This is a genomic window from Microbulbifer maximicatervae (SeqCode), assembly GCF_052467505.1.
This window is the reverse complement of sequence record NZ_CP174313.1, coordinates 3,868,700-3,984,042: the sequence shown is the minus strand read 5'-3', so window position 1 is coordinate 3,984,042 and position 115,343 is coordinate 3,868,700. Positions and strand designations below refer to the sequence as shown.

Genomic DNA, 115,343 nt, shown 5'->3' with positions numbered 1-115,343 from the left:
GATATTGGCTTCGGTGCCGGTGGATTTCTTCAGGCCATCGACAATAACGTAGAGCTCCGGTGATACCAGCGGGCCGTTCGTATCCCTGGCAACACCGGCCGATTCCGCAATCAGGTTGACCTGGTCCTGCAGGATTACAGAGTTGATTTCACTGGCAGACCCCTCTCGCATCAGGATTGCGATCTGGCTGGAGCCGGCCCCACTCATGGTCGCCTCAAATCCCTTGGCCATAGCGAGAAACGCCAGCAGGATTGCGACGACAACTGCCGAGGCAAATACCATGGCCAGTGACATCCACAGGCGCCGGCGCAGGCTGCCCAGATTCATCAGGGTTACCGAAACAATTTGTGCAATAAGAGAACCCATAATTTCTTCTCCTTTAAGGTTTCCCCAGTGAAAACCATTGTGTAGTTTCAGTGGGGTACCAGTTTATTGTTGTCGGTTAAATGCAGTTACTATGTTAAGTCGCAGAGCCTGAAAGGCTGGCATCAGCCCGGTAATCAGACCCAACAACAACATAAATAGAATGGCTTGCAGGGCGATATCCCCATCCAAAATCAAGTTGGGCAAAAAGCGGGCAAGGAAGGTTTTTACTCCTTCGACCAGCAGCCAAGCTGCGGCCAGGCCGGAAAGGCCGCCGACAAAGGCAATTAACAGGGACTCCGACAGCACCATTCGGAAAATACGGGTGCTGGAAAAACCCAGGGTTTTTAATACGGCGATTTCCCCGGTACGCTCGCGAATAGCCAGCGCCATAGTGTTGCCAACCACTACCAATATGGTGAAGAAGGCAGTAAACACCACAGAAAAAATAATTAAGCCAATATTTCCGATTTGTTCAATAAAGGCTTTATTAAAGGCTTTCTCGGTACTGGTATCGGTTTCACTCTGCGAGTTGGCAAAATTGTCATCGATAGTTTTTGCGACGTTTTCATTGATGGCGGGATCATCGGTTGTTAGTGCCATCCAGCCAATCCAGTCGCCACCGAAAGTCTGTGTCTCCATAAAATATTTATAATGAAACAATAATTGGCGTGTATCGTACTGTTCCGTATCCCCTTTAAAAATCCCGGAAATCACAAATTCCCAGGTGTAGCCACCATCTTTGTGTGAAAAAATATTGGAGGATAAAGGAATCCTATCGCCCACTTTCCAGCCGTAAATCTGCGCGAGTTTTTCCCCAACCAAGGCCCCTTGCCGATTGTTAAACCAAGCCTGCTTTTGTTCCTCGGGAATAACAATTTCTTCATAGACTTTTAAATAGGATTCTGGATCTACAGCCATTGAAACGACCTGCCGGCTGGGTTCCTGAAAATAACCGCCAAACCAGTTGAGATGAGTTACATGTTTCACTCCCTCGACGGCTGCAACCTTTTGCACATAGGCAATGGGTAGTGACTGGGTAAAGTTAATTCTATTGAATACCACCAGACGATTATCGGCGGATAATTCCACGCTGGAATTTAATGCGGACTTGAGGCTGGTAACCGCACCGAAAATCAAGAAGGCGATAAAAATAGCAAAGCAAGTAAGGAATAGCCGCAAGGGCTTCCTTGTCATATTTTTAAAAACCAAATAAAAATCACTCATGCCACTATTTCCCTCTGCACAAATTGTCCTTTATCCAGATGCAGGGTGCGCTTGGCGTATCTTGCAGCCGCGGGATCATGGGTAACCATCACGATGGTTTTGCCGTGATCGCGGTTTAACAATTGCAGCATTTCCAGTATTTCATCTGCTGTGGCCCGATCCAGGTCACCAGTGGGCTCATCACACAGAATCAGTTTTGGATCGGAAACGATGGCGCGAGCGATGGCAACACGCTGTTGTTGCCCGCCGGACATTTCACTGGGCATATGTTTTGCCCGATCACTTAATCCCACCAGGGCCAGTGCGGTTTCCACGTTGTGGCGGCGCTGGGATTTGGAGAGATTTGTCAGCAGTAGCGGCAGCTCTACATTGCGCTGCGCATTGAGCATCGGCATTAAATTGTAAAATTGGAAAATAAACCCAATATTTCTCGCTCGCCAGCGGGTTAGGGCGCCTTCATTGAGGGAGTCAATGCGCTCGCTGTCAAACCATATCTCTCCACCGCTGGGTTGATCGACGCCGCCCAACATATTTAACAGCGTTGTTTTACCGGAGCCCGAAGGCCCCATAATGGCAACGAAATCACCGCGATCAATTTCCATATTCAGGGATTCAAAAATGGAAATGGTCTCTTTGCCCTTGGTAAAACTTTTGCTGACATCCTTCAGCTGAAACAACACTTCCTCTGACATCTCAAATTCCCTCTTATAAATACTGTTGTGTTTTTATTGGTGTTTGCTAGGGAGCTGCGGCCTCGCCTGCGAGGAAGCCCACCTTAACGCCCATATCCGGCAGGATTCGGGCATCTTTGTCATCGATAGCGATTCGCACCCGGACAGTCGCCTTGGCTCGATCTGCCGTTGGAATGATGGCGATAACGGTAGCTGGAATGTCCCAGTTCGGGTAGGCATCCAGGTTGGCGTTCACTTTCTGTCCCTTAGAAACCCGGCCAATAAAGGCCTCGTTCACATCCACTTCGATTTCGAGTGAATTCATATCCACGATGGTACAGATTCCAGTACGGGTAAAACCTCCGCCGGCAGAGCTGGGGGCAACTATCTCGCCAGGTTGTGCATTTTTTGTCGTAACTACGCCGGCAAAAGGCGCGCGGATAATATGATCTGCCAGGCGTTCTCGCTGCCTCTCAGCTTCAAGAATGGCGACTTGAATATTGGCGCGGGCACTTTTTAAGTCTGCCCGTAACCCCTCTACCGAGGATTCACTTTGGGTAAGCTGCGCTTTGCTGGAATAATTTTTATCTCGAAGTCCGGCAAAACGCCGATATTGGCGTTCAGCCTCTTTTAACTTCGCGTGAATACTCGCTTCCTTGGCTTGAAGCACTTGAATTTGTGCCTGGGCAAAATCCAGCGCGACCCGAGCTTTGGCATCATCCAAGCGGGCCAGAACCTGCCCCTCCTCGACCTGCATTCCCTCTTCGACATCCACACTACTGATCAGGCCCATTACTTCAGCAGAGACCGTAGCCATGCGCCTCGGTGTGATATAGCCGGAAGCATTGAGAATGGTCTCGTGAAATTTTTCCTCCCTGGGAATCAAGCTGAGAGTCTTGGCTTGAGGTTCGCTACTTTGGGGGAGCACTGGTGTACTGTCTTCTGCAAATAGAGAAGCGCCGGCAAGGCCTATAACTATGCCAGTAACTAGGCCGACAGATGCCGCCAATATAACTTTGCGCGATGGGGAACTGGGTTCGGGCGCTGTTTCCCGATCAATTTTGAGTTGACCGAGCAGCGCACTAGTATCTCTGCTCATACAGCCTGTTTTTATTAGTTACTTCCTGTAAACAGCAACTGTGGCAGAAATTAAAAAATATTGCCACGCGTTAGCGTGGCCATGACATCTTGTGTCGTTAGTGGCGCCAAAAAGCCGGGGTAAGTAGTACTAGCAGAGTAAAAATTTCCAGGCGTCCCATCAGCATCGCCAGGATAAGAAACCATTTGGCGACTTCATTAACCGCACCATAGTGGGCAGCGGCTTCGCCGAGGGCGGGGCCGATATTACTCAGGCAGGAGGCTACTGTCGTAACGGAGGTGACAAAGTCCTCACCGGTGGCGATGACGATAATGGCGAGGATAAAAAAGGATGAAACATAGACCGCAAAGAAGCCCCACACAGCGTCGGTAACTCGATCGGGGACAATTTTGCGGTTGATCTTGATAGGGATAACCGCATTCGGGTGTACCAAGCGATTCAGCTCGCGCATACCGGACTTCATAATCAGCATACCGCGCACCGCCTTAATGCCCCCCGAGGTTGAGCCGGCGCAGGCACCGAGAATACCTAACAGCAAGAGGACGTAGGGTAAGAATACTGGCCAGGCTGAGAAATTTTCCGAGGCGAAGCCGGCAGTGGTGCTGATCGAGACCACCTGGAAGAAACCGTGTAGCAGGCTGTTGCCGGGGGAGAAGATATTCAATATCCACAGGTAACAGCTGATCAGCAGGCCGGCACCGAGAATCAGCATAACGTAGAAGCGGAATTCTGAGTCGCGCCAATAGTGGCTGAGGGTCCTGTTGCGAAAAGCGAAGAAATGCAGACCAAAGTTAATGGCAGCAGTAAACATAAACACGATACAAATAATCATGATCGCGCGGTTGTGGGCGTAGAATCCCATACTGGCATCGTGGGTGGAGAAGCCTCCATTGGCCACAGTGGAAAACGCATGGCCAACGGCGTCGAATACCGTCATGCCGGCCCACCAGTAGCCGATGCCGCAGAGGATTGTAAGAATCACATAAATAACAATTAGTGCCCGTGCTGTCTCGGCAATACGTGGAGTCAATTTGGTATCTTTTACCGGGCCGGGAATTTCTGCCTTATACAGCTGCATACCACCGATACCCAGCATCGGCAGGATGGCCAGGGCGATAACAATTACGCCGATACCGCCAAACCACTGCAACTGCTGGCGGTAGTAGAGAATGGCAGGAGGCAGTGAGTCCAACCCGGTAATCACTGTGGCGCCGGTGGTTGTTAGCCCCGAGATGGATTCAAAAATAGAGTCGGTGATACTCAAGTCAGGCTGTGGGCTGATAATAAAGGGCAGGGCACCGAAGCTGCCCAGTACCAGCCAGAACAAAGATGTCACTACGAACCCGTCCCGGGTGCGCAGGTCTTCGCGCAAATCGTGCACTGGCAGCCACATGAACAGGCCGGTGATCAGAGTGATGACAAAGGCTGCGACAAATGCGCTGTGAGTACCATCTTCATACCATAGGGATACGCCAATCGGCGGCAGCAGAGTCAGGCTGAACACCGTCAAGAGAATTCCAAAAACTCGCGCAATTACCGCAATTCGCATTGGCGCCTATCAGCCTATCGTTATTTGTTGCAATGTTATCTGGACGGCGGAGACCGTTATCGCCGGAAAACGAAAATATTATTTGCTCAGAAAAAGCCAAAACCAACTTGGAACAGCTGTTCTACATGGCGGGTCTGGCGGCGGTCGATAAGGAAGACAATCACGTGGTCATCGCTTTGCACAATGACATCATCGTGTGCCATCAAAACTTCGCTGCCATTTTCCGTTTCCCGTACTATGGCGCCAATCGAGGCGCCCTCGGGTAAGTCGATATCTTCGATCTTGCGCCCCACCACCTTGGATGTGCGCTCGTCACCGTGGGCGATAACCTCAATGGCTTCAGCTGCACCTCGACGCAGGGAGTGGACGTTGACCATATCCCCTCGGCGCACATGGGTGAGCAGGCTGCCGATCGTATTTTGCTGCGGTGAGATGGCAATATCGATTTCACCGCCCTGTACCAGGTCCACATAAGCGCGGTTATTGATCAGCGTCATCACTTTGCGTGCGCCCAGACGCTTGGCCAATAGTGACGACATGATATTAGCCTCGTCGTCATTGGTCAGGGCAAGAAAAACATCGGTATCTTCGATGCTCTCTTCCAGCAGCAACTCCTGATCGGAGGCGCTGCCGTGCAGGATAATGGTGTGGGACAGCTCCTCGGATAAAAATACACAGCGCTCGTGGCTCTGCTCAATAATTTTTACCGAATAGCGATTCTCCAGCCGGGTGGCCAAGCGCAAACCAATATTGCCGCCGCCGGCGATCACCACTCGTTTATAACCGTGTTCCAATCGACGCAGTTCGCTCATTACCGCGCGAATATCTGCTCGCGCGGCAATAAAGAACACCTCATCGCCGGCTTCAATCACTGTATCACCCTGGGGAATAATTGGCCGGTTGCGGCGATAAATCGCAGCAACCCGGGTATCTACCTTGGGCATATGCTCGCGCAAATAGCGCAGTTGGTGCCCAACCAGAGGCCCGCCCTGAACGGCTAAAACAGTTACCAGCTGTACGCGACCACCGGCAAAATCCAATACCTGCAAGGCTCCGGGATGTTCCATCAGGCGGGAGATATACTCTGAAACCAGTTGCTCCGGGCTGATCAGTACATCGATAGGGATGGCCTGGGTATCGAATAATTCCGGGTATTGCAGGTAGGAGGAGGCCCGTACCCGGGCGATTTTGGTGGGGACGCGAAACAGAGAGTGCGCAATCTGGCAGGCCGCCATATTGGTCTCATCGTTATTGGTGACTGCAACCAGGATATCCGCATCCTCAATCCCGGCTTCCATCAGAATATCCGGGTGAGAGGCGTGGCCCAGTACCACGCCGATATCGATGCGGTCGCGCAGTTCGCGCAGGGTTTTCTCGTCGCTGTCCACCAGGACAATATCATTGCGCTCGGAGGCCAGGGCCTCCGCTAGAGAGCCGCCCACCTGGCCGGCGCCGAGAATGACAATTTTCATATCGGATGAGACTCGCGACGAGCGACGTCGTTATTCAGCTTTGCTCAGCAGAGCGTAGTAGAAACCGTCACCGCCGCCGGTTTGGGGTAGAAGCTGCATACCGGCAACTTGTTTCTCGCCCCAGGGCTTATCGTTTAGCAGTTCAGGGGTATTGTCGCTCGCATCCTCTGTCTCCGCAATGAACGCTGCGACGACTTCGCTGTTTTCCGTCGGTAGGCTGGAACAGGTGGCGTAAAGCAACTGCCCACCCGGTTTAACCAGGGGCCACAGAGCGCGCAGGATCTTGCCCTGCAAAGCCACTAACTCGGCAATGTCTTCTTCCCGGCGCAATAGTTTGATATCCGGGTTGCGGCGAATTACCCCGGTTGCCGAACAGGGTGCGTCCAGTAGTATCTGGTCGTATTGCTGCCCGTCCCACCACTCATTCGGAGACGTGGCATCGGCACAAATAAGCTCGGCACTCTGCCCGTTGCGCTCGAGGTTTTCCTCGACCCGCACAAGGCGGTCCTCCTCAATATCCAACGCGCTCAGCTGAATGCTGGATTCCTGCTCCAATAAGTGGCAACTCTTGCCTCCAGGTGCCGCACACGCGTCCAACACCCGGGCATTTTCCTGCGGCTGTAACAGCAGCGCCGCTAATTGTGCGGACTCATCCTGAACACTGACCAAGCCCTCGGCAAAGCCCGGTAGCACTGTGACTGAAACCGGCTCAACCAGGGTGATACCGACCGGGGAAATAGTACAGGGCTCGGCGGAGAGGCCGGTTTCATCGAGCTGTTGTAAATAGTCCTCGCGCGAGATCTTGGCAGTATTTACCCGCAAGGTCATGGGTGGGTTGGCATTGTTGGCGCGGAAGATGTCTGACGCCTTCTCAGGCCAGGCGGCTTTAATCTGCTGCTGTAACCAGGCCGGGTGCATAGAGCTGAACTGTGGATTGCCGGACAGCTTGCGCTGAAGCTGCTCACTGTTGCGCAGGGCGTTGCGCAGCACCCCGTTGATCAGCCCGGTCGCTCTGTCCAGACCGAGGCTGCGCGCGGCATTGACGGTTGCAGATATGGCGGCGTGATCGGGTATGCGAGTGTACTCGAGTTGGTAAATGCCCAGCAGGATCAGTGCATTGATCTCGATATCCGAGACTTTTTTACGCAGTAACTTGGCGGCGATCAATTGCAGGCGCGGTGCCGTGCGGGCACTGCCGTAACAGAGCTCCCGCAACAGAGGGCGGTCGCGCTCCTCGACTTTGTCCTCGGCGGCAGGCAGAAGTCTTGCCAACGAGCCACGTTCTTCCAGCAGTGAGGCGATAATTCGGGCGGCCTCGGCGCGTACATCTCTGCTCATAATTATCCCAGTTTGGTACCCGGGGCGAACTGCTCCCGGTAGCCTTTCAAAATTTCTGCTGCGGGAAGCGCTTTTTTACCCGGTAGCTGTATTAATTGGAGGCGCAGGGCCTCCCGGCCGCAGGCCACTAAAATACCTTCGTCGTCACTGGAGAGAATGGTACCGGGCTGATCACTGTGGCAGCCCTGTTCGATGGCGGCGCTATAGATACGCAGGCGCTGCTCGCCCTTCTTGTCCCGATAAGTACTCCAGCACACTGGGAAGGGGTTAAAAGCGCGTATCAATCGATGCAGTTCAGCAGCGGGACGCTGCCAGTCGATCTGCGCCTCTTCCTTGGTAATTTTGTTGGCGTAGTTAGCCTGGGTATCGTCTTGTACCTGAGGGTTGGCACTGCCACTTTCCAGTAGAGCCAAGGCCTGGAGGAGGGATGGGCCGCCGAGTTCCGCCAGCTTGTCGTGCAAACTGCCACCGGTATCGGACTCAGTAATCGCGCAGCGGCTTTCCACCAAAACTGGGCCGGTATCCAGGCCCGCCTCCATTTGCATAATGGCGACACCGCTCTCGCTGTCACCCGCTTCCACCGCGCGTTGGATCGGTGCCGCACCGCGCCAGCGCGGCAACAAAGAGGCGTGCACATTGATACAGCCCAGACGCGGGGTATCCAGCACCACCTGCGGTAGTATCAGGCCGTAGGCCACCACCACCATAATATCCGCTCCAAGGGCAGTGAGCTCCGCCTGGGCCGTCTCGTCGCGCAGGCTCAGGGGTTGGTACACCGGGATATTGTGGGAGAGTGCCAGCTGTTTCACCGGGCTGGCGAGCAATTTCTTACCGCGCCCAGCCGGCCTGTCCGGTTGGGTGTAAACGGCCATGACATTGTGCTCGCTGTCGAGCAGCGCTTGCAGGTGCACGGCGGCAAAGTCCGGTGTGCCGGCAAAAATAATATTCACTGACTTGCTCTCAGGTAATGGGGGTGGGAGAGCTGCCGTAAGGCGGCAGCTCCAGGCTCCTGCGGCTGGCGCAGATCAGGCGCGGCGGCGCTGGGACTTTTCCAGCTTAGAGCGGATGCGGTTGCGCTTCAGCGGGGAGATATAATCCACGAAGAGCTTACCATCCAAATGATCGACTTCATGTTGGATACAGACCGCCAGCAATCCCTCGGCCTCCAGGGCAAAAGGTTCGCCATTGCGGTCCAGGGCCTTTACACGCACTTTGCGCGGGCGCTCCACCGTTTCGTAGAAACCGGGCACTGATAGGCAGCCCTCGTCGTACTGATGGATCTCCGGGTCCAGCACTTCGATTTCGGGATTGATAAACCCGTAAGGTTCATTGCCGTCTTCGGATATATCCACTACCACAATGCGCTCCTGCGCATTGACTTGGATAGCGGCGAGGCCGATACCGGGCGCGGCGTACATGGTTTCAAACATGTCGTCGAGCAATTGGCGGTGGGCGTCGGTCACTTCAGCGACGGGTTTAGCGATCTCGCGCAGGCGCGGATCGGGAAATTCCAGTATCTCGAGTTTAGCCATAACACCTGTGACAAACTTCTAGTATTCGTTGAACGTGCGCTGATAACATTATGATCGCGCTCAAAATTTACCGAGTGGACCCCTGTTTTTGCTGGCGCTATGCGCCCGGGTCCGGTCTCGCTCCCTTCACGGGAGTGGCCCGGCGCTGAGAATTATAGCGATAAAGAGCATAGGAATGCTTCCATGAAAAAAATTATCCTGGCCGCGATCTCGTTGTTAGCGGTTGCCCTTGGTGTCGAAGCACAGGATCAGGTTCGCCTGAACCCCAGTCACCCCGACGCTTATGTGGTGCAAAAGGGCGATACGCTCTGGGATATTTCCAGTCAGTTTCTGGTGCAACCCTGGTACTGGCCGGAGATTTGGCAAGTGAACCCACAGGTGGAAAACCCCCACCTGATTTATCCAGGAGATAGCCTGCGCCTTGTTTATATAGACGGCCAACCACAGCTACAGCTGCAACGCGGCCCCCGGGCGTATCAACTGTCGCCGGGGGTTGATGGCAACCGCCTGTCGCCCTCGATCCGCCGCCAGGCAGTTGAGGATGCAATTCCGGCGATTCCGCTGGATGCGATCAATGCTTTTTTATCGCGGACTCGTATAGTAGAGCCCGGTGCTTTTGAGGGGACTCCCTATGTAGTTTCTGGGTCAGAAAGTCATATTTTGATGGGTGCTGGAGATATCCTCTACGCTCGCGGTGATTTTGCGGCGCCTTTACCTTCGTACGGGCTCTATCGCCCTGGTCCTATTTATACTGACCCAGTATCTGGTGAAGTCCTCGGGCGTCAGGCACTTGGCATAGGTACTTTAGACCTGTTGCAGCTGGACCCAGATAGCAATCCGGATAACAACTCGAATTTTTCTATAGCGACAATGGGCGTGCGTAACACTTCTCGTGAGGTTCGTCTTGAAGATCGGTTGATGCCCGTAGAAGAGCGCTCAATTGATGCGCTGTTCCACCCTAGCGCACCGGGTGTCACGGTTGATGGGGTGATTGTAGGTGTTGATGAAGGGGTAAACCAAATTGGTAAGTTTGATGTTGTTATCTTGAATTCGGGAGACAGAGACGGCTTGCAACCCGGCAACGTCCTAGCGATATACAAAGCGGGTTCAACAGTACGCGACCGTATTGCTGGTGACGTGGTGAAGCTCCCAGATACCCGCGCTGGTGAGTTGATGGTATTCCGCACCTTTGAAAAAATGAGCCTAGCCCTGGTACTGGATGCCCGTCGCCCGCTGGCAGTGATGGATATGGTGCGCAACCCCTAAGCGATCCCAGAAAATCTCGCGGCAGGTGTTGCTGTTTGCCCTGCCGCACAACCTTCAAAACAGAAAATGGTAAGTCGCATGGATGCATTGACCGCTACTATGGCGTTGCTGCGTCTTGAGGGAATTGGCCCAGCTCGCTACTGGCAATTACTGGAGTACTTTGCCACTGCCGAAGAGGCTCTCCAGCAGTTTCCTCAACCTCTTCTGCAAAAGTTATCACCGCGGGCACAAAACCAGTGGCGGGAATTTTCCAGCCGATCTGCCGCCAGTGAGCTCGCTGATTGGGTTGAGCGGGAGCGAGTCCGCTGCGCAGACCTGGGCGTGCAGCTGATTTGTCACAGCGATCCCGGTTATCCCGCTCTTTTATCGGAGACCTCGCGTCCCCCGCCTGTGCTTTATATCCGTGGTGAAAAAAGTGCTCTAAATCTACCGCAGGTAGCGATGGTGGGTGCCCGTCGGGCCACTGTGGCGGGTCTGGATAATGCCCGGGCCTTCGCCGCGGAATTGGCAGGTTCCGGATTTGCTATCACTTCCGGGCTGGCTCTGGGCGTGGATGCCGCAGCTCACCGAGGGGCGCTGCAGGGAGCGGGCTCCACGATCGCAGTTTTGGGTAGTGGAGTTGACCGCATTTATCCAAAACACAATCGCCCCCTGGCGGAGGACATTCTTTCTGCAGGCGGTGCTCTAATAAGCGAATTGCCTCTTGGCAGCAATGCTGAGGCAAAGAATTTTCCTCGGAGGAACCGGATTATCAGTGGCCTTTCAATGGGGGTATTACTGGTAGAAGCAGCGATGCGCTCAGGTTCTCTGATTACGGCGCGTTTAGCACTGGAGCAGAATCGTGAGGTTTTTGCGATTCCAGGTTCTATCCACAACCCAATGGCCAGGGGTTGCCACCACCTGATTAAAGAAGGTGCGACACTGGTTGAAACCAGCGCAGATGTAGCTGGCCAGCTTGGCGGTTTACTGGCAGAGCCCACACCCACTGACCTCCCCCCCGGTAAACCACTGCCAGAGCTTCAGCAACATATCATCAGAGCGCTTGCCGGTGGGCCTCGAAGTATCGAGCTATTGTCACGTGATACCGGAATTGAGGCAGGTAAATTGATGGCTGTATTGATGGAATTAGAATTAGAGGGATTGGTGGAGCAACTGACAGGGTCTTACCAGTTAACCCTGAAGGGCAGCCGTTATACGGATGGGGAAAAACTGGCTAAAACCTCTGAGGAGTTAATAAGTCTCTAAGGTCTTGCTGGGAAGTTACGGAGAGGATTAGCCAGAAACCCTTTGTTTGATGGTGTAGCCGCCGATCAATTCGCGCAGTTCCGGGGCAGCGTTAATACTCAGTGGATTCCAAAAGTGGAGTCTGATTATGGCGGATAAACCGAAACTCACCACTGATGCCGGCGCTCCGGTTCCCGATAATCAAAACAGCCTTACAGCGGGGCCACATGGCCCTCTGTTGATTCAGGATTATCAGCTTATCGAAAAACTGGCTCACCAAAATCGCGAACGCATACCTGAGCGGGCGGTACATGCCAAAGGTTGGGGCGCCTATGGGGTTTTGAGGGTAACTGGTGATATTTCTAACTACACCTGTGCCCGGGTTTTGCAGCCGGGGGCAGAGACCCCACTGTTGGCCCGTTTTTCAACTGTGGCCGGTGAGTTGGGTGCAGCTGATGCGGAGCGGGATGTGCGTGGTTTTGCACTGAAGTTTTATACGGAGGAGGGCAATTGGGATTTGGTCGGCAACAATACGCCAGTCTTTTTTGTACGAGACCCCTACAAATTTCCAGACTTTATCCACACACAAAAACGGCATCCACGAACTCACTTGCGCTCCCCCACAGCCATGTGGGATTTCTGGTCGTTGAGCCCTGAAAGCCTCCACCAGGTGACCATACTGTTCTCCGATCGCGGTTTGCCCATATCTCCGTTGCATATGAATGGTTATGGCTCCCATACCTTCTCCCTGTGGAATCACAATGGGGAGCGTTTCTGGGTGAAATTCCATTTCAAGACCCAGCAGGGACATAGGTACTTCACCAATTCGGAAGCTGAAACTGTGATTGGGCGCTCCCGGGAGAGTTACCAGGAGGCGATGTACAGCGCAATAGAAAACGGAGAATGCCCGAAGTGGACATTCCAGATTCAAGTCATGCCCGCAGCAGACCTCGGCAAAACAAACTACAACCCCTTTGACCTCACCAAGGTATGGCCTCATGGTGATTATCCACCTATCGAGGTGGGAACCATGGAGTTGAATCGCAACCCGCAAGACTATTTTGCAGAAATCGAGCAGGCAGCTTTCTCTCCATCCAATATCGTGCCAGGTATCAGTTTCTCACCGGATAAGATGCTGCAGGCGCGTATATTCTCTTATGCCGATGCACATCGTCACCGCTTGGGAACTCACTATGAGAGTCTTCCAGTGAATGCACCGCGCTGTCCTGTCCATAATTACTATCGGGATGGTGAAATGAATAGCACGGGTATCCGCAGTGGCAATCCGGATGCCTTTTATGAGCCGAATAGTTTTTCTGGGCCAGAGGAGGACCCAAAAGCGAAAGAACCCCCGTTACCAATATCCGGTGCGGCAGATAGAAATGACCACCGCAAAGGCAATGATGATTACAGTCAGGTTCGAGCGCTCTTTGACTTGTTCAACGATGAACAAAAACAGCGCTTATATAACAATATTGCAGAAGCGATGGCGGGTGTACCGGATGAAATAATTCAGCGACAATTGGCACACTTTTCCAAGGTGCATCCGGACTATGCCGCGGGCGTCAAGTTAGCGATGGTCAGCAACTGAACCTGCTGTTTTGATACGTAATTCATTTGCTTGCCTTTTGTGTTAAAAATATATCCTGCTGGATTGGTATTTAATACTGTATTAAAGGCATGCTTATGAAAAAGATCAAAGTAGCTTTAACCCTTATTTTTCTAGTTTTGGGAGGCTGCTCTACACAAATAAAAAAAACAGATATATCTATTTCTCAAGAATTTTCAGATGAACAGTTGCTTAGTGGTATATATTTTTGGAGTTCCCCTATAACTAACTCTGATTTGCCTGATATTGATATCCTGGCATTGAATAATGATATGAGGTTGTTTTTAAAATCGATAAGTACCAGAAAAAAAAGTGATAGGTTGGATGCTCTGATAAATAAATTGCAGAGCCAATATTTTTCAATTCTCTACGATGCAGATGCCACGCTCAATGCTGCACAAGTTTTTGATCAGCAGAGAGGAAATTGCATGGCTTTTAGTGCCTTTTTAGTTGCAATGATTCGTGAACTTGGGGTGGATGCTAAATTCAATGAGGTTTTTGTTCCAGAAGTGAGATATTTGGAGAGCCAACAGACCTTTATTTACCAGCACATTAATGTTGTAGCTGATACAGGTAGTAGACAACGCATATTGGATTTTAACTTTACGGATTACAATCCAGAATATAATCAAAAAGAGCTGGAAGATAAGGCAGCCTTTGCAAAATTCTATAGTAACCTGGCTATGGAGTTTCTTGCGGATCGAGATTTTAAAAACGCCTTTCTTTATATTCGAAAGTCAATGTTACTGGCGCCAGAGGAAGCAGATCTTTGGAATAATTTGGGGGCTATATATCGTTCAGCGGGTTTGGTCAAACAAGCAATTAGTTCTTACGCTATAGCGTTGAAGCTTGATGGAGCAAACTTGGTTTCGTTGAGCAATCTGGAGAAAGTTCTCCGAGCTCAGGGTGACCTTCAAATGGCAAATGTTCTGTCAGCAAAACTACATGATTATAGGCAGGAGGACCCCTATTATTGGTACGGTCAAGCGCTTACAGCTTACGAAGATGAGTTGTATGAATTGGCGGCCAATAAGGCTGAAGATGCAATTTCGATAAAGAAGGAAGACCATCGTTTTCATTTTCTACTGGGAATGGCGCGCCTAAAGTCCGGAGCCAAGGGTTATCAGCGTAGTTTTAAGAAGGCTTTGGCGCTATCTGAGAATAGTCGAGATCAAGACCAGTATAGGAGGAAGCTAAAATCGTTAGGTATCCCCGAGCTGGAGAGGACTAGATTTCGGGAGCGTCGGCGACTGATAGTGCTGGGAAGCTGGTGGTGGCTGAATTGAAGGTTAGGCGCCAATATGCCAGCGAGAACCATGAAGTACTTAAGCTTGGAAAAAAGCGGATGGATGTTTTTTGAGCAACTTGGCTAGGTCATAAAGCAATATCTTGTGTCAATCAATGCAATCCGCTAGATTGCCAGCGTCCTTCCGCTTCGATAGTAAAGAGAGTTGAATTGAGTGAGCCTTGTGTTGCGACTTCAATGGATTCGGACTCCCATCTGCCTGTAGTGGAAGTTGTTCTGGAGACATTCGACATTCCCTATCAACAAGATTTGCAACTGCGTAAAGGGAAGTAAGACTAGCGTTAAAATGAAGTACTCACCGCTTTCCGTAAAACAGGCTGCCCGCGCCCTGGCAGCGGGTGGTGTTATTGCCCATCCCACTGAATCTGTATGGGGCTTGGCTTGCGACCCCAATAACCTGCTGGCTGTCAGGCGCTTGCTACAACTCAAGCATCGCCCACTTGAGAAGGGTTTGATCCTGGTCTCCGGTGACAGAAGACATTTTGATCCGCTCCTTAGAAACCTTAGTGATCAGCAAGAGGAACAGCTGGATTGCAGCTGGCCGGGACCGGTGACATGGCTCGTACCCCATCGGGGCTTAATTCCTGCCTGGGTCTGTGGGGTACATAAATCTGTGGCCCTGCGCTGCACCGATCACCCGTTTACTGCTGCGTTAACACGCGCCTTTGGCGGTGCTATCGTATCCACTTCAGCAAACCCGGCCGGGTCTCAGCCCGCCCGTAATAAGTACCAGGTACTACGCTATTTCGGCCGCGATCTCGACTTTGTCGGTGGCGGCTCAACCGGTGGCCGCAGCGCCCCCAGTGAAATACGCGATCTGCAAAGTGGCCGCGTACTGAGGGCGGGTGCTTAATTTCAAAACAGTGACGTAGTTTTCGCCTATGAGTGATATCGATACCAAGGAAGTAAAGGCCTATCTCCTCGGCCTACAAGACCGCATTTGTGATGCCCTGAGTGAACAAGACGGCCAACCATTTCGCGAAGATAATTGGGAAAGGCCCGGTGGCGGTGGTGGTCGAACCCGGGTACTGGAAGAGGGCAACCTGATTGAAAAGGGGGGCGTGAACTTTTCCCATGTCTATGGGGATGGACTTCCTCCGTCAGCCACAGCTAATCGCCCCGAACTGGCCGGTTGCTCTTTTGAGGCGATGGGCGTCTCCCTCGTAATTCATCCGCGCAATCCCTACGTGCCCACTAGCCATGCAAACGTGCGTCTATTTGTGGCTAAAAAGCCCGGAGCTGAGCCTATTTGGTGGTTTGGTGGTGGCTATGACCTTACCCCGTATTACGGCTATCACGAGGATGTCGTACATTGGCACCAAACAGCCAAGCAGGCCTGTGAGCCTTTTGGTAGTGAGATCTATCCCCGCTTTAAGCAGTGGTGTGATAAATACTTTTACCTGAAGCATCGGGATGAAGCGCGGGGAGTTGGCGGACTCTTTTTTGATGATTTTAACGAAGGTGGCTACGACAACGCTTTTGCGCTTATGCGCGCTGTTGGCGATAGTTATCTAGAGGCCTACTTGCCAATCGTGCAGAAGCGCAAAGAGACTCCTTACGGTGAGCGCGAGCGTGAATTTCAGCTCTATCGTCGCGGGCGCTACGTGGAATTCAATTTGGTATTTGATCGTGGCACCCTGTTTGGCTTGCAAAGTGGCGGGCGAACTGAGTCCATACTGATGTCCCTGCCTTCGTTGGTGAGCTGGAAATACGACTGGCAACCGGAGCCGGCCTCTGAGGAAGAAAAACTCTACACCGATTTTCTGCCGCACAGAGACTGGGTATAGGCAGCCAATTTGTCACAATGGAGATTTGCTGTGCACCCATCGCGATTGGAAGGCATTAATTCCCTGTTTCTCGATTACAGGCGGCATTTTGAAACGGGAGATGTGGAACAGATAGCTGATTTTTATCGCTTCCCTCTGCATTACTATCGGGAGGATGGCGTAAAGCTCGCTGTGGCGAGGGATGAGTTTATCCAGCAAGTGGTTAAATTACTCAACGCTTACCGCCGGCTGGGAGTCTGTCAGATTCTTGGCACTGTCACCGAGGTGATAGAGTTAAACGAATACAGCACCCTTGCGAGCTTGCGTTGGACCCTGCTTCATTCACTGGGGGAGGAAAAGGCGGTAGAGCTGTATAGTTCCCACACCCGCTATTTGGTTGCTGAAGCTGCCGACGGCCTCAAAATAGATGGCCTGATAATTGTCGATGAAAGTGCCAAAATTCGAGAGGCGGTCAGAGCGCGTAAGAGGGCGGGGTCATGAGTGACCGCTACGCAGTAGTGGGCAATCCCATAAAACACTCTCTCTCACCGGAGATACACAGCGCTTTTGCGGCACAAACGGGAGAGGGTGTTGAGTACAGTAAGCAGCTTGCTCCCCTGGATGGCTTTAGCGGCTTCGTACGGGCTTTCTTTGCTGGGGGTGGTTGTGGCCTCAATGTGACGGTGCCCTTTAAACTACAGGCCTTCGAACTGGCAGATACCCTGACTGAACGGGGAGCTTCCGCTGGCGCAGTTAACACTCTGGCTCTAGCGAAAAACGGGAAGATTCTCGGCGATAACACCGACGGGGCTGGCTTGGTATTTGATATTAACAGCAACTTGGGTTGGGAAATCAGGGATAGAAAAGTTCTCTTGCTTGGTGCCGGTGGTGCTGCTCGGGGAGCACTGCTTCCAATTCTGGCAAAGCAACCCGCGCATTTGCATATTGCCAACCGCACCGCAGAAAAGGCGGTGCAGCTTGCGGCAGAATTTTCCCAGTTGGGAGAGTTGAGCGGTGGTGGCCTGGAGGAGTTGAGAGGCTGCTACGACCTGATTATCAATGCGAGTTCTGCAAGCCTAGGCGGTGTGCTACCTCCATTGCCTGAAGGTTGCGTTGCGAGTCATGGCAAAGCATACGACATGATGTATGGAGCTAAGCCAACGCCTTTTACACAATGGGCCCGTGGGCAGGGGGCAGAGACTGCTGACGGTCTAGGCATGTTGGTAGAGCAGGCCGCTGAATCATTTTTGCTGTGGCGGAATATTCGTCCAGAAACAGCGCCAGTCATGGCTAAGCTGCGCCGGGACCTCAACCAGACAACCGATAATTAAAAGAGAGAAAGCGTTGTGCGTGATATTGTGCGAAACCTGTCGATTTGTTTTGCTGTGGGGTGTTTCGGTGGGCTTTGCTATGCCGTGGGGCTATGGGCGATGGGGCGGTATGGTTTCACCCAGTTTCTAGGGGTAGATTTGGCGCCATCCCTGAGCAATGCCTACCTGTACCAGCGCGTAGTTTGGGGTGGAGTTTTCGGGTTGCTGCTTTTGTTGCCTTTGCGCAACGCCTGGTTAATACGGGGCTTCCTCTTATCCCTGGTGCCGGCAGGGTTGATGCTGTTGTATCTTCTGCCGCAGAGAGGTTATGACTACGGTGCTCTGGTACTGGGACAAATGACGCCCCTGGTTATAGTTCTAGCTTGTGCCATTGGCGGCATAGGTGCATCGGCACTGCTGCGGCTACAGGGTAAATAGTGAGGAGGCCTTGGTTGCCAAGGCCTACCACATCACTGTTTAAATTCGATCTCAACCAGGCTGCAGCTTTGGGTATATCCCATAGCCCGCTTGATTGTGGGGAAGACTGACGCGGTAGCGACGCTGACCCCCAGCTCGATTCTCTGTCGGTTATCCAGTTGTGCACCTATCCGTTCATTGAGAACAGGATCGATCGTTTTGTAGCTGGCCACGGCTGTTGCAAAATCAAAAATGTCCTGCAAGTTCTCAGGCAGGCCGCTGCCGCCTTGGATACAAGCTTTCACCAAGTGGGGTTCAACACCAGCCTCTAAGGCCATACGCACATTCAGTTGCAGGCACATGCCGCAATCAGCTACTTGCATTGCCGCTATCTTACTCACCCAAAAAACATCAATAGGTAAAAACTCCCTGTGCATGGATAGGGGCTGAAAATTTCTAAATTTTTCAAAGCCTTCAGGAGAGCCCTGAAGAAACTCGCGCAAGTAGTCCATGTCATAGCGGTATTTTTGGGAGAAGGCCTCCATTTCCTGGAGATATTGCTGTTTGGACATAGTTTGGCTCCTAATCAAGTCGGATTGAGTCACAGACCATCGGCCTACAACGCCAAGTCTTATGTAAAAGCCTGATAGGTAAAAATTAGTTTCTATCGGATATTTCGATAGGTGGGCTGTAAAAGTTACCGTAGAGTCGCCGGGCCTCTCGGGCAAACCATTGCGCAGCTAAGCCTTGTGGCGTCTGCTTGGACCAGAGCAGATCCACACCGAGGCTCCAGGTATTGAGAGAACCGGTTAAGTTGAGCTCAACCAACCTGCCGCTTTTTAAAAAGGGGCGGGCCAGTTCGTAGGGCGCATTGACCCACCCAACCCCCTTACATGCCAGATCCAGGGCCTGTAGCAGAGAATCACTTCGCCAAGTCTGTGCAGAGAGCTGCCAACGGTACCTTTGGGATTCTGGTGCTGTGGTGATCTGTCGGTGCTGGGCCGCTTCATTCAATGAGGATTGTTTTTTCTGGGCAAGGGGATGTTCCGGGCAGGCCAGGCTAAGTACCCGCTGTTGTCCCAGGTTACTGGTATCCAGCGAGCTGGGATAGGAATCCCTGGAGGTGACAAAGGCAAAATCGGCTTCACCCTGTGTCACCTGCTGGACCGCTTCCTTCCCAGTAACACTGCCGAGCTGAAGCTCAGTATGCGGGAAGCGCTCGCTGAAAGTTACCAGCATATCGTTTAGTCGATCCGGCATTACCAGCTCTTCAAATAATATATTGAGCTGGGGCTCTTCTCCCCGCTGGAAGGAATTTGCCGCCTGTTGGAAGCGCTGCAACTGCCCCAACGATTGACGTGCTAATGGCAGTAATGCCAAAGCGGCGTCGGTGGGTTGGGGATATTTCCCTTCGCGGTTAAAGAGAGTCAGCCCCAGGTCGAGTTCAAGATTTTGAATCAAGCTGCTTACAGAAGACTGAGCCCGGCCCACTTCGCGAGCAACCGCCGAAAAAGATCCGACTTCACAGGAGCGCACAAAAATATGCAGCTGGTCCATATTCAGGTTAAGCATAGCGGGGAGCCGGCTGTCACTATGGTTGCTGTTTAAGGAGATACTGATCTTTCAGTTTCACGTAGTTTTCAGCGGAATACTTAAAGAAAGCCTTTTCTTTGTCAGACAGGGGGCGCGCCTTTTTGCAGGGGGCGCCTACATAGAGATACCCACTCTCCAGGGTTTTACCGGGCGGAACCAGTGCCCCGGCTGCCAGTACGACATCGTCCTCAATAATGGCTCCGTCGAGAACAATAGATCCGATACCAATTAAGATCCGGTTGCCGATGGTACAACCGTGCAGGCAGGCTTTATGACCGATAGTGACATCTTCGCCAATAGTCAGCGGCCAACCGTCGGCGTTGAATGGTCCCGCATGGGTGATATGGAGAACAGCCCCATCCTGTACACTGGTTCGCGCGCCGATTCGGATCTTATGCATATCACCGCGCACAACGGCCATGGGCCATACGGAGCAATCATCCCCCAGGGTAACGTCACCAATGACTGCGGATTGCGGATCGATATATACGCTGTCGCCAAGTTCTGGAAACTTCTCGCCGTGGGAATCATCGTGGCTGCGCAGTGGGGACATAAATAAGCTCCTGTACAATGAATCCTCTATCATAGCTTTATCCTAATTCGAGCACAGAGTCTTATATGTCCAATCCACTGTTGAATATCCCGCTGCTGCCGCCTTTTGATAATCTCGAGCCCGAGCAGGTGGAACCCGCCATCGCCGAACTGATTAAAGAGTGTGAGCAAACCCTTCAACAGGGATTGGAGACCCCCAGCTGGGATAATACGCTGGTGCCTCTGGAACAGGCGGAAGACCAGCTAAATCGAGCCTTCTCCCCAGTCAGTCACCTGAACAGCGTTCTAAGTGGCCCCTGGCGGGCGCCCTATGAGGCCGCCTTAGCCAAAGTGACGGCTTACTGGACAAAGCAGGGGCAAAATCGCGAACTTTACGACCTGTACCTCCAATTAATGCAGTCGCCCGAATTTGCAAACTGGCCACAGGCACGCAAGAAGTCTTTGGAGCTGGGAGTCAGAGACTTTGAACTCGGTGGTGTAGGCCTTGAAGGAGAGGCCCGTGAAAAGTTTGCCGTTAACAGTCAGCGTTTGGCGGAGTTATCCAGCCAATTTGCCAACAATGTCCTCGATGCAACCAATGCCTGGACCTGGCATACGAATGATGAAGCTCAGCTTCAGGGGCTTCCTCAAACTGCTCTCGCCGCTGCACGGAATGCAGCTGAGGCAAAAGGCCTGGATGGGTGGCTGATTACCTTAGAGGGGCCCAGCTTTCTCGCTGTTATGACCCATGCTGAAAATAGATCTCTGCGTCGGGATGTCCATTTGGCTTTTGTTAGTCGCGCATCCGAAGTTGGTCCCCAGGCAGGTGAATACGATAACTCCGAAGTGATGGAGGCAATTCTCGCATTGCGCGCTGAACAGGCCAGTTTACTGGGAATGAACAGCTATGCGGAGTTGTCATTGGCCAGCAAAATGGCTCCAAATACAGAGCGGGTTTTGGAATTTCTACAGGATCTGGCAGAACGAGCCAGGCCAGCTGCCCAACGAGAAATGGCTGAGCTGAAAGCGTTTGCTGCAGACCAACTCAGTATTGAAGAGTTGCAACCATGGGATGTGGCCTGGGCCGTAGAAAAGCTCAAACAGCAGCGATACGCCATCAGCCAAGAGGAATTGAGGCCCTATTTCCCTTACGCCAAAGTCGTTGACGGCCTCTTTACTGTGGTGGATAAATTATTCGGAATCACAGTTGAAGAAGATACCAGCGTTGCTACTTGGCATGCCGACGTGCAGTTCTTTTGGCTGCTGAGAGATGGCGAAAAGATAGCTGGTTTCTATTTGGATGCGTTCGCACGTGAGAAAAAGCGTGGCGGGGCCTGGATGGATACAGTAAGTAGTCGTCGCCACACACTCAACGGACTCCAGTTGCCTATAGCTTATCTGGTGTGTAATTTCAGTCCGGCTGCAGGTGATATCCCCTCACTTTTAACCCACACGGAAGTAACCACTTTATTCCATGAATTCGGCCATGGCCTCCACCATATGCTGACACAGATTGATGTGGCAGCAGTTTCTGGTATTAATGGTGTCGCTTGGGATGCGGTGGAAATGCCCAGCCAATTTCTGGAAAATTGGTGTTGGCAACCCCAGGCCATTTCCATAATTTCTGCACATTTCGAAACTGGAGAGGCCCTTCCCGAAGCTTTACTGAATAAAATGCTGGCAGCGAAAAATTTCCAGTCTGCCATGTTTACAGTACGCCAGTTGGAGTTTGCACTTTTTGATTTTCGCCTCCATGCCAGCGAAGAGGCATTGACCGCCGATAAAGTTCAGGTTTTACTGGATCAGGTACGAGCAGAGGTTGCTGTTGTGCCTATCGCCGCAGAAAACCGCTTCCAAAATGCTTTTAGCCATATTTTTGCTGGTGGTTATGCCGCAGGATATTACAGCTATAAATGGGCAGAAGTGCTTTCGGCAGATGCTTTTTCTCTATTTGAGGAAGATGGTATCTTTAATAGAGAGACGGGAAATAAATTTCTGCACAGTATTTTGGAACAGGGTGGTAGCCGTGATGCGTTGGAGCTGTTTGTTCAATTCCGTGGACGAGAGCCGCAAATTGATGCCCTATTGCGTCACTCTGGTATCGAGCAGCAAGAGCTGAATATCAGTCCTGTGTAACGGATAAGTCAGTCATGAAATATTGAGTAGTAGTCATGATGAAGAAAGAAGATTCGGCTGAGTCTGGTAAGATCGTTAAAAAACGCTTTATTGCAGGGGCTGTGTGCCCCCGCTGTAGCGAAATGGATAAAATTATTAACTATCACAAGGATGGAAAAAATTATAGGGAATGTGTTGCCTGTGGGTTTAAGGATGAAATTCGATTGCAGTCAGCGCCAACAGAACTGTCTACTCGTGTTACCCAAGATACAGAGAAAGATATTCACGAGAAACCGGTGAAACTTATCCAACCCACAAGTAGCCGTAAAAAGTGAAAAAAATATTTTTTATACTGGTGGTTTTTATTGCGGTTGCGATCATAGGTCTCTATGGCCTTGATCGCCATCGAAAAAACACAGAACGGCAGAGAGAGCAAGTTGCCTATTTACTAACGAGCTGTGTGAATCAGGGGATACTTACGTTATTTCGTTTACAAGCTAATGACTGGAAGACCCATCCAGATTATTACATTGAAGAGGAAAATAGACTGGGAGCTGCGGTAAAAGCCCTACCCGATCAAATCCTTAAAGGGGAGTCTTTTGAAAAGTGGAGACATGCAATAAAGATTTGTGACAAGCTCACAAGGAATAGTAATTTGCAACATGTCACTATTTTTCGCCCTCTGGGCGATTTCTCCGAAAAGGAGCTCTCCAATATATATACTTTGAAAGATCGCGGTGCTCTGCGGAAGCGGGAAAAGACCATTCACGCACTGTATGAATCAGCAGAAGCTGCTGCTCGCTATATGAAAGACCTAAAGCGTGATATCAACACGCAATTAAATGCCTTTCGTTTTTCAGATGAAGAGCGCGAATTAACTCTTCAAAGAATCAGTTCTCAGGTTTTAGATAATTACCAACAAGGTAACTTTTCCAAAAAGCAGGCAGATACCTATCTGGAAAGAGTGTCCCTTTTTTATAGAACTATGGCCGAGAATCCAAAGTCCTACAGTGTCCGAAACGGCAGCCTATATTTTTATAGCCAAGAATTAAAGCAGAAGGTTGAAGACTTATATAATGCTGTTATCCAGGGAGAAGGAGCGTTTTATGGAAATTTTAAGCAAATTCTAGTGCAAAAACAGGTGCAGTCTTCAAGCTATTAAAAATATGAGCGGGCTTTATTATTTGTTTCTGAGCCCGCTCAGTATTTACCATCCTGAGATTATATTTTTAAATGTGTTTATAGTATCGTAAGAGATTTACTATTTTTATAGGCAGTAACCTTGACTTAGATAGTTAATTTCCCAATCGCAAAATATGTCATATTTTTTTACATTAAAAAATAACTCTAAATACCCTGCTGCGCTTTACTGTAATTTACGTAGCCAGGAGTTGGTTGCAGTGTAGTATTGAAAATATACTATGAGCCCTAAAGATCGTGCTCCAATCCACAAAAATAAGCTGAACCATATGCCTGTATTCCCCCAATCCCTTGTAAACCACCAGGCGGGAAAGAAAACCAGTAATGAGGCTATAAACATAGTATTACGCATGTCGCGACTTTTCCCTGCACCGATAAAAACACCATCTAGCTGATAGCTCCAAACCGCTAATAAAGGTAGTGCACAGAGCCACCAATATACCTGTTCCGCTTGGAGAATCACTGGTTTGATATCTGTAAATAAGGATAGAATGAAGGGTTTCCCTGAAACTAGAACCAGCGTAATCAGGACAGCGCTTCCCAGGGCCCACAAACCTGCACTGCGAACGGTATTTCTGAATAGAGCCGTTGATCTCTTTGCCATAGATTCCCCAACCAAGGCCTCGGTAGCATGAGCAAAACCATCCAGGGCATAGGAAGTCATCATTAATAACTGTATAAGAATAGCATTTGCAGCAAGTACATTATCACCTTGGGCTGCCCCTTGTGCAGTAAAAAAAGTGAGTGTTAGCAAGAGCAAACAGGTTCTTATAAATAAGTCTGTATTTATCTTTAAAAGATTGATCCACGGGGATGAATCGATCCAGGGGAGAAGTTTCTTCTGCCCAATTTCTTTGCGTATATAGGACCAGATATCAACATGAACCCTGGAAAGAAGATATAGACCCAGTAGAAATGCAAAAATATCAGCGAGTACCGTTGCCGCTGCTGCACCTTTTGCCCCTAGGCCCAGGCCAAGAATAAATAGGAAATCGAGGGCTATGTTCAGTAGATTGGCAGCGAAAAGTATATATAGAGGCGCACGGCTATCTTGTCGACCAATAAAAAAACCCAGAATGGCAAAGTTTGCCAGAGCCAGGGGGGCAGATAACAGACGTATTTGTAGGTAGGCCAGTGCGTGGGGTTGTGCTTCCTGACTGGCATTCATCCACTCAACGATATAGTAGATTAAAGGAGAGGCAACAATAAACAGAGTGATTCCCAGCCCCATGGCTAATACTAGTGCACGTACTAACCATTGAATCCCAAGATCTGTACTCCGAGCCACCAGTCCGGTAGTACCCATGCGCAGAAACCCAAATGCCCATAAAAGCATCGACATTACGCTAGCCCCGATAGCTACACCGGATAGGTACTCTGCAGATGGGAGGTGACCAAGAATTGCGGTATCTACTATCCCGAGTAAGGGTACTGAAATATTACTCAGTATCATTGGCCAAGCCAGATTCCAGACGCGAGACATGGGTTGGGATTCAAGTTTTGTAGAAGAAGGCATAAGTCATAACAACTAACGGATAGATTGGCTTCTAGCCGAAATCAGAAAAAGAAAAGCTGTGCAGGCGGATTCTACCAATGGAAACAGTACAGAGCTGATAAGACCCTTTTCCTAAATTGGACTCCCAATACTGCTATTTGCAATTCATTTCGTAACGCTTACAAAATCGAAACGAAATATTTGGCGGAAAAATCATTTCGATTGAGTGTAGATGGTACAGGATTCTGTATTGATCTGCCTGATAATCCTCAAGCTTATTGAAACTAATCTGTCTTTGTTGTGTGAAGCAGTCAGAATTTAGTATTAGAGATTAAAAATCGTTGTCAACCTGTGTAAAAGTAATCAGGGGCACTTGAACCCGAGGATTTATACTTCTCTTGGCAGCATTATTAATGCTTGATTAGTTGTCATCTTTCACCAAATAAATTGCCATGTCTCTATTTGGAGCGACTTTTTTTCTACTTGTGGAAAAGTATCCTATCAAAGTGGTTAAATTTATTTGTTAATCACCGAATTTTTTCACAAAGCGGCAACGTTATTCAAAAATGATCCCAATTGACTTTTTCTTGTCGATGTGTTCCTTTTGTACCTGCAGTAGTTGCGACAAATAAAGAAACTGGTTGTTGGTTGTACCTTTCCGGACGACGACATCTGGAGTAAAAAATCTTTTACTAAGAATAACAAGTTGCACTGACGGCAGTAACGCGAGGTGGTCTCCTCGCCCAGTGTATGTAGTCTTGTGTTACTACAGTATGTCCACAAATTTTGTGTGGAATTAATCCTGTTAGGCAGTTGATACAGGTAAAATTCGCTTATCCGTGAAGGCCAGTGGCCAAAATAAAAATTACGGGTTTCCCTGAGAGACCCGCAACCACGGAGATCTGTAGGCGATGTTGAAAGGCTTTGATCGGCTGTTCGCCTTGCTGGCTACTTCGCTATCTGCACAAGCGGTGTTAGCGAATGAGCAGGACGTTGAGCGCTGGGGGGTTAATATGCCCCAGGGGGTGACAGAAGTTGCCCAGACCACCTACGAGCTACACATGCTGATCTTTTGGATTTGTGTGGCTATAGGGGCATTGGTGTTCAGCATCATGTTCTACAGCATGTGGCGTCACCGCAAAAGTAAGGGATACCAAGCAGCCCAATTTCATGAGAGCACGGTTGTGGAGTTGGTGTGGACTATTATTCCGACCGTCATCCTGATTCTGATGGCGATTCCGGCCACCAAAACGCTCTATGATATTTACGATACTGAGGAAGAAGATCTCAATATCGTAATCACCGGTTACCAATGGAAGTGGAAATATGAATATCGGGGCACTGATGTTTCATTCTTTTCCAGCTTGTCCACTCCCAAAGCTCAAATTGATAACCTCCAGCCTAAGGGTGCTAACTACCTCCTAGAAGTCGATGAGCCGCTGGTTGTTCCTATCAAGAAAAAAATCCGCTTCCTGATTACTGCCAATGATGTGATACATGCGTGGTGGGTCCCAGATCTAGCCGTTAAAAAAGATGCTATCCCCGGTTTTATCAATGATGCCTGGACGCGTATTGAGGAGCCGGGAATATATCGCGGACAGTGTGCTGAATTGTGCGGAAAAGACCATGGATTTATGCCTATTGTTGTGAAAGCAGTACCACAGGCTGAATACGATGCCTGGTTGAGTTCTCGTGCAGCAGAAGCCATTAAAATGCGTGAACTTACAGCGAAGACATTTACCTTCGAAGAGCTTTTTGCTCAGGGTGAAAAAGTCTATACACGCACATGTGCCGCCTGCCATCAGCCGAACGGGCAGGGAGTACCCGGAGTATTCCCGGCAATTGCTGGCTCAAAAATTGCTACCGGTCCCCTCAATGGCCACTTAGATATCGTTATCGATGGTTCTACGGTAAACCCCGCAATGCAGGCTTTTGGTGAGCAGCTATCAGAAGTGGATCTGGCTGCGGTAATTACTTACCAGCGAAACGCTTTCGGCAATGAGATGGGCGATACCGTCCAACCCGTAGATATCCTCAACTTTAAGAATAAGCAGTAAGCGCCCGGAGGAATTTAAGAATGGCACATGGTCCTCAGCCCGGTATAAAGCGTTGGCTCTATACGACGAACCACAAAGATATAGGCTCTATGTATTTGTGGTTTAGTTTTGCGATGTTCCTGCTCGGCGGATGTATGGCATTGGTTATACGCGCTGAATTATTCGAGCCCGGTTTGCAAATTGTACAGCCGGAATTTTTCAATCAAATGACCACTATGCATGGTCTGATCATGGTATTTGGTGCAGTTATGCCGGCTTTTGTGGGGTTGGCTAACTGGATGATACCAATGATGATTGGTGCGCCAGATATGGCACTGCCAAGAATGAATAACTGGAGTTTTTGGATTTTGCCCTTTGCTTTCGCAATGTTGGCATCGACCTTATTTATGGAAGGGGGAGCGCCTAATTTCGGTTGGACATTTTATGCGCCACTTTCAACGGAATATGCGCCACCCAGCGTAACCTTCTTCATTTTTGCCATTCATATTATGGGTGCCTCGTCCATCATGGGTGCGATCAACATTATCGCTACCATTTTGAATATGCGTGCTCCTGGTATGACCTTGATGAAAATGCCGTTGTTTGTATGGACCTGGCTGATCACTGCTTACCTTTTGATTGCTGTAATGCCAGTGTTAGCCGGAGTAGTGACCATGATGTTGATGGACATTCATTTTGGCACAAGTTTCTTCAGTGCAGCCGGTGGCGGTGATCCTGTTTTATTCCAGCATGTGTTCTGGTTCTTCGGACACCCGGAAGTTTACATCATGATTTTGCCGGCCTTTGGCATTATCTCTGCAATTATCCCCACCTTCGCTCGTAAGCCTCTTTTCGGATACAGCTCCATGGTATATGCCACCGCAGCAATTGCATTCCTGAGCTTTATCGTATGGGCGCACCATATGTTTACTGTAGGAATGCCGATTGCTGGTGAGCTGTTCTTTATGTATGCCACAATGCTGATCGCTGTACCTACAGGAGTGAAAATCTTTAACTGGGTTTCCACTATGTTCCGGGGATCCATGACGTTTGAAACCCCGATGCTTTTTGCAATTGCATTCATCATTCTTTTCGCCATCGGTGGATTCTCTGGTCTGATGCTAGCGATTGCGCCTGCAGACTTCCAATATCACGATACATACTTTGTGGTTGCCCATTTCCACTATGTGCTGGTTCCTGGTGCAATCTTCTCAATTACTGCTGGTGTTTACTATTGGTTGCCCAAATGGACTGGCCATATGTATAGCGAAGTCATGGGCAAGGTACATTTCTGGCTGGCATTTATTGGTCTCAATGTAACTTTCTTCCCAATGCACTTTGTTGGTCTGGCCGGCATGCCACGTCGGATACCTGATTACGCACTGCAATTTGCGGATTTCAATCAAATATCCAGTATCGGTGCCTTCCTGTTTGGCGCTGCACAAATAGTATTTTTGTTTAATGTGGTACGAACTGTAATGGGCGGGAAAAAAGCATCCGATCAGGTTTGGGATGATCCTGAGGGACTGGAATGGACGGTTGCTTCCCCTGCCCCATATCACACGTTTAGTACGCCACCGGTTGTACGCTAACCTATGAAAGTTGGAGAAAATGCAAAGGTAACTATCAAGCTGCTGGCCGTGGCGACCAGCATGCTGGTATTTGCAATTTTCATTATGCCGCCTATTTACGATGTCTTCTGTGAAATCACAGGACTCAATGGTAAAACCGGTGGTCGTTATGAAGCTGTGCCAGCTGCGGTTGATAAAAATAGACTGGTCACAGTGCAATTTGTGGCAAACAATAATGAAAATATGCCATGGGAATTTCGCCCGAGTGTGATGTCTTTGAAAGTACACCCTGGAGAAATTAAAGATACTGTTTTTATTGCAGAAAATAAGACATCTAGGGATATGGTTGGTCAGGCAATTCCCAGTATGGTTCCTTTCAAAGCTGCTGAGTACTTTCATAAAACAGAGTGTTTTTGCTTCAACCAGCAAGAATTAAAAGCGGGAGAGACTGCAGAATTACCACTACGTTTTATTGTGGATCCAGATCTTCCCGCAAGTGTTAATACTGTAACGCTTTCCTATACGTTGTTTGATGTAACGGAAAGGTTTGCCAATAAAACCGATAAGAATGATATCGACCCCGAGCGAGAGGGATAAAAATTATGGCTAGTGAAAGCAGTTATTACGTGCCCGAACAATCCAGGCTGCCAATTTTTGCGACGATAGGTTTATTCCTAATAGCGTTCGGCGCAGCAAATTGGATTAATGGAGGAAGCTCTTATATTTTCTTCACCGGTGCGTTAGCGATGGCCGCAGTTTTGTGGTTTTGGTTTGCTGCCGTAATCAAGGAAAATATGGCAGGGCTCAACAGTGAACAGTTAAAGAGATCATATGTTTGGGGGATGGGCTGGTTTATATTTTCTGAGGTGATGTTTTTTGCTGCATTCTTTGGAGCACTTTATTACATACGCAATTTTACAGTTCCCTGGCTAGGTGGTGAAGGTGATCGTGGAATTTCCAATATGCTTTGGGAGGGATTCGAAAGTAGCTGGCCCCTATATGTGACTCCTGACGCCGCAGCAAACGGAGAAACGGCAAAATTTATGGGGCCTAAAGATGTGATAGATCCATGGCACTTACCACTATGGAACACCATCATACTTCTCACTTCCAGTGTAACTGTACACTTCGCACATGTTTTCCTGAAAAAGAATCAAAGAAAAAATTTCAATATACTACTGGCAATCACTGTGGCATTGGGTGGGGCGTTTATTTTTCTACAAGGTAAAGAATACTACGAAGCTTATCAACACCTGGGGTTAACACTTGAGTCAGGAATCTATGGTACAACATTCTTTATGCTGACCGGATTTCATGGTGCCCATGTCACACTCGGTACAATTATGTTGTTGATCATGTTGTTAAGGTCTGTGATAGCCAATCATTTTAGACCTGATGATCACTTTGGCTTTGAAGCAGCAAGTTGGTATTGGCATTTTGTCGATGTAGTTTGGGTCGGGCTGTTTATATTTGTATATGTTCTAGGTGCTTAATGTGGGCAAGGCTTTCTATCGTATTAATAGAAAGCCTTTGTTTTCTTAATATTTATCAGCCCAAGGTGCCGTTTTTGCCAAAATGCCACTTTCAAAGCCGTACCAAATGGCAAGAAGTAAGAGTGACGCTAGGAGTATTCTAATACCTAATGCGTAGAGTGTGCGCTTGGATTGAGGTGTTCCCATATCTCTAAGTAGAAAAAAAAGTGCACTTGAAAGACTGGCAAGTACGGAAAGGAATAGGACAACAATAACAATCTTTAGCCACATTTTATTATTTTCCATTATTTATGTAGTTGCGCATGATAGTAGATATTCCATCAGCTTCTGCGAAAGATATCAGTTTACCACTGATTCGCAATTGGCCCATCACGATATTTTCTCTGGGTGCATTCATCCTTTTTATCTTTTTAGGATTGTGGCAGCTTGATAGAGCAAAGCAGAAAGTCGAACTTATACAAAAGGTAGAGAGTAGGCTCTCTCTGCAACCGCAGGAAATCTCAAATCTAAGTTCTTATCAGGAGTATGCGTCTGTAACTTTAGTGGGAGTTTTCCAGAAGGAAATATATTTTCTGGATAACAGAACAAGAAACGGTCGTGTTGGCTATGAAGTACTACAAGTATTCTCAACAGAAAGTACTGATTGGCTTATCAATAGAGGTTGGATTCCCTCTACTGGCGACCGAGATAGCTTACCTGAAATAACAGCTTCACTTGATGTGAAATCACTTCAGGGCTACTTATACCCTATCGATACTGAAACCTCCTCGAGTGTTAGTCTAGACCCGGTTTTTAATAATAGAATTCAACAAATAAATTCAAATTTTATTGAGACTATAGGCTTAGTTAACAATGGATGGTCGATCCGTTTGTTTGCGGATTCAGGTGCAGCTTTAATTACTGATTGGAATTTTTTCAATAGTGGCCCTGAAAAACATCAAGCGTATGCTTTCCAGTGGTTCACGATGGCAATAGCTGTCTGGCTTTTATGGGTTTATTCAGCCACAAATATTATTTTTAGATTACGTCGTAGATTGAGTAGAAGTTTGAAAAAGGAGTTTTAAAATGAAATCAAAAAGTCAGCCAGTTTCACCTGAAAGAAATCTGAGCAAAAGGAAGCCAGCGAATAAAATCATTCAAGGACTCTCAGTGCTAGCATCCGTCGTACTCCCAATTACAGCTGCCTATGTCGTTTACTATACGGGCTTAGGCATGCCTAAAGAGACGATTAATCAAGGTGAATTATTGCAGCCCCCATTTGATATCACTGAAATAAAAATCACCTTTCAAGGACAACAGCAATCCCTGGTACAAGAGGGAGAATCAAAATGGCGCTATCTAATATTAAGTGACAGTGATTGTGGTAAAGATTGTGAAGATCTCTTGTATATAAGTAGGCAGGTTCATATTCGGCTGGGGGAAAAAGCTCATAGGGTTGAGAGGCTACTGGTGGTTGGTGATAGTTTGGATGAAAAACGACAAGAACAAATACAAATTGAGCATCCGAAACTAAAAATAGTGAATTTGGATGATGAAAACTTTAAGCAGCTGGTACAGAAAACTGATCATGACGGTGTGACTTCAACCAAGGCGTTGCTGGTTGATCAGGAGGGTTATGCAATGATGGCCTATGATCGGCAGCATAGCGGAAACCAATTACTTAAAGATATTAAAAGATTATTGAAGTACTCCTACGAGCAATAAGATTATTATTCGGAGATTTTCAGTAGTGTCTAAACAAGAAACCCCTAAGAATTGGCGACATATCATTACCTGGGCGGCCTGTATACTAGCTGTCGTAGTTGTTGTTCTAGGTGCATTTACTAGACTGGTGGATGCCGGTTTGGGCTGTCCAGACTGGCCTGGTTGTTATGGTCATCTCACCTGGCCGAACGATATAAAAGAAATTAAAACGGCCAATATGATTTTTCCGGACTCTCCGGTAGATGTTAGTAAAACTTGGCCGGAAATGGTCCATCGATACTTTGCGGGAACTTTACTTTTATTCGTTGTATTACTCACTTATCTTGCTTGGAGAGATCGACAAGCTCCAACCTTTAAGCAAACACATATTCTTTTAATTATTATTATACTGCAAGCTGCTTTTGGGATGTGGACGGTAACCTTGAAGCTTTGGCCGCAGGTAGTTACTGCTCATCTATTAGGTGGAATGGCAACATTATCTATGTTGTGGATTCTCTGTGAAAGGTTGGCTGATAAACCTAGACAATTACATGGGAGGTATTTACCAGGAATAAGGCGATTACGGCTACTTGCTCTGACTGCAGTTGCAATAGTAATTCTACAGATTGGACTCGGCGGTTGGACCAGCTCTAATTACGCAGCTTTAGCCTGTCCAGATTTTCCAACTTGTCATAACCAATGGTGGCCACAGGCAAACTTTGTGGAAGGCTTTAATATTTTTCAACAAATTGGCCCAAATTATTTAGGTGGTGCATTAGAGAATGATGCACGTACAGCCATACATCTTGCCCATCGTATTGGAGCACTGATTACAACAGCAATTGTACTTATTCTTTCAGTTTTAGCTTGGAGATATGGATTGAGAGGTTGGTCATTATGGCTTACCGGAGTACTACTTCTTCAAGTCAGCTTGGGAATAGCAAATGTTGTTATGTCTCTACCATTAGGGATTGCTGTGGCACACAATGCTGGTGCAGCTCTTCTACTTCTTAGTTTGCTAACGTTTTGTTATCGAATATACACAATGAATGCCGTCATTATAAGTAAACAAGAGGTAGTCGATGTGGAAGTAATAGAGCGGGGAGAAGGTTTAACTACCGTATCCAATCTTAATTAGATACTAAGCGTATATAAATATAAAAATAGGTGAGAATATGGCCATAAACTCCACGGGAATACATCAAATTCAATGGCGGGACTACTATGAGCTTACTAAGCCTCGAGTAGTTATGCTTATGCTGTTAACTTCTGTTATTGGAATGTTTTTAGCTGTTCCAGGAATGGTGCCGCTAGATATTTTAGTATTTGGTAATTTGGGAATTGCATTTTGTGCGGGTAGTGCTGCGGCAGTAAATCATTTAGTTGATCGTCATATTGATACAAAAATGGCTCGTACCAGTAATCGCCCGATTGCGAAAGGACGGGTTGAGCCAGTTAAAGCGGTTGCTTTTGCTCTTATCTTGGGTGTGACAGGAATGTTTATCCTGTTGATTTTTGTAAATGCCCTTACCGCTTGGCTAACCTTAATATCTCTTCTCGGATATGCGGTGATTTACACCATGTTCCTGAAACGCGCCACACCACAAAACATTGTTATTGGCGGGCTTGCAGGAGCCGCTCCGCCCCTACTGGGATGGACTGCGGTTACTGGGGAAGTGCATGGGCATGCATTGTTGTTAGTATTGATTATTTTTGCTTGGACTCCTCCACACTTTTGGGCCCTTGCCGTACATAGAAAAGAAGAGTATGCAAAAGCTGATGTTCCCATGTTGCCGGTTACACATGGAATACCCTATACAAACCTAAATATAGTTTTGTATACCTTTATTTTACTGGCCGTTAGCCTATTGCCCTTTGCCACCGCGATGTTTGGGTGGTTATATTTGCTGGGAGCTGTCGTACTTGGATTTGGTTTTGTTTATTGGAGCTTTGTAATGCTCATTGGAAAAACCCCCAATGCTGGTATGGAGACTTTCAAATATTCAATAATTTATTTAATGGCACTATTTTTTATCATGCTATTAGATCATTATTTAATTGAGGTGTGAGGGAAAAGTGGAAAATAAATATTCTGCCATCGATAAACAGAAACGTGGAATTAGAATTACGGTTATTGTTCTTTTAGTATTGATTCTTGCTGTGCTTGCAGGATTTATACATAAGCTCGGACAGCCTCGTATTATTACTGATGAGGAACTTAGAATTAACGGCACTGTAAAACTGCAGAGACCAAGAATCATAGAAGATATACAATTATTGTCTGATGACAGTAGAGATTTCTATACCAAAGACTTTCAAGGTAAGTGGACTTTGGTATTTTTTGGGTTTACCCACTGTCCAGATATCTGTCCAACAACTCTATCTACACTTAATAATTTTTATAAAACTTTAGACGAAAGTACCAGAGCATCTACAGACGTAGTACTCGTATCGGTTGACCCAAGCAGGGACAAGCCGGAGCAGTTAGGGCAGTATGTCCGTTATTTTAATTCTGAATTCCGTGGTATTACCGGTGATTTTTTTAAGCTGAAGAAATTTGCCACTCAGCTAAATGTACCTTTTAATAAAGTTTCTCTTGCTGAGGGCGGTTATACTATCGATCATGGGTCTCAAGTTGTATTAATTAATCCTAGAGGGCATTATCACGCTTTTTTTAAGGCACCTTTAGATCCTGCAAAAATGAAGTTGACCTATCGTTCAATACGAGCGACCTTTAATGGATAGTGAAGGAATCGCATGAGTTATTGTTATCAAATAATATATTAATTCTGGGTCAATCGATGCAAAATGAAGTTGCTGCCTTAAGGAGAAGAGGAGATCAGACACCATCTGGTATGGTGAGTCCTTGGGCTGCACCTATCTTGCTATCACTTTGTATAATTCCTTTTGGCTGGAGTGGGCTTATAGCTCCTTTAATCTGGATTTTCCTGCGAGCAATAGAGTCTACTAGCGGTTGGCCGAGAGCGCTGTCTTTTCTTTCTGTAGCAGTTTTAATGCTGGTATCGGGGTTAAATTTGCTTCCCGGTAGTGAACATATCCAGGTATTGCCTCCCTATACAGATGCAAGTGGTAATCTTATCTATGCCAGTATAAACAGCGGTAAAGCAGTTATTGCTATTGCCTTATTGGCTTTTATGTTGCGCATGAAGCAGACTTTCCGTGTCACGGACTTACCCTATCTTTTATTGGCTATATTTACCCCCGTTGCATTGGGTCTACTCCTGTATACGCCTTCGATAAAATTTACTGGCACTATCGCGGTTGCGGTAATGATAAACTTGGTAATTGTTTGCATTTCTGAAGAGGGGTTCTTCCGGTGGATATTACAGCGGGGTACCGAAGAACTATTAGGGCGCTGGCGCTGGTTATCCGTACCAGTTGTAGCTACGGTGTTTGTGCTTCTACATGGAGGGTGGTCAACAGATATCTCCGCAGTTCTATTATTGATAGTCGCCTCAATCTGTTATGCATTGATTTGGACATTACGGCAGAATTTTTGGATATGCGTAATGACTCATTGGGGGGTAAATCTTTTGCATATGATCTTGTTGCCTTACCCGTTACCCGGCTAGGCCATATATCATCTGCTTTGGATCATTGTTTTATTGTTACCCGTAAGATTCAGCCAATCTGCAGTTATAAGAAAGACAACGATTTAATCTTTGTAGATTAACAAATCAAAGTATTGTATTTAAGAAATGTGATTCTAGATGAGCACCATATACGGTAAATTTTCTAGATATATTCATACAAATAGGGAGATTGTCATTTGAAAAATTATTTTTTAGTTGGGACATTATGTGCACTAACTTGCAACCCTGTATTTGCAGGTGAAGGTAAAGATCTAGCTCAAGAGCTGGTTCAAGAGTATTTGATTGTTGATGGACATGTAGATGTTCCCTATCGTCTCGAACAAGCTGAAGAAGATGTTGGACTTAGCACGGATAAGGGAGACTTTGATTACCCTCGAGCTAAAGCAGGTGGACTAAATGCCCCCTTTATGTCTATTTATGTCCCTGCAGAAAAGGAGGACGAGGGTATTGCCAAATCGTATGCAGATACTTTGATTGATAAAGTGGAGGCAATGGTCAAACAGCATCCGGATAAGTTTGCAATACCTAAGTCAATAAATGATCTACAAAAGCAAGTCGATGCCGGCTTAATTTCCTTACCTTTGGGTATAGAGAACGGGGCTCCTATTGAGGGAGATCTTGCCAATTTAAAGTATTTCTCTGATAGAGGGGTGAAGTACATTACCTTAGCCCACTCAAAGAGCAATCATATCTCTGATTCCTCGTATGATAAAAACAGGCCCTGGGAAGGTTTGAGTGCATTCGGAAAGCGCTTGGTACGAGAGATGAATCGGATGGGAGTAATGATCGATATTTCTCATGTATCAGATGCAGCTTTTTGGCAAGTTGTTGATTTATCTGCTGTTCCAGTTATCGCTTCACACTCTTCGGCAAGGCATTTTACGCCGGGATTTGAGCGAAATATGAATGATGAAATGATTAAGGCGTTGGCTGACAACGGCGGCATCATCATGGTGAATTTTGGCTCTACTTTTATTAGTGGTGATTCACTGAATTCATATCGTGAAATAACTAATCAGGTTGAGAAATTTGCTAAAGAAAAGGGTTTATCCAAAGATAGTAAGGAAGTTGAGGAGTACTCCGATAAGCTTTCAACTGAGAAGTTCATTTATGCAGATTTGGAAGATGTTCTTGATCATTTCGACCATATTCGTGATTTAGTGGGAGTGGATCATATAGGCATTGGATCGGATTTTGACGGTGTCGGAGATAGCTTGCCCGTCGGCTTAAAAGACGTCTCTCAATATCCTAATTTGGTTGAAGGCCTGCTAAAGCGTGGGTATAGCAAGCAGGACATTAAAAAAATTCTAGGCGGAAATTTAGTTAGAGTTTGGCAAGCTAATGAAGATTACGCCAAGCGCAATAAAGGATGAGACTCACACTCCTCTAACCAGCTGAGGCTGCACTATTCTGTCAATAATGTTCAAACGGGCAAAGCCCGTTTGTTTTGTATTATTAATGCAGAAAATGCTTTTGGCCGGTTATTTTCGATCTAAGAAAGTACGATTGATGGTGGGTTGGACTGGGTTGTCGATTGCCGGTGTATTCTTTCTGTGGGGAATTTTGGGTTTTATTCCCTTTATTCCCTCAATGTTAGATATTTTTGGCGTATTGGGATTGCGAATTCCTGCGGCCCTCACCGTGCTTGGATTACTGATGGCTGCAATAGGATTTTGGGAGTTCGATGAAGATTAGAGGGCTTACTAGGTGTTGAAGGCGTCAGATTTCTTTATCTTGTTGGCAGTTTTAGTTTCACTGGTATTATCCGCCGGTTTATGGTTTAGCGGCTATAAGGAGCAGGGCATATTTACCGCCCTTTGGGTTCCAACCGTGCTCACTTTGGGTATCTATTTCAAAGTGACGGCTCTATTGGCCCGCAGGAACTAACTGTGCCAGAGTCTTACTTGCTTTTTATTGGGATAGCAGTCTCACTGTTTGAATTGATCGGTATTATGCTGGGTATCCATGAGTTTCGTAAAGCGGGACTGGAATTGGCTAAACAGAGAATTTCCCTAGAGGCTGCTGCAAAGAAGGCTAGACAGAATATAGAGAACAAATAAATAGCGGCTGAAAAAGCAAAGCGGCGAAAATTGAAAAGGGGAAGCTTACCGCTTCCCCTTTTTTATGTGCTGATCTACTTATAGTGATTAGAAGCTATAAGTCATCTTGCCATAGATAAAGCGACCACGAGGGTCGTGTTGTGACTGAACATAACCATAAAGGTCTCCATCCTGGTCACCGACAGCGAAAGGTGGCTCTTCGTCGAAGACATTGTCGGCGCCGAGACTTAAAACCATATTTTCAAAGCCGGTATATCGAGCCTGTATACCTAAAGTGAGGAATGAATCCACTGTGCGATAAGCATTATCACCATAATCGAGGTTTCCATAGATATTTGGGGTATCCTCAAATTCACCGATATAGCTGAGCAAGGCACTTATACCGAAGGTATCAAAGTTCCAATCAGCTGTGGCATTCCAACGGTGCTGTGGATACTCGTATTTCCCTGCTAAATCATGGGTCATAAGTGCATCACCGTTTAAGTTGAGTTCCACACGCTCAAACTCAGTTAAATAGGAATAATCCAAACGTAGGTTTAACTCTCCACTGGCTAGTTCCAACCCACTGTATACAGCGCTAAGGTCGACACCAGACACGTCTTGTTCGCCAATATTGGTGTAGCTACTAAGCAGGGATTGCAGCTGTCCTAAAGATTGGCCTGCAAGTGGTTCATTGCGTCGGCAGACGGTGCTGTCTTGATCGTTACAATGAAGACTATAGATGCCGGTATATGGAATGTCATCGATCTTTCCTTCCTGGGTGATATTCCAGTAGTCGAGGGAAAGACGCAGGTTCTCAATAGGCTCGTAAACGGCACCTACGTTGAAGGACTCAGATTCCTCTGCCTCTAAATCCGGGTTTTGAGAGTAAATAATTGTGTAATCGAGCTTAGTGCAATCTTTAATATCTATGCCATTGGCTTCACAGCCATAATAGTCTGTCAAAAATTTTGATTCTTGTGAGTCGCCAAGCCCTATTTGCGCCAATGATGGCGCACGAAAACCGGTGCCCCAGGAGGCGCGTAAGGATAGTTGCTCAGTGGCAGTCCACAACAGCTTGGCCATGGGATTAGTGGTGCTGCCAAAATCGCTGTAATCGTCGTAGCGAGCGGCCAATGTGAGGTCGAACTTAGCGGGAAGAGGGATGGCTACTTCGACATAAGCCGAAGAGATATCACGGCTGGCGCTGGCTGATACAGACTCAGTACCAAAAATGAGGCCACGCTGGAATTGATCGTCGGGGATATCGGAGGCTTTTTCCTCACGGTATTCCAAGCCAGCAGCCATAGCAATGGTGCCATTGGAGGTATCAAATAAATCACCATTGATTGAGAAATTGTAGCTTGTTAGATCAGACTTACCCTGGCGGACCAGATTGGTGGTGATGGCATCAATCACAGAGTCCGGATTTTGTACGCCGCCAAAGGGATTGTAATTGCCAGCATTAATCTGTTCTTGCAATAGGTCGGTGCGTACCCAACCTTGGGATTTATTGCCGGTTTGTTCTGATTCGCTACGTGAGCGTTGAATGGATGTCTCCCAATCCCAATCGGCGATAGAACCTCGCAGGCCGAAAACACCACGTAGGTTGTCGGTTTCTATATCCCATTGGCGTGCCCCAGCATCTACAGTGCGGTAAAAGGCGATATCGACATCTTCGCCAAAGGGATTGTTGGGGTGATCGGCCAGTACATAAAGCCCTGCATCAGCATCTAGGGGTGTTGGGGCACCTTGGGCTACAGAAGTATTATGTTGCACAGCGATCTCACTGAAAAACTCTATGTCCTCATTTAACTGCTTATGACCAAGCATAATTAACCCGGTACGTTCCGCTTCGGGAGTAAGTAGTGTCCAAGGACCGTAATCGTAAACACATACATTGCCATTATCGGTTACTTTTATGCGATCTTCTGGACAGTTAGGATCTTCAATTGTTTTAGAGGCCCCTGGCAGGATGAAACTTCCCGGAAAACCACGACCTGAACGAAGGTCCAGGCCGCCATTACCGGACTGGTTGGCCGTACCCAAGCCGCTACGTTCGGTGCTTGCTAGGCGGCTATTTTTATGATGATCAAAAATAACGGTGAAATTGGAGTTTTCCCCATTGATGCCCCAAACAGCCGAGAAAGACTGCTCGTCATAGCCATCTGCACTGCCGTAGTCCATAGAAACTTCAGTGCCTTCGAAATCTTTGCGCAGTACCAGGTTGACCACACCGGCTACCGCATCAGAGCCGTAAATGGCGGAGGCACCATCCTTCAAAACTTCCACACGTTCAACAGCGGCCAACGGAACACTGTTGATATCCACGAAGTTGGTGGTTACCCCCTCGGCAAAGGAACTGATAGCAACACGGCGGCCATTAACCAATACCAGCGTGGCATCGGCACCCATACCGCGCAAACTCACCGCAGCTGCGCCGTTGGCGGTGGAATCCTGGTTGTTGCCGCGGGTGGAGAAGGTGCCGTTACCGGCGGCGGGATTTTTCTCAAACAACTGCTGCAGATTGGTATAACCGGATCTCTCGATGCTTTCGCGGTCCATTACCTGGATCGGGGTAGCATTTTCAAATTCAGAGTTGCGGCTAATGCGGGAGCCGACAACGGTGATCTCTTCAATAGCACCTTCCTCGGCAGCGAAGAGAGCCTGTGGAGTTGTTGAAGCGGCCGCGGCCAAAATGGCAGAGGCCAACAGATTGCGACGGAGAGTGAATTTTTCCATATCGTTGTGCGTCCATTTTCTTGTCATTATCCGTGACTGGCCTAATACGGCTGGTCGTCGGGCAACACTAGCAACGACGGAAAACTGACACAATTGGCTAGAGGCTAACCATCAGCTTATTGCGATGAACGGTGACAGAAATCCCATTAATAGGTGTATTTAAGCGACATTTTGCGACAAATGTAGGTATCGAACAACAAATTAGGATGAAATTAACCTGCGGCCCACCTTTAGCTGGCTCGCAGTTGTGAAGTGAGGAAAAACAGTGCTGCGGCCAGAACAATGGACGGACCCGCGGGTGTATTCCACAAGATAGAGGCAAGAAGGCCGAGTACTACCGCTAAGCATCCCAGCAATGAGGCCAGTACTGCCATACGCTCCGGAGTATGCGACAGTTTTCGCGCGGTAGCTGCGGGAATAATCAGCAGGGCGGTAATTAACAGAACCCCGACAACTTTCATTGCAATCGCGATCAGTATTGCCAGCATCAACATCAGAGCGATTCGTAATCGCTCGATAGGGACACCTTCCACTGAAGCTAATTCCTCATGCAGGGTGAAAGCCAGTAACTGTTCCCACAGGAAATAAAGCAGTCCCAGGATTGTGGCGGCGGCAATGGCCATTAGTACCAGATCCTGGCCACTGACCGCGAGTAAATCTCCCAGCAACAGAGATAAGAGATCCACCTTAATCTTAAAGAAACTGACGGTGACAATCCCCAGTGCCAGCATGGAGTGGGACAATATGCCCAGCAAGGTATCTACAGCGAGCTTTTGGCGCTGCTGTAAATACATCAGCAGCAGTGCCAGTACACAGCAAGTAATACCGACAGCCACCGTTGGCATAATCTGTAGTACAAAACCCAGCGTCACTCCAAGAAGGGCTGAGTGAGCCAGGGTGTCGCCGAAATAGGCCATGCGTCGCCACACGGCGAAGCAGCCCAAAGGGCCGCTGACAATAGCGACCATAAGGCCGGCGGCGAGGGCGTACCAGAGAAATTGGCTGTGCAGTAATTCGCCGAAATCAACCACTTATTTTTGCTCTTTGTTTTTAGTATTTGTGTGAGTGTGTTGATGATTGCAGCTGCTTGCGGGCGCAATATCTCCACTTAATTTATGTTGGTGGTTATGTTGGTGGGTATAGGGGGCGACCTTGTCCCCAAATAATTCCAGATAGGCAGGGTGGCGGCTTACTTGCTCCGGGTGTCCGTGACAACAGATATGCTGGTTCAAACAAAGGACCCGGTCGGTTGCAGCCATAACTAAATGAAGGTCGTGGGAAACCAGTAACACACCGCAGCCGAGCTCGTCGCGCAGGGTGGCAATTAACTGGTACAACTCACTTTGACCACCGATATCGACTCCCTGAGTGGGTTCATCGAGGACCAGCAGCTGAGGCTTGCGCGATGCGGCACGAGCGAGTAAGACCCGCTGCATTTCTCCACCAGATAGATTTGCCAGAGAGGCGCCTCTAAGCTGCCCTGCGCCCACCCTGTCCAATGCCGACTGCGCTTGCTCGGGCTTCATGGCCGGTTGGCCAAGTTGCAAGAAGCGTTCAACTGACATGGGCATTGAGCTATCGATATGAAGCCGCTGGGGCATATAGCCAATACGCAACCCAGTTTGTCGCCACACGCGGCCCTGGGTCGGCTGGCTGAGCCCCAGCAGAAGGCGCAGGAGAGTGGTTTTGCCGGCTCCATTTGGGCCTATTAAGGTGACAATCTCCCCCTGGGACAATTCGACTGTAATATCTTTAAGTAACTGTCTGCCGCCCACCTGAAGGGCGATATTGTCAGCTGTGATAAGCGGCTGGGGTGGATTCAGAATTCAATCTCCGCAGGGAAGTCTTTAAGATGTTTGCTTCCATACCTTCTTTACCGGATATGGACAACCAGGCTGGCAGCTTGGCGCTGGTTGTGATTATATCGCAATTTTTCGCCGCCTAATGTCTCTGATGTATCCCTTCAAACGTCTTTTTACAATCTCCACGGTGCTTCTATTCGGGCTCTTTCTCCCGGCTTGTAGCAAACCGGAATCCGACAGTGGTGGAGAGCTGGTCGTCAGCGTGCGCCCTTTAGCCCTGATCGCCCGGGAAATAACCGGTGAGGATATTCCTGTTCGGGTGCTAGTTGAGGGAGCAGATCCTCACCATTATGCCCCTTCGGTTTCCGATCGGGCTGCACTTGAGCGCGCCTTACTATTGGTGTGGTTGGGACCGCAAATGGAGGGGGTATTGGCAAAACAGGCAGCGCTGTTACCAGCGGGCCGGCAAATGCAGCTGCTGGATATAGAGACCCTTGAATATGAGGGAGCCAGTGCTACCGACCCCCACCTCTGGTTGCGCCCCCGCAATGCGGCAATAGCTGCGGCGCAGATCGCTGAGCGCCTGGCGCAATTACAGCCACAGCAGGCGGAGCTGTTTATGGGGCGTGCACGGCAGTTTTCCAGTTCGATGGCCAACTTGCAGAAAGTTCTCGATCGGGCCTTGTACGGATATCGCGAAGTTCCCATCGTTGTTACGCACGATGCCTATGGTCACTTTTTTGGTTCCGCAGGAGTGAAAACCCACGCTCTGGGCGATGGCAGTGGCGGGGGCTATGGTGCCAAGGCAATGCTGGATTTGTCACAGATTGACGACGGCTGTCTATTTGGAGATATGCCGGCTAATGAACGAGATCAACAGTTGGCAGAAAACTTGGGGCTGCGTTACGCCGCTTTGGATCTGCTGGGAGATCAGTTGAGTGAAAATGCTGATTATAGGGAATTGATAGAGTCCCTCTTGTCTCAAGCCCGCACTTGCTTGAGTCAGGTTCCCGACCGCAACAAGGATAAATCAGAGGCTCCTTGAGGGCACCAAGTATCCCGCCTACCCAGGGAGGGGGCGGGATCTGGTAGGGTGGCTTCTAGGAACGATTGGTTATTTGCTGTAGTTTCTCTACTCGGGCAGCATCTCTTTCCGCTTGTTTTTGCAGTTTCTCCAGCTGCTGTTTTTGTCTCTCCAGCAAATCATTCTCTCTTTCACGGATAGCTTGCCTGAGTATTAATTCATGGCCTTCTACCTCAGACTGCTGTGAGTGTATTTCATCAGTCGCCTCGGCTTCAGCGGTATGCTCTCCACTGCAATCCGAGCCGGCACTTGCCGAAATGGCAAAGATACTTGCGGCAAACAACAGGGTGGCACGCATCACTCCTCTCATCTTTCGAATCCTTCCTTCAACATCGGGTGGCACAGTTTTTTGGAAATAAAAGATCCCTGACTGCCTGGGGGCAGCCTGTGACAATTTGATTTCCGGGGAGTAGCGAACGCATAAGGTCGCTACCGGCAAGACTAGCCAAGCCTGGAGATTTGGTGAGATCGATGCGCCGATAGTTTTAATCGGCGGGGTAAGTCGAGTGGGCTTTTGTGCAGAGGTTGCCTACGGTGTCTGGCGGGAAAGAATCAGTAAGCGGAAAAACAGAGCGAAGGGCGTTATCCTATCGGCCTGCCGCGCGTCCTGAACGCCAAACTAAGCAAGCAAGAATTCATCGTCTATGAGTAAACAAAACACCTCAGCCGCCCCGTTGATTTTGGTGGATGGTTCCTCCTACCTTTATCGCGCTTTTCACGCGCTGCCGCCATTGACCACCAGCCAGGGTAAGCCTACTGGTGCGGTGCGCGGTGTAATCAGTATGCTGCGCCGCCACCTCAAGGAGCACCCAGGCAGTCCTGTAGTGGTTGTTTTTGATGCAAAGGGCAAGACTTTTCGCGATGAGATGTTTGCCGAATACAAATCCCACCGCCCTCCTATGCCAGATGACTTGCGTGAGCAGATTCAGCCCATTCACGACATCATCGACGCTATGGGATTGCCGCGCTTGGTGGTCGACGGTGTTGAAGCTGATGATGTGATCGGCACCCTGGCGTTGGAGGCCCAGAGTCAGGGGCAGCAAGTCATAATCTCCACCGGCGACAAAGACATGGCGCAGCTGGTGCGTCCGGGCGTTACCTTGGTTAACACCATGTCCAATACCGAAATGGACAGCGAGGGCGTGACTAAGAAATTTGGTGTAGGTCCAGAACTGATTATCGATTTTCTCGCCCTGATGGGAGATAAATCAGACAATATCCCCGGAGTTCCTGGTGTAGGCGAGAAAACCGCTCTGGCACTGTTACAGAATCTGGGAGGCTTGGAGACCATTTATTCCGACCTGGATGCCATTGCACCGCTGGGGTTCCGTGGCTCAAAAACCCTCGGCAAAAAGATGGCGGAGCACCGCGAGGCGGCAGAACTCTCCTATAAGCTCGCCACTATCAAAACCGACGTGGAGATGCCTTATCACCCCCAGGAACTGCACAATTCAGAGCCCAATACAGAGGCACTGGTTGAGCTATTCACGCAGAATGAATTTCGCGGCTGGTTAGAAGAGCTAACCAGTGAAGAGGCTGAAGAAGCCATGGCGGAAGCCGTTGAGCGCGATTACGTCATCGTCACAGAAATGGCGGAGTTCGATGCCTGGCTGGAACAACTGAAGAGTTCAGACATCTTTGCCTTCGACACGGAAACCACCAGCCTCAATTATATGCAGGCAAAATTAGTGGGGGTGTCCTTCGCGGTGGAGCCCTATCGTGCAGCTTATGTTCCCCTGGCCCACGACTATATGGGTGCACCAGAGCAACTGCCGTTTGATGAGGTGCTGGCCAAACTCAAACCCCTGCTGGAAGATCCACAGCACAAGAAGGTGGGGCAGAACCTGAAGTACGACAGTCATATCCTGGCAAACTACGATATTGAATTGCGCGGCATCGCACGGGATACCATGTTGGAGTCCTATGTTCTGGACAGCACTGGCAGCCGTCACGATATGGACAGTCTCGCACTCAAGTACCTGGGGGAGAACACGGTTCACTTCGAGGATATTGCCGGTAAAGGCGCCAAACAGCTGACGTTTAACCAGATCGAGCTGGACAAAGCGGGCCCCTATGCGGCTGAAGATGCAGATATCACCCTGCGTCTCCACAATGAGTTGAGTGCGCGTCTGGAGCGAGAGCCAACTCTGGTAAAGGTACTCGATGATATTGAGATGCCTCTGCTACCAGTTCTGGCCCGTATGGAGCGTAACGGTGCTTATATCGATGCCAAGATGTTGGCGGAGCAGAGTGCTGAACTTGAGCAGCGAATGCGAGAGCTGGAACAGCAAGCTTACGAAGTAGCCGGCGAAGAGTTCAATCTGGGCTCCACCAAGCAGTTGGGAGCGATCCTGTTTGAAAAGCTGCAGATTCCAGTGATCAAGAAGACCCCCAAAGGTGCCCCCTCTACCGCTGAGGCGGTATTGCAGGAATTGGCCCACAACCACGAGCTGCCCGCACTGATAATGCAGTATCGCGGCCTGGCCAAACTGAAGAATACCTACACCGATAAACTGCCAAAAATGATCGACCCGGGTAGCGGTCGTGTACATACCTCTTATCACCAGGCAGTAGCTGCTACCGGGCGCCTGTCCTCCAGTGACCCTAACTTGCAGAATATTCCTATTCGTACAGAGGAGGGGCGCCGTATTCGTCGGGCCTTCACCGTTGACCCAAGAATCAATGGTGGCAGTGAGATCATCGCTGCGGACTACTCCCAAATTGAGCTGCGTATTATGGCTCACCTGTCTGGGGACAAAGGGTTGGTGGATGCATTTGCTCAAGGCGCAGATATTCACCGCGCGACGGCGGCAGAAGTCTTTGAAGTGGCTCAGGATGAGGTAACTGATGAGCAGCGCCGGCGGGCCAAGGCGATCAACTTTGGTTTGATTTACGGCATGTCGGCTTTTGGCCTGGCCAAGCAGTTGGATATCCCCCGGGCTGACGCCCAAACTTATATCGACCGTTACTTTGAGCGCTACCCGGGTGTATTGCGCTATATGGAGGATACCCGTGCACAGGCCGCAGAAAAGGGCTATGTGAAAACCCTGTTTGGACGCCGTCTCTATCTGCCGGAAATTAACTCACGCAATGGCATGCAGCGCCAAGCAGCAGAGCGGACCGCAATTAATGCGCCAATGCAGGGTACTGCCGCCGATATTATCAAGCGGGCCATGATCGCTGTAGACAGCTGGCTCAGGGAGAAGAAGCTGGCGACCCGGATGATTATGCAAGTACACGATGAATTGGTTCTTGAAGTACACAAGGATGAGGTCGAAATTGTGGCCGATGGCATTGTTGAATTGATGCAAGGCGCGGCAGAACTCCACGTTCCCCTGATTGTGGATCTGGGACAGGGCCGAGATTGGGATCAGGCGCACTAATTTGACTGAAGAAACCATCTAAGAATTGAGGGTAGGGCGCGCTGCTCGGAATGATTTGGCGCGCTCTTGTTGGTACGGATGAATAAAATGCCAATTTTTGTGTTTTGTTAGGCGTTTTTACAATCTTTTTGAAATTCCGTGGAACTGTTCCGGCGACAGCCCCTCTAAAAAGGCAAGATCGTTGGAATGCGTCATCATCCCCCAAGGAAGTCAGATGTTTGCCCCGGTACTCCCCCAAGTCCGGGGCATTTTTTTGCCTGTCTTTCAGCCCTGATCCTCCCTATCTACGCAAGCCGCAACAACTGCAACACCCGCAGTACTCCAGATCCTAAATTCCACTGTCCATACTTCTATTAAAACGTGGGCAAGGCGCTCAGCGAGTGTGAGGCGCCAGGCAGGGTACTGAGCTTATGAGCCGCATTAAGTTATTCAGTCTCGATGTGGGAGCAGACTTCGCAGGACGTGTCGCCGCGAGTCTCGGTGAACCGGTATCTCGCCATGAAGAGCGTCAATTCGATGATGGCGAACACAAAGTTCGGCCACTGGATGACGTGGAAGGGGCGGATGTTTTTCTGGTCCAATCCCTTTACACCGATACCAGCAGCTGTGTTGACCAGAAACTTATGCGCTGCCTGTTTTTTATTGGGGCGCTTCGCGATGCCGGTGCCGCGAGAGTGACTGCGGTCATCCCCTACCTTTGCTATGCACGAAAAGAGCGGCGAACCAAATTGCGCGACCCCCTGCCGAGTCGCTATCTGGCCAGTTTTCTGGAAGCCGCCGGAGTGGATGTAGTCGTGACTATGGATGTTCACTCCTTGGCTGCCTTTGAGAACGCATTCCGCTGCCGCACCGTTCACCTGGTTTCCAACCCCCTGTTGATTGAAGTGGCGCGAATGCGTCTGTCCGGAGACCCGGGTCCCCTGGTTGTTTTGTCTCCAGATGAAGGAGGGATAAAGCGTGCGGAAAAATTCCGTTTGGCCCTTGGGGATCAGTTGGGGGTGCCGGTGGCTAGCGCATTTGTGGAGAAGTATCGCAGCGGTGCTCTGTTGAGTGGGGGAACTTTGATTGGGGAAGTTAAGGATGCCACGGTCATTATCGTCGATGACTTACTTGCTACTGGCCACACAGTTACACGGGCAGTGGACGCGGTGATAAAAGCGGGAGCGAGGCGGATTTTGGTGTTTTGTGTCCACGGACAATTTAGTCGCGATGCCCATACAGCAATGGCGCGCTTGCCGGTGGAATCAATTGTGGTGACTAATTCTCTTCCTCAGTCGCAGCTGCGAGGAAACTGTGAGTGGATAGATTGTGCGCCGTTGATTGCAGATTGTATTCGCCGCCTGCACAGCAATGGGCCAGTGGCTGAGTTAACAATTTGATAAAAATCGACCGCCTTTACTTAGAAGAACGTATGAGGCGCCAAAACACGTATTTTGTTTACACTTATTTACCAAAGGAGCGGGAACCATCGGGCTTGAGAGCCTATCCAAGTAATCAGTTCATTGTTGCTCCCTAACCCCAAAGCGTTTAGCTTTTTCTACCCCGGATGGTCCCCAACTCCGGGGTTTTTTTATGTCTTTCGTGAATTTATGTAATTTCATCCATCGGGGTACCTGTCCTTTCCTTTTTGAATTAAGCGCTTAAATCGTTTGGTGAGCCGCTCAGCTAGTTAAAGTTTTCGTATGCGGCGAGCAGGCCCTTAGATTGGATCTCCCCAAGACTCCCGCAGAGGTTTTTCACAGTTACCCCTGGGTCCCACGACTACATTGCCTGGTATCCACTTCCGGCATAATTGGGGCATGGCATAGGTCTAACCTAAAGGTTCACACATGCGCTTGGGAAGCATGAAAGTTCAGCCTACCATCGGAGCAGGTAAAAAAATTTTGGGATGAAAAGAACCCTCAGGCGTACCCGTCCCCCTGGGTGCGTCTGACAAGTGCCCCACCCCAAGGGCACTGTCCCCTAGCCGGCAGCCCCCATCTGCCGGCTTTTTTTATTTCATTAAATGACTCCATCACAGAAGAAAGCAAAAGTTGCTTGTGAATGCGCTTGCAAATGATAATGGTTCGCATTATCTTTAAGTTAAATCAAATATGGGGGGTTATCGGTGAATTTACGTTACTTGTGTGCCAACCATCGCCAATGGTTGACCGCTGACACGGATCGTGCGGAAAAGGCGTGGCTCGATTGGATTGAGCGCGGCAAGCTTTTGCTTGAAGAGTGCAATTACGCCGAAGCAATACCTTATTTGGGATGCGCCTTCGATCTGGCCAGCTTTCTTCTGGAAAAGCAGTGGCCAACTTATGCCATTTCGGCAACGCGTTTTAGTGAAAGCGCTATCTGGTTAATGGCTGCCTACCGGGAGCTGGGTGATGAAAAACTTCGAAACTACATACTTGCCGGCGCCAGCTCAGTACTCGCCCGCGAGTTGGGCGATAGCCATAAGCAAAGGGTTGCGGCGGATTGCATCAGCTCACTCTACCCAGGAGAGACACAGCAGCAGGTACGCGAGTTCTCCACAGCCAGAATATCCGCCTGTATCAATGGCGGAAACAGAGTGCACTGAGGGGAATGAAAAGATGAATGCCGATGGCAATTCCCGTCTGCTGACGATTGCCATACACGAAGAAACCCTTGCCGCTCTTCTCGCGCAGAGGTACTTACATGCAGAGGAATTGCATTGTTTAACTCCGGGGGCACGCCGACGGCTGCACCGGGTACTGCTTCGCTCCCTGATCCCCGAACAGAAGCGCAAAGCAGCGGCAACTGGTGTGCCCGGAGTTCACTTTTAGGAATTTTCTCCGGTGTGAGAAAAATTGAAGTGCTTGTGTTGCTCGGGGGGCGCTGCCCCCGGGCTCCCAGCTCGTTCAATCGTCGGTGGGTGCGGCTTCCTCTGGGATTTCCAGCCACTCATTAAGCTTGCGCTCGAGTTTGTCCAGGCCTGTTTTTTTGGTCGATGAGAAGATCTGCAGAGTGACCCCGTGATTGAGTCCCTGCTCCTTGAGGGTCTTCTCTACGGCAAAGCGAGTGTTGTTGGCTGGACCGTTCTTCAACTTGTCGGCCTTGGTTAGCAGGATGTGCACTGGGAGCTCGGCCTCTACTGCCCAGGTGAGCATATGCAGATCGAACTCCTTGAGGGGTTGGCGAATGTCCATTAGTAACACGAGTCCACGCAGGCACTCTCGCTTCTCAAGGTAGGTGGCCAGATGGCGCTGCCACTCATCTTTCATACTGCGGGCGACCTTGGCAAAGCCATAGCCGGGCAGATCCACCAGGCGCTGCTGGTCGGAGAGGCGAAAGAAGTTGATCAACTGGGTGCGTCCCGGTGTTTTAGAGGTACGCGCCAACTTGTTGTTTTCCGTGAGCGCATTGATAGCACTGGACTTCCCCGCATTGGAGCGACCGGCAAAGGCCACCTCGGCACCAAAGTCTTCCGGACATTCAGTCAGGGTGGGGGCACTGGTGAGAAATTGTATGGAACGGTAGTTCAGTTTTGGTGGTTGGGCTTTAAATTCTGAATTTGACATCGTATAAGTCTGTTTATTCGGTACACTCGCTTGGCGCGCAAGTATATAATGCCGCCGTTTTCGCGTCGCAGGACTATCGGGGGCGGTGCGAAACGCCATCTCTCAGCGCGCAACGGGACGACGTATGAACAGCATTATCAAGAACACTGCTCTGGCACTCGGTTTAGTTTTCGGCTTGGGCGCCGTGCCCTTGGCGCTGGCTGCGGGCGACGCTGCTGCGGGCAAGGCAAAAGCCGCTCAATGTGCAGCCTGCCACGGTGCAGACGGTAACAGTATTGCTCCAGCTTTTCCAAAGATTGCCGGACTCGGCGAAAAATATCTGTATAAGCAGCTTAAAGATATTAAAGGTACACCTGACGGTAAAAAGGCCCGCGATGTGCCGCAAATGATCGGTCAGTTGGACAACTTCAACGATCAGGACCTGCAGGATATCGCCGCTTACTTTGCCTCGCAGCCAATGCAGCTGACCGGATCTGAGGCTATTTCCGTGATGCTAAACAACGGTGAGAACGTCGACGGCCTGATGCTTGGACGTAAAATCTACCGTGGAGGCAATATGGAGACTGGTGTTCCCGCATGTATGGGATGCCACTCACCTGCTGGACTGGGCAATGCACCGGCCGGTTACCCTCGTCTGGGCGGTCAGTATCCAGAGTACATCGAAGCCCAGCTGAAAGCATTCCGTGCGGGTACCCGCAACAATGACGGTGAAGTTCGCACTATGCGCACCGTGGCCAAGCAACTCTCCGATGCAGAGATCAAGGCGCTGGCCAACTATATCGCAGGCCTGACTGACTAATAGTCACAGGGTTTGAGTACACTGAGGCCGGTCTGCAACCGGCCTTTTTTGTGCCTGTCGCCTGAGCATAAAGCCGCTTTCCATAGACGTACTAGGCAGTTTTTGCAGTGTTTCCTTGCACGAGGGTCCGGGAACTTAAATAATCTGCGTTGTCTATTGTGTCCTCAGTGGCTCGACAGCCCGCCGCTAGATGGCGTTCGCACCACTAAATAAAAGTTGGAGAAGACTTATGAGAGCATTTCTCGCCCCGATCACGATGGTTTTTGCTGTAATGTTCAGCCTCGTTGCCTGCGCCCAGGAAAGTGGCGAGTTCAAAGCGGGCCAGCACTATGAAGTATTGCCGCAGGCTGTACCACAAAAGAGCAACGACAAGATCGAAGTGACTGAGATGTTCTGGTACGGCTGTGCCCACTGCTTCACTTTTGAGCCAACTCTGGAGCGCTGGAAAGAAAAGATGCCCAGCGATGTTGCGCTGCTGAAATTGCCAGCAATTTGGCAGCCGGTTATGGATGTACACGCTCGTCTTTACTACGTAGCAGATTCCATGGGTGTTCTGGAAAAGATGCACACGCCTATCTTTAACACCATCTACACTCAGCGCCAGATGCTGGCTGTCCGCGAAGGTCGCAACTGGGTGCCTGACTTAAAGGCGATCGAGGCTCTGTTTAACAAGCATGGTGAAGATGGTGCCAAAGCTGCGAAGCTGATGAATTCCTTCGCTATCAACAGCAAAGTTAAGCAAGGTATGGCCAATCAGCGCGCTTACAAAATGACTGGTACCCCGGAAGTTGTTGTTGCGGGTAAATACCGCATCAGTTCCTCTTTCCCCGGATATAAAGGTAAGAGCAATGGCCAGGAGCTGATGCTGCAAGTGGCGGATTACCTAATTGCCAAAGAGCGAGCGGATCGCGGCTAAGCTTTCCGATTGAAGAAACCCCGCCTCGAGCGGGGTTTTTTATTTCTACCCTATGAAAGGTGCCCCGCAATCTGTCGAGAGGCTCCTAACATCGATCAACCTTGCCCGATCCGGAAGCCACTAATGGGATTCAAATGGATTTTACTGTTTACCCTCCTAGCTGGCTTAATCGCACCTGTTTCAGCCCAGGACACTTCAAGCAGCAATACTGTGGCCGCTCAGGCCAGCAATCTTCTCTCCTATATAGCGGTAGACTACGGCGACGCTGTAGAGAACGGGCAGCGACTGGACACTCCTCTGTATGAACTACAGAAGCAACAGGTAGAAGAAGTACTGCGTCTGGTCACTCAACTCCCCGATCGGCCTGGTCGGCAGGGTTTGCAGCAAAGCCTCTCGGACTTGCGTAAGGCGATTGAGGATAAGGATTCCAGCGCAGAGGTGCGCCGTCGAGCCAATGCAATCGCCGATCGCCTTGCTGCTTTGTATCAGCTGCAGCGGTCACCCAGTTACTCTTTGCCCTCGCCGGGTTTTATGATGCCTGTTTATCAGCAGCGGTGTGCCATCTGCCACGGTGTCGACGGTGAGGGTAGTAATGAAGGCCCAGCCCTCAATGATCTTGAGAGAATGGCGGGGTTCAGTCTCTATGATCTTTATAACACCCTGGACCCAGAAACTGACTCTATTCACACAGTCGACATTGATGGAGATCTGACCGGCCTACAGCGCTGGGCATTAGCGGTGACTGTCGCTGCTTTTCCAGTGGCAAATCAGTTGCCACCCTCTTCCGACTTGGCGACCCGTTACCCCGGCTTACTGGGACTGCCGGGAATGGCGACCACTAAACCGGCGGAACTTGAGCCAACTCTGCAACAAGCATTGATGTGGTGGCGCGGAAACCCCCACCTTGTACGCACTCTGATCCCCCCTCTTATCAGCGCAATTGGCTTGCTGCAGCTGGCGGAGACGGACTATCGAGGAGGAGATATAAAAGCGGCATACGGTAAGTTAATGCTGGCTTATCGTGATGGGTATAGGCCGTTACAACAGGAGCTGCTGATTCGTGACAAGGTACTGGTGGAGCAGCTTCAGGTCCAATGGCAGCAATTGCGGGGTGACTTGATTGGTGGTGCCAGTTCCACAGAAGTTATTGCCGCGTTTCAAAGTCTGCGGGCGGATCTCAATCTGGCCCACTCCAAGTTGGAGCCACCAGCGATGGGGGAGGGGCGATACCTATGGACTGCCGCTCTGTTTGCTTTGGCAATCGGGTTGGGGGCGCTGCTCTGGTGGGGACTGCGAAGACAAAAGCGAACTAGACTTTAAAAAGTTTTGTCCGCCATTTCCCGGCGCAGTAGTGAGGCCATACCATGTCAAAATTAGTTGCCACTGCCTTCATGTTGTTACTGGCCCTGGATTGCCACAGCTCTGAGCCTCTGGATGCATTTCCAGAGGAGGTTGATGGCAAGTTACGTCACGTTATCAAGCTGCCCAAGGTTGTCGATGAAAGTCGCTTTAGGGTTGAGTTGATACCGGGAAAAAGCCAAGTCGCGGAATGCAATTTGCAAAGCTTTAGCGCCCCATTGCGTAAGGACATACTCCCAGGCTGGGGTTACCCCTTCTATGTCCTGTCCGACTTGACCCCGACCACAGATACGCAAAAGGTCTGTGCCCAAGGCAGTGAATCCCGGCGATTTATCACCGTGCGCGGTGATGGCTTGATGCTGCCTTATAGCAGTAAGTTGCCAATGGTTATATATCTGCCACAGGGCGTGCAGTTAAAGTATCGAGTGTGGAGAGCAGACAAGAATTTTTCCGAAGCAAAATCTAGATAGTTGGACTACCGGTAAAAATGACTTGGCATTCTTTTTGTGAATTTGTCGTAAATTTGAATATTTTTAACGTTTAACCTGCCACCGTTGTAAATTGCGTCTAGCCTTACTTTTCGAGGGATGTGAAAAATAGCGCCGAAGCGTTTTTTCATGCCGATAAGTGAGGCTTTAGCCCCGTAATCGGAAAGGAAAATTGGCGACTTCCCCAGTCGTCTTTTGAATAACCCGCCCCCTGTAATGCACTGGGGCCGATACCGTAGGGCAGCGCATGAAGTTTTTGCGTCTTTTACCAAAGCGGCATTTTATCAAGCCGGTTGTTCCATTTGTCACAGCAATTTTCCTAGCGATACCAATGTGGGCCTCGGCGGAGTCCGCCCAGCAAAAGTGGGCGGGAAATTGGCTGGTTGTGAGTGAAGGTGATGATCAATTAGTGTGGCAACTGCATGCCGATGGCTCCGGATATGCCTATGGATTTAATGCCAAAGGCCTATTGACCCATGGTTTTGCCATTAACTGGCAATTGGATGGTGACCGGGTGCGAGTTAAAACTGGAACCTCGGTGCGCTGTAAGGGCGGGGTTGTATCTGTCGCATTTCGAGATTGGAGCCGTGCCACCCTCCTATTTGCAGTGATTGATGGCCGTCATTGGCTGCAGGCGGGCGGCGGACTTCTGAGCTTTCAGCGTCGGTTGGCTGATTGGCGAACCCCCAAGGCCGGTGCAAGTTGCCCGGATATTGTCAGTCGCTAGCAGCTTACTTCCGTGCGAACGCTATTTAATCCGTGCGTGGAAAAGATGAGTAGTGGGTGGGAATGGATAAAATTCTATCTCTTCCTGCCACTGCTAATTTTTGTCGTAAGTGCAAATGCCAGTGAAGAGAAACGAAAAACACTCAATGAAGGCTGGCATGCAAAATCACGCTACGATGCCAGTCAATGGGTTGGGGCCTGGCTGATTTCCCGCGATGGTGAAGCGCGGCATGTGTGGAGTCTCAAGCCCGATGGCACTGGGAGATCCTACGCTTTTTTAAGGCAAAATGGAGAGATGCAATTCGTATTTGGATACGATATTAATTGGTATTTTGATCCATTTACTCAAATGGCCAATATAAAGACCGGACGCAGAATTATTTGCAAGCGAGGGAAGATTTATCCCTATTTTCTCACTCTAAAATCCTACGAAAGCGACTATGCGGTGAGGGGAAAGTTTGCCTGGCAAACAACATGGACAGAAGTGAGTATTGGACGAAATCGCCTGCATAAATCCTATGTAGTTTTTGTAGCCCCCCTGTCCGCATGGCATGATCCAGATAGAGATTCACCCTGCCCAAAATTTCCCCGTGTGCGCCTGGAAAAGGATATTGACGCGGTGCTGAAGAGCTGGGAGGTTGAACAGGATTCGTCGGAAGTGGATACAACTCCCGCGCCCAATGAACCGGAATTTGATGGTGAAGAGCTGAGAAATCCGTAACTTCTCACAGTCATTGGGTCAACTTCTCTCAATAAGAATTAACCCCATCAATATATTTTTAACTTTCCACCAGCTAAAACCCGACTTCTCGAAGCTTCAGGAAAATTCTTAAAAATATTTAGTTATTAAACTGCCAGCTCTGTTAGGAAAATAATTCTAAAAAAATGCGTGATCTTATTTTTTCCAAATTAAAATATGCTGCCGGGTAATAGAGAGCCCACAAAAAGTAGTTTTAGAGTTGGACTATTTTCACCTGAAGACAGGTATTAATCAGGTTGGAGAAAACTTCCAGACGGCAAAGAAAGCATGAAAGCTGATCTATCCGTAGTGAGAGCATTGAGAACTTTGTATCCCAAGCTGCACGATGAAATCTATGTGTTTTGTCAGGTTTCAGATAGTCGGTTTACAGATATTTTGTCAGAGAGTTTGTGTTTCTTCCGAGAAGGTGAGGGAATGAGTGTGATACTGCCTCAACGTTCGGCTCGGCAATTAGATATTGCCGCAAGCGCCCCCTTTCGCCAAATCACTTTGCAGATCCTGGCTGGTCTTGATGCGGTGCGGGTTATTCCTGTGGTCGCCCAGGAATTAATGGAGGCTGGAATAGATACCAGCGTGGTATCCACACTACACTGTGACCACATTTTTGTCCCTGATGAGCACGCGGAATTTGCAGTAAAAATTCTGCGCGGTATTCGAAATCGAGTTCAATATAGCTGATATGTAGCCTGCCAGTGCGTATCAACTACCCCCCCACAGAGCCTCATGGTGAGATTCGCCAACTGTTGCCTAATTTTTTTTATGTTCCCGGAACTATCAAACTAGCGCCGGGGGTCACTATCAATCGCAATATGGGAATCGCTCGCTGGCAGGATCACCTTACCTTGATTAATCCCATCAGATTGCGTCCACAGCAGGAGGAAAAGTTAAAAGATCTCGGGCGTGTGAGTCACGCGATACGGCTTGGCTATCACCATGGACGTGATGATCTCTACTACAGAGACCACTTTGATCTTACCTTTTGGACACAGCGCGGCTCAGATTTTTATCCGCCAAAAGCAGATAAGGTGTTGCGACAGGAGGATGTTTGTCCAATACCGGGGGGGCGCTTTATTGTCTTTTCCCAAAGTCAGTTTCCAGAAGCCGTATTGTGGCTCCCGTTTAGTGGCGGACTACTGGTCAGTTGTGATGCCTTGCAGTATTGGCAGTCATGGCATGGGTGCAATTGGCTTGGTAAAAACCTTTTGAGGTTTTCAGGTATACGTCAGGGCATGCAGATAGCTCCCTCTTGGCGGGCGAGAATGACACCAAGTGATAAAGATCCAAGGTGTTGGATGCGGAATGATTTCGAGCAAATCTTAAGACGGCCTTTTTTGCATTTTCTTGCCGCTCATGGAGATTTTTGTGCGGATAATGCCTACGAAAAAGTAGCATGTGCGGTGGGGCGGGTGTTCCCCGGTTTTGAGAAAGCCGCATAGGCGAAATTAGCAACTGCTATAAGGATACTGTTTAGATAGCTCGGCTAAGTTTGCCCTAGATCGTGGTAAGATAGGTAATTGCTCGACGGTTCGCAGGCACCTCAATGTTAACGTTTGTGGCCCAATTCTATTTGACCTGTTCGTATCAACAATCACGCTTTTTTCCTGAGAAGTAACACTCCCCATGAGAATAAAGAATCTATTGGGTGCCTTGGCTATGGCACTTCTGGTGGCTTGCACCACCTCAAGCTATGAAAACACTGGTCCCACAGCAGATAGTGATTACATTCGCCAGGATATCAATTTCCTTGCGTCAGCGGAGCTTGAGGGGCGTGATACTGGCAGTGAGGGTTATCGCCAAGCAGCACAGTATGTGGCAGATCAGTATAAAAAAATGGGACTGATCCCAGCGGGAGAGCGAGGCTATTTTCAGGAAGTACCTTTTCGTAGCGCCAGCTGGAACGGGGATGAACCTAAATTTGTCCTGATAGGCTCAGACAGTGAAATCTCCATGCAATTTGGTGAGGACTTCCTCGCATCCCCCTCTACGTTGAGTGAACACTCGGGACTCAACGCTGAGTTGATATTTGTCGGTTACGGTATCGAGGCCCCTGACTACGATATTAATGATTATGCCGATCTAGATGTGCAGGGAAAGATTGTGGTTGCACTTGCCGGGCGCCCGCAGAGCTTGCCCAGTGAAGTGGGGGCTCACTACTCCTCTCCGCGCACCAAGCGTCAAGTCGCAGCAAAACATGGTGCTGTAGGTTATGTTCGCCTGTATACGCCTGAGCGGGAGAAGCGCCGCCCATTTGATTACTACGCTAAGCATCGCCTTGATGATACTTTTGACTGGGTGAGAAAGAACAATATACCGGGTAGTGCAATCCCGGGCATGCACCCGGGAGTTATGCTGAGTATCGCTGCGGGCAGCAAGCTGTTTAACGGCGCAGAGCGCAGCTTAGAAAGTATTTTTAGCGATATTGAGCAAGGAAAGATCCCGAAAGGCTTCACGCTTGAGTACCGTGCAGAATTAATCAGCAGCTCTAAGCATGAGCACCTAACCAGCCCCAATGTGGTGGCGGTGTTGCCAGGGAGTGATCCACACCTTAAAGATGAGTATGTTGTTTTCTCCGCACATCTGGATCATGTTGGAAAAAAAGAAGATGGCAAAATTCATTACGGCGCTCAGGATAATGCGGCCGGTATTGCCGTTATGTTGGAAACTGCACGCTTATTTGTTGAATCTGGTCAGAGTCCTCGCAGATCACTGCTGTTCGTTGCTGTTACCGCTGAAGAGAAAGGTTTGCTGGGATCGGATTACTTCGCTGAGTACCCCACAGTGCCACGGGCGTCTATCGTAGCCAACATCAACCTTGACATGCCCATGTTACTCTATCCATTCCGAGACATTATTGCTTTCGGTGCTGAACATTCATCTTTGGGGAAAATTGCGGAGCAGGCTGCAAATCGCTCCGGGCTAAAACTCAGTCCCGACCCCATGCCTGAGGAAGTTATCTTCGTGCGCAGTGACCACTATAATTTCGTTCGTCGCGGAGTTCCTTCTATTTACTTGATTACTGGAAGGGAGGCCAAAGATTCCAGCATCGATGGTACTGCTGCACAGATGGCTTTCTTACGTGAGCGATACCACAAGCCAGGAGATGCTGCTGACGAGCAGATTAGCTATGAAGCGGCCAAACAGTTTACCGAGGTGAACTACCTGATTGCCAGGGAAGTGGCTGACTCTGAAGCTAGGCCATATTGGTATGAAGGAGATTTTTTTGGAGAACTATTTGGTACTAATTAGATATTAGCGACTAACAGTTCAATTGTGAAAGAATTGTGCGTAATTTTTGTAAGATGAATATAGGTCTATGTTAAATTGCGCAACCTATCGGCTAGTTACCGATAATTAAAATATATAACACTAGGAGTAAATATGTTTAAGAAATACGCTTTGGGGGCTGTTGTTGCTGGATTGGTGACAGTAACTGGCTGTGCAAGTATCGTGAGTGAAAGTTCCTACCCGGTAACTATCAACAGCACTCCGAACGGTGCAAACTTCACTATCATTAATGAAGCGGGCTTGGATGTTCATAGTGGTGTAACCCCTGACACAATTACCCTGCCTGCATCTAATGGGTTCTTTTCTTCTGCAAGCTATACGGTGAAATACCAAATGGCTGGTTACAATGAACAGAGCTTTTTGATTGAAGCGGGTATGGATGGCTGGTACATCGGTAATATTCTTTTTGGTGGTTTAATTGGCTGGTTGATCGTTGACCCAGCAACTGGTGCAATGTGGAAACTGCCAGAGTCTGCGCATGTTACTCTGCAGTCAAATACCGCTGTTGCTCCGATCGGTGGGTTAAATATAGCTTCTATTGACGAAGTGCCGGAAGAGGCTAAATCACAGTTGGTACGAATTAAGTAATATCGTTGCCAGTTGTTAGGAAGCCACCCTTGAGGTGGCTTTTTTTTTAATTAAGCTTGTTTACACAGCTCAATCCATCGTTCAATTCCTGCACTTCTATATTTTTGCCGCTGTAGGGCAAAATAAAACTCTCGCTGAAAATTTCTCTGTGGTACAGGGAGCTCAATTAAGGAGTTTCTCTTAAACGCCTCAGCTAATGAAACCCTGGATAAGCAGCTAATACCAAGTCCGGTCTCTACAGCTCGTTTTATAGCTTCCGTATGTTGTAACTCAAGTAAAATGTGAAGCTTGGGGAGTATGCCAGCCATTGCTCTTTCAAAAGTCTGTCGCGTTCCAGAGCCCGATTCCCGGGTGATCCAGGTCGCACCGATCAGGTCTTTATCGGCGAGGCGCTTGCGGCCTGCCAAAGGGTGGTTTGGTGCACAGAAAACAACCAGCTCATCATGGCGCCAGGGGATGATTTCCAGATCCGGGTGATTGATCTCTCCTTCAATTAATCCCAGGTCCAATTCAAAATTGAGCACCCTCTCGGCAATCGCTGCGGTATTGGCAACTTCCAGTTGTACTTGAGTACCGGGCTGCTCTTCCATATAACGAGCCATCACGCTGGCTGTCAGGTAGTTGCCAATGGTCAGGGTGGCTCCGATCTTCAGGCTTCCCAGTTCCCGGTGAGTGGCCAGTGTCTGCTCAAGTTCCTGGGCTCGCTCCAGGAGTTCTTCCGCCCTTGGCCACAATTGCCGTCCCAGTTCATTGAGACGCAATCGCTTACCGGTGCGTTCGAACAGGCGCAACTCAAACTGCTGTTCAAACTCTTTCAGCGCTGTGGAGGCTGCGGACTGGGACATACTCAGGCTCTCCGCAGCACGACTGACATTTTCGTGATGGGCACAGGCAAGGAACACCTCTAACTGGCGGAGCGTGTAGCGCAAAGGGATATCTCCAGTTGATCGTTAAAATAGATAAGGAATATCGAAATATCCCACTTTGCCAATAGATCTTCTAGGGCTAAAATTCAACTATCAAGAGACTCGTGGAATAACCGGTTTTAAGTTTATGTCCAAATTGAATATAGAGAAGGTGTTGGAAGTCCATCACTGGAACGACACACTGTTTAGCTTCAAGACCACCCGGGATTCGGGTTTTCGCTTTGAGAACGGACATTTCACGATGATTGGTTTGCAGCAGGACAATGGCCGTCCACTGCTGCGCGCCTACTCTATTGCTAGTGCCAACTACGAAGACGAGTTGGAATTCTTCAGTATCAAGGTTCCCGATGGCCCCCTGACCTCCCGCCTGCAGAAGATTAAGCCGGGCGATGAGATCTACGTGAGCCAAAAACCCACCGGTACTCTGGTGGCGGACCACCTGCTGCCGGGCAAACGCCTGTGGTTGCTGTCCACGGGTACTGGCTTGGCACCTTTCATGAGCATCATCAAAGATCCCACGGTCTACGAGCGTTTTGACCAGGTAATCCTTACTCACGGTGTTCGCTATGTTTCTGAGCTGGCTTACCAGGAGCAGATCGAGAACGAATTGCCGGAACACGAGTACTTTGGCGAGATGGTACGCGAGCAACTGCTTTACTACCCAACCGTGACCCGTGAGCCCTATCGGAATACTGGCCGCCTGACTGATCTCATGCTGTCCGGAAAGCTTTTCACCGATCTGGGTGTGCCCAAGCCGAGTGTTGAGGAAGATCGCTTTATGCTGTGCGGCAGCCCGGCAATGCTGAAGGATCTCACCAATATCCTCGATGACTGGGGATTCAAGGAGACCCGCGCAGGTGTACCTCACGAGTATGTGATTGAGCGCGCTTTCGTCGAAAAATAAGTTGGTCAGTCCAGCGATAAAAAAACCACCCTCGCGGTGGTTTTTTTATGGGTGAAATACAGATTCCCGAAACTATCCTGATCTTGTGAAACCCCTGCCTTCTATTCTGACTTGAGGGGGAGCTTGCTGGGAGTGGCTAGATGAAGCTGTTTTCATTGGGTGTATTACTGCTTTCCTTTTTCTGGCTGGGTGCCTGTACACGGGTGCCGGAGGGAGTGGAACCTGTCCAGAACTTCCAACTACAGCGATATTTAGGCCACTGGTATGAGATTGCTCGATTGGATCACTCTTTTGAGCGCGGCCTGACCCAGGTAACTGCTGACTACAGTCTCAACCATGATGGTTCTGTTGCGGTGATCAATACGGGCTATTCAAAAGCGCGTGATGCCTGGCAAATGGCGGAGGGGAGGGCCGAGTTTGTTGGCCCGAAAAATGTGGGCCATTTGAAAGTCTCTTTTCTTGGCCCCTTCTACTCATCGTATATCGTGATTGCTTTATCGGATGACTACCAATATGCGATGGTATCCGGCTACGATAAATCCTATCTGTGGATATTGTCCCGCACCCCAACCATGCCCAAGGATGTATTAGAGCAGTTTTTGCAGAAGGCCAAAGCTTTGGGGTATCCCGTCGACCAGATGATATTTCCCAAGCAAGAGGCTAAGCCCGGAAATAAGCCCTCGGTGCAGCCCTCAGGGTTGTGATCTGTTCAAAAGCCTGCGTTCCCGCCACCAGCTTATACACACTAGTAACAGCAATATAAGGGCCGGCCATTGGCGCCCCAGCAGTACTCTGTTTGCGTGATTATTTGCTTCTGGCCCCAAACGTGCGGCAGCCATTAGTTGGGTTTCCCTGGCATTCAGGGACTGCTGCCATAGAGGCCAGTCCTCTTTGGCAAAGATATAGAAGTCTAGTACCGACTCCCCTTCCAATTCAGTCCAAAGCTGGTGCCAACCTGAATCTTGGGGCCAGAAGCTGTAGCACTGACCCTGGGAACTATTGCTTGCGGCGATTCCTTTGGTAGAGCGGGAGCTATTTTGAAATGCTGATAAGACTGGGCTCTGATCAGAAAAAAGTGGGCTGCATAGGGTAGTGCGTTCCTGTGTACGCGGTAACTCATTGGAGAGCGTTACTGGCGGCTGACGTCCCAAATGCTTGAGTTGGTAATCGATAATGGATTTCCACAGGCTGGCAAATTCTGTAGCAAAGCCACTGGTTAGCCATCGGTGGCTGTCGCTAAATAGGATAAATCCCAGGTGTTGGTCCTCGGTTGAGCGTCCCCAGAAAAGCGGATTTTCTCTGTCACCCAGTAATAAGTCGCTGGAGCTGGGCTGCAAGGCTATAAAGCCAGGATTGCGCAGTGGGGGAATTTCCGCATTATCCGCTTTTTGGTAGCCAAAGCCGGAATGTAAGCGGGTGGCTTCTTCCTTTTGTAGAGGCATGGATTGGGCAGCAGCGTATTGGAGAAACTCTTCAGAGCTATCGTCACTGACTAACCATAACAGTGACTTTGTAGTGGCCAGTTCGTTGAGCTGACGCTTTTGCAGAGCAGAAAATTGTGGCCACAAACTGCTGTCGAGTATCACTAAATCGAAGGGACTTTCATTCGTGAATAAATCCGCAGACTCGGTAAGTGGAAGGCCGTTGAGAGTTTCTTTTCTACTAATTTCAGGTGCCAACTGGGTCATCACTTGTGCTGTTACACCGGATTGGCGTAGCCAGCGAGAGAGGGCGGCCGTCTCAAAAGAGGGGCGTGCCAGCCACAGTAACAATTTGGGTTGGAGCGGTTCACGCACCAGGATGGGTAAAGGATCTGTATGGGTTTCGCCGGCTTCGCTTTCCGTCCGTACTCGGTATAGCTGGGGGCCTGCGAGTTTTGGAGTGGCAGTGAGTTGTGCCTGAATTGCTTCTCCCACTTTCAGCTCAAGACTGTCTTCAATATGGCCGTAGGGATTGAGCAAACTAATTTTTACGTTTTCATTCAGTGACTGGTTGTTGTGAACCTTTAACTTTAAAGGATCACCCAGGGTAATTCGCCGCTGCCAGTCGAATTCCCAACTGTTATCAGATTCCTGGATCTTCGATAACTCCAGGCGCACTGGTGCCAGGTCTCGCAGTTTGTCGCGGCCGAGTGGCTCCCCATTGAGGGAGATATTTTCCACACCATTGAGATTTATTGGATGTGAGCTCGCCAGCTGTTTGCTGTCGATAGAGATATTGCGCTCGGCGGGAATGATTGCCGGCGGCTGCCAAAGTATCCAGGCGCTCAACCAAATCGCCAGTTGCAGGCCATAGTCGAACGGCTTGGCGCCACGGCGGCGCAACAGAACGAGTGATACTAAACAGGCCAACAGGCACAGGCCGGGTATCAAGAAATCAATCACAATGACTTCTCCCCTTGCTGGTGCAGCCAACGGCTGAAATGGCCGTCTGCCTCAGTTTGCAAAGGCAGTGAAGGCGCAGATTCCGGTGCTGGCAGTAGCTGATAGAGCAGCTGATTCAGGGAGTTTGTGCAATCAATGCAATTCGGTTGCTGGTGGCGCTGCTGGTATAAACGCAGCTGTTTGGACAGCTCCAGGCCAAGATCTAGTGATTGCTCTGTGGCTAGCTCATTTATCTGCACCAGCAGATCGGTATCGAGTTCGGCGCCAGCATCTACCTGGGCCATTAGGGCGAGTACCTGTGCTCTTTGTATTTGTTCAAATGTACTGTCAACAGTTTCTGGCGCTACTTCTTCCCGTTCACCGCTAAGCCGGCGGCTTTCGTCTATGGGGGGCGCCTCGAAGCCGACTCTTTGTAAGTAAATACGCGAAGCCTGCTGTACTTCCTTGATAAAGCGCAGAGCCCGGTGCTGGTGGGGCAGGGAGGCTTGGGGCTCTATAACCGACAGGTCGCGCCAGGAACTCCACATGGCATTCAGCGCGTTGCGCAGTAGCTCCTTGGTTTGGGGGTCGAACAGGGTGGCATGCTCTGAGCTGTCATGCCGGTGTCCGGCAGAAGCAGCTATGCGCTCTGCCTGTTGGAAATGGGAGTCTCGCTGTGCAAAGGGAGTGGCATTTTCTTCGCCATGTGATTGGTGCTCACCTTGTTCTGTATGATCGTGGCTATGGCCGTGTTCGGATTCTTCTTTATCATCGTGCTTCTCGCTCTCTGCTCCAGAATGCTCCGCTTCCGAATCCTCTTCGCCGAGAAAGCGGCCGTAGCGCATGCGCAGCAAATTCTGTTCATAGGCTAAACCCTCGGAGCGTTTGCGAAACTCCTGTGGATGCAGCTGCTCTCGCTCGGCTAGTAGGGCCTCGGTGTCAATAATCAGCTGGCGTTGGCTGCGGAAGTACTCCGGTAATATCTTAATCGCCATCCCCTCGCTGTCACTCAGCCCGAAAATCTCTTCTTGCGGCCAGCGCAAGATAAAGTGTTGGCTCTTGACAACGTTGGCGCTGGGCTCGCGGTTATCCCTGGCCTCCAGATACCAGTAAAGTTCATCTCCCGCTTCCATGGAAAACTGGTGGATGGGCAGGAGGAAATCGTAGCGAGCTGCTTTCTTATCTTCCGAGGAGTTTGTTAATAAAGCAGTGGGTTTCAAACTGGAGAGAGCAATACGCTCTTCGCGAAAGCGTAAATTTTCCCCGGTGCCGCTGGCGAGGGTGACCAATAAATCCGCAGAACTCACCTGGTAATCATCATTAATGATTACTTTCACGGGAATACTTTGAGCGCTGCCTTGAATCGTATCGACGCGCAAGCTGGGTGCCTCAAAGGTAAACTCCGGAGCATTGTCTTTTTGCACCCGAATATTATGAATTTCCGGCAATAGCATTTGGCTCTCCGCGAGTTGCACTGAGAGCTGGTAAAAGTCTGCTTTAGCGATTGTGCGTTGTAATTGCCATTTTTTACTGGGTAGATCACCTAGTGGAGAAAAGGCGAAGCGCTCAGTTTCGGCCAGCATTTCCAGCCCTTGCACCGGTTGATTCAATTCAAGTTGCCACTCGACCGCAGACTGCTCCGGCACGTCGACTTGTAGGGATTGGCTGTCGGCTGCGAGCCCAGTGTAGGCGGGCGGCTGGATATGGGTTGCCGCGCGGGTTATGGCGAGCTTTTCGGCAACGGGAATAGCCGTATTTTGTTGCGTGGTCTCAGTTTTATCCCCGGTGAAGTGAGAATCGCTCAGTACAAATAACAATAGTCCCAGGCAGGCACCAAAAGCATTTGTCAGGGTACTGCGGAGTTTTTTTGGACCGAAAAACGACCGGTCGCCACTTTCCAGCAGTTGTTGCAGCTCTGTTTCGATACGCGTGCGCTGTAATTGCTGCAATGGACTTAGGTTGGTTTTCTGTTGGCTAAGCAACTGGCTGCTGTCTTGCAGCTGTGGATATTGTCCATCCAATTGTCGACATAGGCTTTCAGGGCTTGGGCGCCAGCTGCGATCCAATAGAATTGCTACAACAATAATTCCGAGCCAGGCGAGCAATAGCCACTGTGGCCAGCCGAATACAAAAATGCCCAAGCCCGCCAGAAGGCTGAGGCCAGTGGCAAGCCAGAGATAGGGCCACAGGGCTGTCAGTTGCCAGCGCCTGCGCACAGCGTTAAGGGTGGACTGGTGCTTATGCATGGTCGGCCTCCCTATTACTATCGATTGCCATGATGGCTGGGGGACGAGATAGGGCAATTAGGCGTTCAAAAGCCAGAAGTAACAGTAGGGCGGCTATTAACCAGGGTTGTAGTTGTTCAATACGGCGGTTTTCTACCTCGCTGTCTTCTACAGGAAGGCCTGCCCCAGCTATGTCTGCCACTACTTTATTGGCAGACCAGTGGCCACGATTTTGGTGTTGCAGAGCCCAGTCTTGCCCAGACCAGTGCTGCCATAAACGTTCAGGTAAATCTGCGCGGCGATAAAAGGCCTCGCTGTACCAGTCACTTTCGTAGCGCAGCCAACTTCCCCGTCCCACTGAGGCCGCTTGAGCTGACTGGCTGTTATCCACAGCAACGAAGTTGAGATTATCGGCAGGGGGGATGCTGTTGTCGGTGATTAACAGGCTGCCATCTGAAACAAATTCCAGCACGGCTTGTGGCAGGGGAGCGGGGCCCGTGTAGATCAACCAATCTGCCTGCTCGGCATTGGGTGTCTCTTCTTGTTCCTGAATATGCACCGATAGTCCCGGCATATTGCTTTGCCAGTCTTCCAGCACTGGCGCCCACCAGCTGGGTGGTTTGCCCATTAAAGCGATACTCGGTAATACCGGGCTCGGAGCTATGGATGTTTTGTCGAGGCCGTGCCACTGCCAATGGGGACTGACTCTTAGTGCCTGGTGGGATGCTGGAACCCCGTTGTTTATCAACAGGATATGAGCCCTGCGCAAATCCGCCCGGCGTGATAGTACTGATAGAGTTTTCCACAGGTCCACATTTTGTGGTGGGGGTGAGGTTACGGAAGGTGTTTCTGGGGATAACCACAGTACTTTATAACCTTCCCCGACAAGCTGTGGCAGTGAATTGTGGATAAATGTATTCGCTTCGCCCGCCCCAATTCTGGGGTCTACCAGTATCACGCCCTCTTGGGGATAAATTTCCCGTTTAATCAGCGGCTGTGCCAATAAACCTGCCAGCAGTACGACGATTAGCAGGCGCAATAGCAGCAACCACTTGTTATCCACAATAGGGCGGCGCGCGCGACTCTGTGAATATCTTTGTACCCATTGCAGCGCAGCAAAGGAGATCTGCTGTGGATTACTTCGGCGCAGCAAATGAATGGCGATAGGGATAATCAGGGCTGTGAATAGCCATAGCCACTGTGGGGATTGAAATAAGTTATTTATCCACAACATCTCAGCACAACCTGCCGTGCAGCTGAATAAATTGCCGCAGTGACTTTTCCACAGGCTTCTCGATAAGGTCGGTCTGCAGTGAACACTCCTGTGCGGCAAAGCGTGCTTTTAACTCGCTCTGTGCTTGAGCAAAAGTATCCAGGTAAGACTGGCGTTGCCGCTCGGCGTCTACTTCTAAAGTTGCGGGCGTACCGGCGCTTACTTCTGGATTGAGCAGCTTTAGCTCTCCGACAAAAGGAAAAGTCTGCTCGGCTTCAACTAACAACTGCAGTGGCAGGCAGGGGCGGCCGGCGGCATGCAGGCGTGCGGCAAAATCGCCGATCTCATTGCCCTGTTGAAAAAAATCACTCAGTAACACCACCTGACAGGGGCGTTCAAAGTATTGCCACAGCGGCGCCAGTTGAGCGCGATCTGGCCAGTGGCCGCTGGCGTCGAGTTGTTGTAGCTGAAGAGCGATTTGACGCTGGTGGCTCTCGCCCTGGCCTTCGGGCACATAAACCGTTCTGCTACTGTTAAACGCCAATAGGGAAAAGCTGTCTCCCTGGGCGTTGAGCAGCCAGCACAGGCTGGCGATCCAGCACTTGGCGTAATGCAGTTTATTCAGGCTGGGCTCGATAAAACTTGCCTGGCCCAGGGAGGCGCTGCTATCGAGTACAAAGCACACGTGCATACGGCTCTCCTGCTCGGTCTCGCGCACATAGTAGCGATCGCTGCGGGCGAACAGTTTCCAGTCGATATGGCGGATGGAATCACCCGCTTGATAACCTCGGTATTGGTGAAATTCCAGGCCGGTGCCACGGCGCTGGCTGTGTTGCACACCGAGCATTACGCCCTCGGCGATATGCCGCGACAGCCATACCAGATCGCGACAACTGGCCAGGGTTTTGGGGGACAGGTATTCCACGCTGATCAGTCCCGGCCCGGTTCCGGCACCGCCGTCAGTAATTCATCAATCAGCTGTGGCATCTGCACGCCATCGGCCTGGGCCTGGAAGCTGAGCAGCACCCGGTGGCGCAGCACTGGCAGTAACAGGCTGCGGATATCCTCGCGGGTGATGGCGAGGCGTCGTTGCAAAAGGGCGCGGGCCTTGGCGGCGAGAATCAGAGCCTGCCCCGCGCGGGGGCCGGCGCCCCACTTGATCCACTGTTGCAGGGTATCGCTGCCGCTGGTTTCCATACGGGTAGCGCGCACTAGTGCCGCCACGTAGCAGTACAAATCGTCGCTAACATGAATTTCCCGCACCAGTTGCTGCATTTCCCGCAATTGCTCTGCATCCAGGCTGGGGCTGGGTTTGACCCTGCTGGCACCGGTGGTGGAGCGCAGGATTTCAACTTCATCCCGCTCATCGGGATAGTCGATATGAATATTTAACAGAAAGCGGTCCAGCTGAGCTTCTGGCAGTGGATAGGTACCAGCCTGCTCGATGGGATTTTGTGTGGCCAGTACGAAATAGGGATCGGGCAACTTCAATGTTTTACCGCCCACCGTTACCGAGCCTTCCTGCATGGACTCCAATAGGGCTGCCTGGGTTTTCGGCGGCGTGCGGTTAATTTCATCGGCGAGCAGGATATTGGTGAAAACCGGGCCCTGCTGGAATTTAAAAAAGCGCTTGCCGGTGCTGTGATCCTCCTCGAGGATCTCACTGCCGAGAATATCTCCGGGCATTAAATCCGGGGTGAACTGTACCCGCTTAAAATCCAGCGCACTGGCATCGGCGAGGGTTTTTACCAGCAGGGTCTTACCCAGCCCCGGCACCCCTTCGAGTAGGGCGTGGCCGCCGGCCAATAGGCAGATCAACATCTGCTCCACCACGGGTTTCTGGCCGACAATCACTCGCGCAATCTCTTGTTGGAGATTGTCGAGGCTGTGCAGTTGTTCTTCGATACTATTTTCCAGGGTGGTCAGCATAATCAGCTCGTCAGTGCGTAAATAACAATGTTCACCGCAAATTTTGTGTTATCGATGGCGAGCCAGCGTTTGTTGCGGTAGTCGTAGTCCCATTCGCAGCCGAAATCTTTGTTGCTGTAGAGCACGGCGATACGGCCGTTTACAACAATGGCTTTCAGGTAGTCGTGTACCAGATCATCACCCCAGCCATTTAATTCAAAGCTGGTTACCGGCAATTCATCGAATTGAAAGAAACAGCGGTAGAGGTCGTGATTGTCCGGGAGTTTTTGCAGGCAGTCTTCGCCAAACAGCTCGGCCATTTGCGCTTCGAAGGATTTGGCAAAGAGACCGTCGATATCGTGGTTGCAGTCGTCGACAAATACAAAGCCACCGCGATTGACGTAATCGCGAAAATTCTTTGCCTCTTCCGTAGTGAATTGCACCAGCTTGTGTCCGGCCAGGTAGCAGAAAGGCGCCAGCAGCATTTTCTTATCGGCCAGCGGCACTATGTGCTCTTTGGGATCAACCCTGAGATTGGTGTATTCCACCAGTGAATTGAGCAGGTTGGAAGGCATGCGCTGATCCACATCCCAGTCACCGGATTCGTACATCAAGCGGGTGAAATAAAAATCGTAGTGCTCCTGTGCACTACCCGGTGCTGTATTTTGTGCGCGTGTGCCCAGAGGCAGCGCTGCGGCGCAGCTACCCAGGATCAGGCGCTGAAGAAAAGCCTTGCGGGTGAGGGACACGAGATAACTCTGTTACTGCGTTGGTTTTTATTGTTGAGAGCAAAGGAAAGAAGGTGCTCCGTTCGAGACATGCTGTAAATACATCCCTGTACGCTCGTAATCGGCATCCATGCCTCATTCGGTCTCGAACGGAGCACCTTCTTTCCTTCTACCCATTTATTTTCAATGCTGGGAGCTGACTGGTTTGCTGGCCAGCTCCCGCCTGGATCAATGGCTAGCCCAGCTTGCGCTTGGTGTTAATCACATTGATACCGTCGAAGCGCGCAGTGGAACTACCGTGGGATACCGCACTGGTTTGCATCGGCTGTCCCTTACCGTCAAAGAAGGAACCACCCAGGCGGTAATCATTCTGGTCGCAGACCTGCGAACAGGCATTCCAGAATTCCTGGGTGTTGGACTGGTAGGCGACATCCTCCACCATGCCGGTAATCTTGCCGTCTTCAATCTCGTAGAACAGCTGTCCACCAAACTGGAAGTTGTAGCGCTGCTGGTCGATGGAGAAGGAACCGGCACCCACAATATAAATGCCTTTCTCCACATCCTTGATCATATCGTCGACGCTCAGCTCCTCCTTGCCAGGCAACAGCGAAACGTTGGACATGCGCTGGAATTGCACGCTGGACCAGCTGTCGGCGTAGCAGCAGCCGTGGGATTCCTTTTGCCCCAGCATATGTACCTGGTCGCGGGTGGCCTGGTAGTTCACCAGCACACCGTCTTTTACCAGATCCCAGTTGCGGGTCTTCACGCCTTCATCGTCGTAGCCGACGGCGCCGAGAGAGCCGGGCTGTACCTTATCGGCAAACAGGTTGACCTTGTCGCTGCCGTATTGGAATTTGCCGCTGCGCCATTTATCGATAGTGGCGAAAGAGGTACCGGCAAAATTGGCCTCGTAGCCGAGCACGCGGTCCAGCTCCAGTGGGTGGCCGACGGATTCGTGGATGGTGAGCCAGAGGTGGCTTGGGTCCAGCACCAGGTCGTACTTGCCCGGTTTGACCGATTTAGCCGTGAGCTTTTCCTTGGCATGTTGCGCCGCCAGGCGTGCGTCTTCGGCCATATCGTAGGAGTCGCGGTAGAGCACTGTCTGCGCTTGGATCTTGTCTTCGGCGCGGCCATCCAGGTATTCAAAGCCGCGTCCTACCGGCTGGCTGAGGCCCTGGCGGGTACGGAAGCCGCCAGTTTTCTTGTCCACTGCGGTGACCGAGAAGGGCGCCCACAAACGGTGGACATCCTGGTCGATATAGGAGCCGTCGGTAGAGGCAAAATACTTTTGTTCATTCACCAGGTACAACATGGAATTGATATAGCTGGCGCCGGCATCCATAGCGGACTTGTTCACGTCCATTAACAGGTCCACCTTGTCGGCCAGGGGGATCTGCATAGCGTTTTTCTGGATCGGTGTCTGCCAGCTCACCTCGCCGTGGCCTTTTACCGGAGCCAGCTGTACTGGCTCCTGCTGGTACTTGGAGTTGGCCTTGGCGGTAGCTACTGCCTGGCGGGTGGCGCGGGCGACGCCATCGGCTGTCAGGTCATTGGTGGCAGCAAAGCCCCAGGTGCCGTTGGCAATAACCCGAATCCCCATGCCGATAGATTCGGTGTTCACCACGTCCTGCACTTTCATCTCGCGGGTGATCACGTATTGGTTCAGGTAGCGACCAATACGCACATCGGCATAAGTGGCGCCGAGTTTAGTGGCGGTATTCAGGGCGACATCGGCAAATTCTTTTTTTACAGAGAGATCAATACCGCTTTGTGTCAGTTTGCTCTCGGCGACCAGATTGCCGGACAGCGGCAACATGGAAACACCCAGGCCGGCACCGCTGAGCTGGAGAAATTTTCTTCTTTCCATTTCGTTATCCTCGATGGGTGCTGGCTGTTATACGGCGTCGGAAAGGCTGCTGAAGGTGAAGTCGCGCACTTTCAACGCGGGAATCATGGCGGACATGCCCCACATACCCACTCGCTGGGGGACGCCCATATCTTCGATATTGTTGAGCATGATTACCGGGCTCTCGTTGAAGCGGAAGTTCTTCACCGGGTATTTGATCTTGCCGTTTTCGATATAGAAGGTGCCGTCGCGGGTGAGGCCGGTGAGCAGCATGGACTGTGGATCGACCATACGGATATACCAGGTGCGGGATACCAAAATACCGCGGCGGGTATTTTTGATCAGTTCTTCGGTGGTTTTATCGCCGCCGATCATAATCAGGTTGTTGGGCTCGGGGACCACTTCGCCTTTGCTTTGCTCGGCCCAGTAGCGGCTGCGCGCCAGGTTTTTCACTACGCCGTCTTTCACCCATTCGGTGCGTCCCAGCTGCATAAAGTCACCGTCGGTCCAGGGTTGAGCCGGCACATCGAGACTGGTGGGGTCGGAGTAGAAATTTACGCGCTTGTCGAACATCTTCTCGCCGGTCCGGTTGCCGCCGCCCTTTTTGCTCATAAAGCTGCGGCCCTCGTCGGCACTGCGCGCATCGAAGCCGCTCATCATGTAACCCACCAGGCCGGACACCGCATTGGGCTCAAGGATCACGGTGTACTTGCCCGGTTCCAGGGCACGGGCTTCCTGGGACAGGACCGCTTTGTCGATGGCGACAGAGGAGGTGCTGCCGGTATTCATTGCACCGAAATCGGTAACGTCACTTTCGGCCCAACCAGAACCCAGGCCATTCTCGGTGCGCATAGTTACAGTGAAATTGGCAGAGGTAGAAGCGTGGTAGCCGAACAAGCGTTTACTGGTGGCGACTGCAGCAAAAGAGCGCTGGTCTTCCAGGTAACCTGCGGCAACCACTTTCTTTTCCTTGGCTGCAATAATGGAATCTGCCGCAGCCTTGGCGCGCTGGTCTGGAGTGATATCTGCAGTGGACTTGGCGAAGCCGTCTACGCTGACATATTTCTGCGGTCCCAGCATCGGCATGGCTTCCGGGTTTTCCGGAGATAGCTTGGCCAACTCTTCGGCGCGACGCATCACTTTTTCCAGGGAGGCATCACTGAATTCATTGATAGTGGCCACACCGGATTTCTTGCCGAAACGGGCTTCTACGGCCAGCTCGATATCATTGACGATACCACTGGTGGAAACGCTGTTGCGCGCGTAGCGAATATTGCCGGTTTCGCTGCCGGCCAGCTGCGCGCTGGCTTCATCAGCGCGGCTGTATTTTAAAACCTTGTCGAGAATACGCTTCGCTTCACTTCTACTCAGAATGGCCATTGCCTTTTCTCCAATTACTTATTCTTGTGCGCCGCTCAGGAAATCTTGCGCTTGGTATTGATTACATTAATTTGGTCAAAACGAGTGGTGGAACAGCCGTGGGAGACTGCACTCACCTGGCTCGGCTGGCCCTTGCCATCGAAGAAGGTTCCGCCCAAGCGGTAATCGCTGCTGTCGCAAATCGCCGAGCAGGAATTCCAGAATTCCTGGGTGTTGGACTGGTAGGCGACGTCCTCAACCTGGCCGACGATCTCGCCGTTTTTGATCTCGTAGAACAGCTGCCCGCCGAATTGGAAGTTGTAGCGCTGCTGATCGATGGAATAAGAGCCGCGTCCGACAATGTAAATGCCTTTTTCCACATCGCGGATCATGGATTTTGCCGAGTATTCTTTTTCGCTTGGCGCCAAAGAGACATTGGGCATGCGCTGGAACTGCACACTGGACCAGCTATCGCCATAGCTACAACCGTGGGATTCCTTTTGGTCGATCATATGCACCTGATCGCGGGTAGCCTGGTAGTTCACCAGGATGCCGTCTTTTACCAAATCCCAACGCTTGGTTTTTACCCCCTCGTCGTCATAGGCGACGGCGCCGAGGGAGCCCGGTTGCACCTTGTCGGCAAACAGGGTGACCTTATCGCTGCCGTACTGGAATTTACCGCTGCGCCACTTATCCAGGGTGGCGAAGGAAGTTCCCGCATAGTTGGCCTCGTAACCCAGCACGCGGTCCAGCTCTAATGGGTGACCCACAGATTCATGGATGGTCAGGCACAGATGCGAGGGTTCCAGTACCAAATCGTACTTGCCCGGATCGATGGACTTGGCTGATAGCTTGGCCTGGGCTTGCTCGGCTGCAAGCACTGCATCCTCAGCCATATCATAGGAAGCTTTGTAGAGCGTGGTCTGACCGCGAATCTTGTCTTTGTCGTGACCGGCCAGGTATTCATAGCCTCTTCCCACTGGGTCACTGAGACCGTTGCGAGTCTTGAAAGCACCGCTCTGCTTATCAACAGCGGTCACCTGCATAGGTGCCCATAGGCGATGGACATCCTGGTCAATATAGGAGCCGTCGCTAGAAGCAAAGTACTTTTGCTCATTCACCAAATACAGGGAAGAACGGATATAGCTGGCCCCGGCTTTGAGTGCCCCATTGTTAACATCCATCAGGAAATCGACTTTTTCACTGATGGGGACCTGCAGGGCATTTTGTTCGATAGGTGTCTGCCAGGAAACCTCGCCCACCCCTTTTACTGGTGCCAAACGCACGGGCTCAGTTTGGTACTTCGCATTGGCCTTAGCTACGGCAACTGCTTGGCGCGCGGCAAGGGCAACGCCATCCGCTGTAAGGTCGTTGGTGGCGGCGAAGCCCCAGGTACCATTGGCAATCACACGAATACCTGCGCCAAGGGATTCTGTGTTGACGATATTCTCCACGTTGGTTTCGCGGGTCATAACGTACTGGTTCAGATAGCGGCCAATACGCACATCGGTATAACTGGCCCCGGCCTTGCGCGCCGTATTCAGGACTACATCCGCCAGGTGTCTTTTATGGGAGCTGTGCATGCCCTCATTGAGCAGCTGCTCCGCGCTGACCTGAATGCCCTGTAGAGGCAACAAAATACCACTGGAGCCGACGCCGGCGATCTTGAGGAATTTTCTTCTTTCCATTGGCTACCTTTACCCCACGAGAGCACGAGCACTCTCTGCGGGTACTTATTGTTATTACGACTGACGCTGGAGGCCGTGTGTGCGCGGAGGTCAGACTTTGGATACGCACAACTAACAGGACCAACCTAAAGTTGTAAAGTACTCGCTCGGTAAAGTGAAGTTTCGTAGGGGTAAGACGTTGTGAGGGTGGAACGGGAATCAGAGGGCAGCATTTCTTCGAACTTTGTCGAAAGTAATATCCTTAAGCAGGATACCGTTGCGGTAAACGGGCCTCAGCAGGTTAGCCTCTGATTTTAGGTCGCTCTGCACAATAGTTCGAAGTACACCATCATCGCCGCGAATCAAGGCAAGGCGGCCACCCTTGGACCTTTTCTCGGGTCCGGTTCTCGGATTCTTAAAAATATCGTACCAACTGCCATTGATACAGATAGCGCTGGCTTTCATTGCAAACCCCATCATATCGCGGTCAACTTTTTGTAGTAATCCTCCACCCATACCAAAGGTCAGATTTTCTGTGCTTTGCTTGTTTTCTTTCATTGCTTGGAGAATTTTCGGGATTACAAAGCGGGTGATACCGTCTCCTTGTATAACGCGAATAAAGGGGGGGAGTAATCGATACCCTTTTTTATTCTTCTGCGAGCCAAATATCCGCATCAACCTTTCTATTGCTTCTATCACGACTTCCTCTGGGTTGCCGGAGTCAGGCCTTATTACTAATGTGCCGCCACTGTGAGTAACTTTATCCTTTAATTTTTTTCCCCAGATATTCTCTATAGCATTCCACAAATCGTAGCTATCGCTGACAACAGCCACAGTTTTTCCTTCCCCAGAAAATTGCTCAAGTATATTACGGTAAGCATCTTCCTCATGCTGTTGTCCCCAAGCGATAATAGTGCTGTGTTCAGCGGCGGGAATGGAAGCTCCAGGTACAGCGGCGTTGTAAAACCTTTTCGCGGCTAATATTCCGGATATCGTATCAGTCCCCTTAAAATTAACTAAGTGAGCCATGCCTCCCAGCATGGCTGTTTCGAGACTGCTGGCTCCCCGAGCCCCGAAATCATGTAAACGAAATTCCAGCGTATCCAGATTTTCCGCTGTTTCAAATAAATACTGTGAGATAATTTTCTTTATTTCGCGGCTCTGGGTAGCTACGGTTGATGGATACCAGATGCTCCGTAAAAGTGCGGTCTCAATATAAGTGGTGAGCCAAAAGCAGGAGGGGCAGGTATTAACAATCTGAGCTAAAACATTGGTTACTGGAATTACTTGTCCTTCTTCTATCGCTGTAATTTCAAGGGGCATTAAACCATTATGGTCATTTAAAATATGATCCCATCCATCACGGTTAAATGGTAGTCCATGGGGGTTTAAAATATTTTCAGCTTCATCTATGTGATGAGAACTGATGGGGGTGCTCAGGTACTGCTTGATAAACGCCTGCAAGCCAAAGAATACCGTCGACGCAAATTCACCACCACGACACTCTACATAACTACTAATGTGTGATGTTCCTGGGGGGTACTGCAGATAATGACTAGTTTTATAGCTATCGACATTGAGAATAGGATTTCTCAAGCACTGAAAGGATGAATTAGAACTGGGCGCGTTCATATTTTCAAAACCATAATTTGGCGTCGATTTTATGCCACTATTTGCCTGTTGTTATAGCGTGTAATTGATTTTTGAATTGTATGCCAACCATAATGTTCAGTTTTACAGCGCTAATAGCTGCTACTTTAGCAAAGCATAAAAGCAAGCGCCCCACGTTTAAAAACTTGTCATCCACTCACTTTACCTCCTATTGATTGACCTACTCTATTGGTATGTGTACATTTATATGCATGTGAGGCAAAGGAACGTCATGCTCAATGGAATCCAGTAAATTTCGGCGTATTTACCGGCGGATGACTATGCCTACCATGGTGTCGATCGATCACAGTAGCGCTGTCACAAAAAGTAAAAATGCGTAAATTGGTTGCTGTAGAGAGAAGTTCGGCAGAGCAAAAAAATCTGCCTGGTCATAACTTTCCTGTGTAGAAGCGTTCCTTCCATTAATGACTTGTTGTTTGGGAAAAGTCATCGCAGTTTACTAATTCGAATGATATTAGAATTGCTCGTAGAGAGTGCGGCATTGATATAATTTAGTATTGATTCCAATCCTATTGAGCTACTTATAAAAACTCTGCTGCAGACTCCTAATACTTTGCGGAAAAGTTGTCTTACCGTCACAGCAGGAAAGCATAAACAGTATCCATGGTGAGAGATTGGATACTGTTTCGACATCATTTGAAATTTGTAGCTACTAATAAGGTGGATTCTTCTATTTGGGAGCGGGAGATAAGTTATGAGTGAAGGGTTTATAAAGCGCATATCACGTTTAATCTCTGTGTCCGCCAATGTTGTCGTGGACTCGGTTGAAGCCACTGCACCAGAGTCAGTGATGGAGCAGGCAATTCGGGAGGTGGATGATGCAATTGCAGATGTGCGAGATCAGTTAGGGAAAGCTGAGGCATCCAAGTATCTAAATAGTAGAGCGTTAAACGACGAAAATACCCGTCATAAGCGTTTAGCTGAACAAATTGATATTGCTATAAATGAAGGTCGTGATGATTTGGCTGAAGTCGCCATTGCCAAACAAATGGATATTGAGGCGCAACTTCCAATTTTAGAAAAAGCGATCAATGAAAATGAGATAGAAATAAAGGAACTAGGTTCCTATATTCTTGCCCTGCAAGGTAAGAAACGTGAAATGCGTGAGCAGTTACAAGATTTTATTGCAGTCAATAAAAAGGTAAGTAGTAGAGTTACTGCGGATGAATATGGCAGGGATAGAAAGCCAAAAGCCCAGGTAGAACAAGCTACCGATGCATTTAATCGAGCAGTAGGTAATACAGCTATATCGACATTTGACTCTGGGATAGATGCCAGCAAATTAGCAGAACTTGAGGAGTTCGCGCGAAATAATCGTGTGAAAGAACGTTTAGCCAAGATTAAATCGGGGGGCTGATGATATTTTTATTGCAAGACCAAAACCTGATCTTTACCGGTGCGCTGATTTTAATGTTTATGATAGCGCTTCTTGAAGGCGTCATGACATTGATTGGTGTTGGTATTTCAGATTTACTGGATAATTTATTACCAGATTTTGATGTTGACGTGCCAGATACAGGGTTGTCTGGGGGGATGACTAAGCTGCTTGGGTGGTTGCGTTTCGGTGAAGTTCCTGCACTTATACTGTTAGTAACTTTTCTGGTTAGCTTTGGAGTGACGGGCCTAGTAGCCCAAATGCTCATAGAGTCTCTTGCTGGATATTTATTGCCAGGCGGTTTACTTGCTGTGGCAGTCTTTTTTCTTGCGTTACCTCAAGTACGTTTTGTTGGCAACATTATGCGGCGCTTTGCTGTGGGTGATGAATCCGAGGCAGTTGAGAGAAATTCGTTTATTGGCCGTGTAGCGATTATTACGATCGGTAAAGCAGAAATCGGTTCACCAGCAGAAGCGCGTTTTAGTGATGAATTCGGAACCACACACTATGTAATGGTGGAACCGGATGAAAGTGAAATATTTAATCAGGGGGATAAGGTGTTACTGGTTGAAGAGCTGGGAGCACATTTTCGAGTAACTCGCCCCAGCAGTATACATCTTATGGAGAATAACTAAATGGAGAATATAGAAGTGATAGGAAACCTACCGGTTATGGCATTTATTGCTGGGGCTGTACTAGTGGCCTTAATTGTTATTGGAACTATTTTTGCGCGCCTGTATACGAGAGCATCAAAAGAGCGCTCATTTGTGCGTACCGGTATGGGTGGTCAAAAAGTCATAATGAATGGAGGTGCATTGGTACTACCAGTTCTACATGAAATTATTCCTGTAAACATGAATACTTTGCGCCTGGCGGTTTCCCGAAAAGAGCATCAAGCGCTGATCACCAAGGATCGTATGCGTGTTGATGTACTTGCTGAATTTTATCTGCGGGTAAAGCCGGATGCAGATGCGATAGCCAATGCTGCACAGACATTGGGTCTGCGTACTTTAGACCCCGAAGCATTAAAAGAAATGATCGAGGGTAAATTTGTTGATGCGTTACGCTCTGTAGCAGCTGAAATGGAAATGGCTGAATTGCATGAGCAGCGCAGTCAGTTTGTACAAAAAGTTCAGCAGGTAGTTTCCGAAGACCTATTAAAAAATGGATTGGAACTCGAGGCTGTATCTTTGACCGGTTTGGATCAAACCCATAAAGAATTCTTCAATCAGGATAATGTGTTTGATGCTGAGGGCCTCGCCAGCATGACCCGCTCTATTGAGACGCGTCGTAAAGAGGTCAATGATGTCGAGCAGGAAACTATGGTACAGATCGAGAAGAAAAACCTCGAAGCTGAACGCCAAAAGTTAGAAATTGATAAGGAAAAACGTTACGCACATCTGGAGCAACAGCGCGAGCTGGAAAATCGTGAAGCTGCTCAGAAGGCGGATATCGCCCGTGAACAAGCAGAGCAGGAGCGCGCTGCACGCAAGGCTGAAATTGAAGCCCAGCGCGAAGTGAGCCAATCTCAAATTGCTGCGGAACAGGCAACTAAGTTACTGGAAATCGAGAAAGAGCGCCGCTTGAAAGAGCAAGAGATTGAAGGTGAGCGTATTCTCGATGAGCAGCGTATTTCCAAAGAGAAATCAGTGGAAATTGCCAAGCAGGAACGTGCAATTGCTGTTGCAGAAAAGTCCAAAGAGCAATCTCTTGCGGACCAACAGGCCAACGTAGCTCGAGCTGAAGCAGTAAAAGCCGAAGAGCAAGTTCGCACGGCTCAGGATGTTGAAGTTGCAGAGCGTGATAAGCGCATTGAAATTATCGAAGCTCAAAAAGTAGCGGAGCGTCAGGCCACGGGTATTAAGGTAATGGCCGATGCAGAGAAAGCAGCTGCAGAGGATAAGGCTGAAGCATTGCGCTTGCAGGCTGCAGCTGAAGCTGAGGCTATTCGTATTAAAGTTGAAGCTGATCGTGAAAAATATGCGGTGGATGCTGAGGGGCAGCGCCTAATGAATGAGGCTTTTAATAGCCTTAATGAGGCCCAGATTGCACTTAAGAAGGTCCTCAGTCTGCACGAAAATCTGCCCAATATTATCCGTGAAAGCGTTAAGCCGATGGAAAGTATTGAGGGAATGAAAATTATCTCTGTTGAGGGCTTAAATGGTGTTGATGGTAGAGCAAGCAGCGGAATTTTAGATGGTGATGCTGAATCCAAAGGACAAAGCTTGCCTGAAGCTCTGGTTGGTAGTGCTCTAAAACATCGGGCTATGGCTCCACTGGTAGACTCACTCTTAAAAGAAGCTGGAGTTGGTGACCTGAATAAGACTACTGAGATTGATAGTTAGAGCAACGTACATTTTTTGAAATTATATAGTACAAAACTCATTATTATTTTGGAAATAAATGATTCTTATAGCCCGGATCTAAATAGGTAGATCCGGGTTGTTTTTTATTAAGGTGCAAAATATGAAGCGCTGTACCAGCTGTAAAGATGGCGTTCTTAAATCAGGATTTATCGAAGAGTTATTTCGTGGATATACTTGTTCTTCCTGTGAGGGTAACTGGATTCTTATTGAAGATTACTTAAGCTGGAAAAGACAAAATCCTGAATACAAATTTTCAGAAGATATTAGTAATCTGAATGATGTAGTTTCCGAAGATACTAAGCGAGCTATCTTGTGCCCGGTGTCTGGCTCCATAATGCAAAAGATAAAAATTATTGCTAGTAGTGAACATCGTATTGATTACAGTACTGTTGTCGGTGGAGTCTGGTTAGATAAAGGCGAGTGGGATTTACTAAAAGCTGAAGGGCTTGCTGGCTCACTTAACTTTTTAGTTACTCATGAATGGCAGAAAAAGATCAGGGAGAACAAGGCCCAAGAAACTTTTTCTGAAATGTATCGGAGTAAATTTGGCGATGACTTATATGATAAAGCTAAAGAAGTTCGCAAGTGGCTGAATTCAACCGAACAGAAAGCAGATTTTTTGGCCTATTTAAATGCGGAAGATCCTTACTCGGCTGAACGATAGTCTCCGATAGAGGTTGTTTTTTGGGGAACCAAAGAAAATTTGGTTCTCTATTAAATACATTAATATATTTTTTATCAGTAGAACTTGAGTAGTTGTAGTTAAATTCCTTTAACTTATCTATATATCTATCCTCTTTATTCTTGCCTTATTCGAATAATGTTAGTTATGAAGTGGCTTTGGATCTCAGTTTTTTTGGCTGTTCATTGATTCCAAGTATCCGGAACAAGTGTCTCCTTTGAAATTTTATGCTATTGGATATTAGTTTAATTATATTGATAGCCAGTTCATGTTATTTATCTAATTTGTATTTTTGTTGTTGTGGGAAGTGTTTATTGGCGGTGATAGCATCAATAACGAGGTTTGTTGTTTTTGGTTTATCAATTAATAATAAATAATCTTAAGGTTCTACAAATGAATGTCAAAAAAATATTAATAGTACTGTCTTTGCTGGTTGGCTCCGCCATTGCATTGCCTGCATTTTCTGCTGATCTTAAATGCAACCTTAACGTCAAAGCTGGGGGGCAAGTAATTGGCAACGGAACAAATCGTTGTGGTGGTTTGGATTTTAGTTTTGGAACCTCGACTTCAGGAAGCTGGGAAATAGTAAATATTACAAAATCTATAGATTATGTGAATTGGATTAAAGGTTGTAGCTCTGGTTTGTACTGTTCTGTGACAGTGCGAGCTTATGCCTCAAACCCTGCTGAGGTCTATATTCACTATACCGATGGGTCTATCGAGTATTTAGATGGATCAATGTTTTACGAGACTGGTTATTAATACTGCAGCTTGGCGTCGTTTATCTAATCGGCGCCATATTATTAAATCTTAGTTGAGGGGGGAGGATCTCAACTAACCTTCTTGCCGATTTTATATCATAAATATATGGCGAATCCCGTCACCATCGGCTTTTATTAAAGCCATGGAATACAAGGACTATTACAAAATACTCGGCCTGGATCGGAGTGCGGATCAGGCACAGATTAAGCGTGCCTATCGAAAATTAGCACGTAAATATCATCCGGATGTCAGTAAAGAGGAGGGCGCCGAAGAACACTTTAAGGAAGTAAATGAGGCCTATGAAGTATTGAAGGACCCAGAGAAGCGAGCTGCTTACGATCAGCTCGGCAGTGGTTTTCAGTCTGGCCAGGATTTCCGACCGCCTCCCAATTGGGACCAGGGTTTTGAGTTTCACGGTGGTGGATATACCGAAGCTGATCCTGAAGCTTTTAGTGACTTCTTTGAAAGCTTGTTTGGCCGCGGCGGGTTTCGTCAGGCTTATGGGCAAGGGCAGCGCCGCTCTTACAGTGCCCAGGGTGAAAATACCTATGCCCGCATCACAGTAGATCTCGAAGATAGTTATCGTGACGGTACACGCCAAGTAACCTTAAAGCACTCGGTATTGGGTGCAGATGGGCGACCGCAACTGCGTGAGCGCACTCTTAATATAAAAATTCCCAAGGGGATCACTGAAGGGCAGCAGATTCGCTTGGCTGGACAGGGTGAGCCTGGCATTGGAGAAGGTAAGCCTGGTGATCTCTACCTGGAAATTGCTTTCAACCCCCATCCCCTTTTCCATACAGAAGGTAAAACGGTTTACCTGGATTTGCCTTTGGCTCCCTGGGAAATAACGCTTGGAGCCAAGGTTCAGGTACCCACTCCAGATGGCCCCATTAAAGTGACCATTCCAGCAAACAGCACCAATGGTAAAAAACTGCGCCTCAAGGGCCGCGGTATCCCGGCAAAGCAGCCGGGGGATATGTATATAGTGATGCAAACTGTTACGCCGCCAGCCACTACTGATAATGAACGCGCGGCATACCGTCAGTTTGGCGACGCATTCAACTTCAATCCGCGTCAGTCCATGGGAGGATAATTGTGATGCCTAAAAAGGTTGAGCAGCTTAGCGGTGTTCTCCTGGATGAAGAGAGTGAGTTAACTTTGAGTGAACTGTGTCGGGCTTGTGGTGTGCCGGCGGAGCGCATCATTGCCTTGGTTGAGGAGGGAATTATTGAGCCACGTAGCAGGGAAGTGCAGTGGCGCTTTAGCGGAATTTGTGTGCGCCGGGTGCGCCGGGTTTACAGCCTGGAGCGGGATCTGGGGGTAAATCTTGCCGGCGCTGCATTAGCGATAGAGCTGCTGGAAGAAATAGAGCGTCTTGAGGCGCATCTGGCACGGCTGGAGAAAGGTCGAAAACGCTAAGGTTATCTATTGTCTTGCTTGTAGATATGGGCCAATCAGCTCGATCTTCTCAATCCAAATAGCTCCGCTGTACCCTTCGGGTAGAAAACTGAGTTCTTCCGGTGTGTAAATACCGGGCAAGCCCCGCTTGCCATTTTTATGGTCCACTGCCATCACCAAGCTATTGGCTTTGGCCACTCGTTCAGAGTAGCGATTGGGCCAACCCCACAAAGCCCATCGCCAGGTATTGGGTGCAACAACAATACTGTTCCGGCAAGACTCGGGAAAGTAGCCACTCCAACCAAATAGTGCATATTGCAGAGCACATTGTTTGGCGCTTGTCTTGCTGAAGGCCAATGCATTTGGCCGCAACTGCCGCATCTTTTTAATTGGGCGATCGCCACCGTAGACCATAAGCCGGGAATTAATAGGCAATTGGTGTTGCCGAAGATAGTTATCCAATCGCTCTGCTTCTGTTGGATCATTACTCTTAATATTGATCAAAAACTGCTTGCCGGGAAAGTGCAGCAAGACCTCTTTTAAAGTGGGAAGTAAACCCACCCCCTGGCCACGAAAGGGAAATGACTTGCCGCCATCAAAGGTATAGCCGTAACCAATATCCAGCTTCTTTAAGTCTTTTATGGACTGTTCCCGGGTGACACCTGTTCCATCCGTACGGCAGTCTAGGGTCCAGTCGTGAAATACTGCGAAGTCGCCATCAGTGGTGGGATGGACATCGATTTCGACAATGTCCGCGCCATGAGAAAAGGCAGCTTCCATAGAGGGAATCGTGTTTTCCAGATAGCGGTGTTCCGGGGTATAGATACGGACTGCGGTGCATTCGTCACGGGTTAAATTATCCCGGTTGTAAGTTTGGTAGACGCCGCGATGGGCAATCAGGATCGGTTCCCCTTGCTGGGCTGTCGCCAGCCAAGAGGCATTGAGTAGGTAAATTGCACCGAGTCCAAATAGGGCTGTTAGCGCTACGGTTTTGCCAATGGTGCTTCTCTTCATCAAGATGCTCTGCACTTTTCCTTGGAAGGTGTTGCAGATATTAGTCAGTTTTTGGGAAGAGAAATGGGCGCAGAGGTGGCGAATTATGGTGAATTCAGGCAGTAACTATGGGGTGGTGCGGCACCACCCCGAATATTATCAGAGTGCAGCTTTGGTAATGGTTCCCACCAGGTAGCCGGTATATACGAGGTAAGCCATTAGCAGCGCGGAGCCTTCCCAGCGATTGATTCGGCCCTGGCCTTTGAAGCCGTAGGCAAAAATAAACAGGGCAATTGTGAGGCCCAGAACCATCGGCCAGTCCCGGGACAGCACTTCGTGGGGTACGTTGTTCATGGGAGCAATGGTGCCGGCAATGCCAACCACCGCCAGCAGATTGAACATATTGGAGCCGACAACGTTACCGATGGCGATATCGTGCTCACCTTTTCGTGCGGCCACTAAAGTTGCGGCCAGTTCCGGCAGTGAGGTTCCCAGGGCAACAATAGTCAGGCCTATCACCAGGTCACTGACCCCCAAAGATTCGGCAATGGTTACTGCTCCCCATACGAGGATTCGGGAGCTGACAATCAATAGTACCAGCCCCGCTACCAACCAAAATATGGCAGTTCCGAGTGGCATAGGGTTGTCTTCCAGCTCAGTTTCTACTTCTCCCTCAAGCTGGTCACCTTTATTGCGCATGGCAGAAAAGATACTCCAGCCGATCAAGGCGAAGAAACCGAATAACAGAACAATACCCTCCCAGCGCTCCAAGCGGTCATTCCACAGGAAGGCACCACTGAGAAGGGTGATTGCCAGCAGCAGTGGCAGCTCTTTACGCACAATCTTTGAGTGTACCGATAGTGGGATCAGCAGGGCACTGAAGCCGAGAATCAAACCGGTATTGGCAATATTGGAACCGTAGGCATTACCCAGGGCGAGGCCGGGGTTGCCATTCAAGGCGGCAATGGCTGAGACCACCATTTCCGGAGCGGAAGTACCAAAGCCGACGATCACCATGCCTATTAACAGTGTGGGCATGCCGCAATGTTTAGCAGTGGCGGCAGCTCCGTCCACAAAACGATCGGCACTCCAGACCAGCACAATAAAGCCAGCAATGATGGCAGCAGCGGCGAGAAGCATAGGGGGTCCTCAATAAATACATTCAGGCGGGGTTTTTACCCGACAAACGGGGGCCGATTGTACCGGCTCTGGCAAATACAAAAAGGTATTCAGTTATTTGGATGGGCTGTCAGGGGCAAATTAACGTAAATGTCCCGTCAGTCAGATGGTTTCGCTGCCAGTGTGGGCTACAGTCAATGCATGGCCCGGTAAATCTGCAGGGTGATAATGGGATGGCGCGCCTAATCGCACAATCCCTGAGCTGGTGGAGATGTCGGGTAAATCTACGCGGGTCGCACAAAGCAATGCGCGGCAGATTCCGCGATATCCATGTCACCGGCCGCTAAGCCGGGTATTTAGGAGGCCTTTATGAGACTCAAAGCTTCAATTGGGATACTGGCCGCGGCGATGGTTTTGACCCTGTCTGCCTGCGAACAGCGCAAGAAAGATGAAGGGATGGACGGCAATAAAGGAATGGGCACCGCTGAAACCGGTTGCTGCCAGCATGCCGAAAATGCCTGTGCCGGAGATGTGAGCAAATCCCAGTGCGACCAGATGACCGGCAAGTTTCACAAGGATCATATGTGTCGTACCGATACCGGAAAATGCACGCGTAAATAAAGTCGGCTGTGCACGGGTGTGACGCAGCCACTGTGTCGCACCCGGCTCCCGATTACTCTCCCGATCCTGTCCAAGGACCCGTTGCCAGCTGGTTATTCTCCCAGGCGCTAGCTTTGGAGGCTGGTGACTAAAAATACTCTTCTAGTACTCATTTGTTAGCTGATTCAGAGTTTCTTGACATTAGTTACATCTGCAACTAACTTCGTTTGCGCTTTAAATCCACAATCCGCAGCCCCGCTTTGAAGTGCTGCGATGATAAGAAATGGAGGACCGCATGGCCGACTTATTTGAAAACCCGATGGGACTTAACGGCTTCGAATTCGTAGAGTTTACAGCGCCGGAAAAAGGCATCCTTGAAACCGTTTTTACCGCCATGGGCTTTGAGAAAATCGCCCGTCACCGCTCCAAAGCAGTGGAGTTGTGGCGCCAGGGTGATATCAACTTCATCACCAACTACGAGCCCGACAGCCACGCCTATTACTACGCCCAGGAGCACGGTCCCTCCGCTTGTGGCCTTGCCTTCCGCGTAAAAGATGCCAAGTTCGCCTACGAAGAGGCCCTGCGCAAAGGTGCACAGCCTATTCATGTGAATACTGGCCCGATGGAACTGCACCTGCCGGCAATCAAAGGTATTGGCGGTGCGACCCTGTACATGATTGATCGCTACGAAGATGGTGAGTCCATCTACGATATCAACTTTATCTGGGAAGAGGGCGTAGAGCGTCGCCCTGAAGGTTGTGGTTTCCACACTCTGGATCATCTTACCCACAACGTGTATCGCGGCCGTATGGATTACTGGGCCAAGTATTACGAAGACCTGTTCAACTTCCGCGAGATTCGTTACTTCGATATCAAAGGCGAATACACCGGCCTGCTGTCCAAGGCGATGACTGCACCGGATGGCAAGATCCGTATTCCGCTGAACGAAGAAGCCGCTGGTGGCGGCGGCCAGATCGAAGAGTTCCTGATGAAGTACAACGGCGAAGGTATCCAGCATATCGCCTTTGCTTGTGATGACTTAATTGCCTGTTGGGATCGCCTGAAAGAGCGCGGCATGGAGTTTATGACCCCGCCGCCGGACACCTACTACGAAATGCTGGAAGAGCGCCTGCCTGGGCACGGTGAACCTACTGAAGAATTCCAGAGCCGTGGCATCCTGCTGGATGGCACCACCGAGGGCGGCCAACCGCGCCTGCTGTTGCAGATTTTCTCCGCTAATATGCTCGGCCCGGTATTCTTTGAGTTTATCCAGCGCAAGGAAGATGAAGGGTTTGGTGAGGGTAACTTTAAGGCCCTGTTCGAATCCATTGAGCGCGACCAGCTCAAGCGTGGCGTCATTAAAGAAAAGGAATAATAACGGAGGCTTCAATGGGCATTAAGCGCATTCACCACGTGGCGTATCGCTGTAGGGACGCCAAGGAGACAGTGGAATTCTACCGCGATCTTCTCGGCATGGACTTCCAGCTGGCCATTGCCGAAAACGAGGTACCCTCAACCGGTGAGCCGGACCCTTACATGCACGTCTTTATGGATGCGGGTATGGGGAATGTGCTTGCCTTCTTCGAAATCCCCAACTCCCCGGAGATGGGGCGCGATGAGAACACACCCAAATGGGTACAGCATATCGCTTTCGAAGTGGAGTCCATGGAAGAAATGCTTGAGACCAAAGCGCGACTGGAAGCGGCCGGGGTCGACGTACTCGGCCCTACCAATCACACTATCTTCCAGTCGATCTACTTCTTCGACCCCAACGGCCATCGTATCGAGCTGGCTGCCAATACCGCCAAGCCCGGTATGCATAAAGAGCTGAAGCGGGTTGCTGAGGATATGTTGGAAGAGTGGTCACGTACTAAAAAAGCCCCAAGGCACGCCGCCTGGATGCATGGGGAAGAAGAATTTGTGGAAAAAACTGAAGGGGAGGCACAGTGAAGTTAGCCAGCCTTAAATCCGGCCGCGATGGCCAATTGGTTGTTGTTAGCGACGATCTTACCCGTATGGTGCCAGCTGGGGATATTGCCCCCACCATGCAGAGTGCGTTGGACAATTGGGCATCGGTCAGCAGCGAGTTGGAGAAGCTACACGAGCGCCTGCAAAATGGTGAGATTCAAGGGGAAGCCTTTGACCAAACTCTGTGTGCTTCGCCTTTACCGCGCGCATATCACTGGGCCGACGGTAGTGCTTACGTGAATCATGTTGAGCTGGTGCGCAAAGCCCGCGGTGCTGAGGTGCCGGAGAGCTTCTACAGCGATCCGCTCATGTATCAAGGTGGTTCCGATACCTTCCTGGATCCACGCGAGCCGGTAAAGATGCCGCAAAGCAATGGCTTTGGCATCGACTTCGAGGCAGAAATTGCCGTGATCACCGACGATGTTCCTATGGGGGTGTCCGCTGAGGATGCACTGTCCCATATCAAGTTGGTAATGTTGGTCAACGATGTATCCCTGCGCGGATTGATACCTGCGGAACTGGCCAAAGGATTTGGTTTCTACCAGTCCAAACCCTCTAGTGCTTTCTCCCCTGTTTGCGTAACCCCTGAACAGCTGGGTGAAAACTGGAGCGAGGGTAAATTGCATCTGCCACTGGTTTCCCATCTGAATGGTGAGAAGTTTGGCGAGCCCAATGCCGGTGTGGATATGACCTTCCACTTCGGGCAACTGGTCGCCCACGCGGCCAGAACTCGTCCACTTTGCGCAGGCACCATTATTGGCTCTGGAACGGTGTCCAATAAGTTGGATGGCGGTCCCGGTAAGCCTGTAGCAGAAGGTGGTGTTGGTTACAGTTGTATTGCCGAGATTCGCATGATTGAGACCATCCAGAATGGCTCTGCAAGCACGCCATTTATGGACTTTGGAAATACCATTTCCATCGAAATGCTCGATGATCAAGGGCAATCTATCTTTGGACGTATTGAGCAGACTGTAGAGCAGGTTTAACACCGCTTAGCCAAACCTCGACCGGATTTCATCCCCTGGAGTTAACGACCTAGGGGCAGAATTTGGTCGAGGCATTTTACTTACCATTCTGCTGTTGAATTATTCCTCCCTAAATTTTTCACAACCAACTTAGTAGTGCTGCCTTGAATGGCTAAAAGTGTGTTGGCAAAGAGACCGGCACAGATGTTATTGCTAAGTTTATATATGCAACTTATTTCATAGCTTTTGTACTTGCCCATCTGCTTTAACAGCTTTTTGTTGTTACAAGCCACATTTTTAAACTGATGAGTTTTGTAAAAGTGTACTTTCTATAAATTGCTATGCGCCCTATTTGAGATTAAGAATGATAAATATTTATAAGTAAAAATATCTTCTTATCTCTATTTTTTCTTCGCAGTTAGAAACGACTAAATATTGTCTGTTGCCAGATTATTTTTGGCTAATAGATTTCAACAAAGTAGGATTCAGGCAAGATTAACGCTAGATAAAAAAATAGTGCCAGAGTCGATTTAAAAAGCGCTTTTATACTCTGTTGGCCCTGGAACTTTTCTGGTTCAATGCCCGCCCAATTCACAGGCGCTACAAATTTTCAGCTTTTAGAAAAAGGATTTGTGCAGCGTTTTTATCTCAATAAATGAGGGATCGAATATGCCTATTTGGGTCGATAAAACCGTTCTCGCTGTAACTGGAACACGCGTAAACCCCGTACAACAATCTGTAGCCAATCATCGGGGTCAACTGACATACAACTTCAGCCAATGTAAGGATCCGGTAAAAGCACAAATAACTATTCATGAAGATACTTCCGGTGGTGTTTGTGAAGCGCTTTCCGCCTTTTGGATCAAGCATCACTCTGATGGGGGAAGCTTGTGGGATTGGTTAATGCCGGCGGGCGCACTGGATGAACAACACTTATTTCATGTAATGACCCTGCAACAAGCGGGCACTCAGGACAACCAAGACAGAACTACAGAAGCCTGGCTGAGCACACAAAACATCTTCCCCACCAGCCAAAATGTATTTGGTGGCGCTTTCCCGAATGGCCGGGGAGGAAATACTATTCGAGGCATTCACAATCCTCGTAGAGCGCAAGGCCAGAGTGGCGTTTTCTCTCCCAATGCTTTGGCAAGGGAGATTATTTTGGATCAAACTGGCGGTGCTGGTTGCTATAAGAAGATAGGCCTTGATGGCACTTTCGCTGGTCATGCAATGGCTGCCTGGGTTGCGCAGGACATTACTTTCTTTGACCCGAACTTTGGTGAATTCTGGTTCGAATCCAGAAATTCCTTCTTTAATTGGTTTACCCAATCATTTTGGCATAACTCTATGTATTCAGTAGGGCTAAGCGGTGGCTATGAAGTTCGCTCTTACGCTCGCCGCACATAAATTGGCAGTAGCTGTTTTTGTTGGTTCTATTAGTAGTAGCAATCCACTACCAATTTTTTCCTCTTAGCCCTTCCCCCATGGGCGCTCGGCAGCCGGGTTTACCCGGCTGCCTTTTTTAGTTGTTACCACTTCTACCTATTTCACTTCTTATCATTGACTCATTTTCAAGTCGTAATTATCTGAAGGTAACAAGCTCTATCTATGGAAAGATAAAACCAATTGTCGCCAACTACAAAAAAATATTTCCATTTAGATAGTTTCCATGTCATAGGTCAATTTTTTTGTACCAAAAATAGTACCAGAGTCGAATTAAAGGACCCGTGTAATCTGACTGGCAAGCGTAGCTGGGTCTGTTCTTATAAGGAATTAATAGGAAATAGTCATGATATTCCTACCCATAAAAAATAGTGCCAGAGTCAAATAAATACTTGCGCCTCAATCTATTTCGAACTGCTATCTTTGGCCTGAGAAAAGAGTGCCAGAGTCGATTTAAAAAAAAATGGACACCTATCTGCCCTGTAATTTTTCTGTTTCAATCTAATGCATATACCGGAAAGCACTTCTCAGAAGTAGTTAACTAATCGCTGAATAAGTGTTTCTACATTGTGAATACAGGGGAGATGGACATGCCGATTTGGTTTGATAAAACAGTACTTGCACTTACCGGGACAAGGGTTGGTCCTGTTCAGAGATCTGTGGCCCAGCACGGTGGCACACTTCAATATAATTTCAGTCAATGTTTGGATCCGGTGAAGGCACAGATCACCATACACCAGGATACTGCTGGCGGAGTCTGTGAATCCCTGAGTGCCCACTGGATCAAATTTCACGCAGAGGATGGAAGCCTTTGGAATTGGCTCTTCCCCAATAATACATTGAGTGAGCAGCATCTTTTCCATGTGATGACCTTGCACCAGATTGGTGGAAATGCACCAAACCAGGATCAGGTCTCAGAGACGTGGCTGCAATCTCACAATATTCTGCCTCTTCAGAATAATGGCGGTGTGGGTATCGCTGGGCCAAATGGTCAGCGCCAAATTCACGTGGTCACAGGCCCTCGGTTAGATCGTGGACAAACTACTATGCGCAACTCTGCAGCGCTTGCTGATGAAATTATTAGGGAGCCGACGAGAAGCGCCGGCTCTTACAAGAAAATCGGTATTTCAGGTAAGGTGGGTGCCCACGCCATGGCAGCTTGGGTTGCGGAAGATGTGTTGTTTTTCGACCCAAATTTTGGAGAATTCTGGTTCCCAACCAAGAACGCATTCCGCAACTGGTTTGTAAACTCTTTCTGGAATACATCTATGTATGCCATTGGTCTGAGTGGGAGCTATGACGTGCGCTGTTATGCGCATGCCACCTAAGTTACCAGCCAACTGTTTGACCACTTGGTGGAGGAAATTATACTCCTCCACCTCACTTGTGGCGGTATGTTTATTCCGCTGAGTCACTATTATCCATCCTTCGTGTATAGTGCTGGTACAAGCTTGCCACGCCTACTCTGTAGGGTAACTAAAAGAGCAAGCTCTGTTGTTCTTTTTAGATACCAACAGCACTACGGAGCCAAGGGTGAAATTCAAGAAATCACTTACTTACTACCTCAAGTCCCTAACAGGACCGCTTATTGCCACTAGCCTATTGATGCCCTCAGCCTGGGCAGCAACTGCTACAGAAGAACTTCAAAGTGTTCTTAAGGATCACTGGCAATACACGCTGAGGGAAGACCCGATTACTGCAGGGCGAGTTGGCGTTTCCGATTACAATCGAGAATTGCCCGGGGTGACTGCAGAGGATCGTCAACGTCGGATAAAGGCTGAGCAGGCCTTTATCCGGCGCCTTGAGGCTATCGATCAAAGTAAGTTAAGTGCTTCAGACCGCGTCAATAGTGAGCTTCTCTCTTGGGTTCTTGCCAGCTCAGTTGAGGAAGAGGAACTGTTTCTCGACCGAATTCCCCTAAACACCTTCTCAAGTTTTTACGCAAGTGCGCTTGAGGCAAATAGTGGTTTGGCGATGAGGGATATCGCCGATTACGAGGACTATATTGCCCGTATCGGTGAATTTGGTCGCTACTTCGATGAGAACATTGCCAATATGCGCGAAGGTATTCGCTCTGGCTTTGTGTTGCCCAAAATCGTTGTAGAAGGTATAGCGCCAACGGTACGCGCTCAAGTATATAAAGATCCCAGTAAAAGCAGCTTGTATAAGCCTTTTGCTGAGATGCCGCAAACCATCGCGCCCGATGAGCAGAAGCGTCTGCGAGAGCAGGGTTTAGCTGTGATTAAGCAAGTAGCTATTCCCGCATTTGGACGGGTAGCGGATTTCCTTGAGGGCGACTACCTAAAGGCGGCCACAAAGACTTTGGGTGCTGAACAGATGCCTGGTGGTAGCGACTACTATCGCCACAACATTCGCTACTACGTGACCCTGGATCTGGACCCTGCGGAGATTCATCGCACGGGCCTTGCCGAAGTGAAGAGAATCCGCGCGGAAATGAAAGCTCTGATCAAGGAGTCAGGCTTTAAGGGCAGCTTTACAGAATTCACCCAATTCCTGCGCACAGCCCCACAGTTTTATGCCAAAACACCGGAACAGCTGCTCAAGGAAACGGCCTATATATCCAAGCGTATTGACTATGTATTGCCGGAGTTCTTTAACTTACTGCCGCGTACCCCCTATGGCGTGGTACCAGTTCCTAGTGAAATAGCACCTAACTACACTACGGCCTCCTATAATCCAGCCGCCATTGGCGGTACTCGCGGTGGTGCCTACTGGTTGAATACTCACGGGCTGGACCAGCGTCCCTTGTATGAGCTACCTGCTCTTACCTTGCATGAAGCAGTACCGGGCCATCATTTACAAAATGCTCTCTCGCAGGAGCTTGAGAATGTACCGGACTTTCGTCGCAACCTTTACCTGAGCGCTTATGGAGAAGGTTGGGCCCTTTATTCTGAGAGGCTGGGTAAAGAGATGGGACTGTACACCACTCCCTACGAGCACTTTGGACGCCTCAGCTATGAAATGTGGCGTGCCGCACGCCTTGTGATTGATACTGGTATTCATTCTCAGGGGTGGTCACGACAGCAGGCATTAAACTTTCTTTCCAATAATACATCCCTCTCTCCGGCTAATGTACGTGCAGAAGTAGATCGCTATATATCCTGGCCGGGGCAGGCGCTATCTTACAAGATGGGGGAAATTAAAATTCGACAGCTGCGAGCTCTTGCGGAAAAAGAGCTTGGCGATAAGTTTGATTTGCGATCGTTTCACGATGCACTGCTAAGTAATGGTGCTTTGCCTCTTTCGATGCTGGAAGAGCAGATGCAGCGCTTTATTGAAGAGCAGAAGTCTGCCTAAGTCTACCTGAATCCCATTCACAACCTGTGGGTGGGATTTAATCTTTTTAAGATATCCTCTGTCGTAAGCAAAACTTTCTTTTAGACAGCTGAAAACACAAGTCGCTTTGTTGGCATAAAATGCATTGTTTTTGTCTCATATTCGGAGTGGAGGTTGTGTAGGTAATAAAGGTCTAATAATCGCACAATAAGCATTCTTTTTAGATTAAATACCTGATTATTCTTTTCTTTTACATTTTTGCGAGAGGTAAGATGAATATCTTTAAGTGGGTGATTTTTTTAGGCTTGTCATTGATAAGCCTTACGGCTTTTTCCTCAGCGAAAGTAACAGATAAAATAACAATTGATTTTGAGAGTGCTGATAGATTGGTTGATATTTTATCTGGAGACAAAGTATCTGATGATCAATTAGATAAGCTGATGAGTTTGCAGGGTATACAAGCAACGATCCATCAAACCTCAAGATTTGACAATACAGCCAATGCAGAGTCATTTCGGTCTAGTTTGATCGATGTTGTTGAAGGTAATCCAGTTAAAAATGATCCATTTAGGTTTCAACAATTAAATGAACGGTTGTCCGAAGTTGAAGATATACTCAAGATAATAAAGAGCAATCCTCAGCAATACTTAAATAGTGTAAAGAGGGGAATTGGTGATTATTCTCCTAAAGATATTTTCTTTGATACCAATATTTTTATGGTAGTCGGGGGAACTTCTGACGGTTGGGCCAAAGATGATAACTTTTATATTGCGCTGCAGTATTTTAAAGGAGATTATGAAGGTTTACTGACACTTTCAACGCATGAGTTATATCATGTTGCTCAGTCCAATTTTTATGGAAAGGGAGAAAATCCAGATTCTAATTGTGAGAAAATCTTAAATCAAACCCGTCTGGAGGGGATAGCCTCTATTGTGGGTTCTCCATTAAGTGTTACAGAGGGAAAAGAGTACACAGAATGGTTTAAGAAAAAATTTAAAAGAAATTTACAACGAATAGATAGTAACTTTGTATTATTTGAAGCAATGCTTTTTCGTGCATGCCGTGATTCAAGTTTAGACTTCGACAAAATCTATCATTTGGGTTTTTCTGCAGTATGGGATAGTCCATTGTATTTTGTAGGTTTCTATATCGGCAATAGAGTCGAAGAGTTAAAGGGCAGGGATTACCTGATTTCACTTTTACAGGAATCACCTTCAGCTATGTTTAAAGCTTATATCAAGCTTTATAAAGATGAGGAAAATAAAGATTTAATAAAGTTCGATAAACCGATTGAAGATATTATTCTTGCCATATAGCACCTAATCAAAACTCTAAGAGTTGGTTCTGGAAATTCTAGGCGCCTTGAGTAGGCGTCTAATTCTCTTGTTACATACCCTGATCTTCCCGAAAGCATCTAGCTTAAGCAAATTATCGATTAATAAGTTTGAAAAAAGGTGTATAGCTGTCTACTTTAAGTGGTACAGCCTTTATCAGACTTGATTATATTCAAATTAATTTACTTATTGTGTTTACATTTAATTCTGCTGCTTTGAGAGAATTATAAAGAGAATTTGTATGCCTAACAGTAAAGTTGGGGTGGTGATACCAACATACAATGAAAACAATAATATTGTTAATACGTTGAACTCTATTGTTCATAATAATACGACTGATGTAAAAATTTACTTATCTGACGATAATTCCTCAGATACCACGGTCGGGTTGGCCGCTGATTTTCTTCAGAAAAATAGAATCCCATATAAAATTATTTTAAACGATGGTAACAATGGGGCAGGCTATTGTAGGAATAGTGCTCTCGATCAAATAGCTGAACCGCTGACTTTATTTTTTGATGCCGATGATCTAATCCTCCCAAATATGTTGGATCGAGCTGTTTCAATTGCTACAAAAGTTAACAGTGATGTTTTGTTGATGGCCTATCAGTGTAGATTTCCAGGAAGCACTATTAATCTCGGTATGGCAGGTGATGACAATTTCATTTTCTATAGAGCGATTAGAACCTTTGGTAACAGGACTTTTTCCACTTTTGATCATGATAGCATTCTATGTTTAACACCCTTTCCTTGGAATAGATTGATTAAAACCAGTTATGCAAAAAGGGTTTCCCTTAGATTTTCACAAACGCCTGTACATAATGATGTGTTAGCACATTGGAATTTGCTCACAAATGCTAAAGATATTGCATTATTTGAATCCCCTTTCTGTATTCATAATGTCGACTCCACAGGAAATAGGCTTTCAAATATTTCAGATGCACGGCGTATATCTGTGTTACAGGTTTTTGATGAGATTGAAGACTTCTTTAATAAGAATATTAATCTTAGAGATAGATTTTACCACTTGTATGTCAAAAGCAAGTTAGCATTGTTTAACTGGTGCTGGCGTAATCTTGACGAAGAGTATAGGGGGAGCTTTCAATCTCAGTTTACAAGATCTTTTCTATCATTGAGTAATGCGGATTTGAGAATGCTCTTTGACAAAGATCCAGATACTGCTAATTCTGTATTAGATTACCGAACTTCAGTGGTATGCGCATGATTTCGATTGTCATTATTTCAAAGTCTAGCGGTGTCTATCTCAATACTTGTCTGCAGAGTATTATTCGACAGCAATACAAGGATATAGAGATTCTTGTCCTTCATTCTTGCGAAAATGATGGGCGAAACCGGATTAATAACTTTACAGGTTTAATGCCCAGAGTTCGAAGTATTCATATTCCGAGTACTTCACAGATTGATGACCAGCTAATTTTTGAATTTGGAGTAAAAAATACTTTAGGAGAGTATGTTGGATTTATCGATGAGGGAGATTGTTGGTACCCTACATTGATCTCTAAATTACAGGATATAGTCAATAGTGAGAATCCGGATATAGTATTTTTTAGCCATAATAAACCCCTAAAAAAATTCTCAGAATCCATTGGTGATAAATCCAGGTTTGTTTTAAAAATAAATTCTATAAATGTCAGGAGGTTTTATCGCAGGGACTTTGTTTGTGGAAATAAAATATCCGAATTTATTTTGGGTTCCTGCGTTAATGGTCACTCTCTACATTGGATAACAACCGTCAAGGCTAAATCAATATCAGTTTTGCCAGAAATTGGGTCGTATAGTTTAGTCAACATGGATGAAAAGAAAAGTGATCTAATGGTTCAGCGATTGGTGAATCAATACCATTTTGTATTTGACTACTTAACAAAAAATGCTAGTGCTGCGGATTATAAGAATGATCTTCTGGGATGTTGGTTGCTGTATTTGATAGAATTACGGCCGCTTTATGGTGATAAAAAAGTAATTTCTCTATTAACCAAATCAAAATTAGTCGAAAAATATACAGAAAGAGAATTTAATGAAGCTTTGGGCAATCTGAAGTTGGGCAGAGATAAGCAGAGTTTGGTGAAAGAGTGGTATTCTGACTGCAATAAGATAGATAAATATTTAAATCTATTTTATAGGTTGCTACCATCAAAGCTATCTAGCTATATACGGCAAAATGGTTTTAGATACTCCATAAGCAGAGGTTTTCAAAATACTTATTATCGACTGCCTGACTGGGTAAAGCCACTGATAAAGTTTACCAGGAAACGAGCCAGGAGAAGAGTTTCCAATGATGAATTGCTAGAGAGATTAGAATATCTAATAAAACAGAGCCGGTTTGAGCAGTATATGTCGATAATCAATGAGGATTTTGAGAGCAAGCTATCGAATCAAATCACCGAGATCAAGAAGGAGTTGATGGAGCTTAAAAAAGAAGTTCATTAAAGATCTTTTTAGATACTCCATAAAATAATACAAAGTCTTAATGTTTAATCTGATTTTTCTGAGTTCCAGCCACCTCCATACCCTTCAGAAGATATAATCTATCCATCCCATAGAGTGGATATATTTTATTAACATTCCACCGCACATAAGAACTACCATTCCCCGTAAATAACCAGGATTAATTTTAAATAGAAAATGAGATCCCAGCCAGGCACCTATAACTTGTCCAATCATCATTAAGATTCCCGCAACCCATAAAATTTGACCGGCAAATAAGAATACGATTAAAGATGCGATATTAGTGGAAAAATTGAGAGGTTTTGCATTGGCCGTGGAGGTTAGTAAATCCTGTCCTCTACAGGCAACGCCTGATAAGGCAAAAAATGATCCAGTTCCGGGGCCAAACATACCATCATAGTAACCAATAAATGGGATTACGCCATATTGGTATTTCTTTCTTGAGACCTTGGGTTTAGTACTACTATGAGTAAGGGATGGCGAAACTATAAAATAAATAGCGATAAATAGAAGAACAGCAGGGATAATAAATGACAAAACATCAGTATTGATGTACTGTACCGCTATTGTGCCCATGGCTGCGCCAATAAAGGCAAATAGCATTAGATTTTTAATTCCATCCCAACTGATCTTGTTGTTTTTAAGCATCATGTAGGTAGCAGTTGCAGTACCAATACTGCCTTGTAGTTTATTGGTGCCCAAGGCAGCTAGTGGTGGGACGCCACTAAGAATAAGGGCCGGTACAGTTATCAGGCCGCCCCCACCTGCTAGTGTATCAAGTAGGCCCGCAATAACGGCGACGAAAAACAAAATAAACAATAACTCTATAGAGAGGCTAGCGAACTCCAAGAAGGTATCTCCTTTCGCTTGGTATTATGGTAGATAGTGATTAGTACCAAAAATAATTTTTAGTCGGTTTGTACCGGAATTCCAAAATTAATAAATCGATTTTTTTCCATGCCACCACATTAGGAAATTCTCTCCCACTGAATATTGGGGCAGGGAGTGGCGGCTTCTTTTAATCCCCTGTTCCTGTTCCATCTCGGTTACTTTTAACTTGGCGGCTTCAAACCATGCCCCAGGATTATTCACTCCCTGATTGAGGGCTTCGCCGTAAAGCGCGGAACTAAACCAGGTGCGCTCGGAATCATCGCTACATCCAAAGGAGCTGCGATCCGCAGCGGCCGAAGTAAAGATGACCCGATTGGGGCTATGTAGGGCTTCTACCCATTGACCGGAAAAGCAGGCTGAAACAACGATCCACTGGTACTGGGCGTTAATATTGTTCAGCAATCGTTGCCCATCTTTCAGTGAGAAATCATTTAGGGGAATCTCCCCCTCGGCAATTTTGAAATCTCCATTTCGAGCACCATGGCTGACCAGGTGTATAAGAAGTAAATCTTCTTTGGGGTCCATTAACTGATCAATTGCATTAAGGCTTTCCTGGATACTGGTGCGGGTAGCTAGGGGGAAACCGTATCCGCCGCCGTTACTGAGGCGCAGCATACGTTGGTCAATGCTAAAGGCTTCGTCGAGGCGCTCTGCCACCCAGTCCAGCTCCCTGGCAAATACTGGAGAGGTGCCATCACCACCTATAAGTAGGGTATAAATATCGCGCACGCCGGGCCTCTGCGAGGGGAGGGCTTTTATAGCGTCATGTAAGCGCTCACTTTCGCTATAGAGACGGGTTTCTGCCTGGGCACCGGGAATATCCGTCTGTGCGCGCCAGGCGTCTTCGCTGGGGTAATAGGTACCCCCGGAGAAATAGGCAGACTCCTCGACAGTGTTTCCTTCAGCATCCGTACTTATTCGTACACCTTCGCCTTCTGCTTCTCCATAGCGAAAAGTGGCACGGATAATCGTGCCGTCAGGCTGGGTGAGTTCACCTTCGCCGGAATAGGAGCCGTACTCGAAGCTGCCGGTATAGCGATAGCCATCGCTATCTGAGTAGCTGCCCTGTATTAAGTATCCGTATTCAAAGGCACCCTGATAAAGGCTGCCATCTTCCGCAGTGAGTTTGCCTTCGCCGTGGGGATCAAAGTCTAAAAATTCACCATGATAGCTCCCATCTTCATCCCAATTTAAAGTACCGCTTTGCAGCTCCCCTTCACGGAATTCTCCCGCCCACTCAGTTTCATCACAGTTGTAGCGGCCTTTGCCATGGAATTCTCCGTTTAGGAACTCCCCTTCGTAGCTACAGCCATCACTTCCAGTTAACACACCTTCACCTGTCATGCGACCTTCTCGAAAGTCGCCACGATAATGGCTGCCATTGGGCCATTCGAGCTGACCCTGCCCATGAAACAGACCGTTAAGCATCTCGCCTTTGTAAACAGAGCCATCTGGCAAGGCGGTACCACCTGCGAACTGGGTTGGCTCACAGGCGCTGAGTAAGAAAATAAACGGAGTTAAATAGGTGTATCTCATTCCATGATCCAGCGTCCGGCTTTTGGAATCAGACTAACAAAAAAAGATGCCAGAGGGCCTCTATGTTTTATTCAACTGGTCGAATTTAAGACCGTATTTATCTAAAAGTTGGCGTACCCGGTGTGAGTCGTTGTTGGATTTTTTTGAGGTGCGGCTCACTTGAAATAACTTGCGTCCGGCCTCTGCCATCGAATTGGACTCTGCACAAACCTGAATTAGCCCAGCTAGTTTGATTTGCTCGTAGTAATCCATCTGCTCGATGTGGTCTCGCCCCAACAGTGTTTCGATACGGGCAAGGGGTAGCGATGAATCTGTTAGTGGGTTTCGCCATTTAATTCGCAACCTATGGATTTCCTCTTCCACTACCTGAGTCGTGATACGCCCACCGTCGGCGAGGGTACCCATACGCAGGATACTGGCGTTAAGGTCGCGAAAGTTCGCAGACCAGCTGGCCTCGCGGGAGCGCCCAAAACTCAGGTACTTTTCCCGTGCTGATCTATTAAAGCTGACAAGGTGTCCGGACTTCCTGGAGAAAGCCTCCAGCTCAAAATCTATATTGGGTTCCAGGTCTTCAATACGCTCTCGTAAAGAGGGCAGTCGGTAGGTCCACAGATCGATACGGGCGAGCAGGTCCGCACGAAATTTACCTTCTTGGCAGAGCTGTACCAGATCCCGGTTGGTACCGGTGATCAGCTGGAAGTGACTGCTTACTTCCTTATCAGAGCCGAAAGGCATAAAGCGTTTGTGCTCAATCGCACGCAATAACATGGCCTGCTCGTCCAGTCCCAACTCACCGATTTCATCGAGAAACAGCAGCCCCTTATCTGCTTCCATTAGCAAGCCTGGACGGTGGGTGGTGGCGCCGGTATAGGCGCCTTTACGATGGCCGAACAGGGCGGACATGGCATTTTCGCCGCGCAGGGTGGCGCAGTTAACGGCTACCAGGCCACCCTCCAGCTTGCCCCGCTGCTTGCGTAGTTCAAAGACACGCTGGGCCAGCTGGGATTTACCTGCCCCTGTGGGACCGGTAATTAGTATGGGGGCGTCGGAGCGAATCGATACCTGCTCCAGCTGCTCGATCATCTGGTTAAAAGCGAGATTGTTGGTCTCGATTCCCCCCTTCAGATAGGTGGTGCCCTCCTGGTGTTCCCTCTGGAAGCGCGAGGCAATCTGGTCGTATTTGGACAGATCCAAATCGATGATTTGGTATTCGCCCGGCAAGCTACTGTTCTTTCTCGCCGGGGAAGTTTGCAGCAGACGTCCGGGGAAATACCCCGCCTCTGTTAGCAGGTACAAGCAGATCTGCGCTACATGAGTACCGGTGGTGATATGCACCAGGTACTGCTCGTCATCCGGCTTGAAGCTATAGGCGCGGGCGAAATCCAGCAGATTGCTATACACGCTCTCGAAATCCCAAGGGTCATTGAAGTTCACCCGGTGGTGGACCACTTCGGTCTCTGGAGAGACCCGCGCAATATCTTCTGTGACCTGGTCAGCCAGGCTTCTCGAGTGGTTGTCGAAAAGGAGCTCCAGCCGATCGATCAATAGGTCATCGTGCTGGCACATGGAAATGTTTGGGCGCCATTTATCCCAGCGCTTGTCGCCTTTGCCGCGCCGGTCCTTGTTGGTACCGAGAATACTGATAGCGATTGTCTTCATGCTATCTAAAATATGATTTAACTATCAAAAAAGATAGATATTTATGAATCCCCTGTCTCAAGAATTCTACTAAAAAATCCTGAGATGAAAAATAAATCGTTAAAAAACAATAGGTTACAAGTATTTTTCAGTTGTCTGCAAAAGTTGGCACCCAATTCGCTATATCAATAACTAAATGAAACACATGAATACCAAGCGCGGTTTCAAAAGGAGTGGAAGATGAAACCAATGCCATATGAAGTAATGCAGGCAAGTGGGGTGCCGATTAAGTCCTGGACCCTGGGTGTGCCTTTTGAAGATGAAGCCAAAGCGCAGCTCAAAAATATCTCGCAGATGCCATTCATCCATAAATGGGTCGCGGCGATGCCTGATGTACATCTGGGCAAAGGCGCCACCATTGGCAGTGTGGTCCCAACTCTGGGGGCAGTAATTCCCGCTGCCGTAGGGGTGGATATTGGCTGCGGCATGATGGCGGTTCGCACCAGCCTGACGGCGGCGCAACTGCCGGACAACCTGGCTGGAGTGCGCAGCGCCATCGAGCGCGCTGTGCCCCACGGCCGCACTGGACGACACCGGGGGAGAGGGCGGGACAAGGGGGCCTGGGAGAACCCACCGGACGATGCACTTGCCGGTTGGGTGCCTCTTGCCGCCCAGTTTGAACTGCTCAAAGAGAGGCATCCAGTATTAAAAAATACTAATAATATCAATCACTTGGGAACACTCGGCACAGGCAATCACTTTATCGAGATGTGCCTGGATGAACAGGGTAGCGTGTGGTTGATGTTGCATAGTGGCTCTCGGGGAGTGGGAAATCGAATAGGTACTTACTTTATTGAGAAAGCCAAGCGGGATATGGAGCGCTGGCATATCCACTTACCGGACAGTGACCTGGCCTATTTCCCGGAAGGTACAGAGCATTTTGATGACTATGTGCAGGCGGTGGAGTGGGCGCAGGAGTTTGCCCGTATCAATCGCGAAGTAATGATGGTGCGAACTATTAGCGCGGTGAAGCAGGCCCTGGGGATGGATTTTGAGGCACGGATGGAAGCGGTGAATTGTCACCACAATTACGTTTCCCGCGAGCATCATTATGGCAAAGATGTGTTGGTGACCCGGAAAGGCGCTGTAAGAGCGCGTGCCGGCGAAATGGGTATTATTCCCGGTAGTATGGGGGCCAAGTCATTTATTGTGCGGGGGCTGGGTAACGAAGAAAGCTTCTGTAGCTGTAGCCATGGGGCCGGACGAGTGATGTCCCGTACCAAGGCCAAAAAGCTGGTCTCCCTGGAAGAGCATCGCGCGGCCACCGCCGATGTGGAATGCCGAAAAGACGAGGGTGTGATCGATGAAACCCCATCGGCCTACAAACCTATCGAAAAGGTTATGGCAGCACAGAAAGACCTGGTGGAAATCGTTTACACCCTCAAGCAAGTGGTTTGCGTCAAAGGCTGACGCATTTTAGGCCAGGGATCGGCCGAACTAAAGCAATTGCCAAAGCATGCAGGTTGCCGGGCGAATTTGCCGGGTTGCCGCAACCGAGTTTGAGGCCTTTAGCCCGTCAGCGGAGCCGGTTCTGAATTCCGGCCCGGCACCACCGCCTATGGCGGCAGGTGTACCCACGGGATAGAAGTTCAAACGCCTACTTTGTAGCTCACTTGGTAGAGCAGTCGATAACTTATCGATTGGTAGCAGGTTCGATTCCTGTCAAAGTCCCATCGTTATCCAAACGACCTGGAAAGAGGCGAGAGCCTGGGGTTCGACTCCCCATTAAAAATCTACCTGGGGTCCGAAAGCCTCTTGATACGGTAAATAGGATTTAGCGATTTACTGCGGAGGCACTCTGGCAACTGTGTCGTTAATCGTGGGTCTGCCCTGTGCGATCCAGCGGCAAGATTTATGATTGTGTCTCCTGGCCAAGGATTTTGGCTGTAGGCTCAGGGGGAGCCAAGTGGAGAAAATCGTAATTCCTCTGCCGCTGGGGCCCACTCGGCACAAACGGTTTACCACCTGTCGCTGGACGGGCCCCACCCTTGCGGCCCAATGGGGTAGCGCAGTATGGAAACGGAATAAAAGATAAGAACCATGATATCTCTGTTCAAAATATGGAAGAACGTGGATGTTGCGGATAGCGAGCGAGTGTTGCTATTTCGCCGCAACCGTTTTGAAGGGGTGCTGCCACCTGGCAGCCATCGTATATCCCTATTGTCCGGTGATGTACGGGCAGAAACTTATGATATTACCGATGTGGTATTCGGTGAAATCAAAGCCAAATTTTTGTTAAACACCTATGGTGAGATCCTTGGTGAATACCTGCAATCCTATGAATTGTCAGACCATCAGGTGGGATTGTTTTACCGGGATAATCACTTGGTCGATATTTTGCCACCGGGTACTTTTCGTGCTGTGTGGAAGGGCGGTGAATCCGTGCGGGTGGAAATCGTGGACATTTCTGAGGAATACGCCATCGATAAAAAAGTCCTGGGCTTACTGGGGCGAGGTGTACGTGCTGGACAAATGCGCACCGCCCTTCAGGCGGTAAGCTACAACGAGATTCCCGATGAGCACGTGGGCCTGTTAATGGTCAACGGTAAGTTGGAAAAGGTGTTACAGCCCGGCTGTTATGGCTACTGGAAATACAACCGCTCTATCGAGGTCAAGGTACTGGACTTGCGGTTAAAAACCATCGAAGTCAGCGGCCAGGAAATCCTGACCAAGGATCGGGTCAGCCTGCGTATCAACTTGACTGGTGCTTACAAAATTGCAGATGCAAAAAAAGTAGCGCTAAAGCTCAGCGATAGTACAGGTTATATTTATCGCGAATTGCAGCTGCACTTGCGCGAGGCGGTAGGCACTCAAACCCTGGATAGCCTTCTGGCCGATAAGGACAGACTGAACATTGTGATTGCGACCGGCATCCGCGACAAGCTGGCGAAATATGGTATTGAGCTTACCAGTGTGGGGGTCAAGGATATTATTTTGCCCGGCGACATGAAGATGATCCTTAATCAGGTTGTAGAAGCACAGAAGGAATCTGAGGCAAATCTGATTAAGCGCAGAGAAGAAACCCAAGCAATGAGATCTCTGCACAATACCGCCAAGCTGATGGATAACAACCCGGTACTGTTGCGCTTGAAAGAACTGGAAGCTCTGGAGAGAGTCAGTACCCGCATCGATAAAATTTCCGTATATGGCGGTCTCGATGGGGTGATGAATGAGTTGGTGAAGTTACGCCCTACGGCTTAAAGGCGCCATTCACCAAAGAAAGATGTAAATTTTAAGGAATTAGATAGTGATTGAGATAGACGGCGCCCAGGGGGAGGGCGGCGGACAGATTTTGCGGACTTCCCTCACCTTGTCTGTTTGTTTAGGGGTACCGGTTCGAATTAAGAATATTCGAGCAGGTCGTAAAAAACCCGGTTTGTTGCGTCAGCACCTAGCCTGCTTGCGAGCAGCCAAAGCGATTAGCCATGCCGAAGTCAGCGGCGAACAATTGGGTGCTTCGGAAATTACTTTTGCACCGGGAAAAGTGCGTCCCGGTAAATACCACTTTCCTATTGGTTCGGCCGGTAGTACCAGTTTGGTGTTTCAAACCGTCTTGCTACCGCTGTTATTGTCCGATGGTGTCAGTGAGCTGTGTCTTGAAGGCGGCACTCACAATAAAAAGGCTCCTAGCTTTGATTTTATAGCCCAGGCATATTTGCCCCTATTGGCTCGTATGGGCGCTGGTGTGGAGGTGGCCCTGGATGATTATGGTTTCTATCCTGCCGGGGGTGGTTCATGGCGCACACGTATCCAGCCGCTATCGCAGTGGTCAAAACTGGAGCTGACAGAACGGGGTGAACTTCTGAATGCTGAAGCTGTGGCGACCTCGGCCCATATTCCTGCTCATGTGGCCCAGCGGGAGCTGGCGCAGGTACGAAAGAAGTGCGAATGGCGATCGGAGCGTCTGCATCAAAGGCAGGTGAAGTCCCAAGGGCCTGGCAATGTACTCTCCCTGCGTCTGAAGTCCCAGCAAGTGACTGAGGTGCTTGAGGCTATGGGGGAGCAGGGTGTTAGCGCTGAGCGCGTTGCCGATCGCGCAATTCGGCAGATGCAACGCTATATGCACGCCGACGTGCCAGTGGGCGAACATCTGGCCGACCAGCTTATACTCCCATTGGTGCTGGGGGCTGGTGGAAGCTTCACTACCCTGAAGCCGAGCCTCCACCTCTTGACCAATATCGAAGTCGTGCGTCAGATAACAGGAGTGACCATCGGTTTGAACCAAGTGGGAGAGGATCAGTGGCGAGTAGTGGTTGAGAACTGCTAAGAGAAAAGAAAGCCCGATGTTAGGTACAAGGGGCTGGGTTGCCCCAGCCCTGAGATATTGCCAAAGCCGTCGAAAAGTTGTTTAAAAACAATAGGTTAGAGTTTTAGTGTTCTCTGTAGATGCAGCGGTAAACCGGAAGGCGATTAAAAGCCCTGCTTTCACACCTTTTGTTCCCCGCATTTGCGGGGCACGTTTACCTCACTAATAGCTATTTGGTTTGCCAGTCCCATCTTTGAGGTAATCCTGAAGACTTCCTGGCAAATAGTAATCCCATCCGCTTTTGCACATCTTCCAGCATTTCATCTCTGGCGAGAGACCGATATGGGTAAAGGTGAGGCGGGTACCACCGGGTTCGCTAGCAAATTCAAAGCGAAGAGTACTGCCTTGCCACTCTTGGGGATCATCAACCTGCTCAGAAACCATATAAGACTCTACACACTCAAGTTCGATTAACTTCTGCGGCACCAAAGCTTTGGCGCGAAACACCCAGTAGGACTCGCCACCAAATCCGGTCTTGGCGGTATCACCCACTGCCAGGAAAGGGCCGCTAGTTGGCGTCCACCATTGGGACATCTTTTCAGCAACTGCCCGGTAAGCTTCTTCCTGAGTGACAGGGCTTAAGAAAGAGGTGGTGTAGTCAGGCATGATTGTCTTTCCCTTTTGTTTTCATTGCTGGAGCGAATTTGAATATAACTTTTAGCAGCTGGCATTACTTTCACAAGTTTTTAATCCCATTAATTTTTCTGGTAAATATGAAAACTATTTCGTTTTTTGTTAGTAGCCGCCAGCTTTGTATTTTCAACTGCGCTTAATCAATATTCTTTCCCGTAAGAAATTTTTATTCATAAACCTCCGGTAAATCTTTCTAAAAGCGAGGCATCAATCTGATATACATCAATAAATCGCTGGGTACTACGCCTACATAATTCACTCGCACTGGGATAACTGCTGTGATCGGTAATAGTTTCGATCATATTTGTGCAGTTGCCTTCCACCCAAAATATTTTTGCAAAGGAACGGCGAATGAAACAACAGAAATTGTCCACCGTAATCGCGGCCATCATCCTTGGTATTTCCGGCTCTCAGGGAATTGCAGCAGAGAATGAAAGCGCCACACTCACTGATGCACTGACTTCAGGGCAGGCGGGGGTAAATCTTCGTTACCGGATAGAAAATGTTGATCAGGACAATATGGACGATGTTGCTATCGCCTCAACCTTGAGAACCCGACTGAATTGGACCAGTGGCAGTTACCGTGGTTTTGATGCGTTTTTTGAAGTGGATAACATTAGTGAAATTGGCAACGACAATTACAATTCCACCGTGAATGGCAATACCGAGCACCCCGTGGTTGCCGACCCCCAGGGCACAGAGGTTAATCAAGCTTACTTAAAGTACAGTGATTTTAACTCCATGGTAATTGCTGGTCGACAGCGCATTAACCTGGATGATCAGCGCTTTATCGGTGGCGTGGGTTGGCGCCAGAACGAACAGACGTATGACGGCCTGCGTTACCAATTTGGCGGGGAAGGGGAGTTACAGCTGGATTACAGCTATATCTACAACGTAAACCGTATTTTTGGTGAAGACAGTGACTTATCGGACCTGGATGGGGACATTCAACTGTTTCATGCCAGCTATCCACTGGTAGAAGCGCATAAGTTAACTGCCTTCTTCTACAACCTGGACCTGGATAACGCTGAGAACTTCTCATCCCGTACTTTCGGTGCCGCTTACCAGGGAGATTTTGGCCTGTTTGAAACACAGCTGAGTTATGCCCGCCAGGAGGATATCGGCAATAATCCCAGTAATTTTGCAGCCGACTATTACCTTGCTGAAGTTGCCGCGCCATTAGGGCCAGTAAAAGGCAAATTGGGTTATGAAGTTCTGGGTTCTGACGACGGTGTGGGTTTTAGCACACCACTGGCGACACTACACAAATTCCAGGGCTACACAGATAAATTCATTGAAACTCCAGCGGATGGTGTTGAAGATTTATATCTCGGTGCCAGCTTGGCGCTTGCCGGGGGAGATTTGGGAATTACTTACCACAGTTTTGAGGCCAATGAAGGTTCAGCAGATTACGGGACTGAGTGGAATATCAGTTACGGTCACGAGTTTAATGAATATTTCTCAGCGTTGGTAAAATACGCAGCTTACAATGCAGAAGATTACAGTGAAGATACCGATAAGCTCTGGTTGATGCTTACAGCAAAATTCTGATTTTTGTTAATTAACAATTTTCAGGTAGATATAAAAAAGCTGGGCTTGTACATAACGAAGCCCAGCTTTTTCTTGTCTCACCAGTAAACTCTGGCTTATAGACGTGTCAGTAAATTTGTAATCTACTTATCCATTGTTAACAGGCCAGAAACCTCACCTTTGGGGTCCAGCTGGGTATGCAAGTTAACAAAGACCTTCCCATCCATTAGCGCCTTGCGATAGGGCTCCTCCACCATCCACTTGCCCATGATATATCCACTGGTGCCTTCAGCACATTTTTTTGCCAAGCCGTGCTTGCCCTTGTCAGTTTTAGTCTCGGGCCAGTCCGGGACCATACCCGGGTGATTGGGCATTCCGCAGATAGTTTGAATAATTGGGCCACTGGGTTTACCCGGCTTGCAAATAGGAGGCTCTTTGCCATCGCCTGCACATTGCATATGGAAGTGCGACATTGCCACCCCGCCCTTTGATAGATCGCTGTAGCCCACCATAAAGTGCAGCATATGTGACTGTTTGTCGTAGGCGCCAATAAAGAAGCCATCGGCATCTTTGGGGGTTTGCGGATTCACCTTCTTGCCGAGCATATTTTCATTAGCGGTAGTTAAGTCAGATTTAAAGATGGTGAACATCTTGTCATTGCCCGCTTTGGACCAGGCTTTCTCACCACCAGCTCCATGCTTGGCAGCTGATGGATCTTTCTCCTTTTTGTTATGGCTATCGGAAACCGTGAATGCAGAATAAGCCAGCAGAAATACTGTCAACATTAAGAAAGTGGCTCTGGGCAATGAACTCAGTTTCATAAACCTCTCCTCTCTATTAAATCGATATAGTTATTGCTTGATGGAATGGTTGGATGCCAGGCCATCGAGGAGGCTGATATTCACCAATGTAATTGGTGTGAATCACGGGATAGGCTAGCGATAAGTACTTGTAGCATATGGGCTCGCGGTTAGCCCTTGGGGGTCAATTTAAGAGTCAGAATTTTTGACGATAGCTACTTGGGTGTTGGAGGAGCTTCAGGATGGAAGAGCGCTTGGATAGGTAATAAGGTCGATGAAGATAGTTACTACTGGGGTGGAAGGAAAGAATACACCGCACTCGAGACACGCAGTGAATACATCCCTGTAACCTCCTAATCGGCATCCATGCCTCATAGGGTCCCGAGCGCGGTGTATTCTCTCCTTCTCCCTTTTTAGTAATAAAAATACTGGCGGATTTCGAATGGTAGGGGCGGCAATTATGTGCTCGCCCCAAGTGACCTTTCATAAAGGTAGAGAGTTATCACCCCACGTCTTTCCACACCAATTCCCGCTCGCGGGCGTAGAGGGGAATAAAGTTGAAACGCACTTCGGTGCCCCCTTCGTCGCGGCGGCGGATATTCAGATTGCCATTCAGGTTGCTGGCGCGCTCTTGCATGATCGACATACCGAAGTGATTGCGTTTCTCCGGCGCGTTGCTGATACCGATGCCGTTGTCGAGGATGCGTACATTGAGGGAGTGGTTGTCGGCCTGGGTCAGGCTGATCTGCACCATATCGCCCTGGGAGTGGTACACAGCGTTTTGCGAGGCTTCGCGCACCAGTTGTAACAGGTGAATTTCCTCGTGGGGAGTGAGGGGCACCTCGTCCAGATGGTAATCCAGCAGCACATTAATTTGCGGGTGCTGCTCCCGGTAAGCGAGGATAGATTGTTCCAGGATACTGCGCAGGCCGCCTGGTCCTATTTGCAGTCGGAAGGTGGTGAGCAGTTCGCGCAGCTGACGGTAAGAGGAATCCAGACCCTCTTTCAGTTCGGTAATAATCTCCTCTACCTTGGACTTGTCCACCTGCTCACTGCGATTGGCGCGGTTGAGTCGGGTAACCTGAATTTTCAGATAGGACAGGGATTGGGCCAGGGAATCGTGTAGCTCCCGGGCGATGATCGCGCGCTCGTCCAGTAGGGCAACACGGCGCTCCTGTGCCTCCCGCTCGTTGATGGCGATGGCTGCAGTGACACTGTCGGCAAAGGTAGCCAGGCGCTGCTGCTGTTCTTCGTCAAGATTCTCGCCTCGGGGCAGGGTACAGGTGAGTACGCCGTAATTGCGTTTGTCCACTTCCAGTGGGAATCGGTACACGCGCTGTTGGTCTTCATCAGAGGGGCCGCAGGTGTTTACGCAGATATGGCATTCACTGCCTGTGCACTGGGCATTACCGAGTCCTTGAACCAAATGTTCATAGGGCGCCTCCCCCTCCGGTGTCATCAAACATAGGTCGAGGTTATTCAAGCTGGCGACATTGGCGAACTCTCCCAGCCACTGGCCCAATTCCGCTCCTGAGAGCGGCCCTTCGCTGATCCGTCGAGCCAAGCGGTACTGGAAGTCCAATGCCTCATGGCTCTTCTGTAACTGTGAGGTTTTCAACTCCACGCGATGGGCAAGATCCCGGTGAGTCGCGTGAATTTCATCGCTCATATAATTAATGGTGCGCGCTAAAACCCCCAGCTCGTCCTCGCTGTTAATCTCCAGGCGGTTTTGGTTGAAGTCTCCCTGGGCGATGCTCAGGGAGCGGTTGGTCAGCTGCTTGAGAGGCTGCTCCACAGAGCGGTGAAGAATGCACAAAGAGAGATAAACCAGGGTCACAATGGCAAATAGTGACCCCACCTGCACCAAACGCAGCAGGCTTATTTTTTCCTCGGCGATGGTCTGATAATCGAACACCAATGTATCCACATCACCGATAAAGGGCTCCAGACGATTAGCTAACTGCAAGGAGTCCATAGAAGTCCGCCCGGCGGCAATGGACTCCAGCAGTGGGCGGATTTCTCCCTCCCAGCTTTCGATTACCTTGCGGTAATTGCGGGCTGCGGGCAGGTTATCGCTGGCGGTGAAGTCGGAAATGCTGAGTACCCGGGTCAGGCGTGCGGTCACCTCGTCTGCCAACTCAGCTGTGGTTTCGACATCCCCGGAGGGTGCGGTGGCCGCAAGTCGGTAGCTCATAGCCCGCAATGATCCGGCGAGGTTAACGGCGGCGGCATCGTTTTCGGCGGCATCGGAGATAATATAGGACGCCACCATAGAGCTCAGTGCTACCAGCACAGTGAGCAGCATCAGGGTGCCGATGCGGTAGACGATGGACTGTCGAATTCGGTTCAGCATATCGGATTCACTTCGCCCTGGGGCGGTTGTGGATGGCTGATCTCTATTGTGCCGTCCATTGGCGCACAAAGTTGTGGGTACCACTAAAGATCGCCAGTTTTGCACATAATTTAACCTGACGCCTGTTTTTTGCACAGAGGTCCTGTTATTGCTGGGATAGGGCTCCACCATAGCGGCCCCCTGGCGTCGTTTCCCTACCCACTCGGGGGTAGTTCGTCGCTTTTCTACCCCTTTTTGGTCAGGTGATCCTGCCGTCCCTCCCTTTTATATTCCCGGTAAACCGATGCTTTAACCGCATGCCGATGCCCTGGGAGTACCGCATGAGCCATTTCCTGGACCGACTGAAATATCTGAAGAAACAAAAAGAGCCCTTTTCCGGAGGACACGGGGAAAAGACGAATGACGACCGCAGCTGGGAAGATGGCTACCGTCGTCGCTGGCAGTTTGACAAGATTGTGCGCTCCACTCACGGGGTGAACTGTACTGGCTCTTGCAGCTGGAAGATCTACGTCAAAGACGGCCTGGTCACATGGGAAACCCAGCAGACCGACTACCCGCGCACCCGCCCGGACCTGCCCAACCACGAGCCTCGTGGCTGCCCCCGTGGTGCCAGCTACTCCTGGTATATGTACTCGGCCAACCGCCTCAAGTACCCGAAGATCCGCAAACGTCTGGTAAAACTCTGGCGCGAAGCCAAGTTGAGACATAGCGATCCGGTGGAGGCCTGGGCCAGTATTGTCGAAGACCCGGCCAAGGCGCAGTCCTATAAAGAGCGTCGCGGCATGGGCGGCTTTGTGCGGATCAAGTGGGATGAAGTTAACGAGCTGATTGCCGCTTCCAACGTCTACACCACCAAAAAATACGGACCCGACCGGGTGACCGGCTTCTCGCCGATTCCCGCCATGTCCATGGTGTCCTACGCCGCTGGTGCCCGCTATCTGTCTCTGATCGGCGGCAACTGCCTGAGTTTCTACGATTGGTATTGTGACCTGCCGCCCGCCTCACCGCAGGTCTGGGGTGAGCAAACCGACGTGCCGGAGTCGGCCGACTGGTACAACTCCAACTACCTGATTGTATGGGGCTCCAATGTGCCTCAAACCCGTACCCCGGATGCGCATTTCCTCAGTGAAGTACGTTACAAGGGCGCCAAAACCTGTGTGGTCACACCTGACTACTCAGAGTGCTCCAAGTTTGGCGACACCTGGCTGGCACCGCGCCAGGGTACCGATGCGGCTCTGGCGATGGCCTTCGGCCATGTGATCCTGAAAGAATTCCACGTCGACAAGCCCAGCGCCTACTTCACCGAGTATGTGCGCACCACCACCGATATGCCGATGTTGGTGACCCTGGAAGAGCGCGACGGCAAGTTGGTACAGGGCCGATTCCTGCGCGCCTCTGACCTGGCGGACAACCTCGGCCAGGATAACAACCCAGAATGGAAAACTATCGGTGTTAATCACGATGGCCAGCTGGTTTCCCCTCAGGGCTCCATGGGTTATCGCTGGGGAGAGCCCTCAGCGAAAGAAGGCCGTGGCAAGTGGAATATTGAGCAGCGCGATGGTCGCAGTGGCGAAGAGTTGGAGCTGAAGCTCAGCCTCAAAGACTGCGCCGATGAAATCGCACAGGTCGCCTTCCCCTATTTCGGCGGCCAGACCCACGAGCACAATTACTTCCAGCACACCGAACACGATGAAGTAATCGACTACAAGGTGCCGGTGAAGCTTGTTCAAAACAAAGATGGCGAGATTCTAAAAGTAGCCAGCGTTTACGACCTGACCCTGGCGAACTACGGTGTCGAGCACGGCCTCGACGACCCCAACTGTGCTCAGAGCTACGACGAAGACAAGCCCTACACCCCCGCCTGGCAGGAAAAGGTGACCGGCTGTCGTCGTGAGAATGTCATCCAGGTTGCCCGTGAGTTTGCCAACACCGCCGACAAGACCCGTGGACGCTCCATGGTAATTCTGGGAGCGGGTCTCAACCACTGGTACCACATGGATATGAACTACCGCGGGATCATCAATATGCTGATGATGTGCGGTTGTATCGGCCAGAGCGGCGGTGGTTGGGCTCACTATGTGGGACAGGAAAAACTGCGTCCGCAGACCGGCTGGACCCCACTCGCGTTCGGTCTCGACTGGCAGCGTCCACCGCGCCATATGAACGGTACCTCTTTCTTCTATAACCACGCCAGCCAATGGCGCTATGAGAAGTTGGAGATGGATGAAGTGGTGTCGCCGCTGGCCGACAAGAGCAAGTGGCAAGCTTCCATCATCGACTATAACAGTCGCGCCGAGCGCATGGGCTGGCTTCCCTCCGCGCCGCAGCTGGGGATCAACCCCCTGCAACTGACTAAAGATGCCGCCGCCGCAGGTATGTCTGCCAAAGACTACACGGTGCAGCAGCTCAAGCGCGGTGCGCTCAAATTCGCCAACCAGGACCCGGATAACCCGCAGAACTTCCCGCGCAATATGTTTATCTGGCGCTCCAACCTGCTCGGCTCCTCAGGTAAGGGCCACGAGTACATGTTGCGCCATCTGCTCGGTACCAAGCATGGTTTGATGGGCAAAGACCTGGGTGAAGAAGGCGGCAAAAAACCAGAAGACGTGGCCTGGTATGACGCCCCCAGCGAGGGCAAAGTGGATCTGCTGGTGACACTGGACTTCCGTATGTCCACCACCTGTCTTTACTCCGATATCGTGTTGCCGACGGCCACCTGGTATGAGAAAGACGACCTCAATACCTCAGACATGCACCCCTTTATTCACCCGCTCACCAAGGCGGTGGACCCGGCCTGGGAAGCGCGAAGTGACTGGGAAATTTTCAAAGGCATAGCGAAGGAATTCTCCAACCTGACCGATGGCCACCTGGGGGTGGAAAAGGATCTGGTGACTCTGCCGATCCACCATGATACCCCCGGAGAAATCGCCCAGCCGTTCGGTGTACAGGCTTGGTGGAAAGGCGAGTGCGACCTGATCCCCGGCGTTACCGCGCCGAGCATGATTGAGGTGGAACGCGACTACCCCAATACCTACAACCGCTTTACCTCTATCGGCCCGCTGCTGGAGAAACTCGGCAACGGCGGTAAGGGCATCAGCTGGAATACTGACGATGAGGTGGACTTCCTCAAAAAGCTCAATCGCACTTGGAAAGACGAAACTGCTCGCGATGGCCGCGCCCGTATCGACAGTGCGGTAGATGCTGCCGAAATGATCCTGTCACTGGCCCCTGAAACCAACGGCCAGGTAGCCGTGAAGGCCTGGGAAGCCCTCGGTGAGATTACCGGTCGCGATCACACCCATTTGGCCAAGCCCAAGGAAGACGAAAAAATTCGCTTCGCCGATATCGTGGCGCAGCCTCGCAAGATTATCTCCTCGCCCACCTGGTCTGGCCTGGAAGATGAGCATGTGAGCTACAACGCCGGCTACACCAATGTGCACGAGTTGATCCCCTGGCGCACCATCACCGGCCGCCAGCAGTTCTACCAGGATCACGAGTGGATGCGTGACTTCGGCGAGAACATGTGTGTGTACAAGCCGCCGATCAACCTGAAAACCGTGCAACCGGTGTTGAACCAGAAGCCCAACGGTAACAAGGAGATCCTGCTGAACTGGATCACCCCGCACCAAAAGTGGGGCATCCACAGCACCTACTCCGACAACCTGCTGATGCTCACCCTGTCTCGCGGTGGCCCCATCGTTTGGATGAGTGAGTACGACGCCAAGTTGGCAGGTATTGAAGACAACGACTGGATCGAAATCTTCAACGTCAACGGCGCCATTGCTGCCCGCGCAGTGGTATCTCAACGAGTGCCCGACGGTATGGCCATGATGTATCACGCCCAGGAGCGCATCGTGAATACACCGGGAGCGGAAACTACCGGCACCCGGGGCGGTATCCACAACTCCGTAACCCGCGCGGTGATGAAACCCACCCATATGATCGGTGGCTACGCCCAGCAGTCCTACGGCTTCAACTACTACGGCACTGTGGGCTGTAACCGGGATGAATTTGTGGTGGTCAGGAAAATGAACAAGGTCGATTGGCTGGATGGCGAAGACGTCAAAGAGCCGACGCGAGAGGAGGTGTAGCAATGAAAGTTAGAGCCCAGATAGGCATGGTGCTGAACCTCGATAAATGCATCGGCTGTCACACCTGCTCGGTGACCTGTAAAAATGTGTGGACCTCCCGCGAGGGGGTTGAATACGCCTGGTTCAATAACGTCGAAACCAAACCCGGTGTTGGCTACCCCAAAGAGTGGGAGAACCAGGACAAATGGAACGGCGGCTGGACCCGCAAGAAGAACGGTAAATTGCAGCCGAAGATCGGTGGCAAGCACCGCGTACTAGCCAACCTGTTCGGCAACCCTGATATGCCGGAGATCGACGACTACTACGAGCCGTTCGACTTCGACTACCAGAACCTGCACAAGGCACCGGAGCAGAAACACCAACCGGTAGCCCGCCCGCGCTCGCTGATTACTGGCGAGCGTATGGAAAAAATCGAATGGGGCCCCAACTGGGAAGAGATTCTCGGCACCGAATTCGAGAAGCGTAAAAAGGATAAAAACTTCGAGCAGGTGCAGGCCGACATTTACGGTGAATTTGAAAACACCTTCATGATGTACCTGCCGCGTCTGTGCGAACACTGCCTCAACCCGGCCTGTGTTTCTGCATGCCCCAGCGGTGCCATCTACAAGCGCGAAGAGGACGGCATTGTTCTGATCGATCAGGACAAATGTCGCGGCTGGCGCATGTGCGTATCCGCCTGCCCCTACAAGAAGATCTACTACAACTGGAAAACCGGTAAATCTGAGAAGTGTATCTTCTGTTACCCACGTATCGAGGCGGGTCAGCCAACCATTTGCTCCGAGACCTGTGTGGGCCGTATCCGCTACTTGGGCGTACTGCTTTATGACGCAGACCGTATTGAGGAAGCCGCTTCCGTAGAAGACGAAAAAGCGCTCTACCAGGCCCAGTGCGATATCTTCCTCGACCCCAGCGATCCCAAGGTCCAGGAAGCTGCCCGCGCCGAAGG

At 49.3% G+C, this 115,343-nt stretch carries 105 protein-coding genes and 1 tRNA gene (2 of these 106 running past the window's edge); 67 read left to right on the top strand and 39 right to left on the bottom strand.

Annotated elements, in window-relative coordinates:
• The 9 genes from ACJJIN_RS17565 to def all read right to left on the bottom strand — a co-directional run.
• Positions 1-366 carry the beginning of an ABC transporter permease gene (locus tag ACJJIN_RS17565; protein ID WP_444895587.1) on the bottom strand. Its footprint begins 822 nt before the window's first position, so the window shows 366 of its 1,188 coding nt (coding positions 1-366); it begins with the start codon at positions 364-366; the stop codon falls past the left edge of the window.
• 63 nt (positions 367-429) lie between these two features.
• Positions 430-1,590 carry an ABC transporter permease gene (locus tag ACJJIN_RS17560; protein ID WP_444895586.1) on the bottom strand — a complete coding sequence of 387 codons (1,161 nt, stop codon included), beginning with the start codon at positions 1,588-1,590 and terminating at the stop codon, positions 430-432.
• Entirely contained in the window at positions 1,587-2,282 is a 696-nt protein-coding gene (locus ACJJIN_RS17555; RefSeq protein ID WP_282930547.1) for an ABC transporter ATP-binding protein, read from the bottom strand. Before ACJJIN_RS17555 ends, ACJJIN_RS17560 begins: the two co-directional genes overlap by 4 nt.
• 46 nt (positions 2,283-2,328) lie before the next feature.
• A complete protein-coding gene (locus ACJJIN_RS17550; protein ID WP_444895585.1) occupies positions 2,329-3,360 on the bottom strand; it encodes an efflux RND transporter periplasmic adaptor subunit in 1,032 nt (343 codons plus the stop codon).
• A 97-nt stretch (positions 3,361-3,457) separates the two neighbouring features.
• The gene (locus ACJJIN_RS17545; RefSeq protein ID WP_282930546.1) at positions 3,458-4,909 is read right to left on the bottom strand and encodes a TrkH family potassium uptake protein; all 1,452 of its coding nucleotides are present in this window, start codon (positions 4,907-4,909) and stop codon (positions 3,458-3,460) included.
• Between the two features lie 86 nt (positions 4,910-4,995).
• Complete coding sequence (gene trkA / locus ACJJIN_RS17540) at positions 4,996-6,381, bottom strand: Trk system potassium transporter TrkA (RefSeq protein WP_282930545.1); 1,386 nt, start codon at positions 6,379-6,381, stop codon at positions 4,996-4,998.
• A 30-nt stretch (positions 6,382-6,411) separates the two neighbouring features.
• The gene (rsmB, locus tag ACJJIN_RS17535) at positions 6,412-7,719 is read right to left on the bottom strand and encodes a 16S rRNA (cytosine(967)-C(5))-methyltransferase RsmB (RefSeq protein ID WP_444895584.1); all 1,308 of its coding nucleotides are present in this window, start codon (positions 7,717-7,719) and stop codon (positions 6,412-6,414) included.
• Positions 7,720-7,721: 2 nt separating this feature from the next.
• Positions 7,722-8,669, bottom strand: a complete 948-nt coding sequence (gene fmt / locus ACJJIN_RS17530) for a methionyl-tRNA formyltransferase (RefSeq protein WP_444895583.1) — start codon at positions 8,667-8,669, stop codon at positions 7,722-7,724.
• A gap of 75 nt (positions 8,670-8,744) precedes the next feature.
• On the bottom strand, positions 8,745-9,251 hold the full coding sequence (gene def, locus ACJJIN_RS17525) for a peptide deformylase (protein WP_444895582.1): 507 nt from the start codon (positions 9,249-9,251) through the stop codon (positions 8,745-8,747).
• Between the two features lie 183 nt (positions 9,252-9,434).
• On the opposite strand from def, the gene ACJJIN_RS17520 reads away from it, so the two are divergent.
• The 10 genes from ACJJIN_RS17520 (at position 9,435) to ACJJIN_RS17475 (ending at position 18,170) form a co-directional block, all read left to right on the top strand.
• The gene (locus tag ACJJIN_RS17520; protein ID WP_444895581.1) at positions 9,435-10,517 is read left to right on the top strand and encodes a LysM peptidoglycan-binding domain-containing protein; all 1,083 of its coding nucleotides are present in this window, start codon (positions 9,435-9,437) and stop codon (positions 10,515-10,517) included.
• A gap of 78 nt (positions 10,518-10,595) precedes the next feature.
• Entirely contained in the window at positions 10,596-11,762 is a 1,167-nt protein-coding gene (dprA, locus tag ACJJIN_RS17515) for a DNA-processing protein DprA (protein WP_444895580.1), read from the top strand.
• 127 nt (positions 11,763-11,889) lie between these two features.
• On the top strand, positions 11,890-13,332 hold the full coding sequence (locus tag ACJJIN_RS17510) for a catalase (protein ID WP_444895579.1): 1,443 nt from the start codon (positions 11,890-11,892) through the stop codon (positions 13,330-13,332).
• A gap of 95 nt (positions 13,333-13,427) precedes the next feature.
• The gene (locus ACJJIN_RS17505; protein WP_444895578.1) at positions 13,428-14,636 is read left to right on the top strand and encodes a transglutaminase domain-containing protein; all 1,209 of its coding nucleotides are present in this window, start codon (positions 13,428-13,430) and stop codon (positions 14,634-14,636) included.
• A 170-nt stretch (positions 14,637-14,806) separates the two neighbouring features.
• Positions 14,807-14,929 (top strand): hypothetical protein, encoded by a 123-nt coding sequence (locus ACJJIN_RS17500; RefSeq protein WP_444895577.1) that lies wholly within the window; start codon positions 14,807-14,809, stop codon positions 14,927-14,929.
• Positions 14,930-14,942: 13 nt separating this feature from the next.
• Positions 14,943-15,509, top strand: a complete 567-nt coding sequence (locus ACJJIN_RS17495; RefSeq protein ID WP_413663899.1) for an L-threonylcarbamoyladenylate synthase — start codon at positions 14,943-14,945, stop codon at positions 15,507-15,509.
• A 28-nt stretch (positions 15,510-15,537) separates the two neighbouring features.
• Entirely contained in the window at positions 15,538-16,443 is a 906-nt protein-coding gene (gene hemF / locus ACJJIN_RS17490; RefSeq protein WP_444895576.1) for an oxygen-dependent coproporphyrinogen oxidase, read from the top strand.
• Positions 16,444-16,473: 30 nt separating this feature from the next.
• Complete coding sequence (locus ACJJIN_RS17485; RefSeq protein WP_444892452.1) at positions 16,474-16,923, top strand: DUF6841 family protein; 450 nt, start codon at positions 16,474-16,476, stop codon at positions 16,921-16,923.
• Positions 16,920-17,753 carry a shikimate dehydrogenase gene (aroE, locus tag ACJJIN_RS17480; RefSeq protein WP_444892453.1) on the top strand — a complete coding sequence of 278 codons (834 nt, stop codon included), beginning with the start codon at positions 16,920-16,922 and terminating at the stop codon, positions 17,751-17,753. Before ACJJIN_RS17485 ends, aroE begins: the two co-directional genes overlap by 4 nt.
• Positions 17,754-17,768: 15 nt before the next feature.
• Positions 17,769-18,170, top strand: a complete 402-nt coding sequence (locus tag ACJJIN_RS17475; protein ID WP_444895575.1) for a hypothetical protein — start codon at positions 17,769-17,771, stop codon at positions 18,168-18,170.
• 32 nt (positions 18,171-18,202) lie between these two features.
• Here the strand turns inward: ACJJIN_RS17475 and ACJJIN_RS17470 are convergent, their stop codons facing one another.
• The 3 genes from ACJJIN_RS17470 to ACJJIN_RS17460 form a co-directional block, all read right to left on the bottom strand.
• Positions 18,203-18,721 carry a carboxymuconolactone decarboxylase family protein gene (locus tag ACJJIN_RS17470; RefSeq protein WP_413663903.1) on the bottom strand — a complete coding sequence of 173 codons (519 nt, stop codon included), beginning with the start codon at positions 18,719-18,721 and terminating at the stop codon, positions 18,203-18,205.
• An 85-nt stretch (positions 18,722-18,806) separates the two neighbouring features.
• Positions 18,807-19,721, bottom strand: a complete 915-nt coding sequence (locus tag ACJJIN_RS17465) for a LysR family transcriptional regulator (RefSeq protein WP_444892454.1) — start codon at positions 19,719-19,721, stop codon at positions 18,807-18,809.
• Positions 19,722-19,740: 19 nt separating this feature from the next.
• Complete coding sequence (locus tag ACJJIN_RS17460) at positions 19,741-20,295, bottom strand: gamma carbonic anhydrase family protein (RefSeq protein ID WP_444892455.1); 555 nt, start codon at positions 20,293-20,295, stop codon at positions 19,741-19,743.
• Between the two features lie 65 nt (positions 20,296-20,360).
• On the opposite strand from ACJJIN_RS17460, the gene ACJJIN_RS17455 reads away from it, so the two are divergent.
• From ACJJIN_RS17455 to ACJJIN_RS17445, 3 genes are read left to right on the top strand one after another with little or no spacing between them, the layout of a single operon-like run.
• Positions 20,361-22,409, top strand: a complete 2,049-nt coding sequence (locus ACJJIN_RS17455; protein ID WP_444895574.1) for a M3 family metallopeptidase — start codon at positions 20,361-20,363, stop codon at positions 22,407-22,409.
• Between the two features lie 35 nt (positions 22,410-22,444).
• Positions 22,445-22,723, top strand: coding sequence for a YheV family putative zinc ribbon protein (locus ACJJIN_RS17450; protein WP_413663907.1), 279 nt, complete (start codon positions 22,445-22,447; stop codon positions 22,721-22,723).
• Entirely contained in the window at positions 22,720-23,550 is an 831-nt protein-coding gene (locus tag ACJJIN_RS17445) for a hypothetical protein (protein ID WP_444895573.1), read from the top strand. Before ACJJIN_RS17450 ends, ACJJIN_RS17445 begins: the two co-directional genes overlap by 4 nt.
• Positions 23,551-23,754: 204 nt before the next feature.
• Here the strand turns inward: ACJJIN_RS17445 and ACJJIN_RS17440 are convergent, their stop codons facing one another.
• Entirely contained in the window at positions 23,755-25,041 is a 1,287-nt protein-coding gene (locus ACJJIN_RS17440) for an MATE family efflux transporter (protein ID WP_444895572.1), read from the bottom strand.
• Between the two features lie 953 nt (positions 25,042-25,994).
• Between ACJJIN_RS17440 and coxB the strand changes: the two genes are divergently transcribed.
• From coxB to ACJJIN_RS17420, 4 genes are read left to right on the top strand one after another with little or no spacing between them, the layout of a single operon-like run.
• Positions 25,995-27,140 carry a cytochrome c oxidase subunit II gene (coxB, locus tag ACJJIN_RS17435; protein ID WP_413663910.1) on the top strand — a complete coding sequence of 382 codons (1,146 nt, stop codon included), beginning with the start codon at positions 25,995-25,997 and terminating at the stop codon, positions 27,138-27,140.
• Between the two features lie 20 nt (positions 27,141-27,160).
• Positions 27,161-28,711, top strand: a complete 1,551-nt coding sequence (gene ctaD, locus ACJJIN_RS17430; RefSeq protein ID WP_282930524.1) for a cytochrome c oxidase subunit I — start codon at positions 27,161-27,163, stop codon at positions 28,709-28,711.
• A 3-nt stretch (positions 28,712-28,714) separates the two neighbouring features.
• Positions 28,715-29,287 carry a cytochrome c oxidase assembly protein gene (locus ACJJIN_RS17425; RefSeq protein WP_444895571.1) on the top strand — a complete coding sequence of 191 codons (573 nt, stop codon included), beginning with the start codon at positions 28,715-28,717 and terminating at the stop codon, positions 29,285-29,287.
• A gap of 5 nt (positions 29,288-29,292) precedes the next feature.
• The gene (locus ACJJIN_RS17420) at positions 29,293-30,183 is read left to right on the top strand and encodes a cytochrome c oxidase subunit 3 (protein ID WP_282930522.1); all 891 of its coding nucleotides are present in this window, start codon (positions 29,293-29,295) and stop codon (positions 30,181-30,183) included.
• 45 nt (positions 30,184-30,228) lie between these two features.
• Here ACJJIN_RS17420 and ACJJIN_RS17415 read toward each other — a convergent pair whose 3' ends face one another.
• Positions 30,229-30,453, bottom strand: a complete 225-nt coding sequence (locus ACJJIN_RS17415; RefSeq protein WP_413663912.1) for a DUF2909 domain-containing protein — start codon at positions 30,451-30,453, stop codon at positions 30,229-30,231.
• Between the two features lie 32 nt (positions 30,454-30,485).
• On the opposite strand from ACJJIN_RS17415, the gene ACJJIN_RS17410 reads away from it, so the two are divergent.
• From ACJJIN_RS17410 to ACJJIN_RS17370, 9 genes are all read left to right on the top strand, one after another.
• Positions 30,486-31,247: an SURF1 family protein gene (locus ACJJIN_RS17410; protein WP_444895570.1), complete on the top strand. Its 762-nt coding sequence runs from the start codon at positions 30,486-30,488 to the stop codon at positions 31,245-31,247.
• 1 nt (position 31,248) lies between these two features.
• The gene (locus ACJJIN_RS17405) at positions 31,249-31,887 is read left to right on the top strand and encodes a redox-active disulfide-containing membrane protein (protein ID WP_444895569.1); all 639 of its coding nucleotides are present in this window, start codon (positions 31,249-31,251) and stop codon (positions 31,885-31,887) included.
• A gap of 25 nt (positions 31,888-31,912) precedes the next feature.
• Complete coding sequence (locus ACJJIN_RS17400) at positions 31,913-33,004, top strand: COX15/CtaA family protein (protein ID WP_444895568.1); 1,092 nt, start codon at positions 31,913-31,915, stop codon at positions 33,002-33,004.
• 37 nt (positions 33,005-33,041) lie between these two features.
• A complete protein-coding gene (gene cyoE / locus ACJJIN_RS17395) occupies positions 33,042-33,935 on the top strand; it encodes a heme o synthase (protein ID WP_444895567.1) in 894 nt (297 codons plus the stop codon).
• Positions 33,936-33,942: 7 nt separating this feature from the next.
• A complete protein-coding gene (locus tag ACJJIN_RS17390) occupies positions 33,943-34,611 on the top strand; it encodes an SCO family protein (protein ID WP_444895566.1) in 669 nt (222 codons plus the stop codon).
• A 56-nt stretch (positions 34,612-34,667) separates the two neighbouring features.
• Positions 34,668-35,459 (top strand): CPBP family intramembrane glutamic endopeptidase, encoded by a 792-nt coding sequence (locus ACJJIN_RS17385; protein ID WP_444895565.1) that lies wholly within the window; start codon positions 34,668-34,670, stop codon positions 35,457-35,459.
• A 197-nt stretch (positions 35,460-35,656) separates the two neighbouring features.
• Complete coding sequence (locus ACJJIN_RS17380; protein ID WP_444895564.1) at positions 35,657-36,853, top strand: dipeptidase; 1,197 nt, start codon at positions 35,657-35,659, stop codon at positions 36,851-36,853.
• An 85-nt stretch (positions 36,854-36,938) separates the two neighbouring features.
• Positions 36,939-37,175: a hypothetical protein gene (locus tag ACJJIN_RS17375; protein WP_444895563.1), complete on the top strand. Its 237-nt coding sequence runs from the start codon at positions 36,939-36,941 to the stop codon at positions 37,173-37,175.
• A gap of 194 nt (positions 37,176-37,369) precedes the next feature.
• Entirely contained in the window at positions 37,370-37,540 is a 171-nt protein-coding gene (locus ACJJIN_RS17370) for a hypothetical protein (RefSeq protein WP_444895562.1), read from the top strand.
• Positions 37,541-37,627: 87 nt separating this feature from the next.
• On the opposite strand, the gene ACJJIN_RS17365 is transcribed toward ACJJIN_RS17370, so the two are convergent.
• The 3 genes from ACJJIN_RS17365 to znuC all read right to left on the bottom strand — a co-directional run bounded on the left by ACJJIN_RS17365 (position 37,628) and on the right by znuC (position 42,084).
• Positions 37,628-40,261, bottom strand: a complete 2,634-nt coding sequence (locus ACJJIN_RS17365) for a TonB-dependent receptor (RefSeq protein ID WP_444895561.1) — start codon at positions 40,259-40,261, stop codon at positions 37,628-37,630.
• A gap of 230 nt (positions 40,262-40,491) precedes the next feature.
• Positions 40,492-41,292 (bottom strand): iron chelate uptake ABC transporter family permease subunit, encoded by an 801-nt coding sequence (locus ACJJIN_RS17360; protein ID WP_444895560.1) that lies wholly within the window; start codon positions 41,290-41,292, stop codon positions 40,492-40,494.
• Positions 41,293-42,084: a zinc ABC transporter ATP-binding protein ZnuC gene (gene znuC / locus ACJJIN_RS17355; protein ID WP_413665908.1), complete on the bottom strand. Its 792-nt coding sequence runs from the start codon at positions 42,082-42,084 to the stop codon at positions 41,293-41,295.
• Between the two features lie 121 nt (positions 42,085-42,205).
• On the opposite strand from znuC, the gene ACJJIN_RS17350 reads away from it, so the two are divergent.
• Positions 42,206-43,108 (top strand): metal ABC transporter substrate-binding protein, encoded by a 903-nt coding sequence (locus tag ACJJIN_RS17350; RefSeq protein WP_444895559.1) that lies wholly within the window; start codon positions 42,206-42,208, stop codon positions 43,106-43,108.
• A gap of 55 nt (positions 43,109-43,163) precedes the next feature.
• Here ACJJIN_RS17350 and ACJJIN_RS17345 read toward each other — a convergent pair whose 3' ends face one another.
• Complete coding sequence (locus tag ACJJIN_RS17345; RefSeq protein ID WP_413663925.1) at positions 43,164-43,457, bottom strand: hypothetical protein; 294 nt, start codon at positions 43,455-43,457, stop codon at positions 43,164-43,166.
• 334 nt (positions 43,458-43,791) lie between these two features.
• On the opposite strand from ACJJIN_RS17345, the gene polA reads away from it, so the two are divergent.
• From polA to ACJJIN_RS17325, 4 genes are all read left to right on the top strand, one after another.
• The gene (polA, locus tag ACJJIN_RS17340) at positions 43,792-46,530 is read left to right on the top strand and encodes a DNA polymerase I (RefSeq protein WP_444895558.1); all 2,739 of its coding nucleotides are present in this window, start codon (positions 43,792-43,794) and stop codon (positions 46,528-46,530) included.
• A 410-nt stretch (positions 46,531-46,940) separates the two neighbouring features.
• Positions 46,941-47,909 (top strand): ribose-phosphate diphosphokinase, encoded by a 969-nt coding sequence (locus tag ACJJIN_RS17335; RefSeq protein WP_413663927.1) that lies wholly within the window; start codon positions 46,941-46,943, stop codon positions 47,907-47,909.
• 728 nt (positions 47,910-48,637) lie between these two features.
• Positions 48,638-49,096 (top strand): hypothetical protein, encoded by a 459-nt coding sequence (locus ACJJIN_RS17330; protein ID WP_413663928.1) that lies wholly within the window; start codon positions 48,638-48,640, stop codon positions 49,094-49,096.
• 13 nt (positions 49,097-49,109) lie between these two features.
• Positions 49,110-49,322: a hypothetical protein gene (locus ACJJIN_RS17325; protein ID WP_444895557.1), complete on the top strand. Its 213-nt coding sequence runs from the start codon at positions 49,110-49,112 to the stop codon at positions 49,320-49,322.
• Between the two features lie 75 nt (positions 49,323-49,397).
• On the opposite strand, the gene yihA is transcribed toward ACJJIN_RS17325, so the two are convergent.
• Positions 49,398-50,057 (bottom strand): ribosome biogenesis GTP-binding protein YihA/YsxC, encoded by a 660-nt coding sequence (gene yihA, locus ACJJIN_RS17320; RefSeq protein WP_444895556.1) that lies wholly within the window; start codon positions 50,055-50,057, stop codon positions 49,398-49,400.
• A 124-nt stretch (positions 50,058-50,181) separates the two neighbouring features.
• Between yihA and ACJJIN_RS17315 the strand changes: the two genes are divergently transcribed.
• The 10 genes from ACJJIN_RS17315 to ACJJIN_RS17270 all read left to right on the top strand — a co-directional run bounded on the left by ACJJIN_RS17315 (position 50,182) and on the right by ACJJIN_RS17270 (position 58,978).
• The gene (locus ACJJIN_RS17315) at positions 50,182-50,856 is read left to right on the top strand and encodes a c-type cytochrome (protein ID WP_282930502.1); all 675 of its coding nucleotides are present in this window, start codon (positions 50,182-50,184) and stop codon (positions 50,854-50,856) included.
• Between the two features lie 229 nt (positions 50,857-51,085).
• Positions 51,086-51,772: a thiol:disulfide interchange protein DsbA/DsbL gene (locus tag ACJJIN_RS17310; RefSeq protein WP_413663932.1), complete on the top strand. Its 687-nt coding sequence runs from the start codon at positions 51,086-51,088 to the stop codon at positions 51,770-51,772.
• A gap of 123 nt (positions 51,773-51,895) precedes the next feature.
• Positions 51,896-53,092, top strand: coding sequence for a biotin/lipoyl attachment domain-containing protein (locus tag ACJJIN_RS17305; RefSeq protein WP_444895555.1), 1,197 nt, complete (start codon positions 51,896-51,898; stop codon positions 53,090-53,092).
• Between the two features lie 44 nt (positions 53,093-53,136).
• Positions 53,137-53,601, top strand: a complete 465-nt coding sequence (locus tag ACJJIN_RS17300) for an ecotin family protein (protein WP_282930499.1) — start codon at positions 53,137-53,139, stop codon at positions 53,599-53,601.
• Positions 53,602-53,866: 265 nt separating this feature from the next.
• The gene (locus ACJJIN_RS17295) at positions 53,867-54,346 is read left to right on the top strand and encodes a hypothetical protein (protein ID WP_282930498.1); all 480 of its coding nucleotides are present in this window, start codon (positions 53,867-53,869) and stop codon (positions 54,344-54,346) included.
• A 45-nt stretch (positions 54,347-54,391) separates the two neighbouring features.
• The gene (locus ACJJIN_RS17290; RefSeq protein WP_282930497.1) at positions 54,392-55,066 is read left to right on the top strand and encodes a hypothetical protein; all 675 of its coding nucleotides are present in this window, start codon (positions 54,392-54,394) and stop codon (positions 55,064-55,066) included.
• Between the two features lie 306 nt (positions 55,067-55,372).
• A complete protein-coding gene (locus tag ACJJIN_RS17285; RefSeq protein ID WP_444895554.1) occupies positions 55,373-55,783 on the top strand; it encodes an ACT domain-containing protein in 411 nt (136 codons plus the stop codon).
• A 14-nt stretch (positions 55,784-55,797) separates the two neighbouring features.
• Positions 55,798-56,541 (top strand): hypothetical protein, encoded by a 744-nt coding sequence (locus ACJJIN_RS17280; RefSeq protein WP_444895553.1) that lies wholly within the window; start codon positions 55,798-55,800, stop codon positions 56,539-56,541.
• Between the two features lie 184 nt (positions 56,542-56,725).
• Positions 56,726-58,351, top strand: coding sequence for a M28 family metallopeptidase (locus tag ACJJIN_RS17275; RefSeq protein ID WP_444895552.1), 1,626 nt, complete (start codon positions 56,726-56,728; stop codon positions 58,349-58,351).
• Between the two features lie 132 nt (positions 58,352-58,483).
• Positions 58,484-58,978, top strand: a complete 495-nt coding sequence (locus ACJJIN_RS17270; RefSeq protein ID WP_444895551.1) for a hypothetical protein — start codon at positions 58,484-58,486, stop codon at positions 58,976-58,978.
• A gap of 50 nt (positions 58,979-59,028) precedes the next feature.
• Here ACJJIN_RS17270 and ACJJIN_RS17265 read toward each other — a convergent pair whose 3' ends face one another.
• Positions 59,029-59,907: a LysR family transcriptional regulator gene (locus ACJJIN_RS17265; protein ID WP_444895550.1), complete on the bottom strand. Its 879-nt coding sequence runs from the start codon at positions 59,905-59,907 to the stop codon at positions 59,029-59,031.
• 124 nt (positions 59,908-60,031) lie between these two features.
• Between ACJJIN_RS17265 and ACJJIN_RS17260 the strand changes: the two genes are divergently transcribed.
• Positions 60,032-60,808 carry a ferredoxin--NADP reductase gene (locus tag ACJJIN_RS17260; RefSeq protein ID WP_413663957.1) on the top strand — a complete coding sequence of 259 codons (777 nt, stop codon included), beginning with the start codon at positions 60,032-60,034 and terminating at the stop codon, positions 60,806-60,808.
• 140 nt (positions 60,809-60,948) lie between these two features.
• On the top strand, positions 60,949-61,512 hold the full coding sequence (locus ACJJIN_RS17255; RefSeq protein WP_444895549.1) for a lipocalin family protein: 564 nt from the start codon (positions 60,949-60,951) through the stop codon (positions 61,510-61,512).
• On the opposite strand, the gene ACJJIN_RS17250 is transcribed toward ACJJIN_RS17255, so the two are convergent.
• The 11 genes from ACJJIN_RS17250 to ACJJIN_RS17200 form a co-directional block, all read right to left on the bottom strand.
• Positions 61,501-63,192 (bottom strand): hypothetical protein, encoded by a 1,692-nt coding sequence (locus tag ACJJIN_RS17250; RefSeq protein WP_444895548.1) that lies wholly within the window; start codon positions 63,190-63,192, stop codon positions 61,501-61,503. The two genes, ACJJIN_RS17255 and ACJJIN_RS17250, sit on opposite strands and share 12 nt — an antisense overlap.
• Positions 63,189-65,417 (bottom strand): hypothetical protein, encoded by a 2,229-nt coding sequence (locus tag ACJJIN_RS17245; RefSeq protein ID WP_444895547.1) that lies wholly within the window; start codon positions 65,415-65,417, stop codon positions 63,189-63,191. Before ACJJIN_RS17245 ends, ACJJIN_RS17250 begins: the two co-directional genes overlap by 4 nt.
• Positions 65,410-66,630: a BatA domain-containing protein gene (locus ACJJIN_RS17240; protein ID WP_282930462.1), complete on the bottom strand. Its 1,221-nt coding sequence runs from the start codon at positions 66,628-66,630 to the stop codon at positions 65,410-65,412. Before ACJJIN_RS17240 ends, ACJJIN_RS17245 begins: the two co-directional genes overlap by 8 nt.
• A gap of 1 nt (position 66,631) precedes the next feature.
• Positions 66,632-67,534, bottom strand: a complete 903-nt coding sequence (locus ACJJIN_RS17235) for a DUF58 domain-containing protein (RefSeq protein WP_282930461.1) — start codon at positions 67,532-67,534, stop codon at positions 66,632-66,634.
• 5 nt (positions 67,535-67,539) lie between these two features.
• Positions 67,540-68,538, bottom strand: coding sequence for an AAA family ATPase (locus ACJJIN_RS17230; RefSeq protein WP_282930460.1), 999 nt, complete (start codon positions 68,536-68,538; stop codon positions 67,540-67,542).
• A 2-nt stretch (positions 68,539-68,540) separates the two neighbouring features.
• Positions 68,541-69,266: a DUF4159 domain-containing protein gene (locus ACJJIN_RS17225; RefSeq protein ID WP_282930459.1), complete on the bottom strand. Its 726-nt coding sequence runs from the start codon at positions 69,264-69,266 to the stop codon at positions 68,541-68,543.
• Between the two features lie 214 nt (positions 69,267-69,480).
• A complete protein-coding gene (locus ACJJIN_RS17220; RefSeq protein ID WP_444895546.1) occupies positions 69,481-71,112 on the bottom strand; it encodes a TldD/PmbA family protein in 1,632 nt (543 codons plus the stop codon).
• Positions 71,113-71,139: 27 nt separating this feature from the next.
• Positions 71,140-72,471: a TldD/PmbA family protein gene (locus tag ACJJIN_RS17215; RefSeq protein WP_444895545.1), complete on the bottom strand. Its 1,332-nt coding sequence runs from the start codon at positions 72,469-72,471 to the stop codon at positions 71,140-71,142.
• Positions 72,472-72,506: 35 nt separating this feature from the next.
• Entirely contained in the window at positions 72,507-74,138 is a 1,632-nt protein-coding gene (locus tag ACJJIN_RS17210) for a TldD/PmbA family protein (protein WP_444892495.1), read from the bottom strand.
• Between the two features lie 198 nt (positions 74,139-74,336).
• The gene (locus tag ACJJIN_RS17205) at positions 74,337-75,749 is read right to left on the bottom strand and encodes a nicotinate phosphoribosyltransferase (RefSeq protein ID WP_444895544.1); all 1,413 of its coding nucleotides are present in this window, start codon (positions 75,747-75,749) and stop codon (positions 74,337-74,339) included.
• A gap of 37 nt (positions 75,750-75,786) precedes the next feature.
• Positions 75,787-75,924 (bottom strand): hypothetical protein, encoded by a 138-nt coding sequence (locus ACJJIN_RS17200; RefSeq protein ID WP_444895543.1) that lies wholly within the window; start codon positions 75,922-75,924, stop codon positions 75,787-75,789.
• Positions 75,925-76,482: 558 nt separating this feature from the next.
• Here ACJJIN_RS17200 and ACJJIN_RS17195 point away from each other — a divergent pair.
• The 7 genes from ACJJIN_RS17195 (at position 76,483) to ACJJIN_RS17165 (ending at position 82,395) form a co-directional block, all read left to right on the top strand.
• Positions 76,483-77,145, top strand: a complete 663-nt coding sequence (locus ACJJIN_RS17195) for a PspA/IM30 family protein (protein ID WP_444895542.1) — start codon at positions 76,483-76,485, stop codon at positions 77,143-77,145.
• Positions 77,145-77,798, top strand: coding sequence for a YqiJ family protein (locus tag ACJJIN_RS17190; protein WP_444895541.1), 654 nt, complete (start codon positions 77,145-77,147; stop codon positions 77,796-77,798). Before ACJJIN_RS17195 ends, ACJJIN_RS17190 begins: the two co-directional genes overlap by 1 nt.
• Complete coding sequence (locus ACJJIN_RS17185) at positions 77,799-79,508, top strand: flotillin family protein (protein WP_444895540.1); 1,710 nt, start codon at positions 77,799-77,801, stop codon at positions 79,506-79,508.
• A 121-nt stretch (positions 79,509-79,629) separates the two neighbouring features.
• Entirely contained in the window at positions 79,630-80,193 is a 564-nt protein-coding gene (locus ACJJIN_RS17180; protein WP_444895539.1) for a TFIIB-type zinc ribbon-containing protein, read from the top strand.
• A 411-nt stretch (positions 80,194-80,604) separates the two neighbouring features.
• Positions 80,605-80,973, top strand: coding sequence for a hypothetical protein (locus ACJJIN_RS17175; RefSeq protein WP_444895538.1), 369 nt, complete (start codon positions 80,605-80,607; stop codon positions 80,971-80,973).
• Positions 80,974-81,115: 142 nt separating this feature from the next.
• Positions 81,116-82,069 (top strand): DnaJ C-terminal domain-containing protein, encoded by a 954-nt coding sequence (locus tag ACJJIN_RS17170; protein WP_444895537.1) that lies wholly within the window; start codon positions 81,116-81,118, stop codon positions 82,067-82,069.
• A gap of 5 nt (positions 82,070-82,074) precedes the next feature.
• Positions 82,075-82,395: a chaperone modulator CbpM gene (locus tag ACJJIN_RS17165; protein WP_444898272.1), complete on the top strand. Its 321-nt coding sequence runs from the start codon at positions 82,075-82,077 to the stop codon at positions 82,393-82,395.
• Positions 82,396-82,401: 6 nt separating this feature from the next.
• Here ACJJIN_RS17165 and ACJJIN_RS17160 read toward each other — a convergent pair whose 3' ends face one another.
• Both ACJJIN_RS17160 and ACJJIN_RS17155 read right to left on the bottom strand, forming a co-directional pair.
• Positions 82,402-83,388 (bottom strand): glycerophosphodiester phosphodiesterase family protein, encoded by a 987-nt coding sequence (locus ACJJIN_RS17160; RefSeq protein ID WP_444895536.1) that lies wholly within the window; start codon positions 83,386-83,388, stop codon positions 82,402-82,404.
• A gap of 138 nt (positions 83,389-83,526) precedes the next feature.
• On the bottom strand, positions 83,527-84,507 hold the full coding sequence (locus ACJJIN_RS17155) for a calcium/sodium antiporter (RefSeq protein ID WP_413663970.1): 981 nt from the start codon (positions 84,505-84,507) through the stop codon (positions 83,527-83,529).
• A 348-nt stretch (positions 84,508-84,855) separates the two neighbouring features.
• Here ACJJIN_RS17155 and ACJJIN_RS17150 point away from each other — a divergent pair, with 348 nt between their 5' ends.
• From ACJJIN_RS17150 to ACJJIN_RS17105, 10 genes are all read left to right on the top strand, one after another.
• Positions 84,856-85,107, top strand: a complete 252-nt coding sequence (locus ACJJIN_RS17150) for a hypothetical protein (protein WP_413663971.1) — start codon at positions 84,856-84,858, stop codon at positions 85,105-85,107.
• A gap of 274 nt (positions 85,108-85,381) precedes the next feature.
• Positions 85,382-86,461, top strand: coding sequence for a 4-hydroxyphenylpyruvate dioxygenase (gene hppD, locus ACJJIN_RS17145; protein ID WP_444895535.1), 1,080 nt, complete (start codon positions 85,382-85,384; stop codon positions 86,459-86,461).
• A gap of 14 nt (positions 86,462-86,475) precedes the next feature.
• Positions 86,476-87,036, top strand: coding sequence for a VOC family protein (locus ACJJIN_RS17140; RefSeq protein WP_252084079.1), 561 nt, complete (start codon positions 86,476-86,478; stop codon positions 87,034-87,036).
• Positions 87,033-88,040 carry a fumarylacetoacetate hydrolase family protein gene (locus ACJJIN_RS17135; protein ID WP_444895534.1) on the top strand — a complete coding sequence of 336 codons (1,008 nt, stop codon included), beginning with the start codon at positions 87,033-87,035 and terminating at the stop codon, positions 88,038-88,040. The genes ACJJIN_RS17140 and ACJJIN_RS17135 overlap by 4 nt, the downstream gene beginning before the upstream one ends.
• Before the next feature lie 648 nt (positions 88,041-88,688).
• The gene (locus ACJJIN_RS17130) at positions 88,689-89,426 is read left to right on the top strand and encodes a YopT-type cysteine protease domain-containing protein (protein ID WP_444895533.1); all 738 of its coding nucleotides are present in this window, start codon (positions 88,689-88,691) and stop codon (positions 89,424-89,426) included.
• Positions 89,427-90,052: 626 nt separating this feature from the next.
• Complete coding sequence (locus tag ACJJIN_RS17125; RefSeq protein WP_413663975.1) at positions 90,053-90,790, top strand: YopT-type cysteine protease domain-containing protein; 738 nt, start codon at positions 90,053-90,055, stop codon at positions 90,788-90,790.
• A gap of 205 nt (positions 90,791-90,995) precedes the next feature.
• Positions 90,996-92,780, top strand: coding sequence for a DUF885 domain-containing protein (locus tag ACJJIN_RS17120; protein WP_444895532.1), 1,785 nt, complete (start codon positions 90,996-90,998; stop codon positions 92,778-92,780).
• 251 nt (positions 92,781-93,031) lie between these two features.
• A complete protein-coding gene (locus ACJJIN_RS17115) occupies positions 93,032-94,075 on the top strand; it encodes a DUF5700 domain-containing putative Zn-dependent protease (RefSeq protein WP_444895531.1) in 1,044 nt (347 codons plus the stop codon).
• Between the two features lie 259 nt (positions 94,076-94,334).
• The gene (locus ACJJIN_RS17110) at positions 94,335-95,318 is read left to right on the top strand and encodes a glycosyltransferase family A protein (protein ID WP_444895530.1); all 984 of its coding nucleotides are present in this window, start codon (positions 94,335-94,337) and stop codon (positions 95,316-95,318) included.
• Entirely contained in the window at positions 95,315-96,541 is a 1,227-nt protein-coding gene (locus ACJJIN_RS17105; protein WP_444895529.1) for a glycosyltransferase family 2 protein, read from the top strand. Before ACJJIN_RS17110 ends, ACJJIN_RS17105 begins: the two co-directional genes overlap by 4 nt.
• An 84-nt stretch (positions 96,542-96,625) precedes the next feature.
• On the opposite strand, the gene ACJJIN_RS17100 is transcribed toward ACJJIN_RS17105, so the two are convergent.
• The 3 genes from ACJJIN_RS17100 to rtcR all read right to left on the bottom strand — a co-directional run bounded on the left by ACJJIN_RS17100 (position 96,626) and on the right by rtcR (position 100,645).
• A complete protein-coding gene (locus ACJJIN_RS17100; RefSeq protein ID WP_444895528.1) occupies positions 96,626-97,408 on the bottom strand; it encodes a TSUP family transporter in 783 nt (260 codons plus the stop codon).
• 87 nt (positions 97,409-97,495) lie between these two features.
• A complete protein-coding gene (locus tag ACJJIN_RS17095; protein ID WP_444895527.1) occupies positions 97,496-98,986 on the bottom strand; it encodes a C13 family peptidase in 1,491 nt (496 codons plus the stop codon).
• A gap of 60 nt (positions 98,987-99,046) precedes the next feature.
• A complete protein-coding gene (rtcR, locus tag ACJJIN_RS17090) occupies positions 99,047-100,645 on the bottom strand; it encodes an RNA repair transcriptional activator RtcR (RefSeq protein WP_444895526.1) in 1,599 nt (532 codons plus the stop codon).
• Positions 100,646-100,864: 219 nt separating this feature from the next.
• Between rtcR and ACJJIN_RS17085 the strand changes: the two genes are divergently transcribed.
• The 4 genes from ACJJIN_RS17085 (at position 100,865) to rtcA (ending at position 104,951) form a co-directional block, all read left to right on the top strand.
• Positions 100,865-102,094 (top strand): RtcB family protein, encoded by a 1,230-nt coding sequence (locus ACJJIN_RS17085; protein ID WP_444895525.1) that lies wholly within the window; start codon positions 100,865-100,867, stop codon positions 102,092-102,094.
• Positions 102,095-102,283: 189 nt separating this feature from the next.
• A tRNA-Ser gene (locus ACJJIN_RS17080) sits at positions 102,284-102,355 on the top strand.
• 369 nt (positions 102,356-102,724) lie between these two features.
• Positions 102,725-103,885 carry a slipin family protein gene (locus ACJJIN_RS17075; protein WP_444895524.1) on the top strand — a complete coding sequence of 387 codons (1,161 nt, stop codon included), beginning with the start codon at positions 102,725-102,727 and terminating at the stop codon, positions 103,883-103,885.
• Positions 103,886-103,931: 46 nt separating this feature from the next.
• The gene (rtcA, locus tag ACJJIN_RS17070) at positions 103,932-104,951 is read left to right on the top strand and encodes an RNA 3'-terminal phosphate cyclase (protein ID WP_444895523.1); all 1,020 of its coding nucleotides are present in this window, start codon (positions 103,932-103,934) and stop codon (positions 104,949-104,951) included.
• 201 nt (positions 104,952-105,152) lie between these two features.
• Here the strand turns inward: rtcA and ACJJIN_RS17065 are convergent, their stop codons facing one another.
• Positions 105,153-105,596 (bottom strand): SRPBCC family protein, encoded by a 444-nt coding sequence (locus ACJJIN_RS17065; protein ID WP_444892517.1) that lies wholly within the window; start codon positions 105,594-105,596, stop codon positions 105,153-105,155.
• 378 nt (positions 105,597-105,974) lie between these two features.
• Here ACJJIN_RS17065 and ACJJIN_RS17060 point away from each other — a divergent pair, with 378 nt between their 5' ends.
• The gene (locus tag ACJJIN_RS17060) at positions 105,975-107,174 is read left to right on the top strand and encodes an alginate export family protein (RefSeq protein WP_444895522.1); all 1,200 of its coding nucleotides are present in this window, start codon (positions 105,975-105,977) and stop codon (positions 107,172-107,174) included.
• Between the two features lie 122 nt (positions 107,175-107,296).
• Here the strand turns inward: ACJJIN_RS17060 and ACJJIN_RS17055 are convergent, their stop codons facing one another.
• A complete protein-coding gene (locus ACJJIN_RS17055) occupies positions 107,297-107,974 on the bottom strand; it encodes a CHRD domain-containing protein (protein WP_444895521.1) in 678 nt (225 codons plus the stop codon).
• Positions 107,975-108,455: 481 nt separating this feature from the next.
• Positions 108,456-110,306: a histidine kinase gene (locus ACJJIN_RS17050; protein WP_444895520.1), complete on the bottom strand. Its 1,851-nt coding sequence runs from the start codon at positions 110,304-110,306 to the stop codon at positions 108,456-108,458.
• Between the two features lie 296 nt (positions 110,307-110,602).
• Here ACJJIN_RS17050 and ACJJIN_RS17045 point away from each other — a divergent pair, with 296 nt between their 5' ends.
• Positions 110,603-114,397, top strand: coding sequence for a nitrate reductase subunit alpha (locus ACJJIN_RS17045; protein ID WP_444895519.1), 3,795 nt, complete (start codon positions 110,603-110,605; stop codon positions 114,395-114,397).
• 2 nt (positions 114,398-114,399) lie between these two features.
• On the top strand, positions 114,400-115,343 hold the 5' portion of the coding sequence (gene narH / locus ACJJIN_RS17040) for a nitrate reductase subunit beta (protein ID WP_282930424.1). The gene runs 604 nt beyond the window's last position; the window shows 944 of its 1,548 coding nt (coding positions 1-944); its start codon is at positions 114,400-114,402; its stop codon lies beyond the right edge, outside the window.

What these genes read in the sequence shown, in the direction of transcription:
- ACJJIN_RS17140 (WP_252084079.1), top strand. Translation starts at nt 86,476, where the DNA reads ATGGGCATTAAGCGCATTCACCACGTGGCGTATCGCTGTAGGGACGCC.
- ACJJIN_RS17260 (WP_413663957.1), top strand. Translation starts at nt 60,032, where the DNA reads ATGTCCAAATTGAATATAGAGAAGGTGTTGGAAGTCCATCACTGGAAC.
- ACJJIN_RS17160 (WP_444895536.1), bottom strand. Translation starts at nt 83,388, where the DNA reads ATGAAGAGAAGCACCATTGGCAAAACCGTAGCGCTAACAGCCCTATTT.
- ACJJIN_RS17520 (WP_444895581.1), top strand. Translation starts at nt 9,435, where the DNA reads ATGAAAAAAATTATCCTGGCCGCGATCTCGTTGTTAGCGGTTGCCCTT.
- trkA (WP_282930545.1), bottom strand. Translation starts at nt 6,381, where the DNA reads ATGAAAATTGTCATTCTCGGCGCCGGCCAGGTGGGCGGCTCTCTAGCG.
- ACJJIN_RS17190 (WP_444895541.1), top strand. Translation starts at nt 77,145, where the DNA reads ATGATATTTTTATTGCAAGACCAAAACCTGATCTTTACCGGTGCGCTG.
- ACJJIN_RS17545 (WP_282930546.1), bottom strand. Translation starts at nt 4,909, where the DNA reads ATGCGAATTGCGGTAATTGCGCGAGTTTTTGGAATTCTCTTGACGGTG.
- ACJJIN_RS17150 (WP_413663971.1), top strand. Translation starts at nt 84,856, where the DNA reads ATGAGACTCAAAGCTTCAATTGGGATACTGGCCGCGGCGATGGTTTTG.
- ACJJIN_RS17290 (WP_282930497.1), top strand. Translation starts at nt 54,392, where the DNA reads ATGAGTAGTGGGTGGGAATGGATAAAATTCTATCTCTTCCTGCCACTG.
- hppD (WP_444895535.1), top strand. Translation starts at nt 85,382, where the DNA reads ATGGCCGACTTATTTGAAAACCCGATGGGACTTAACGGCTTCGAATTC.
- ACJJIN_RS17115 (WP_444895531.1), top strand. Translation starts at nt 93,032, where the DNA reads ATGAATATCTTTAAGTGGGTGATTTTTTTAGGCTTGTCATTGATAAGC.
- ACJJIN_RS17335 (WP_413663927.1), top strand. Translation starts at nt 46,941, where the DNA reads ATGAGCCGCATTAAGTTATTCAGTCTCGATGTGGGAGCAGACTTCGCA.
- ACJJIN_RS17075 (WP_444895524.1), top strand. Translation starts at nt 102,725, where the DNA reads ATGATATCTCTGTTCAAAATATGGAAGAACGTGGATGTTGCGGATAGC.
- ACJJIN_RS17495 (WP_413663899.1), top strand. Translation starts at nt 14,943, where the DNA reads ATGAAGTACTCACCGCTTTCCGTAAAACAGGCTGCCCGCGCCCTGGCA.
- ACJJIN_RS17460 (WP_444892455.1), bottom strand. Translation starts at nt 20,295, where the DNA reads ATGTCCCCACTGCGCAGCCACGATGATTCCCACGGCGAGAAGTTTCCA.
- ACJJIN_RS17195 (WP_444895542.1), top strand. Translation starts at nt 76,483, where the DNA reads ATGAGTGAAGGGTTTATAAAGCGCATATCACGTTTAATCTCTGTGTCC.
- ACJJIN_RS17175 (WP_444895538.1), top strand. Translation starts at nt 80,605, where the DNA reads ATGAATGTCAAAAAAATATTAATAGTACTGTCTTTGCTGGTTGGCTCC.
- ACJJIN_RS17130 (WP_444895533.1), top strand. Translation starts at nt 88,689, where the DNA reads ATGCCTATTTGGGTCGATAAAACCGTTCTCGCTGTAACTGGAACACGC.
- ACJJIN_RS17315 (WP_282930502.1), top strand. Translation starts at nt 50,182, where the DNA reads ATGAACAGCATTATCAAGAACACTGCTCTGGCACTCGGTTTAGTTTTC.
- ACJJIN_RS17155 (WP_413663970.1), bottom strand. Translation starts at nt 84,507, where the DNA reads ATGCTTCTCGCCGCTGCTGCCATCATTGCTGGCTTTATTGTGCTGGTC.
- ACJJIN_RS17220 (WP_444895546.1), bottom strand. Translation starts at nt 71,112, where the DNA reads ATGGAAAGAAGAAAATTTCTCCAGCTCAGCGGTGCCGGCCTGGGTGTT.
- ACJJIN_RS17560 (WP_444895586.1), bottom strand. Translation starts at nt 1,590, where the DNA reads ATGAGTGATTTTTATTTGGTTTTTAAAAATATGACAAGGAAGCCCTTG.
- ACJJIN_RS17095 (WP_444895527.1), bottom strand. Translation starts at nt 98,986, where the DNA reads ATGAGATACACCTATTTAACTCCGTTTATTTTCTTACTCAGCGCCTGT.
- polA (WP_444895558.1), top strand. Translation starts at nt 43,792, where the DNA reads ATGAGTAAACAAAACACCTCAGCCGCCCCGTTGATTTTGGTGGATGGT.
- ACJJIN_RS17285 (WP_444895554.1), top strand. Translation starts at nt 55,373, where the DNA reads ATGAAAGCTGATCTATCCGTAGTGAGAGCATTGAGAACTTTGTATCCC.
- ACJJIN_RS17470 (WP_413663903.1), bottom strand. Translation starts at nt 18,721, where the DNA reads ATGTCCAAACAGCAATATCTCCAGGAAATGGAGGCCTTCTCCCAAAAA.
- ACJJIN_RS17170 (WP_444895537.1), top strand. Translation starts at nt 81,116, where the DNA reads ATGGAATACAAGGACTATTACAAAATACTCGGCCTGGATCGGAGTGCG.
- ACJJIN_RS17110 (WP_444895530.1), top strand. Translation starts at nt 94,335, where the DNA reads ATGCCTAACAGTAAAGTTGGGGTGGTGATACCAACATACAATGAAAAC.
- yihA (WP_444895556.1), bottom strand. Translation starts at nt 50,057, where the DNA reads ATGTCAAATTCAGAATTTAAAGCCCAACCACCAAAACTGAACTACCGT.
- ACJJIN_RS17300 (WP_282930499.1), top strand. Translation starts at nt 53,137, where the DNA reads ATGTCAAAATTAGTTGCCACTGCCTTCATGTTGTTACTGGCCCTGGAT.
- ACJJIN_RS17255 (WP_444895549.1), top strand. Translation starts at nt 60,949, where the DNA reads ATGAAGCTGTTTTCATTGGGTGTATTACTGCTTTCCTTTTTCTGGCTG.
- ctaD (WP_282930524.1), top strand. Translation starts at nt 27,161, where the DNA reads ATGGCACATGGTCCTCAGCCCGGTATAAAGCGTTGGCTCTATACGACG.
- ACJJIN_RS17510 (WP_444895579.1), top strand. Translation starts at nt 11,890, where the DNA reads ATGGCGGATAAACCGAAACTCACCACTGATGCCGGCGCTCCGGTTCCC.
- ACJJIN_RS17375 (WP_444895563.1), top strand. Translation starts at nt 36,939, where the DNA reads ATGCAGAAAATGCTTTTGGCCGGTTATTTTCGATCTAAGAAAGTACGA.
- rsmB (WP_444895584.1), bottom strand. Translation starts at nt 7,719, where the DNA reads ATGAGCAGAGATGTACGCGCCGAGGCCGCCCGAATTATCGCCTCACTG.
- ACJJIN_RS17275 (WP_444895552.1), top strand. Translation starts at nt 56,726, where the DNA reads ATGAGAATAAAGAATCTATTGGGTGCCTTGGCTATGGCACTTCTGGTG.
- ACJJIN_RS17305 (WP_444895555.1), top strand. Translation starts at nt 51,896, where the DNA reads ATGGGATTCAAATGGATTTTACTGTTTACCCTCCTAGCTGGCTTAATC.
- ACJJIN_RS17045 (WP_444895519.1), top strand. Translation starts at nt 110,603, where the DNA reads ATGCCGATGCCCTGGGAGTACCGCATGAGCCATTTCCTGGACCGACTG.
- ACJJIN_RS17210 (WP_444892495.1), bottom strand. Translation starts at nt 74,138, where the DNA reads ATGGAAAGAAGAAAATTCCTCAAGATCGCCGGCGTCGGCTCCAGTGGT.
- ACJJIN_RS17365 (WP_444895561.1), bottom strand. Translation starts at nt 40,261, where the DNA reads ATGGAAAAATTCACTCTCCGTCGCAATCTGTTGGCCTCTGCCATTTTG.
- ACJJIN_RS17425 (WP_444895571.1), top strand. Translation starts at nt 28,715, where the DNA reads ATGAAAGTTGGAGAAAATGCAAAGGTAACTATCAAGCTGCTGGCCGTG.
- ACJJIN_RS17420 (WP_282930522.1), top strand. Translation starts at nt 29,293, where the DNA reads ATGGCTAGTGAAAGCAGTTATTACGTGCCCGAACAATCCAGGCTGCCA.
- ACJJIN_RS17270 (WP_444895551.1), top strand. Translation starts at nt 58,484, where the DNA reads ATGTTTAAGAAATACGCTTTGGGGGCTGTTGTTGCTGGATTGGTGACA.
- ACJJIN_RS17345 (WP_413663925.1), bottom strand. Translation starts at nt 43,457, where the DNA reads ATGAGAGGAGTGATGCGTGCCACCCTGTTGTTTGCCGCAAGTATCTTT.
- ACJJIN_RS17385 (WP_444895565.1), top strand. Translation starts at nt 34,668, where the DNA reads ATGCAAAATGAAGTTGCTGCCTTAAGGAGAAGAGGAGATCAGACACCA.
- ACJJIN_RS17245 (WP_444895547.1), bottom strand. Translation starts at nt 65,417, where the DNA reads ATGCATAAGCACCAGTCCACCCTTAACGCTGTGCGCAGGCGCTGGCAA.
- dprA (WP_444895580.1), top strand. Translation starts at nt 10,596, where the DNA reads ATGGATGCATTGACCGCTACTATGGCGTTGCTGCGTCTTGAGGGAATT.
- def (WP_444895582.1), bottom strand. Translation starts at nt 9,251, where the DNA reads ATGGCTAAACTCGAGATACTGGAATTTCCCGATCCGCGCCTGCGCGAG.
- ACJJIN_RS17065 (WP_444892517.1), bottom strand. Translation starts at nt 105,596, where the DNA reads ATGCCTGACTACACCACCTCTTTCTTAAGCCCTGTCACTCAGGAAGAA.
- ACJJIN_RS17185 (WP_444895540.1), top strand. Translation starts at nt 77,799, where the DNA reads ATGGAGAATATAGAAGTGATAGGAAACCTACCGGTTATGGCATTTATT.
- ACJJIN_RS17405 (WP_444895569.1), top strand. Translation starts at nt 31,249, where the DNA reads ATGAAATCAAAAAGTCAGCCAGTTTCACCTGAAAGAAATCTGAGCAAA.
- ACJJIN_RS17055 (WP_444895521.1), bottom strand. Translation starts at nt 107,974, where the DNA reads ATGAAACTGAGTTCATTGCCCAGAGCCACTTTCTTAATGTTGACAGTA.
- ACJJIN_RS17240 (WP_282930462.1), bottom strand. Translation starts at nt 66,630, where the DNA reads ATGTTGTGGATAAATAACTTATTTCAATCCCCACAGTGGCTATGGCTA.
- coxB (WP_413663910.1), top strand. Translation starts at nt 25,995, where the DNA reads ATGTTGAAAGGCTTTGATCGGCTGTTCGCCTTGCTGGCTACTTCGCTA.
- ACJJIN_RS17310 (WP_413663932.1), top strand. Translation starts at nt 51,086, where the DNA reads ATGAGAGCATTTCTCGCCCCGATCACGATGGTTTTTGCTGTAATGTTC.
- ACJJIN_RS17125 (WP_413663975.1), top strand. Translation starts at nt 90,053, where the DNA reads ATGCCGATTTGGTTTGATAAAACAGTACTTGCACTTACCGGGACAAGG.
- cyoE (WP_444895567.1), top strand. Translation starts at nt 33,042, where the DNA reads ATGGCCATAAACTCCACGGGAATACATCAAATTCAATGGCGGGACTAC.
- ACJJIN_RS17550 (WP_444895585.1), bottom strand. Translation starts at nt 3,360, where the DNA reads ATGAGCAGAGATACTAGTGCGCTGCTCGGTCAACTCAAAATTGATCGG.
- ACJJIN_RS17105 (WP_444895529.1), top strand. Translation starts at nt 95,315, where the DNA reads ATGATTTCGATTGTCATTATTTCAAAGTCTAGCGGTGTCTATCTCAAT.
- ACJJIN_RS17230 (WP_282930460.1), bottom strand. Translation starts at nt 68,538, where the DNA reads ATGCTGACCACCCTGGAAAATAGTATCGAAGAACAACTGCACAGCCTC.
- aroE (WP_444892453.1), top strand. Translation starts at nt 16,920, where the DNA reads ATGAGTGACCGCTACGCAGTAGTGGGCAATCCCATAAAACACTCTCTC.
- ACJJIN_RS17180 (WP_444895539.1), top strand. Translation starts at nt 79,630, where the DNA reads ATGAAGCGCTGTACCAGCTGTAAAGATGGCGTTCTTAAATCAGGATTT.
- ACJJIN_RS17410 (WP_444895570.1), top strand. Translation starts at nt 30,486, where the DNA reads ATGATAGTAGATATTCCATCAGCTTCTGCGAAAGATATCAGTTTACCA.
- hemF (WP_444895576.1), top strand. Translation starts at nt 15,538, where the DNA reads ATGAGTGATATCGATACCAAGGAAGTAAAGGCCTATCTCCTCGGCCTA.
- ACJJIN_RS17060 (WP_444895522.1), top strand. Translation starts at nt 105,975, where the DNA reads ATGAAACAACAGAAATTGTCCACCGTAATCGCGGCCATCATCCTTGGT.
- ACJJIN_RS17415 (WP_413663912.1), bottom strand. Translation starts at nt 30,453, where the DNA reads ATGTGGCTAAAGATTGTTATTGTTGTCCTATTCCTTTCCGTACTTGCC.
- ACJJIN_RS17505 (WP_444895578.1), top strand. Translation starts at nt 13,428, where the DNA reads ATGAAAAAGATCAAAGTAGCTTTAACCCTTATTTTTCTAGTTTTGGGA.
- ACJJIN_RS17465 (WP_444892454.1), bottom strand. Translation starts at nt 19,721, where the DNA reads ATGCTTAACCTGAATATGGACCAGCTGCATATTTTTGTGCGCTCCTGT.
- ACJJIN_RS17050 (WP_444895520.1), bottom strand. Translation starts at nt 110,306, where the DNA reads ATGCTGAACCGAATTCGACAGTCCATCGTCTACCGCATCGGCACCCTG.
- ACJJIN_RS17350 (WP_444895559.1), top strand. Translation starts at nt 42,206, where the DNA reads ATGTCTCTGATGTATCCCTTCAAACGTCTTTTTACAATCTCCACGGTG.
- ACJJIN_RS17295 (WP_282930498.1), top strand. Translation starts at nt 53,867, where the DNA reads ATGAAGTTTTTGCGTCTTTTACCAAAGCGGCATTTTATCAAGCCGGTT.
- ACJJIN_RS17455 (WP_444895574.1), top strand. Translation starts at nt 20,361, where the DNA reads ATGTCCAATCCACTGTTGAATATCCCGCTGCTGCCGCCTTTTGATAAT.
- ACJJIN_RS17440 (WP_444895572.1), bottom strand. Translation starts at nt 25,041, where the DNA reads ATGATACTGAGTAATATTTCAGTACCCTTACTCGGGATAGTAGATACC.
- rtcR (WP_444895526.1), bottom strand. Translation starts at nt 100,645, where the DNA reads ATGAAGACAATCGCTATCAGTATTCTCGGTACCAACAAGGACCGGCGC.
- ACJJIN_RS17205 (WP_444895544.1), bottom strand. Translation starts at nt 75,749, where the DNA reads ATGAACGCGCCCAGTTCTAATTCATCCTTTCAGTGCTTGAGAAATCCT.
- ACJJIN_RS17555 (WP_282930547.1), bottom strand. Translation starts at nt 2,282, where the DNA reads ATGTCAGAGGAAGTGTTGTTTCAGCTGAAGGATGTCAGCAAAAGTTTT.
- ACJJIN_RS17165 (WP_444898272.1), top strand. Translation starts at nt 82,075, where the DNA reads ATGCCTAAAAAGGTTGAGCAGCTTAGCGGTGTTCTCCTGGATGAAGAG.
- ACJJIN_RS17450 (WP_413663907.1), top strand. Translation starts at nt 22,445, where the DNA reads ATGATGAAGAAAGAAGATTCGGCTGAGTCTGGTAAGATCGTTAAAAAA.
- ACJJIN_RS17325 (WP_444895557.1), top strand. Translation starts at nt 49,110, where the DNA reads ATGAATGCCGATGGCAATTCCCGTCTGCTGACGATTGCCATACACGAA.
- ACJJIN_RS17215 (WP_444895545.1), bottom strand. Translation starts at nt 72,471, where the DNA reads ATGGCCATTCTGAGTAGAAGTGAAGCGAAGCGTATTCTCGACAAGGTT.
- ACJJIN_RS17085 (WP_444895525.1), top strand. Translation starts at nt 100,865, where the DNA reads ATGAAACCAATGCCATATGAAGTAATGCAGGCAAGTGGGGTGCCGATT.